The sequence below is a fragment of the Pseudomonas sp. BT-42-2 genome (assembly GCF_025847435.2).
In the GTDB taxonomy this organism is placed as follows: Bacteria; Pseudomonadota; Gammaproteobacteria; order Pseudomonadales; family Pseudomonadaceae; genus Aquipseudomonas; species Aquipseudomonas urmiensis.
Map to the genome: position 1 here is coordinate 169832 of NZ_JAOYTM010000006.1, position 112864 is coordinate 282695.

Annotated in this window: 107 protein-coding genes and 1 pseudogene (2 of these 108 cut by a window edge); 53 read left to right on the forward strand and 55 right to left on the reverse strand. The window is 61.7% G+C overall.

The window, feature by feature from the left end:
- Positions 1–699, reverse strand: partial view of a bifunctional diguanylate cyclase/phosphodiesterase gene (locus OIU19_RS05390; RefSeq protein ID WP_264233962.1) — the 5' portion only. It extends 966 nt beyond the left edge of the window; the window shows 699 of its 1665 coding nt (coding positions 1–699); it begins with the start codon at positions 697–699; its stop codon lies off the left edge, out of view.
- Positions 700–1039: 340 nt separating this feature from the next.
- Between OIU19_RS05390 and rep the strand changes: the two genes are divergently transcribed.
- On the forward strand, positions 1040–3049 hold the full coding sequence (gene rep, locus OIU19_RS05395; RefSeq protein ID WP_186553000.1) for a DNA helicase Rep: 2010 nt from the start codon (positions 1040–1042) through the stop codon (positions 3047–3049).
- A 64-nt stretch (positions 3050–3113) separates the two neighbouring features.
- A complete protein-coding gene (locus OIU19_RS05400; protein WP_264233965.1) occupies positions 3114–3686 on the forward strand; it encodes a xanthine phosphoribosyltransferase in 573 nt (190 codons plus the stop codon).
- 142 nt (positions 3687–3828) lie between these two features.
- Here OIU19_RS05400 and OIU19_RS05405 read toward each other — a convergent pair whose 3' ends face one another.
- The 6 genes from OIU19_RS05405 to dadA all read right to left on the reverse strand — a co-directional run bounded on the left by OIU19_RS05405 (position 3829) and on the right by dadA (position 9905).
- Complete coding sequence (locus OIU19_RS05405) at positions 3829–5691, reverse strand: acetyl-CoA hydrolase/transferase C-terminal domain-containing protein (protein WP_264233967.1); 1863 nt, start codon at positions 5689–5691, stop codon at positions 3829–3831.
- A 208-nt stretch (positions 5692–5899) separates the two neighbouring features.
- Positions 5900–6322, reverse strand: a complete 423-nt coding sequence (locus OIU19_RS05410) for a cytochrome c5 family protein (protein ID WP_264233968.1) — start codon at positions 6320–6322, stop codon at positions 5900–5902.
- A gap of 135 nt (positions 6323–6457) precedes the next feature.
- Positions 6458–7006 carry a cupin domain-containing protein gene (locus tag OIU19_RS05415; RefSeq protein WP_186553003.1) on the reverse strand — a complete coding sequence of 183 codons (549 nt, stop codon included), beginning with the start codon at positions 7004–7006 and terminating at the stop codon, positions 6458–6460.
- A gap of 109 nt (positions 7007–7115) precedes the next feature.
- On the reverse strand, positions 7116–8189 hold the full coding sequence (gene alr, locus OIU19_RS05420; RefSeq protein ID WP_264233969.1) for an alanine racemase: 1074 nt from the start codon (positions 8187–8189) through the stop codon (positions 7116–7118).
- Positions 8190–8278: 89 nt separating this feature from the next.
- Positions 8279–8632, reverse strand: a complete 354-nt coding sequence (locus OIU19_RS05425) for a RidA family protein (RefSeq protein WP_186553005.1) — start codon at positions 8630–8632, stop codon at positions 8279–8281.
- Positions 8604–9905, reverse strand: a complete 1302-nt coding sequence (gene dadA, locus OIU19_RS05430; RefSeq protein WP_186553006.1) for a D-amino acid dehydrogenase — start codon at positions 9903–9905, stop codon at positions 8604–8606. The genes OIU19_RS05425 and dadA overlap by 29 nt, the downstream gene beginning before the upstream one ends.
- Before the next feature lie 155 nt (positions 9906–10060).
- Between dadA and dadR the strand changes: the two genes are divergently transcribed.
- Positions 10061–10549: a transcriptional regulator DadR gene (gene dadR, locus OIU19_RS05435; protein ID WP_039581953.1), complete on the forward strand. Its 489-nt coding sequence runs from the start codon at positions 10061–10063 to the stop codon at positions 10547–10549.
- 6 nt (positions 10550–10555) lie between these two features.
- On the opposite strand, the gene OIU19_RS05440 is transcribed toward dadR, so the two are convergent.
- The gene (locus tag OIU19_RS05440) at positions 10556–10909 is read right to left on the reverse strand and encodes a YkgJ family cysteine cluster protein (protein ID WP_186553007.1); all 354 of its coding nucleotides are present in this window, start codon (positions 10907–10909) and stop codon (positions 10556–10558) included.
- A 196-nt stretch (positions 10910–11105) separates the two neighbouring features.
- On the opposite strand from OIU19_RS05440, the gene OIU19_RS05445 reads away from it, so the two are divergent.
- Entirely contained in the window at positions 11106–12398 is a 1293-nt protein-coding gene (locus OIU19_RS05445) for an FAD-binding oxidoreductase (RefSeq protein ID WP_264233973.1), read from the forward strand.
- Positions 12399–12543: 145 nt separating this feature from the next.
- On the opposite strand, the gene OIU19_RS05450 is transcribed toward OIU19_RS05445, so the two are convergent.
- Positions 12544–12774: a DUF1127 domain-containing protein gene (locus tag OIU19_RS05450; protein WP_264233976.1), complete on the reverse strand. Its 231-nt coding sequence runs from the start codon at positions 12772–12774 to the stop codon at positions 12544–12546.
- Positions 12775–12952: 178 nt separating this feature from the next.
- Between OIU19_RS05450 and OIU19_RS05455 the strand changes: the two genes are divergently transcribed.
- Together OIU19_RS05455 and OIU19_RS05460 are read left to right on the forward strand one after the other, a co-directional pair.
- Positions 12953–14383: a PLP-dependent aminotransferase family protein gene (locus tag OIU19_RS05455; protein ID WP_264233978.1), complete on the forward strand. Its 1431-nt coding sequence runs from the start codon at positions 12953–12955 to the stop codon at positions 14381–14383.
- 61 nt (positions 14384–14444) lie between these two features.
- A complete protein-coding gene (locus OIU19_RS05460; protein WP_264233980.1) occupies positions 14445–16001 on the forward strand; it encodes a phospholipase D family protein in 1557 nt (518 codons plus the stop codon).
- Between the two features lie 87 nt (positions 16002–16088).
- Here OIU19_RS05460 and OIU19_RS05465 read toward each other — a convergent pair whose 3' ends face one another.
- Positions 16089–17228, reverse strand: a complete 1140-nt coding sequence (locus OIU19_RS05465) for an MFS transporter (protein WP_264233982.1) — start codon at positions 17226–17228, stop codon at positions 16089–16091.
- A gap of 169 nt (positions 17229–17397) precedes the next feature.
- Positions 17398–18891, reverse strand: coding sequence for an aldehyde dehydrogenase (locus OIU19_RS05470; protein ID WP_264233984.1), 1494 nt, complete (start codon positions 18889–18891; stop codon positions 17398–17400).
- A gap of 196 nt (positions 18892–19087) precedes the next feature.
- Between OIU19_RS05470 and OIU19_RS05475 the strand changes: the two genes are divergently transcribed.
- Positions 19088–19447: a cupin domain-containing protein gene (locus OIU19_RS05475; RefSeq protein WP_186553014.1), complete on the forward strand. Its 360-nt coding sequence runs from the start codon at positions 19088–19090 to the stop codon at positions 19445–19447.
- 106 nt (positions 19448–19553) lie between these two features.
- On the opposite strand, the gene rpmG is transcribed toward OIU19_RS05475, so the two are convergent.
- Both rpmG and rpmB read right to left on the reverse strand, forming a co-directional pair.
- Positions 19554–19709: a 50S ribosomal protein L33 gene (gene rpmG / locus OIU19_RS05480; protein ID WP_021702025.1), complete on the reverse strand. Its 156-nt coding sequence runs from the start codon at positions 19707–19709 to the stop codon at positions 19554–19556.
- A gap of 11 nt (positions 19710–19720) precedes the next feature.
- Positions 19721–19957, reverse strand: coding sequence for a 50S ribosomal protein L28 (gene rpmB, locus OIU19_RS05485; protein WP_023629974.1), 237 nt, complete (start codon positions 19955–19957; stop codon positions 19721–19723).
- Positions 19958–20319: 362 nt separating this feature from the next.
- Between rpmB and OIU19_RS05490 the strand changes: the two genes are divergently transcribed.
- Positions 20320–21912: an ABC transporter substrate-binding protein gene (locus tag OIU19_RS05490; protein WP_264233991.1), complete on the forward strand. Its 1593-nt coding sequence runs from the start codon at positions 20320–20322 to the stop codon at positions 21910–21912.
- Positions 21913–22098: 186 nt separating this feature from the next.
- On the opposite strand, the gene radC is transcribed toward OIU19_RS05490, so the two are convergent.
- Positions 22099–22779 carry a DNA repair protein RadC gene (gene radC, locus OIU19_RS05495; protein WP_264233992.1) on the reverse strand — a complete coding sequence of 227 codons (681 nt, stop codon included), beginning with the start codon at positions 22777–22779 and terminating at the stop codon, positions 22099–22101.
- Positions 22780–22910: 131 nt separating this feature from the next.
- Here radC and coaBC point away from each other — a divergent pair, with 131 nt between their 5' ends.
- The 4 genes and pseudogenes from coaBC to argB all read left to right on the forward strand — a co-directional run bounded on the left by coaBC (position 22911) and on the right by argB (position 27030).
- Complete coding sequence (coaBC, locus tag OIU19_RS05500) at positions 22911–24122, forward strand: bifunctional phosphopantothenoylcysteine decarboxylase/phosphopantothenate--cysteine ligase CoaBC (protein WP_186553237.1); 1212 nt, start codon at positions 22911–22913, stop codon at positions 24120–24122.
- 5 nt (positions 24123–24127) lie between these two features.
- Positions 24128–24583, forward strand: coding sequence for a dUTP diphosphatase (gene dut / locus OIU19_RS05505; RefSeq protein ID WP_186553017.1), 456 nt, complete (start codon positions 24128–24130; stop codon positions 24581–24583).
- Positions 24584–24711: 128 nt separating this feature from the next.
- Positions 24712–26091, forward strand: a pseudogene (locus OIU19_RS05510) (phosphomannomutase/phosphoglucomutase); the annotation flags it as partial.
- A 30-nt stretch (positions 26092–26121) separates the two neighbouring features.
- On the forward strand, positions 26122–27030 hold the full coding sequence (gene argB, locus OIU19_RS05515; protein WP_186553019.1) for an acetylglutamate kinase: 909 nt from the start codon (positions 26122–26124) through the stop codon (positions 27028–27030).
- Between the two features lie 159 nt (positions 27031–27189).
- On the opposite strand, the gene pyrE is transcribed toward argB, so the two are convergent.
- Positions 27190–27831: an orotate phosphoribosyltransferase gene (gene pyrE / locus OIU19_RS05520; protein ID WP_264233995.1), complete on the reverse strand. Its 642-nt coding sequence runs from the start codon at positions 27829–27831 to the stop codon at positions 27190–27192.
- An 80-nt stretch (positions 27832–27911) separates the two neighbouring features.
- Here pyrE and OIU19_RS05525 point away from each other — a divergent pair, with 80 nt between their 5' ends.
- Positions 27912–28691, forward strand: coding sequence for an exodeoxyribonuclease III (locus OIU19_RS05525; RefSeq protein WP_186553020.1), 780 nt, complete (start codon positions 27912–27914; stop codon positions 28689–28691).
- Between the two features lie 114 nt (positions 28692–28805).
- On the opposite strand, the gene OIU19_RS05530 is transcribed toward OIU19_RS05525, so the two are convergent.
- Both OIU19_RS05530 and rph read right to left on the reverse strand, forming a co-directional pair.
- A complete protein-coding gene (locus tag OIU19_RS05530; protein WP_186553021.1) occupies positions 28806–29174 on the reverse strand; it encodes a DUF4870 domain-containing protein in 369 nt (122 codons plus the stop codon).
- Positions 29175–29199: 25 nt separating this feature from the next.
- Complete coding sequence (gene rph, locus OIU19_RS05535; RefSeq protein WP_264233997.1) at positions 29200–29922, reverse strand: ribonuclease PH; 723 nt, start codon at positions 29920–29922, stop codon at positions 29200–29202.
- A 227-nt stretch (positions 29923–30149) separates the two neighbouring features.
- Here rph and OIU19_RS05540 point away from each other — a divergent pair, with 227 nt between their 5' ends.
- Both OIU19_RS05540 and gmk read left to right on the forward strand, forming a co-directional pair.
- Entirely contained in the window at positions 30150–31013 is an 864-nt protein-coding gene (locus OIU19_RS05540; protein ID WP_186553023.1) for a YicC/YloC family endoribonuclease, read from the forward strand.
- A gap of 13 nt (positions 31014–31026) precedes the next feature.
- A complete protein-coding gene (gmk, locus tag OIU19_RS05545; protein WP_264233999.1) occupies positions 31027–31683 on the forward strand; it encodes a guanylate kinase in 657 nt (218 codons plus the stop codon).
- A gap of 116 nt (positions 31684–31799) precedes the next feature.
- On the opposite strand, the gene OIU19_RS05550 is transcribed toward gmk, so the two are convergent.
- The 3 genes from OIU19_RS05550 to OIU19_RS05560 all read right to left on the reverse strand — a co-directional run bounded on the left by OIU19_RS05550 (position 31800) and on the right by OIU19_RS05560 (position 35582).
- Positions 31800–33347, reverse strand: a complete 1548-nt coding sequence (locus tag OIU19_RS05550) for an APC family permease (protein ID WP_264234001.1) — start codon at positions 33345–33347, stop codon at positions 31800–31802.
- A 113-nt stretch (positions 33348–33460) separates the two neighbouring features.
- Positions 33461–34234 (reverse strand): gamma-glutamyl-gamma-aminobutyrate hydrolase family protein, encoded by a 774-nt coding sequence (locus OIU19_RS05555; protein WP_186553026.1) that lies wholly within the window; start codon positions 34232–34234, stop codon positions 33461–33463.
- A gap of 4 nt (positions 34235–34238) precedes the next feature.
- On the reverse strand, positions 34239–35582 hold the full coding sequence (locus tag OIU19_RS05560; RefSeq protein WP_372353292.1) for a glutamine synthetase family protein: 1344 nt from the start codon (positions 35580–35582) through the stop codon (positions 34239–34241).
- Between the two features lie 248 nt (positions 35583–35830).
- Between OIU19_RS05560 and OIU19_RS05565 the strand changes: the two genes are divergently transcribed.
- From OIU19_RS05565 to OIU19_RS05585, 5 genes are all read left to right on the forward strand, one after another.
- On the forward strand, positions 35831–36706 hold the full coding sequence (locus OIU19_RS05565) for a LysR family transcriptional regulator (protein ID WP_264234004.1): 876 nt from the start codon (positions 35831–35833) through the stop codon (positions 36704–36706).
- 222 nt (positions 36707–36928) lie between these two features.
- Positions 36929–37192, forward strand: coding sequence for a DNA-directed RNA polymerase subunit omega (gene rpoZ, locus OIU19_RS05570; protein ID WP_012312123.1), 264 nt, complete (start codon positions 36929–36931; stop codon positions 37190–37192).
- Positions 37193–37251: 59 nt separating this feature from the next.
- Positions 37252–39360, forward strand: a complete 2109-nt coding sequence (gene spoT, locus OIU19_RS05575; RefSeq protein WP_264234008.1) for a bifunctional GTP diphosphokinase/guanosine-3',5'-bis pyrophosphate 3'-pyrophosphohydrolase — start codon at positions 37252–37254, stop codon at positions 39358–39360.
- 23 nt (positions 39361–39383) lie between these two features.
- Positions 39384–39764 carry a RidA family protein gene (locus tag OIU19_RS05580; protein ID WP_186553030.1) on the forward strand — a complete coding sequence of 127 codons (381 nt, stop codon included), beginning with the start codon at positions 39384–39386 and terminating at the stop codon, positions 39762–39764.
- Positions 39765–39820: 56 nt separating this feature from the next.
- Entirely contained in the window at positions 39821–40552 is a 732-nt protein-coding gene (locus OIU19_RS05585) for a hypothetical protein (protein ID WP_264234010.1), read from the forward strand.
- A 129-nt stretch (positions 40553–40681) separates the two neighbouring features.
- On the opposite strand, the gene OIU19_RS05590 is transcribed toward OIU19_RS05585, so the two are convergent.
- The gene (locus OIU19_RS05590) at positions 40682–41539 is read right to left on the reverse strand and encodes an SDR family oxidoreductase (RefSeq protein ID WP_264234012.1); all 858 of its coding nucleotides are present in this window, start codon (positions 41537–41539) and stop codon (positions 40682–40684) included.
- Positions 41540–41730: 191 nt separating this feature from the next.
- Between OIU19_RS05590 and exbB the strand changes: the two genes are divergently transcribed.
- The 6 genes from exbB (at position 41731) to OIU19_RS05620 (ending at position 48473) form a co-directional block, all read left to right on the forward strand.
- Entirely contained in the window at positions 41731–42723 is a 993-nt protein-coding gene (gene exbB, locus OIU19_RS05595) for a tonB-system energizer ExbB (RefSeq protein ID WP_264234015.1), read from the forward strand.
- Positions 42724–42726: 3 nt separating this feature from the next.
- Positions 42727–43155: a TonB system transport protein ExbD gene (gene exbD / locus OIU19_RS05600; protein WP_264234017.1), complete on the forward strand. Its 429-nt coding sequence runs from the start codon at positions 42727–42729 to the stop codon at positions 43153–43155.
- A complete protein-coding gene (locus tag OIU19_RS05605) occupies positions 43152–43886 on the forward strand; it encodes an energy transducer TonB (protein ID WP_264234019.1) in 735 nt (244 codons plus the stop codon). Before exbD ends, OIU19_RS05605 begins: the two co-directional genes overlap by 4 nt.
- 93 nt (positions 43887–43979) lie before the next feature.
- On the forward strand, positions 43980–44909 hold the full coding sequence (locus OIU19_RS05610) for a hydrogen peroxide-inducible genes activator (RefSeq protein WP_264234022.1): 930 nt from the start codon (positions 43980–43982) through the stop codon (positions 44907–44909).
- 3 nt (positions 44910–44912) lie between these two features.
- Positions 44913–46991: an ATP-dependent DNA helicase RecG gene (recG, locus tag OIU19_RS05615; protein WP_264234025.1), complete on the forward strand. Its 2079-nt coding sequence runs from the start codon at positions 44913–44915 to the stop codon at positions 46989–46991.
- A 78-nt stretch (positions 46992–47069) separates the two neighbouring features.
- Complete coding sequence (locus OIU19_RS05620; protein ID WP_264234027.1) at positions 47070–48473, forward strand: HDOD domain-containing protein; 1404 nt, start codon at positions 47070–47072, stop codon at positions 48471–48473.
- Between the two features lie 36 nt (positions 48474–48509).
- Here OIU19_RS05620 and OIU19_RS05625 read toward each other — a convergent pair whose 3' ends face one another.
- From OIU19_RS05625 to OIU19_RS05640, 4 genes are all read right to left on the reverse strand, one after another.
- Positions 48510–48887 carry a helicase gene (locus OIU19_RS05625; RefSeq protein WP_264234029.1) on the reverse strand — a complete coding sequence of 126 codons (378 nt, stop codon included), beginning with the start codon at positions 48885–48887 and terminating at the stop codon, positions 48510–48512.
- A gap of 149 nt (positions 48888–49036) precedes the next feature.
- On the reverse strand, positions 49037–49342 hold the full coding sequence (locus OIU19_RS05630) for an HU family DNA-binding protein (protein WP_264234031.1): 306 nt from the start codon (positions 49340–49342) through the stop codon (positions 49037–49039).
- A 189-nt stretch (positions 49343–49531) separates the two neighbouring features.
- Positions 49532–50680: an NAD(P)/FAD-dependent oxidoreductase gene (locus OIU19_RS05635; protein WP_264234033.1), complete on the reverse strand. Its 1149-nt coding sequence runs from the start codon at positions 50678–50680 to the stop codon at positions 49532–49534.
- 34 nt (positions 50681–50714) lie between these two features.
- Positions 50715–50882, reverse strand: coding sequence for a rubredoxin (locus OIU19_RS05640; RefSeq protein ID WP_264234035.1), 168 nt, complete (start codon positions 50880–50882; stop codon positions 50715–50717).
- 240 nt (positions 50883–51122) lie between these two features.
- Between OIU19_RS05640 and OIU19_RS05645 the strand changes: the two genes are divergently transcribed.
- Positions 51123–51680, forward strand: a complete 558-nt coding sequence (locus OIU19_RS05645; RefSeq protein WP_264234036.1) for a chorismate lyase — start codon at positions 51123–51125, stop codon at positions 51678–51680.
- Entirely contained in the window at positions 51680–52570 is an 891-nt protein-coding gene (ubiA, locus tag OIU19_RS05650; RefSeq protein WP_264234038.1) for a 4-hydroxybenzoate octaprenyltransferase, read from the forward strand. The genes OIU19_RS05645 and ubiA overlap by 1 nt, the downstream gene beginning before the upstream one ends.
- A 174-nt stretch (positions 52571–52744) precedes the next feature.
- On the opposite strand, the gene OIU19_RS05655 is transcribed toward ubiA, so the two are convergent.
- Complete coding sequence (locus OIU19_RS05655; RefSeq protein WP_186553045.1) at positions 52745–53116, reverse strand: hypothetical protein; 372 nt, start codon at positions 53114–53116, stop codon at positions 52745–52747.
- 149 nt (positions 53117–53265) lie between these two features.
- On the opposite strand from OIU19_RS05655, the gene phoB reads away from it, so the two are divergent.
- The 3 genes from phoB to OIU19_RS05670 all read left to right on the forward strand — a co-directional run bounded on the left by phoB (position 53266) and on the right by OIU19_RS05670 (position 56835).
- The gene (gene phoB, locus OIU19_RS05660) at positions 53266–53955 is read left to right on the forward strand and encodes a phosphate regulon transcriptional regulator PhoB (protein ID WP_003253341.1); all 690 of its coding nucleotides are present in this window, start codon (positions 53266–53268) and stop codon (positions 53953–53955) included.
- A gap of 47 nt (positions 53956–54002) precedes the next feature.
- Positions 54003–55310, forward strand: a complete 1308-nt coding sequence (gene phoR / locus OIU19_RS05665; RefSeq protein ID WP_264234042.1) for a phosphate regulon sensor histidine kinase PhoR — start codon at positions 54003–54005, stop codon at positions 55308–55310.
- Between the two features lie 184 nt (positions 55311–55494).
- Positions 55495–56835 (forward strand): hemolysin family protein, encoded by a 1341-nt coding sequence (locus tag OIU19_RS05670; RefSeq protein ID WP_186553047.1) that lies wholly within the window; start codon positions 55495–55497, stop codon positions 56833–56835.
- 124 nt (positions 56836–56959) lie between these two features.
- Here OIU19_RS05670 and OIU19_RS05675 read toward each other — a convergent pair whose 3' ends face one another.
- The 8 genes from OIU19_RS05675 to OIU19_RS05710 all read right to left on the reverse strand — a co-directional run bounded on the left by OIU19_RS05675 (position 56960) and on the right by OIU19_RS05710 (position 67530).
- On the reverse strand, positions 56960–57856 hold the full coding sequence (locus tag OIU19_RS05675; RefSeq protein WP_264234044.1) for a M23 family metallopeptidase: 897 nt from the start codon (positions 57854–57856) through the stop codon (positions 56960–56962).
- Between the two features lie 161 nt (positions 57857–58017).
- Positions 58018–58923 (reverse strand): response regulator, encoded by a 906-nt coding sequence (locus OIU19_RS05680; protein WP_264234046.1) that lies wholly within the window; start codon positions 58921–58923, stop codon positions 58018–58020.
- A gap of 163 nt (positions 58924–59086) precedes the next feature.
- Positions 59087–59857, reverse strand: a complete 771-nt coding sequence (gene phoU, locus OIU19_RS05685) for a phosphate signaling complex protein PhoU (RefSeq protein ID WP_264234048.1) — start codon at positions 59855–59857, stop codon at positions 59087–59089.
- Between the two features lie 148 nt (positions 59858–60005).
- Complete coding sequence (pstB, locus tag OIU19_RS05690) at positions 60006–60839, reverse strand: phosphate ABC transporter ATP-binding protein PstB (RefSeq protein WP_186553051.1); 834 nt, start codon at positions 60837–60839, stop codon at positions 60006–60008.
- A gap of 73 nt (positions 60840–60912) precedes the next feature.
- Positions 60913–62583, reverse strand: coding sequence for a phosphate ABC transporter permease PstA (gene pstA, locus OIU19_RS05695; RefSeq protein WP_264234051.1), 1671 nt, complete (start codon positions 62581–62583; stop codon positions 60913–60915).
- 17 nt (positions 62584–62600) lie between these two features.
- Positions 62601–64889: an ABC transporter permease subunit gene (locus OIU19_RS05700; RefSeq protein ID WP_264234052.1), complete on the reverse strand. Its 2289-nt coding sequence runs from the start codon at positions 64887–64889 to the stop codon at positions 62601–62603.
- A gap of 137 nt (positions 64890–65026) precedes the next feature.
- Complete coding sequence (locus OIU19_RS05705) at positions 65027–66025, reverse strand: phosphate ABC transporter substrate-binding protein PstS (protein WP_186553054.1); 999 nt, start codon at positions 66023–66025, stop codon at positions 65027–65029.
- A gap of 215 nt (positions 66026–66240) precedes the next feature.
- The gene (locus OIU19_RS05710) at positions 66241–67530 is read right to left on the reverse strand and encodes an MFS transporter (protein WP_186553055.1); all 1290 of its coding nucleotides are present in this window, start codon (positions 67528–67530) and stop codon (positions 66241–66243) included.
- A 359-nt stretch (positions 67531–67889) separates the two neighbouring features.
- On the opposite strand from OIU19_RS05710, the gene OIU19_RS05715 reads away from it, so the two are divergent.
- The gene (locus OIU19_RS05715; protein ID WP_003253317.1) at positions 67890–68288 is read left to right on the forward strand and encodes an acyl-CoA thioesterase; all 399 of its coding nucleotides are present in this window, start codon (positions 67890–67892) and stop codon (positions 68286–68288) included.
- Between the two features lie 70 nt (positions 68289–68358).
- Positions 68359–69255 (forward strand): D-hexose-6-phosphate mutarotase, encoded by an 897-nt coding sequence (locus OIU19_RS05720; RefSeq protein WP_264234054.1) that lies wholly within the window; start codon positions 68359–68361, stop codon positions 69253–69255.
- 106 nt (positions 69256–69361) lie between these two features.
- Here the strand turns inward: OIU19_RS05720 and OIU19_RS05725 are convergent, their stop codons facing one another.
- The 5 genes from OIU19_RS05725 to OIU19_RS05745 form a co-directional block, all read right to left on the reverse strand.
- Positions 69362–69895: a DUF3299 domain-containing protein gene (locus OIU19_RS05725; RefSeq protein WP_264234056.1), complete on the reverse strand. Its 534-nt coding sequence runs from the start codon at positions 69893–69895 to the stop codon at positions 69362–69364.
- A 49-nt stretch (positions 69896–69944) separates the two neighbouring features.
- Positions 69945–70190, reverse strand: a complete 246-nt coding sequence (locus OIU19_RS05730; RefSeq protein WP_264234058.1) for a GlsB/YeaQ/YmgE family stress response membrane protein — start codon at positions 70188–70190, stop codon at positions 69945–69947.
- 97 nt (positions 70191–70287) lie between these two features.
- Positions 70288–71370: a 5-(carboxyamino)imidazole ribonucleotide synthase gene (locus tag OIU19_RS05735; RefSeq protein WP_264234060.1), complete on the reverse strand. Its 1083-nt coding sequence runs from the start codon at positions 71368–71370 to the stop codon at positions 70288–70290.
- Between the two features lie 10 nt (positions 71371–71380).
- Positions 71381–71872 (reverse strand): 5-(carboxyamino)imidazole ribonucleotide mutase, encoded by a 492-nt coding sequence (gene purE, locus OIU19_RS05740; protein WP_264234062.1) that lies wholly within the window; start codon positions 71870–71872, stop codon positions 71381–71383.
- Positions 71873–72044: 172 nt separating this feature from the next.
- Positions 72045–72974 (reverse strand): LysR substrate-binding domain-containing protein, encoded by a 930-nt coding sequence (locus OIU19_RS05745; RefSeq protein ID WP_264234064.1) that lies wholly within the window; start codon positions 72972–72974, stop codon positions 72045–72047.
- 180 nt (positions 72975–73154) lie between these two features.
- Between OIU19_RS05745 and aspA the strand changes: the two genes are divergently transcribed.
- From aspA to OIU19_RS05765, 4 genes are all read left to right on the forward strand, one after another.
- Positions 73155–74579 (forward strand): aspartate ammonia-lyase, encoded by a 1425-nt coding sequence (gene aspA / locus OIU19_RS05750; RefSeq protein ID WP_186553061.1) that lies wholly within the window; start codon positions 73155–73157, stop codon positions 74577–74579.
- 163 nt (positions 74580–74742) lie between these two features.
- Positions 74743–75735 (forward strand): AraC family transcriptional regulator, encoded by a 993-nt coding sequence (locus OIU19_RS05755; protein ID WP_264234067.1) that lies wholly within the window; start codon positions 74743–74745, stop codon positions 75733–75735.
- A gap of 274 nt (positions 75736–76009) precedes the next feature.
- Positions 76010–77056: a histone deacetylase family protein gene (locus tag OIU19_RS05760; protein WP_264234069.1), complete on the forward strand. Its 1047-nt coding sequence runs from the start codon at positions 76010–76012 to the stop codon at positions 77054–77056.
- On the forward strand, positions 77053–78156 hold the full coding sequence (locus tag OIU19_RS05765) for a polyamine ABC transporter substrate-binding protein (protein ID WP_264234071.1): 1104 nt from the start codon (positions 77053–77055) through the stop codon (positions 78154–78156). Before OIU19_RS05760 ends, OIU19_RS05765 begins: the two co-directional genes overlap by 4 nt.
- A gap of 123 nt (positions 78157–78279) precedes the next feature.
- Here OIU19_RS05765 and OIU19_RS05770 read toward each other — a convergent pair whose 3' ends face one another.
- Positions 78280–79806 (reverse strand): PLP-dependent aminotransferase family protein, encoded by a 1527-nt coding sequence (locus tag OIU19_RS05770; RefSeq protein ID WP_264234073.1) that lies wholly within the window; start codon positions 79804–79806, stop codon positions 78280–78282.
- 89 nt (positions 79807–79895) lie between these two features.
- On the opposite strand from OIU19_RS05770, the gene OIU19_RS05775 reads away from it, so the two are divergent.
- The 3 genes from OIU19_RS05775 to OIU19_RS05785 are packed head-to-tail and all read left to right on the forward strand — an operon-like array spanning position 79896 to position 81676.
- The gene (locus OIU19_RS05775; protein WP_264234075.1) at positions 79896–80525 is read left to right on the forward strand and encodes an FMN-binding negative transcriptional regulator; all 630 of its coding nucleotides are present in this window, start codon (positions 79896–79898) and stop codon (positions 80523–80525) included.
- Positions 80526–80537: 12 nt separating this feature from the next.
- A complete protein-coding gene (locus OIU19_RS05780) occupies positions 80538–80984 on the forward strand; it encodes a GNAT family N-acetyltransferase (protein WP_264234077.1) in 447 nt (148 codons plus the stop codon).
- A 14-nt stretch (positions 80985–80998) separates the two neighbouring features.
- A complete protein-coding gene (locus OIU19_RS05785; RefSeq protein WP_264234079.1) occupies positions 80999–81676 on the forward strand; it encodes a GNAT family N-acetyltransferase in 678 nt (225 codons plus the stop codon).
- Positions 81677–81815: 139 nt separating this feature from the next.
- Here OIU19_RS05785 and oadA read toward each other — a convergent pair whose 3' ends face one another.
- Together oadA and OIU19_RS05795 are read right to left on the reverse strand one after the other, a co-directional pair.
- Positions 81816–83624: a sodium-extruding oxaloacetate decarboxylase subunit alpha gene (gene oadA, locus OIU19_RS05790; RefSeq protein WP_264234080.1), complete on the reverse strand. Its 1809-nt coding sequence runs from the start codon at positions 83622–83624 to the stop codon at positions 81816–81818.
- Between the two features lie 11 nt (positions 83625–83635).
- On the reverse strand, positions 83636–85051 hold the full coding sequence (locus OIU19_RS05795; RefSeq protein WP_186553070.1) for an acetyl-CoA carboxylase biotin carboxylase subunit: 1416 nt from the start codon (positions 85049–85051) through the stop codon (positions 83636–83638).
- A 189-nt stretch (positions 85052–85240) separates the two neighbouring features.
- On the opposite strand from OIU19_RS05795, the gene OIU19_RS05800 reads away from it, so the two are divergent.
- Entirely contained in the window at positions 85241–86203 is a 963-nt protein-coding gene (locus OIU19_RS05800) for a LysR family transcriptional regulator (RefSeq protein WP_319004487.1), read from the forward strand.
- Here OIU19_RS05800 and OIU19_RS05805 read toward each other — a convergent pair.
- Both OIU19_RS05805 and hexR read right to left on the reverse strand, forming a co-directional pair.
- Positions 86145–86363: a PA3496 family putative envelope integrity protein gene (locus tag OIU19_RS05805; RefSeq protein ID WP_264234082.1), complete on the reverse strand. Its 219-nt coding sequence runs from the start codon at positions 86361–86363 to the stop codon at positions 86145–86147. The genes OIU19_RS05800 and OIU19_RS05805 overlap by 59 nt on opposite strands.
- A 159-nt stretch (positions 86364–86522) precedes the next feature.
- Complete coding sequence (hexR, locus tag OIU19_RS05810; RefSeq protein WP_186553073.1) at positions 86523–87389, reverse strand: transcriptional regulator HexR; 867 nt, start codon at positions 87387–87389, stop codon at positions 86523–86525.
- Between the two features lie 103 nt (positions 87390–87492).
- Between hexR and zwf the strand changes: the two genes are divergently transcribed.
- Positions 87493–88935, forward strand: coding sequence for a glucose-6-phosphate dehydrogenase (gene zwf, locus OIU19_RS05815; RefSeq protein WP_264234084.1), 1443 nt, complete (start codon positions 87493–87495; stop codon positions 88933–88935).
- 86 nt (positions 88936–89021) lie between these two features.
- Positions 89022–89339, forward strand: a complete 318-nt coding sequence (locus OIU19_RS05820; protein ID WP_264234086.1) for a hypothetical protein — start codon at positions 89022–89024, stop codon at positions 89337–89339.
- A gap of 30 nt (positions 89340–89369) precedes the next feature.
- On the opposite strand, the gene OIU19_RS05825 is transcribed toward OIU19_RS05820, so the two are convergent.
- Positions 89370–91688: a putative bifunctional diguanylate cyclase/phosphodiesterase gene (locus OIU19_RS05825; protein WP_372353287.1), complete on the reverse strand. Its 2319-nt coding sequence runs from the start codon at positions 91686–91688 to the stop codon at positions 89370–89372.
- Positions 91689–91938: 250 nt separating this feature from the next.
- Here OIU19_RS05825 and uvrD point away from each other — a divergent pair, with 250 nt between their 5' ends.
- The 3 genes from uvrD (at position 91939) to OIU19_RS05840 (ending at position 95761) form a co-directional block, all read left to right on the forward strand.
- Entirely contained in the window at positions 91939–94122 is a 2184-nt protein-coding gene (uvrD, locus tag OIU19_RS05830) for a DNA helicase II (protein WP_186553076.1), read from the forward strand.
- A gap of 262 nt (positions 94123–94384) precedes the next feature.
- Positions 94385–95239 carry a Tim44 domain-containing protein gene (locus OIU19_RS05835; RefSeq protein ID WP_264234090.1) on the forward strand — a complete coding sequence of 285 codons (855 nt, stop codon included), beginning with the start codon at positions 94385–94387 and terminating at the stop codon, positions 95237–95239.
- Positions 95240–95353: 114 nt separating this feature from the next.
- Positions 95354–95761 (forward strand): SMI1/KNR4 family protein, encoded by a 408-nt coding sequence (locus tag OIU19_RS05840; protein ID WP_264234092.1) that lies wholly within the window; start codon positions 95354–95356, stop codon positions 95759–95761.
- A 137-nt stretch (positions 95762–95898) separates the two neighbouring features.
- Here the strand turns inward: OIU19_RS05840 and OIU19_RS05845 are convergent, their stop codons facing one another.
- Positions 95899–97659: a cation:proton antiporter gene (locus tag OIU19_RS05845; protein ID WP_264234094.1), complete on the reverse strand. Its 1761-nt coding sequence runs from the start codon at positions 97657–97659 to the stop codon at positions 95899–95901.
- A gap of 323 nt (positions 97660–97982) precedes the next feature.
- Between OIU19_RS05845 and OIU19_RS05850 the strand changes: the two genes are divergently transcribed.
- A complete protein-coding gene (locus tag OIU19_RS05850) occupies positions 97983–98468 on the forward strand; it encodes an acyl-CoA thioesterase (RefSeq protein WP_186553080.1) in 486 nt (161 codons plus the stop codon).
- Here the strand turns inward: OIU19_RS05850 and pdxY are convergent.
- On the reverse strand, positions 98465–99337 hold the full coding sequence (gene pdxY, locus OIU19_RS05855; protein ID WP_264234097.1) for a pyridoxal kinase PdxY: 873 nt from the start codon (positions 99335–99337) through the stop codon (positions 98465–98467). The genes OIU19_RS05850 and pdxY overlap by 4 nt on opposite strands.
- A gap of 119 nt (positions 99338–99456) precedes the next feature.
- On the opposite strand from pdxY, the gene OIU19_RS05860 reads away from it, so the two are divergent.
- Positions 99457–99858: a DUF3301 domain-containing protein gene (locus OIU19_RS05860; RefSeq protein WP_264234099.1), complete on the forward strand. Its 402-nt coding sequence runs from the start codon at positions 99457–99459 to the stop codon at positions 99856–99858.
- Here the strand turns inward: OIU19_RS05860 and OIU19_RS05865 are convergent.
- The 3 genes from OIU19_RS05865 to zigA are packed head-to-tail and all read right to left on the reverse strand — an operon-like array spanning position 99855 to position 102698.
- Positions 99855–100823 (reverse strand): GTP-binding protein, encoded by a 969-nt coding sequence (locus OIU19_RS05865; RefSeq protein WP_264234101.1) that lies wholly within the window; start codon positions 100821–100823, stop codon positions 99855–99857. The genes OIU19_RS05860 and OIU19_RS05865 overlap by 4 nt on opposite strands.
- Before the next feature lie 40 nt (positions 100824–100863).
- On the reverse strand, positions 100864–101493 hold the full coding sequence (locus OIU19_RS05870) for a DUF1826 domain-containing protein (RefSeq protein ID WP_264234103.1): 630 nt from the start codon (positions 101491–101493) through the stop codon (positions 100864–100866).
- The gene (gene zigA, locus OIU19_RS05875; RefSeq protein ID WP_264234105.1) at positions 101490–102698 is read right to left on the reverse strand and encodes a zinc metallochaperone GTPase ZigA; all 1209 of its coding nucleotides are present in this window, start codon (positions 102696–102698) and stop codon (positions 101490–101492) included. Before zigA ends, OIU19_RS05870 begins: the two co-directional genes overlap by 4 nt.
- Before the next feature lie 110 nt (positions 102699–102808).
- Here zigA and OIU19_RS05880 point away from each other — a divergent pair, with 110 nt between their 5' ends.
- On the forward strand, positions 102809–103186 hold the full coding sequence (locus OIU19_RS05880) for a glutamine synthetase (protein ID WP_264234334.1): 378 nt from the start codon (positions 102809–102811) through the stop codon (positions 103184–103186).
- A gap of 23 nt (positions 103187–103209) precedes the next feature.
- Complete coding sequence (gene folE2, locus OIU19_RS05885) at positions 103210–104097, forward strand: GTP cyclohydrolase FolE2 (protein WP_264234336.1); 888 nt, start codon at positions 103210–103212, stop codon at positions 104095–104097.
- Positions 104098–104136: 39 nt separating this feature from the next.
- Here the strand turns inward: folE2 and OIU19_RS05890 are convergent, their stop codons facing one another.
- Complete coding sequence (locus OIU19_RS05890; protein ID WP_186553087.1) at positions 104137–104664, reverse strand: DUF3617 domain-containing protein; 528 nt, start codon at positions 104662–104664, stop codon at positions 104137–104139.
- A 130-nt stretch (positions 104665–104794) separates the two neighbouring features.
- Between OIU19_RS05890 and cls the strand changes: the two genes are divergently transcribed.
- Positions 104795–106234, forward strand: coding sequence for a cardiolipin synthase (cls, locus tag OIU19_RS05895; RefSeq protein ID WP_264234108.1), 1440 nt, complete (start codon positions 104795–104797; stop codon positions 106232–106234).
- A gap of 8 nt (positions 106235–106242) precedes the next feature.
- On the opposite strand, the gene cfaB is transcribed toward cls, so the two are convergent.
- The gene (gene cfaB / locus OIU19_RS05900) at positions 106243–107427 is read right to left on the reverse strand and encodes a C17 cyclopropane fatty acid synthase CfaB (RefSeq protein ID WP_264234110.1); all 1185 of its coding nucleotides are present in this window, start codon (positions 107425–107427) and stop codon (positions 106243–106245) included.
- Between the two features lie 185 nt (positions 107428–107612).
- Between cfaB and lpdA the strand changes: the two genes are divergently transcribed.
- Entirely contained in the window at positions 107613–109013 is a 1401-nt protein-coding gene (gene lpdA / locus OIU19_RS05905) for a dihydrolipoyl dehydrogenase (protein ID WP_264234112.1), read from the forward strand.
- A gap of 55 nt (positions 109014–109068) precedes the next feature.
- On the opposite strand, the gene hcnC is transcribed toward lpdA, so the two are convergent.
- From hcnC to hcnA, 3 genes are read right to left on the reverse strand one after another with little or no spacing between them, the layout of a single operon-like run.
- Positions 109069–110307: a cyanide-forming glycine dehydrogenase subunit HcnC gene (hcnC, locus tag OIU19_RS05910; protein ID WP_264234114.1), complete on the reverse strand. Its 1239-nt coding sequence runs from the start codon at positions 110305–110307 to the stop codon at positions 109069–109071.
- Between the two features lie 2 nt (positions 110308–110309).
- Positions 110310–111704: a cyanide-forming glycine dehydrogenase subunit HcnB gene (gene hcnB / locus OIU19_RS05915; protein WP_264234116.1), complete on the reverse strand. Its 1395-nt coding sequence runs from the start codon at positions 111702–111704 to the stop codon at positions 110310–110312.
- Complete coding sequence (gene hcnA, locus OIU19_RS05920; protein ID WP_264234118.1) at positions 111701–112006, reverse strand: cyanide-forming glycine dehydrogenase subunit HcnA; 306 nt, start codon at positions 112004–112006, stop codon at positions 111701–111703. The genes hcnB and hcnA overlap by 4 nt, the downstream gene beginning before the upstream one ends.
- Positions 112007–112420: 414 nt before the next feature.
- Between hcnA and OIU19_RS05925 the strand changes: the two genes are divergently transcribed.
- Positions 112421–112864 carry the 5' portion of an HIT family protein gene (locus OIU19_RS05925; RefSeq protein ID WP_264234119.1) on the forward strand. 15 nt of this gene lie beyond the right edge of the window, so the window shows 444 of its 459 coding nt (coding positions 1–444); it begins with the start codon at positions 112421–112423; its stop codon lies off the right edge, out of view.

Consider the following 112864-nt stretch of genomic DNA (forward strand, 5'->3'; position numbering starts at 1 on the left):
ATACGGCTCGGCGAGGGCTTCGACGATGCGTTCGGCGATCCACTCGGCGCGATTGGCATCGCGGCGGGTGTCGATCAGCAGGGCAAACTCGTCGCTACCCAGGCGGGCCAGCTGGTCGCCAGCATCCAGCTGATGCTTGAGGCGGGTGACCACTTGCAGGATCAGCCGATCGCCGCCCTGGTGGCCCAAGGCGTCGTTGACGTGGCGGAAGTTGTCCAGATCGAGATGACCGAGGGCCACGCCGCGGCCGTCGTTCTCGGCCAGGCGGGTAGTCAGCAGGGCCTGAAAGCCCTGGCGGTTGGCGATACCGGTCAGTGGGTCTTGCTCGGCCAGGCGCTGCAAGGTAGCCACCAATACGCCCCGTTCACGCACATGGCGCAGCGAGCGGCGTAGGGTGTCGCAGGTCAACTGGGCCTGCACCAACCAGTCGCTGACCCCGGCGGGGGGCGCCTCGGGCTCATGCTCCAGCAACAGGATGGTCGGTAGGTCGCAGCGGCCAGGGCTGGGCAGCAAGGCCGGGGTGGCCAGCACCACAGCCTGGCGGTCGTGGGCAAACAGGCTGTCGACGGCCTCCCAGTTCGGCGCGGTCAACAGTACCGCGCTGCCCGCCAGTGGCTTCAAGCAGTCGCGCAAACAGGCGGCCCATTCCGGCTCATCGGCCAACAGCAGCAAACGCAAGGGTTCGACAGGCGTGGACAAGCTGGCTCCTTAGGGCTTGGTCGGTAGTACGGTGAACGCGAAGTATCCTACCTCATGATTGAAAATGATTTTCACTTTAATACATACCCTTCCATGGCCTGCGGTCCGACGTATTTTGTCGTGCATCCTGCGCGAAAGTTGGCTGAGCGGCAAATCCGATTTGCGTGCTCCTCATCGCGGGACAAGCGCGCACCCAGCGGTATCTCACTGGCGGTGTAAGGGAGGACTTGCCCCGCGATGAGGCCACAAAAGTCTGACTCTGGCGTCAGACGGTCGCGCCATAAGCACCACTTGCCTGTTAGAATGCGCGGCTATTTTCTGGCGACCCCCGGTTTCTAGCATGTCCCGACTCAATCCCCGGCAACAGGAAGCCTGTGACTACGTCGGCGGCCCTCTTTTGGTGCTCGCCGGTGCAGGCTCCGGCAAGACCAGCGTGATCACGCGCAAGATCGCCCACCTGATCCAGAACTGCGGCATCCGCGCCCAGTACATCGTCGCGATGACCTTTACCAACAAGGCCGCGCGCGAGATGAAGGAGCGGGTCGGCACCCTGCTGCGCGCCGGAGAAGGCCGTGGGCTGACGGTGTGCACCTTCCACAACCTGGGCCTGAACATCATCCGCAAGGAGCATCAGCACCTGGGCTACAAGCCGGGGTTCTCGATCTTCGACGAGACCGACATCAAGGCGTTGCTGTCGGACATCATGCAAAAGGAATACTCCGGCGACGACGGCATCGACGAGATCAAGAACATGATCGGTGCCTGGAAAAACGACCTGATCATGCCCGCCGAGGCCCTGGAGAACGCGCGCAACCCGCGTGAGCAGACCGCCGCCATCGTCTACACCCACTACCAGCGCACGCTCAAGGCGTTCAACGCGGTGGACTTCGACGACCTGATCCTGCTGCCGGTCAAGCTGTTCCAGGAAAACCCCGAGGTACTCGAGCGCTGGCAGAACAAGGTGCGCTACCTGCTGGTCGACGAATACCAGGACACCAACGCCAGCCAGTATCTGCTGGTGAAGATGCTGATCGGCATGCGCAACCAGTTCACCGTGGTGGGCGACGATGACCAGTCGATCTATGCCTGGCGTGGCGCCCGTCCAGAAAACCTGATGCTGCTCAAGGACGACTACCCGTCCTTGAAAGTGGTGATGCTCGAGCAGAACTACCGCTCCACCAGCCGCATCCTGCGCTGCGCCAACGTGCTGATCGCCAACAACCCGCATGCGTTCGAGAAACAGCTGTGGAGCGAGATGGGCCACGGCGACGAGATCCGCGTGATCCGCTGCAAGAACGAAGAGGCCGAGGCCGAGCGGGTGGCCATGGAAATTCTCACCTTGCACCTGCGCACCGACCGCCCCTACAGCGACTTCGCCATCCTTTACCGGGGCAACTACCAGGCCAAGCTGATCGAATTGAAGCTGCAGCACCACCAGGTGCCGTATCGCCTGTCGGGCGGTAACAGCTTCTTCGGCCGCCAGGAGGTCAAGGACCTGATGGCCTACCTGCGCCTGTTGGTCAACCCGGATGACGACAACGCCTACCTGCGGGTAATCAACGTACCACGCCGGGAAATCGGCTCGACCACCCTGGAAAAGCTCGGCAACTACTCCACCGAGCGGGGCGTGTCGATGTACGCCGCCAGCGATGAGATGGGCCTGGGCGAGCACCTCGATGCGCGCTATACCGAGCGCTTGCAGCGTTTCAAGCATTGGCTCGATGGGGTCCGCCAAAAGGTGGCACTGGACGACCCGATCGCCGCGCTGCACGAAATGGTCCGCGACATCGACTACGAGAACTGGATCCGCCAGAACACCGCCAGCGACAAAGCCGCGGATTTTCGTATCAGCAACGTCTGGTTCCTCATCGATGCGCTGAAGAACACCCTCGAGAAAGACGAAGAGGGTGACATGACCATCGAAGACGCCATCGGCAAGCTGGTGCTGCGCGACATGCTCGAGCGCCAGCAGGAAGAAGAAGAGAACGCCGAAGGCGTGCAGATGATGACCTTGCACGCCTCCAAGGGCCTGGAATTTCCCTACGTGTTCATCATGGGCATGGAAGAAGAGATCCTCCCGCACCGCTCCAGCATCGAGGCCGACACCATCGAAGAGGAGCGGCGCCTGGCTTACGTGGGCATCACCCGCGCGCGCCAGACCCTGGCCTTCACCTTCGCCGCCAAGCGCAAGCAATACGGCGAAATCATCGACTGCACGCCCAGCCGGTTCCTCGACGAACTGCCGCCGGACGATCTGTCGTGGGAAGGCCTGGATGATGCGCCGGTGGAAGTCAAAGCCGCGCGTGGCAACAACGCATTGGCCGATATACGGGCCATGCTCAAGCGCTAATCACCTTTAAACTTTGCCACAGCACATCGCCGTGGCCATTTTTGCTACATCGAGGAATACACCAGTGGAAGCACTGCAGCAGAAGATTCGCGAAGAAGGCATCGTGCTTTCCGACCAGGTTCTCAAAGTCGACGCGTTTCTCAACCACCAGATCGACCCTGCGCTGATGCAGCTGATCGGTGACGAATTCGCCCGTCTGTATGCAGACAGCGGCGTGACCAAGATCGTCACCATCGAAGCCTCGGGCATCGCCCCGGCGGTGATGACGGGTCTGAAGCTGGGTGTGCCGGTGATCTTCGCCCGCAAGCACCAGTCGCTGACCCTGACCGAGAACCTGCTGACCGCCTCGGTGTATTCCTTCACCAAACAGACCGAGAACACCGTGGCGATCTCGCCGCGTCACCTCAACAGCAGCGACCGGGTACTGGTGATCGACGACTTCCTGGCCAACGGCAAGGCATCGCAAGCGCTGATCTCGATCATCAAGCAGGCGGGCGCAACCGTTGCCGGTCTGGGCATCGTCATCGAGAAGTCGTTCCAGGGTGGGCGTGCCGAGCTCGATAGCCAGGGCTATCGCGTTGAGTCGCTGGCTCGGGTGAAATCGCTGGAAGGCGGCGTGGTCAGCTTCATCGACTGATGGTGGCTTGATTGGGGCCGCTGCGCGCCCCTTCGCGGGCAAGCCCGCTCCCACAAGTTCTGCGTTGTTCACATCACCTGTGATCGACTCGCACTCTGTGGGAGCGGGCTTGCCCGCGAAGGGGCGCGCAGCGGCCCCAAAATCAGCGAGTCGCCTGCAATCCGGCCAGCAATAACCGCTGGTACAGCTCCTCCTTCAGCCCTTGCGGCTGCTCCAGCCCCATCCGCGCCAGCTGCGTCGGATAGGCCTCAGGCGCCGGGGCATCCAGTGCCGCCTTGCCCAACTGCAACACCTCGCTCAGCTTGAACTTGCTCTTGAGCCAGTTCAGCGCCCGCAGCAAATCCCGCTCTTCGGCGGTGAAATCACTCCCCAGCGGATACTCCGGGAACAACCGCGGATGATGCTCACGCAGCGCCTCAAGCCGCTCAGGTGTGTTGTCCCTGAAGCGCTCGTCCAACTCGAAATCCTTGGCCAGCTTGCCCGCCGCCTTGGCCTGCTCCATCAATTCAGCCTGAAAGCGTGAATCGCTGATCGCCAGCAACCGCGCGATCACCTCGCTGTCAGTCTGCCCGCGCAGGTCCGCAATGCCATACTCGGTTACCACGATGTCGCGTAGATGGCGAGGAATGGTGCAGTGGCCATAGGTCCAGAACAGGTTCGAGGTCACCTCGCCGCCCGCCTCGCGCCAGCTCCTGAGCAGCAGAATCGAACGCCCGCCTTCCAGCGCATGGCCCTGGGCAACGAAGTTGTACTGGCCGCCGACGCCGCTGAGCACGCGGCCATCTTCCAACTGATCGGCCACCCCGGCGCCTAGCAGGGTCATGCCGAACACCGTGTTGATGAAGCGAGCATCGCGGCGCTGACGGCGCTTGAGTTCTTCCTGGCCGTACAGTTCGTTGATGAAGCTGATGGCGGTCATGGCGTATTGCTTGCGCTGCTCCAGCGGCATCTCGCGCAGGCGCTGGTAGAACGCGCGCGGACCGAGGAAGAATCCGCCATGCACCAGTACCCCGTGCTCATCGGCAGGCCTGCGCACCACGCCAGCTTCGGCCAACGCCAAGAGGCCGTTGACGAACATTTCGCTGCAGCCATACAAGCCTTGGGCGAATGCATCCAGGCCACCTTCCCTGTCGATCAGTGACTGCCAGGGGCCGACGTCCAGTTCGCTGAGCAAGGCGCGGTAGCCCTGGTTGTCGCCCTGACGCGCCAGCAAGGCTGCAGCCACGGCGTCGCCCATGGCGCCGATGCCGATCTGCAGGGTGCCGCCGTCACGCACTAGGGTGCTGGCGTATAAACCGATGCAGTGATCCTGGGTCACAACCGGCATATTGGGGGTCGAGAACAGCCGCCGCTGCTCCGGCTCGTCGATCAGCACGTCGAACGCCTCTCGCCCCAGCTGCGCAGCACCCGGCATGTAGGGCAACTCGCTGTGCACCTGGCCGAGGATCAGGATGGTTTCGCCAGCTGCGCGACGCTTGGCGATCATGGGTAGCAGGTCGAGGGTGATGTCCGGGTTGCAGGCCAGGCTCAGCTGATCAGGATGCTCCGGGGTTGCGGCCACCAACTGCGCCACCAGGTTGAGGCCCTTGGCGTTGATGTCGCGGGCGGCATGGCTGTAGTTGCTGCTGACGTAGTCCTGCTGGGCCATGGCGCTGTGCAGCAGGCTGCCGGGCTGCATGAAGAACTGCTCGACGCGGATGTTCGCGGGCAGTTGGTCATTGCGCAGGTCGGCGAGGTAGTCGAGCTCTTGGTAGTCGGCGAACACCCGTTCGATGAAGGGTTCGAGGAAGCGCCGTTGCAGGCCGTCGCCCAGCGGTGGGCGGCCCAGGGTCAGCGCGGTGTAGATGGTCAAGCGGCGTTCCGGCAACCCGCGAATTCTGGCGTAGAGCGCATTGACGAAGGCATTGGGCTTACCCAGGCCCAGGGGCAGGCCCATGTGGATGTGCGCCGGCAGGTGAGCGAGGACATGCTCGACCGCCTGGTCGATGGAACAGCTGTGGGCCATCTGTGCCTCCTGTGACATCCGTGCATTCAGGGGTTGGACCGTGGGCAGCCTGCAATTGCTGCATAGGCCTATTCGCGGGCAAGCCCGCTCCCACAGGGTGAGCGATGATCCCTGTGGGAGCGGGCTTGCCCGCGAAAAGGACAGCACCCATTCAAGCCCGCAAACACAAAGCCCGCCAAACGGCGGGCTGTGCAAATTCAGTTAAGCCTCAAAGGCCAGACATCTTCTTGATCGCAGCCTTGAGCTCTTCATCCGAGCAATCGGCGCAGGTGCCTTTCGGCGGCATGGCGTTGATGCCGGTGATCGCCTTGGCCAGGATGCCATCCAAGCCGCCCTGGTGATCGGCGCGCTCTTTCCACGCGGCGGTATCGCCAATCTTCGGCGCATCCAGCAGGCCGGTGCCATGGCAGGCGTTGCAGTGCTTGGCGATAACCTCATCAGGCGTCTTCGCTCCACCGCCGCTGGCAGCGGTTGCCACTTCCATGCCTTTGCACTCCTGGCCCTGGACACACACCTGGCCGACCGGCTCCAGGCGCTTGGCAAGTTCATCGTTGGTCGCTGCGTGTGCATTGAGTGCCCAGAGGGCGAAAACGGCTGCTGGTACGGCCAGCATCTTCTTGATTTGGTTCACGCGTACACCCTCATGGTGGCTAATCACGCCCGCAGCCACGAATTGCGGGCGTTGAAAAGTATAGCGGGATCCCAAGAGCCGTGAAACGACCACACACTGGAAAGGGGTATTGGCGAAACAATACGCTGCGCTGGATCAAAAGTTCGACGGCGTGGCAGCGCTGATCAGCCGGGCAGGCTCGTTGAAGGGGTTGCGAAAACGGTGCGGGCGGGTGCTTTCGAAGTAGTAGCTGTCGCCGGCTTCGAGCAGGAAGGTCTCGGTGCCGACCACCAGCTCCAGGCGGCCTTCGAGCAAGATGCCGGTCTCTTCGCCATCATGGGTCAGCATTTCTTCGCCGGTGTCAGCACCCGGTGGATAAACCTCGTTGAGGAAGGCAATCGCCCGATTGGGGTGCGACTTGCCGACCAGCTTCATGGTCACCGCACCATCGGAGATATCGATCAGCTCGTGTGCCTTGTAGACGATCTGCGTGGGACTCTCCGACGCCAGCTCGACCGAAAAGAACTCGACCATGGACATGGGAATGCCGCTGAGCACCTTGCGCAGGGAGCTGATCGACGGGCTCACGCTGTTCTTCTCGATCATCGAGATGGTGCTGTTGGTTACCCCCGCGCGCTTGGCGAGTTCACGCTGGGACAGGCCCTTGAGCTTGCGGATGGCTTGCAGTCGTTCGCCGACGTCCAAAGCTGGAGCCTCCTGAAACGGTCGAGATGGGGTCGAATGTGAACGATATCATGGCAATGCCGTTCAGTATTTACAACACTCGAGACCCCAGCCTGTCCGCTTCAGCGCCTTATTCGCCGATATAGTCCAGCGGCACGCGTTTGAGGTTGCAGAAGATCTGGTAGGGGATGGTGCCCGCAGCCATCGCCACGTCGCTGGCCAGTACCTGCTTGCCCCACAGCTCGACCGGGCTGCCCAGGGTCGCTTCGGGGATGTCGGTGAGGTCGACGCAGAGCATGTCCATCGACACTCGACCGATCAACTGGCTGCGCTTGCCGGCGACCATCACCGGCGTACCGGTAGGCGCCAAACGCGGATAGCCATCGGCATACCCCATGGCCACCACGCCGACGCGGGTCGGGCGCGGGCTGACGAACTTGGCGCCATAGCCCACCGGCTCGCCAGCCGGCAGCTCGCGCACGCTGATGATCCGCGATTGCAGGGTCATCACCGGTTGCAAGCGTGCGGCCTCAGCCTGGGCGACTTCGAACGGGGTAGCGCCGTACAACATGATGCCGGGGCGCACCCAGTCGCTCGGCACGTGCGGCCAGCCCAGCACTGCCGGGGAGTTGCGCAGGCTGCACTCGGCGCTCAGGCCCTGACGGGCGGCTTCGAATACCGCCACCTGTTGCGCCGTCGCGTCGACGTTCAACTCGTCGGCGCGGGCGAAGTGGCTCATCAGCACGATGCGCGCAACCTTGCCGCTGGCCAGCAGGCGCTGGTAAGCGTCGTGGTAATCCTTCGGATGCACGCCAACCCGGTGCATACCGGTATCGAGCTTGAGCCAGATCTTCAGCGGCTTGCTGACTGGGGTCTGCTCGATCGCTTCCAGCTGCCACAGCGAATGCATCACGCACCACAGCTCATGCTCGCTGATCAGGGCCAGTTCGCTGGCCTCGAAGAAGCCTTCGAGCAATAGCACCGGGGCCTTGATGCCCGCCGCACGCAGCTCCAGGGCTTCCTCGATGCAGGCCACGGCAAAGCCATCAGCCTCGGCCTCGAGCGCCAGGGCACAACGTACCGCGCCGTGGCCATAGGCATCGGCCTTGATCACGGCAAGGGCCTTGGCGCCGGATAACTCACGGGCCAGACGGTAGTTGTGACGCAGGGCTTGAAGATCGATCAGGGCACGGGCGGGACGCATGGCGGCAGCCTTTTGGCAGTTCTGGTTTGAATAAATCCCCGGCACGGCAGACGGGGGTAGGTGCCACCGCGCCGGGGTGAGGGAACGGGTTACGGCAGTGCGGCGACTACCGACAGCTCAACGAGGATTTCTGGCTCGCACAGCTTGGCTTCGACCGTGGCACGGGCCGGGGCGACGCCTTCTGGCAGCCACTGGTCCCACACTGCGTTCATGCCGGCGAAGTGCGCATCGATGTCCTTCAGATAGATGGTCACCGACAGCAGGCGAGTCTTGTCGGTGCCCGCCTGATCCAGCAGCTTCTCGATGCTGGCAAGGGTTTCGCGGGTCTGCTGTTCGATGCCGGCGCTCATGTCGTCAGCCACTTGGCCCGCCAGGTAAACGGTGCCGTTGTGGGTGACGATCTGGCTCATGCGCTCATTGGTGAGCTGGCGCTGGATTGCCATGCTTGGCGATCTCCTTGTTGTTGCCGTAACGGGAAATATCGAGGCCTTCGGCACTGATTTGCGGCTTGCGCCGGGCAATCAGGTCGGCCAGCAAACGGCCGGAGCCGCAGGCCATGGTCCAGCCCAAGGTGCCGTGACCGGTGTTGAGGAACAGGTTACGGAACGGTGTGGCACCGACGATCGGCGTGCCGTCCGGAGTCGCCGGACGCAGGCCGGTCCAGAAGCTGGCCTGGCTCAGGTCACCGCCGCGAGGATAAAGGTCGTTGACGATCATCTCCAGCGTTTCGCGTCGACGCGGGTTCAGCGACAGGTCAAAACCGGCGATTTCAGCCATTCCGCCGACGCGGATACGGTTGTCGAAACGGGTGATGGCGACCTTGTAGGTTTCGTCGAGAATGGTCGAGGTCGGGGCCATCGCCGGGTCGGTGATCGGCACGGTCAGCGAATAGCCTTTGAGCGGGTAGACCGGCGCCTTGATGCCCAGCGGCTTGAGCATCTGCGGCGAATAGCTGCCCAGCGCCAGCACGTAGCGGTCAGCGGTTTCCAGCTTGCCGTCGATCCACACACCGTTGATCCGGTCGCCTGCGAAGTCCAGGCGCTGGATGTCCTGGCCGAAGCGGAATTCAACGCCCAGCTTGATCGCCATCTCAGCCAGCTTGGTGGTGAACAGCTGGCAGTCGCCCGTCTGGTCGTTGGGCAGGCGCAGGGCGCCGGCGAGGATGTCCTTGACCCCGGCCAGGGCCGGTTCGACGCGGGCAATGCCGTCGCGGTCGAGCAGCTCGTAGGGCACGCCGGATTGTTCGAGCACGGCGATGTCTTTAGCGGCGGCGTCTACCTGGGCCTGGGTGCGGAACAACTGGGTGGTGCCCAGCGCGCGGTTTTCATAGCTCAAGCCGGTTTCGGCGCGCAGCTCGTCGAGGCAGTCACGGCTGTACTCGGACAGACGCACCATGCGCTCCTTGTTCACCGCATAACGGCTGGCGGTGCAGTTGCGCAGCATCTGCGCCATCCACAGGTACTGATCGACGTCGCCAGTCAGCTTGATGGCCAGCGGGGCGTGGCGTTCGAGCAGCCACTTGATGGCCTTGAGCGGCACGCCAGGGGCAGCCCAGGGCGAGGCATAGCCGGGCGAGATCTGGCCGGCGTTGGCAAAGCTGGTTTCCATGGCCACCGCTGGCTGGCGGTCGACCACCGTGACTTCGAAACCTTGCCGGGCCAGATAGTAGGCACTGGCGGTTCCGATTACACCGCTACCAAGTACCAGAACTCGCATCGTTTATCCCTCGCACGCGGCGCACCGCAGTCTTTTGTTGATATGGCATGGATGCGCGCAGTATAAGAAGGACAGGCCAGTGCATTTCACTATATAAAAGCCTATATTTGGCGACAATTCTTGGCAAATTGGCCTTTCACGGAGGGGCATCCCCTATGAGAACCCAGCATCAGAGCAAGCGTGAACTGGACAAGATCGACCGCAACATCCTGCGGATCCTGCAGAGTGACGGGCGTATTTCCTTCACCGAACTGGGCGAAAAAGTAGGGCTTTCCACGACCCCTTGCACCGAGCGCGTGCGCCGCCTGGAGCGCGAGGGGATCATCATGGGCTACAACGCCCGGCTCAATCCGCAGCACCTTAAAGGCAGCCTGCTGGTGTTCGTCGAAATCAGCCTGGACTACAAGTCGGGCGACACCTTCGAGGAGTTCCGTCGCGCCGTGCTCAAGCTGCCGCATGTACTCGAATGCCACTTGGTCTCGGGCGACTTCGACTACTTGGTGAAGGCACGGATTTCCGAGATGGCCTCGTACCGCAAGCTGCTGGGCGACATCCTCCTCAAGCTGCCGCATGTGCGCGAGTCCAAGAGCTATATCGTCATGGAAGAAGTCAAAGAGAGCCTGTGCCTGCCGATCCCCGATTGAGGCTGCTCAGACCAGGACCTGGCGCGTACTGGCGATGAACTGGTGGACCAACTGCTCGGCCTGCGGGTCGATGGGCTGCTGCGGCCCACGCCCACGTGGGCAGGCCATGCGCGGGGTGGTGCCGAACAGGCGGCAGATCATTGGCCGATCTTCGTAGACAGTGCAGCCTTGCGGGCCTAGGTGTACGCAGTCCAGGCGCTCGAGGGCGGCGTCCTGCTCGGCCTGAGACTTGCGCGGTAGCTGGGCCATTTCTTCTGCTGAAGTAGTGACCGGACCGCAGCAGTCGTGGCAGCCTGGCTCGCATTCGAACGAAGGAATGAGCTCGCGCAGGAAGTGGATCTTGTGGCGATTGCAGGACATGGCGGCGCTAGGATCAAGAGAATGTGCTCAATTATAGGCCCATTCGCGGGGCAAGCCCGCTCCCACGTGACCACAGGTCTAGGCTGCCAGGGCGTACGCTAGGTGGGAGCGGCCTTGACCCGCGATAGCGCTTGTTGCCGCACCACCCACCCCAGCTTATCCTCGCATCCCTCCACAAACACCCAGGGCCGAGCCAATGATCCACAGCGCGCAGCACGCCGCCTCCTATTACGCCGCCAGCAGCGCGCCGCAGCCTGACTACCCGGCCTTGGAAGGCGAGCACAGCGCAGACGTGTGCATCGTCGGCGGCGGCTACTCGGGCCTGAACACCGCCATCGAACTGGCCGAGCGCGGCCTCTCAGTGATCCTTCTCGAAGCACATAAGATCGGCTGGGGCGCCAGCGGTCGCAATGGCGGGCAACTGATCCGCGGCGTTGGCCATGGCGTCGAGCAGTTCCTGCCGGTCATCGGCGAGCAAGGCGTGCGCAGCCTGAAACTGATGGGCCTGGAAGCAGTGGACATCGTGCGCCAGCGGGTCGAACGCCACGCCATCGACTGCGACCTGACCTGGGGCTACTGCGACCTGGCCAACAAGCCGGGCGAGCTGCAAGGTTTCGCCGAAGACGCCGAAGAGCTGCGCAGCCTGGGCTATGCCCATGAGCTAAAACTGGTGTCGGCTGAACAGATCCATACCGTGGTGGGTTCCGAACGCTATGTCGGCGGTCTGATCGACATGGGCTCGGGCCATCTGCATCCGCTCAACCTGGCGCTGGGTGAGGCGACCGTGGCCAGCCAGCTGGGCGTGAAGCTGCATGAGCAGGCGGCGGTGACCCGCATCGACTACGGGCCGCAGGTGCAAGTGCACACCGCCCGCGGCCGGGTTCACGCCAACACTCTGGTGCTGTGCTGCAACGCCTATCACAACGATCTGAACCGCGAGCTAGGGGGCAAAGTGTTGCCCGCTGGCAGCTACATCATCGCCACCGAGCCCCTGGGCGAAGAACGCGCGCGTTCGTTGCTGCCGCAGAATATGGCGGTGTGTGATCAGCGGGTGGCGCTGGACTACTATCGGCTTTCGGCCGACAAGCGTCTGTTGTTCGGCGGCGCTTGCCACTATTCCGGGCGTGACCCCAAGGACATCGCCGCCTATATGCGGCCAAAGATGCTCAAGGTGTTCCCGCAACTGGCCGATGTTCGAATCGATTTTCAGTGGGGCGGGATGATCGGCATCGGCGCCAACCGCCTGCCGCAGATCGGTCGCCTGGCCAGCCAGCAGAATGTGTATTACGCCCAGGCCTACTCCGGGCATGGGCTGAATGCCACGCACTTGGCTGGGCGCTTGCTGGGTGAGGCGATCAGTGGCCAGCAGAGCGGGCGCTTCGATCTGTTTGCGCAGGTGCCGCACATGACCTTCCCTGGCGGTAGGCATCTGCGTTCGCCATTGTTGGCGTTGGGGATGCTTTGGCATCGGTTGAAAGAATTGGTTTGATCCTGGGGCTTTGTCGCCAGAGCCATTTTCGGGCTGCTTTGCAGCCCATCGCAGGCAAGCCAGCTCCCACAGGGGCCGCGCAGCCTGTAGGCGCTGGCTTGGCTGCGATGGGCCGCAACGCGGCTCCAAGAATCCCAACCGTTGATCAATCCTTCCAGAACGGCTTGCGCCCTTCAGTGCGCGCCTGATCCCAAGTCAACCCAACATCGCGCAACTGCGCCTCATCAAGCTGCAACAGCGACTTGCGGGTATTCCAGCGATGCAGCATCAAGCCCAGTCGCCCTAGCCCAGCCGGGGCACTGTAGACCCGCGGCAGCTGCCCCTCCTCAAGCTCTTTGCCCAACAGTTGCAAGCGCACATCGCTCAAGCCACCCATCGCTGCGTCCTCCTGATCAGCTCATACCGTGGAGAAAGCATGCGCGTGCGCGAGCATGACAATACAGACCCAATACAGGCTTATTATTCCCATACAGAATTAGCTGAATAACCGCTGAATGCTGTATTTTTCAGCGATCTGTACTGGTCGCTCAGCATCCTGAGCACAGGAGTATGCCGTGACACTTTACCTGAACCTCGCCGAGCTACTCGGCGCCCGCATCGAGCAGGGCCTGTACCGTCCTGGCCAACGCTTGCCATCGGTACGCTCCTTGAGCCTGGAACACGGCGTGAGCCTGAGCACCGTACAGCAGGCCTATCGCATGCTCGAAGACAACGGCCTGGTCGCGCCACGGCCCAAATCTGGCTATTTCGTCACTGACCACCGCAGCCTCCCTGCCCTGCCAGCGATCAGCCGGCCGGCGCAGCGGCCAGTGGATATCTCGCAATGGGAACAGGTGCTGGAGCTGGTACGCAGCACCCCGCAAGCAGACGTGATCCAGCTCGGCCGTGGCATGCCCGATGTCAACAGCCCGACCCTCAAGCCGCTGCTGCGCAGCCTTGCGCAGATTAGCCGGCGGCAGGACATGCCCGGCCTGTATTACGACAACATCCACGGCAATCTCGCCCTGCGCGAGCAGATCGCCCGGCTGATGCTCGATTCCGGCTGCCGGGTGAGCCCTGCCGATTTGGTGGTGACCACCGGTTGCCACGAGGCGTTGTCGACCAGCATCCGCGCCGTCTGTGAAACCGGCGATATCGTCGCGGTGGACTCGCCCAGCTTTCACGGCGCCATGCAGACGCTCAAGGGCCTGGGCATGAAGGCCTTGGAGATCCCCACCGACCCGATCACCGGGATCAGCCTGGAGGCGTTGGAACTGGCCCTGGAACAGTGGCCGATCAAGCTCATCCAGATCACGCCCAGCTGCAACAACCCAATGGGCTACATCATGCCCGAGGCGCGCAAGAAGGCCTTGCTGACCCTGGCCCAGCGCTACGATGTGGCGATCCTCGAAGACGATGTGTATGGCGACCTGGCCTACACCTACCCGCGCCCACGCACGGTCAAGTCGTTCGATGAAGATGGCCGGGTGCTGTTGTGCAGTTCCTTCTCCAAGACCTTGGCGCCAGGCCTGCGTATCGGCTGGGTCGCGCCCGGGCGCTACCTGGAGCGGGTGCTGCACATGAAATACATCAGCACCGGCAGCACCTCAGCCCAACCACAGCTGGCCATCGCCGACTTCATCGAGGCGGGGCACTATCACCCGCATGTGCGGCGCATGCGCAGCCAGTACCAGCGCGGCCGCGAGCAGATGATCGATTGGGTTACCCGCTACTTCCCGCCTGGCACCCGCGCCAGCCGGCCTCAGGGCGGCTTCATGCTGTGGGTCGAATTGCCGGAAAGTTTCGATACGCTACGGCTGAACCGCGCTTTACTGGAGCAAGGGGTGCAGATTGCCGTGGGCAGTATCTTCTCGGCCTCAGGCAAGTACCGGCACTGCCTACGGATGAATTACGCCGCGCGGCCCACCCCGCAAATCGAGGCAGCGGTGCGCAAGGTGGGTGAAACCGCCCTTCGTCTACTGGTCGAAGAACACAGCCAAGCGTAACTTTGCGCCGCCCTCCATGGTCCATAGCTCATAGGCCTTTGCTGTACAGGACGACCCTTACTTGAGACTCCAGCGAGCTCTGCCCCTCTTGCTGGCGCTAGCGCTCGGCCTTGCCGGGTGCGCCAGCGTCGGAACCCCGCGTGAAGTCAGCCAGGCGCTGCCGGCCAACGACTCGGCCTTCGGCCGCTCGGTGCTGCGCCAGGCGGCACCTTATGAAGGCCGCTCGGGTTTTCGCCTGCTGCCCAACAGCAACGAGGCCTTCCGCGCGCGGGCTGAGCTGATTCGCAACGCCCAGGCCAGCATCGACCTGCAGTACTACATCGTCCATGACGGCCTGAGCACGCGGGCGCTGGTCCACGAACTGCTGCGTGCCGCCGACCGCGGCGTGCGCGTGCGCATCCTGCTCGACGACACCACCAGCGACGGCCTCGATACCCTGATGGGCACCCTCGCCGCCCACCCGAACATCCATATCCGCGTCTTCAACCCACTGCACCTAGGGCGCAGTACCGGCGTCACCCGCGCCATGGGCCGGCTGTTCAATCTGTCGCGCCAGCACCGACGCATGCACAACAAGCTGTTCCTGGTCGACAACAGCATGGCCATCGTCGGCGGGCGCAACCTGGGCGATGAGTATTTCGACGCCGAGCCCAATCTCAATTTCACTGACATCGACCTGCTCGGCGTCGGCCCGGTGGCCGAGCAGCTTGGGCACGGTTTCGACCAGTACTGGAACAGCGCCCTGAGCCGGCCTATCGGCGATTTTCTCTGGCGCGAGCCGGATGCCGACGACCTGCGCGCCAGCCGCCATCGCCTGGAAGTGTCCTTGGCCGAAGCGCGGATCAAGCGCAAGGCGCTGTATGACCGACTGATGGCTTACCAGTCCCAGCCGCGCCTGGATGTCTGGCGCAATGAGCTGATCTGGGCGCACAGCCAGGCCCTGTGGGATGCGCCGAGCAAGGTCCTGGCCCAGGACGAGCCAGATCCGCAGCTGCTGATGAGCCAGCAACTGGCGCCGGACCTGAACAATGTCGATCACGAGCTGATTCTGGTGTCGGCCTATTTCGTCCCCGGTGAAGAAGGTCTGCTGTACCTGACCAGCCATGCCGACGCGGGCATTTCAGTCAAATTGCTGACCAACTCGCTGGAAGCCACTGACGTGCCGGCCGTGCATGGCGGCTATGCGCCGTACCGCCGCGCCCTGCTGGAGCATGGCGTACAGCTGTATGAGCTGCGCCGTCAGCCGGGTGATCCGAGTGCCAGTCGTGGCATCAACTTCCATGGCAGTTCGGATTCCAGCCTGCACAGCAAGGCAATCGTGTTCGATCGGCGCAAGACCTTTATCGGCTCGTTCAACTTCGACCCGCGGTCAGTGCTGTGGAATACCGAGGTCGGGGTGTTGGTCGACAGCCCGGAGCTGGCCGAGTACACCCGCGACCTGGCGGTGCAGGGCATGGCACCAGCGCTCAGTTACCAGCCGACGCTGGTGGCTGGCAAGTTGGTGTGGGTAACCGAGGACAATGGTAAACGGCACATGCTCACCACCGAGCCGGGCGGCATATGGCGCAGGTTCAATGCCTGGATCAGCAAAGCCGTGGGGCTGGAGAAAATGCTCTAGGGCCAATCGCGGGGCAAGCCCGCTGCCACGCTTGCCTGCACCTAAACAGTCGGCGTGGGAGCGGGCTTGCCCCGCGATAGCATCGGCTCAGACCGACGCCGGCTCAAAGGCGCCTCGCCGCCGCGTCAATAGCACCAACCCAGCAGCCCCGACCGCCATCAACAGCGGCAACGCATGGCCACTGATCCACTGGCTCCCCGCCCCCGCCAACAGCGGCCCGAGCAGGCAACCGATGCCCCACAGTTGCGCCACGTGCGCATTGGCCCGCACCAGTGCATCATCTCGATAACGCTCGCCGATCAGAATCAGCGATAGCGTGAACAAGCCCCCGGCACTGGCGCCGAACAGCACCCACACCGGCCAGATCAGCGCTGTTTCCAGCAGCAATGGAATCGCCAGGCTGGAGACCAGCAAGGTCAGCGCACAACCACTGAACAGCGTCTGTCGCGACATCTTGTCGGCCAAGGCGCCGATCGGCAGCTGCAACACCGCATCCCCCACCACCACAGTGCTGACCATGAACAGCGCCACTTCCGCCGTGAACCCCTGTTGCAAGCAGTACACCGGCAGCAAGGTCAGGATCATCGCCTCGAAGGCGGCGAACAGAGCAATGGCCCAGGCAATTACCGGCAGGCGTCGGCAGAAGGCGAACAGGTCCCGGAAGGTGACGCTGTAGGCTTCGGTGGTCGGCGCGCCCCCACGCCCCAATAGCACCAGCGGCGCTACGATCAACAGGGCGGTCGCCGCCCAGAAACCGAAGTCATCATCCGAACCCAGAAAGCCCAGTACCAGCGGCCCGGCCAGCTGGCTCAAGGCGTAGCTGCTGCCATACAGCGCTACCAGCCGACCACGCCACTGCTCGACGACCAACTGGTTGATCCAGCTTTCACCGAGGATGAATACCACGGTCAGCGACATGCCGATCAGCAAACGCAACGCCAGCCACAGTGGATAGCTTGGCAACAGCGCTAGCAGTCCGATCGACAGCGCCCCGCCCCACAGGCACAGGCGCATGGCCGCAGGCACGCCGACCCAACCGGCCAGGCGGCTGGCCAGGCTGGCACCGAGCAGCACACCAATAGCGGGCATCGCCGCCATCACGCCGATGGCAAACCCGCCGTAGCCCCAGCCTTCCAGGCGCAGGGATACCAGCGGCATGCTCACGCCGAGCGCGAGCCCGACGCTGAGCACCGACGCCAGTACGGCAAAGTAGGTTCCCCAACGCATGACAGCCTCCTAGGCAAAATTTGTGAATCGCAGAGACGACACAGCCGGGACGGCATAACGCCGGCCCGGCTGGTTCTGGATCGATCGCGGGGCCAGCCCGCTACCACGTCAACCAGGGCATTACGCTGGCTGCATGGGAGCGGGCTGGCCCGGCGATGCCTACCTGGGATTACAGCTTGATCCAGGTCGCCTTCAGCTCGGTGTACTTCTCCAGCGCATGTAGCGACTTGTCACGGCCGTTGCCCGACTGCTTGAAGCCACCGAACGGTGCGGTCATGTCGCCGCCGTCGTACTGGTTGACCCAGACGCTACCGGCGCGCACGGCACGTGCAGTTTTGTGCGCCTTGGAGATGTCGGCAGTCCAGATACCTGCGGCCAGGCCATACGGCGTGTCGTTGGCGATGGCCACGGCTTCTTCGGCGGTGTCGAAAGTGATCACCGACAGCACCGGGCCAAAGATCTCTTCCTGGGCGATCTTCATGGCATTGGTCACGCCGTCGAAGATGGTCGGCTCGACGTAGGTGCCGCCAGTCTCCTCGAGGATACGCTTGCCACCGGCCAGCAGCTTGGCGCCGTCCTGATGACCTGCGTCGATGTACGACAGCACGGTGTTCATCTGCTGGGTATCGACCAGCGCACCCACTGTGGTCGCCGGATCCAGCGGGTTGCCTGGCTTCCAGGCTTTCAGCGCCTCGACTACCAGCGGCAGGAACTTGTCCTTGATCGAGCGCTCGACCAGCAGGCGCGAACCTGCGGTGCAGACTTCGCCCTGGTTGAAGGCGATGGCGCTGGCAGCGGCTTCGGCAGCGGCCTGCAGGTCAGGCGCGTCGGCGAAGACGATGTTCGGGCTCTTGCCGCCAGCTTCCAGCCAGATGCGCTTCATGTTCGATTCGCCAGCGTAGATCATCAGTTGCTTGGCGATCTTGGTCGAACCGGTGAATACCAGGGTGTCGACATCCATATGCAGGGCCAGGGCCTTGCCGACGGTGTGGCCGTAGCCTGGCAGCACGTTGAGCACGCCTGCCGGGATGCCGGCTTCAATCGCCAATTGGGCGATACGGATGGCGGTCAGTGGCGATTTTTCGGACGGCTTGAGCACCACCGAGTTGCCGGTGGCCAGCGCCGGGCCGAGTTTCCAGCAGGCCATCAGCAGCGGGAAGTTCCACGGCACGATGGCGCCAACCACACCCACTGGCTCGCGGGTTACCAGGCCGAGTTGGTCGTGCGGAGTTGGCGCGACTTCATCGTAGACCTTGTCGATGGCTTCGGCATTCCAGTGCAGGGCTTGCGCCGCGCCTGGTACGTCGATGCTCGAGGAGTCGCCAATCGGCTTGCCCATGTCCAGGGTTTCCAGCAGCGCCAGCTCTTCTACGTTCTTACGCAGCAGCTCGGCGAAGCGGATCAGTTTGGCTTTACGCTTGGCCGGAGCCAGGCGCGACCAAACGCCGGAATCAAAGGTGGCGCGGGCGTTTTCCACAGCGCGGTTGGCGTCAGCCAGGTCGCAGCTGGCGACCTTGGCCAGGAAGCGTCCGTCCACCGGGCTCAGGCAGTCGAAGGTTTCAGCGGATGCGGCGTCGGTGTACTCACCGTTGATGAAGGCGCGGCCTTCGATCTTCAATTGCTGGGCACGCTGTTCCCAGTCCGCACGAGTCAGGGTGGTCATACGAAACTCCTCCTCTTGTTAAGTTGCAACGCCGCACTGGAGACTCACGGGCGCTGTCAGAAATTCTGGCCGGGCGACAAGCGCACACTGGCACCCGTCACCCTAAACCAGCCAGTGTAAACTATCAATATATTTGACACGGAAGGCTCAAAAGCCTACTGATGTGCATTTTATTAAACAACAAGAGGGGAGAACCATGACTATCACCGGCATTATCGACTTCGCCCAAGTGCTGACCGAGGCTGAACGCTATCGCCCGGCGGCGGAGAAAATCCTCAAGGGTGAGCCAGACCAGGCTGTCTACAACCACTACTCCAGCCCCTGCGGCCAGTTCGCTGCGGGTGTCTGGGAAGGCGAGGTCGGGCAGTGGACCGTCAACTACACCGAACATGAGTACTGCGAGATCGTGCAGGGCGTTTCGGTGCTGCGTGATGAGGCCGGGGGCGCCAAGACCCTGCGTGCCGGTGATCGGTTTGTTATCCCGGCTGGCTTCAAAGGCACCTGGGAAGTGCTGGAGCCGTGCCGCAAGATCTATGTGATGTTCGAGCAGAAATAACAGCCCAGATCGCTTCGCGTGGGAGCGGGCTTACCCCGCGATGAATTCCCAGGCATAAAAAAACCCGCTTCCGTGAGGAGGCGGGTTTTTTCAGGTTGCCGATCAATTACTTGATCTTGGCTTCCTTGTAGGTCACGTGCTTACGGACGACCGGATCGTATTTCTTGATCTCGATCTTGTCCGGGGTGGTGCGCTTGTTCTTGTCGGTGGTGTAGAAGTGGCCAGTGCCAGCACTCGATACCAGACGGATCAATTCACGCATGATGCTCTCCCTTAAACCTTGGCGCCGGCACGGCGGATGTCAACCAGAACGGCATCGATGCCGCGCTTGTCGATGATACGCATGCCCTTGGCGGAAACGCGCAGACGCACGAAACGCTTCTCGGATTCAACCCAGAAACGGTGGTGCTGCAGGTTTGGCAGGAAACGACGACGGGTTTTGTTGTTTGCGTGGGAAATGTTATTCCCAGTTACCGGACCCTTACCGGTAACTTGACAGACTCTCGACATGCCTCAGCCCTCTAAAACCACATGCCCAACCCGGCATGGGTTGGCCGCTTAATCTCTCAGTCTATGGCGCCAGGCGCCGTGTTTCCGGGGGTCTTATCGACCGTATCCGCTTTCGCGACAGAGCGAGCCCCTAGAAAAGAGCGCTGCTTTATACCAGAAAGACTCGGCTGCAACAACAGAAGATGCGTTTCTGCAGTCGGCCAAGTGAGTGCGGCCAGCATAGCGACAAGGCCGGCGGGCTGTCGACCGCTCGTCGCAGGGTTTGTAAAAAAGGGTGTGGTCATTTACCGACGCTCGCACTAGGGTAGGACGTTTCCAGACTGCACTGGCAGATGGGCCACTGATCTCGCCAAGGAGCTTCGATGCGTGCCGCCGCGCTTTCCCTACTGTTCTCTTCCAGCCTTTTGTTCGCCGGCCTCGCCCAGGCGGCGCCACTCGCTGTCTGCACCGAGGCCAGCCCCGAAGGCTTCGACGTGGTGCAGTACAACTCGCTGACCACCACCAACGCCTCGGCCGACGTGCTGATGAACCGCCTGGTGGAGTTCGACCCCGGCCAGGGCAAGGTCGTGCCTAGCCTGGCCGAAAGCTGGACGGTCTCGGCCGACGGCCTGATCTACGACTTCAAGCTGCGCAGCGACGTGAAGTTCCACGCCACGCCCTACTTCAAGCCCACCCGCGAGCTGGATGGCGACGACGTGCTGTTTAGCTTCCAGCGCATGCTCTACCCGGCCCATGCCTGGCACAAGACTGCGCCCGGCGGCTATCCGCACGCCCAGTCGCTGCAGCTGGGCAGCCTGATCAAATCGATCGATGCCCCAGAGCCGCACACCGTGCGCTTCATCCTGACCCACGCCGACGCCACCTTCCTGGCCACCCTGAGCATGGGCTTCGCCTCGATCTATTCCGCCGAATACGCCGACAAACTGCTCAAAGCTGGTACCCCGGAGAAGCTCAACAGCCAGCCAATCGGCACCGGCCCGTTCGTCTTCCAGCGCTTCCAGAAGGACGCCGTGGTGCGCTATCGCGCCAATGCCGACTACTTTGCTGGCAAGCCTGCGGTCGATCCGCTGATCTATGCCATCACCCCGGACGCCAATGTGCGTCTGCAAAAGCTCAAGCGAGGCGAGTGCCAGATGGCCCTGTCGCCCAAGCCACTGGACATCGCCGAAGCCGGCAAGGATGACCACCTCAAGGTCGCCACCACCCCGGCCTTCATGACGGCTTTCGTCGCCATCAACAGCCAGCACCCGCCGCTGGACAAGCCTGAAGTGCGCCAGGCGATCAATCTCGCCTTCGACAAAGCCAGTTACCTCAAGGCCGTATTCGAAGACACCGCTATCGCGGCCAACGGCCCCTACCCACCCAATACCTGGAGCTACGCCAAGGACCTGCCGGGTTATCCGATAGACCTGAAAAAAGCCAAGGCCCTGCTGACCAAGGCCGGCCTGGCAGATGGCTTCAGCACCACTATCTGGACCCGCCCTTCCGGCAGCCTGCTCAACCCTAACCCAAGCCTGGGCGCGCAAATGCTGCAAGCCGACCTGGCCAAGGTAGGCATCAAGGCCGAGATCAAGGTGATCGAATGGGGCGAGCTGATCCGTCGCGCCAAGGCCGGCGAGCATGACCTGCTGTTCATGGGCTGGGCCGGTGACAACGGTGACCCGGACAACTTCCTCAGCCCGCAGTTTTCCTGCGCGGCGGTCAAGTCCGGGACCAACTTTGCGCGGTTCTGCGACAGCCGCTTGGATCAGCTGATCAGTGCCGGCCGCACCACCAATGACCAAAGCGTGCGCAGCCGGCTGTACCAGCAGGCACAGGCGCTGATCCAGCAGCAGGCACTGTGGCTGCCACTGGCCCACCCCACTGCCGCCACATTGCTCCGCCAGGGGGTCGAGGGGTATCAGGTGAATCCGTTTGGGCGGCTGGATTTCAGCAAGGTTTCGCTGACTCGCTGAGGCCACAGCAAGGCGGGGTGTCAGTTGCGGCCTCTTCGCGGTCAAGCCCGCCCCCACAGGGGCTAGTGTCGTCTTCAGAGGCTGCGCCAGGCATGGACAACCACAGGCTCGATACGCTCTCGAAGCCTGCACAAAACCTTGTGGGAGCGGGCTTGCCCGCGAAGAGGCCCTGACTGACAAAACCCGTTAGCCCGCGATCCACCCTTGCTCGACCATCGACAACGGCTCACCATCGCCGACGATGACATGATCGAGCACCCGCACATCGATCATCGCCAACCCGCGCTTGAGCGACAGGGTCATGTGCACGTCATCCTGGCTCGGCTCGCAGTTGCCCGAAGGGTGGTTGTGACACAGGATCAACGCCGCTGCGTTGTGCAGCAGCGAGCGCCGCACCACCTCGCGGGGGTAGATGCTGGCGCGGTCGATGGTGCCGCGAAACAGGATCTCGAAGGCCAATGGCCGGTGCTTGGAGTCGAGAAACAGGCAGCCGAACACCTCGCTGGGCTCGTGGCGCAGCATCGATTTCAGATAACGGCGAACTGCCTGCGGGCTTTCCACGGCGGACTTACGCTCAATCGCCATCTCCAGGTTTCTGCGACCGATCTCCAGTAGCGCCTGCAATTGGCTGTATTTGACCGGCCCAAGCCCTAGCTCAGCCAGAAAATCAGCCCTGTCGGCTTCCAATAACTGTCGCAAACTGCCGTACTTCGCCAATAGCCCACGCGCCAGCTCCACGACATTGCAACCTCGCACGCCAGAGCCGAGGAACACGGCCAGCAGCTCAGCATCCGACAGGCTAGCGGCGCCCTTGTGTAGCAGCTTCTCTCTTGGCCGTTCGTTTATCGGCCACTCCCTGATGTTCATCCGTGCTCCTTGCCTCATACTGCGGCGCGTTCAAGCCCTGTGTTAATCTATTTCGCCTCGTTTAATGCGACGTTCTGCCGCAGGCAGTTTTCATGCGTCGCCGCCCGCTCTCACTGGAAAAAGGCAAGCCTATGCAGCGGCTGTATCGCAAGCGCATCGTTCTCGGCGTGGGTGGCGGCATCGCCGCCTACAAGAGCGCCGAGCTGATTCGCCGACTCCTGGAACACGGCGCGCAGGTGCGCGTCGTCATGACCCGCGGCGGTGCCGAGTTCATCACTCCACTGACCCTGCAGGCCCTGTCCGGCCATCCGGTGCACATGGATTTGCTCGACCCCGCCGCCGAAGCGGCCATGGGTCATATCGAACTGGCCAAATGGGCCGATCTGGTGCTGATCGCCCCAGCCACTGCCGACCTGATGGCGCGCATGGCCCAAGGCATGGCCGATGACCTGCTGACCACCCTGGTGCTGGCCACCGACGCCACCGTGGCCGTAGCTCCGGCGATGAACCAGGCGATGTGGCGCGACCCAGCTACCCAGGCCAACCTTGAGTTGCTGCAAAGCCGCGGCATCCAGGTGTTCGGCCCGGCCTCTGGCAGCCAGGCCTGTGGCGACGTAGGCCTGGGGCGCATGCTCGAAGCCAGCGACCTGGCCTGGTGCGCGGCAGAGAGCTTCAAGCGCCAGGCGCTTACCGGCAAGCACGTGTTGATCACTGCCGGCCCGACCCAGGAAAACATCGACCCGGTGCGTTACATCACCAATCATAGCTCCGGCAAGATGGGCTTTGCCCTGGCCGAAGCGGCCGCAGAAGCGGGGGCTAGGGTGACCCTCGTCACGGGGCCTGTGCACCTGCAGACCCCGGATCGGGTCAACCGGATCGACGTGGTCAGCGCACGAGACATGCTCGCGGCCTGCGAAGCGGCGATGCCATGCGACCTGTTCATCGCCTCGGCGGCGGTCGCGGACTACCGTCCGGAAGTGGTCGCCGCGCAAAAACTCAAGAAGGATCCTACGACCGGCGACGGCATGCTGCTGCAGATGGTGCGTAATCCGGATATCCTTGCGACCATTGCTGGCCGGGCCGACCGTCCGTTCAGCGTCGGCTTTGCCGCCGAGACCGAACACTTGCTCGATTACGCCACGCGCAAGCTCAAGGACAAGAACCTCGACCTGATCGTCGCCAATGATGTAGCCAACCCCAGCATCGGCTTCAACAGCGAGGAGAACGCCTTGACCGTGATCGATCGCCAGCAGCACCAGACCCTCTTCGCGCAGACCAGCAAGGGCAAGATCGCCCGCCAGCTGGTTGCCTTCATCGCCGAACGACTCAATCAGGTTCAATAAGTTACATGCACGCTCTTCAAGCCAAGATCCTCGACCCGCGCATTGGCGCCGAATTCCCCCTGCCGCAGTACGCCACCCCTGGCTCTGCTGGCCTGGACCTGCGCGCCATGCTCCAGCAAGACACCGTGCTTGAGCCCGGCCAGACCCTGCTGATCCCAACTGGCCTGTCGATCTACATCGGCGACCCAGGCCTGGCGGCGATGATCCTGCCGCGCTCGGGCCTGGGCCATAAGCACGGCATCGTGCTGGGCAACCTGGTCGGCTTGATCGACTCGGATTACCAGGGCGAGCTGATGGTGTCGTGCTGGAACCGCGGCAACACACCGTTCACCATCGCCATTGGCGAGCGCATCGCGCAGCTGGTGCTGGTGCCTGTGGTGCAAGCGCATTTCGACATCGTCGAGGCCTTCGACGAGAGCCAGCGCGGCGCCGGTGGCTTTGGCCACTCCGGCAGCCACTGAGCCGATAGCACCGCGTTGACGCCAAGGATGGCGAACTCTCTGGCGAAAGAGCCGTCCAAGCGTTCAGTTTGCGTCTACCCAGAAGCCTTTGAAGATTGGAGCTCCCAGAGATGAATGACATGGCCCAGCGGGTACCCGCACTGCCCGAAAGCATCTTCCGCGCCTACGACATCCGTGGCGTGGTCGGCAAAACCCTGCATGCCGAAACCGCCTACTGGATCGGCCGCGCCATCGGTGCGCAGACCCTGGCCCAGGGCGAACCGAACATCTCGGTTGGCCGCGACGGTCGACTGTCCGGGCCGATGCTGGTCGAGCAACTGATCCTGGGCCTGGTCGACGCCGGTTGCCAGGTCAGCGACGTCGGCATGGTGCCGACTCCTGCGCTGTACTACGCCGCCAACGTGCTAGCGGGCAAGTCCGGTGTCATGCTCACCGGCAGCCACAACCCCTCCGACTACAACGGCTTCAAGATCGTCATTGCCGGCGACACCTTGGCCAATGAGCAGATCCAGGCCCTGCTGACTCGTCTGAAGACCAACGACTTGAGCCGTGGCGAAGGCCGTGTGGAAAAGGTCGAGATCCTCGGCCGCTACTTCGACCAGGTCACCGCCGACATCCAGCTGAAGAAAAAGCTCAAGGTGGTGGTCGACTGCGGTAACGGCGCAGCCGGGGTGATCGCCCCGCAGCTGATCGAAGCCCTGGGCTGCGAGGTGATCCCGCTGTTCTGCGAGGTCGACGGCAACTTCCCTAACCACCATCCAGATCCGGGCAAGCCTGAGAACCTGGAAGACCTGATCGCCAAGGTCAAGGAAGTCGGCGCCGATATCGGCCTGGCCTTCGACGGTGACGGCGACCGCGTAGGCGTGGTGACCAACACGGGTAACATCGTCTACCCCGACCGCCTGCTGATGCTATTCGCCCTGGATGTCCTGGAACGCAACCCAGGCGCCGAGATCATCTTCGACGTCAAATGCACCCGTCGCCTGACCCCGCTGATCGAACAGCACGGCGGTCGCGCGCTAATGTGGAAGACCGGTCACTCGTTGATCAAGAAGAAGATGAAACTGACCGGCTCCTTGCTCGCAGGCGAGATGAGCGGGCACATCTTCATCAAGGAGCGCTGGTACGGGTTTGACGACGGCATCTACAGTGCCGCGCGCCTGCTGGAGATCCTCAGCAAGGCCGGGCAAGACGCCGAAAGCCTGTTTGCTGCGTTCCCGAACGACATTTCCACGCCGGAAATCAATATTGATGTGACCGACGAGGGTAAATTCAGCATCATTGATGCACTGCAACGCGACGCTGACTGGGGCGACGCCAACCTGACCACCATCGATGGTGTGCGGGTCGACTACGCCCACGGCTGGGGCCTGGTACGCGCTTCCAACACTACGCCTGTGCTGGTGCTGCGCTTCGAGGCCGACAGCGACGCCGAGTTGCAACGTATCAAGGATGTTTTCCGCGCCCAGTTGCTGCGGGTTGCCCCTGAGCTGCAACTGCCGTTCTGACCGACTATCTGTTCCTTACAGGAGCCCTGCATGACCCTCGATCGCGATGCCGCTTCCCATGTAGCCGAGGTTTTGTCCGAAGCGCTGCCCTACATTCGCCGCTTCGTCGGCAAGACCTTGGTGATCAAGTACGGCGGCAACGCGATGGAGAGCGAAGAGCTCAAAACCGGTTTTGCCCGCGACATCGTGTTGATGAAAGCAGTTGGCATCAACCCGGTGGTGGTGCACGGCGGTGGCCCGCAGATCGGTGACTTGCTCAAGCGCCTGTCGATCGAGAGCCACTTCATCGACGGCATGCGCGTCACCGACTCGGCGACCATGGACGTGGTCGAGATGGTCCTCGGTGGCCAGGTCAACAAGGACATCGTCAACCTGATCAACCGTCACGGCGGCAGCGCCATCGGCCTGACCGGCAAGGACGCGGAGCTGATCCGCGCCAAGAAGCTCACCGTGTCGCGCCAGACGCCCGAGATGACCACTCCGGAAATCATCGACATCGGCCACGTCGGCGAAGTCGTTGGGGTCAACACCGATCTGTTGAACATGCTGGTCAAGGGCGATTTCATCCCGGTGATCGCGCCAATCGGCGTGGGCGCCAACGGTGAGTCGTACAACATCAACGCCGACCTGGTGGCCGGTAAGGTGGCGGAGGCGCTGAAGGCTGAGAAGCTGATGCTGCTGACCAACATCGCTGGCTTGATGGACAAGAAAGGCGAGGTACTGACCGGTCTGAATACCGAGCAGGTCAACGAGCTGATTGCCGACGGCACCATCTATGGCGGCATGCTGCCGAAGATCAAATGCGCCCTGGATGCGGTGCAAGGTGGCGTACAGAGCTCGCACATCATCGACGGTCGCGTGCCGAACGCGGTGCTGCTGGAGATCTTCACCGACAGCGGCGTGGGCACCCTGATCACCAACCGCAAGCGTCACTACTGATAGCCCGGGGCCGCTTTGCCGCCCATCGCGGGGCAAGCCCGCTCCCACGCAGGCGCAGCAGCACTAGGGTTGGCGTGGAAGCGGGCTTGCCCCGCGATGAGGCCGGTACAGGCAAAAAAAAGGCGACCTGCAAAGGTCGCCTTTTTCATTTCAGGACGGTCAGATCCCGTACTGCGCCCGATACGCCTCGACAGCCGGCAGATGCTGCTTGAGCTGCGGGTCATCGGCGAGGAATTCCAGCACCTGGGTCAGCGAAACGATGCTGACCACCGGAATACCGAAGTCGCGCTCCACTTCCTGGATCGCCGACAGCTCGCCATTACCGCGCTCTTCGCGGTTCAGGGCAATCAGCACACCGGCGGCGGTGGCCTGCTGGGCGCTGATGATCTGCATGACTTCACGAATGGCAGTACCGGCAGTGATCACGTCATCGATGATCAGCACGTTGCCTTCAAGCGGCGCGCCCACCAGGCTGCCGCCCTCGCCGTGGGCCTTGGCTTCCTTGCGGTTGAAGCACCATGGCACGTCGCGCTGGTGGTGATCGGCCAGGGCCACCGCAGTGGCCGAAGCCAGCGGGATGCCTTTGTAGGCCGGGCCAAACAGTACGTCGAAGGGGATCTTGCTGTCGACGATCGCCGCCGCGTAGCAACGCCCCAGTTCAGCCAAGGCAGATCCTGTGTTGAACAGGCCGGCATTGAAGAAGTACGGGCTGGTACGCCCCGATTTCAGGGTGAATTCACCGAAGCGCAAAACGCCCCGATCGATGGCAAAACGAATGAAGTCGCGCTGATACGGCTGCATGAAGAGTCCCAGACACCACGGATTTAGCTAAATGAGTTGAGCTCGGGTATCATACACGCACGAGATTTTTGGGGCCATTTATGCGGATCATCAGTGTGAACGTAAATGGCATTCAGGCTGCCGCCGAGCGTGGATTGCTCAGCTGGCTACAAGCCCAGAATGCCGACGTCATCTGCCTTCAGGATACCCGCGCCTCGGCCTTTGAACTCGACGACCCAGCTTTCCAGCTCGATGGCTATTTCCTTTATGCCTGCGATGCGGAGGTGCCTGCCCAAGGTGGCGTGGCGCTCTATTCGCGGATGCAGCCCAAGGCAGTCATCACCGGCCTGGGCTTCGAGACAGCCGACCGCTACGGACGTTACCTGCAAGCAGACTTCGACAAAGTCAGTATTGCCAGCCTGTTGCTGCCTTCGGGCATGAACGGCGACGAAGACTTGAACCAGAAATTCAAGTTGATGGACGATTTCGGCAAGTACCTGGACAAGCAGCGCCGCAAGCGCCGCGAGTACATCTACTGCGGGTCGTTCTACGTTGCGCAGCAGAAGCTCGACATCAAGAACTGGCGCGACAGCCAGCAATCGCCAGGCTTCCTGCCGCCCGAGCGCGCGTGGATGGACTCGATTGTCGGCGACATGGGCTATGTCGATGCCCTGCGCGAAGTCAGCCGTGAAGGCGACCAGTACAGCTGGTGGCCGGATAACGAGCAGGCCGAAATGCTCAACCTGGGTTACCGGTTCGACTACCAGATCCTCACCCCAGGCCTGCGCCGCTTCGTGCGCAACGCCCGCCTGCCGCGCCAGCCGCGATTCTCCCAGCATGCGCCGCTGATCGTCGATTACGACTGGACGCTGACCATCTGATACCAGGTGGGGCCACTTCGCGCCCCATCACAGGCAAGCCAGCGCCTACAATCAGCACGATTGCTGTAGGCGCTGGCTTGCCTGTGATGGGGCGCGAAGCGGCCCCAACTCGTTCTACTTGATCGGCCGCCAGATGAAGGGATAGCGATACGCCTGCCCCTCATTAGCCTTGACCCCCGCCAGAATGATCAGGATCAGCACCGCCACCGCCAGGATGGCGAACAGCACCAGCCCGATCAGCACGAACGTCAGCAGGAAGCAGATAAATCCGGCAATGGTCACGCTGATCTGAAAATTCAGCGCTTCCTTGCCCTGGGCATCGATGAACGGATCAAGCTCGCGCTTCCAGATCCACATCACCAACGGCCCCAGCAAATGCCCAAGGGGCACTGCCAGGCCGAGCAGTGCCGAGAGGTGACAGAACATCGCCCACTGGCGGATCTCGGAATTGGGCAGATTGACCGGCACGTTCGGATCACTCATGTTCCGCACCTCCTTGGCATTGCGCTCAGTCGGCCAGTGCGGCGTTCTGCAGTTCGTAGATTTCGTTCATGCCCTTGTGTGCCAGCGCCAGCATGGCGTTGAAGTCTTCAGGCTGGAACGGCGCACCTTCGGCGGTGCCCTGCACTTCGATGAAACCACCGGCGCTGGTCATGACCACGTTCAGGTCGGTCTCGGCAGCGGAGTCTTCCAGGTAGTCCAGGTCGAGCACTGCTTCGCCTTGGTACATGCCGACCGATACGGCAGCGATCATGTGCTTGAGCGGGTCACCGCCCTTGAGGCCGCCGCGCTTCTTGATCACGCGCAGGGCATCGACCAGGGCGACCATGGCACCGGTGATCGATGCTGTGCGGGTGCCGCCATCGGCCTGGATCACGTCGCAGTCGACGTACAGGGTGACCTCACCGAGCTTTTTCATGTCCAGCGCTGCGCGCAGGGCACGGCCGATCAGACGCTGGATTTCCAGGGTGCGACCACCCTGCTTGCCACGGCTGGCTTCACGCTGGTTACGCTCACCGGTCGAACGCGGCAGCATGCCGTATTCGGCGGTCAGCCAACCTTGGCCCTGGCCTTTGAGGAAGCGGGGAACACCATTCTCGACGCTGACCGTGCAGATGACTTTGGTGTCACCGAACTCGACCAGTACCGACCCCTCGGCGTGCTTGGTGTAGTTGCGGGTAATGCGGATCGAGCGGAGCTGATCGGCGGCGCGACCACTTGGACGTTTCATCTGGGATACCTGTACTGGGACTTGAATCTGCCGAGCATTATAGAGCCCGTAGCCCGGCAGGGACATGCCTATTGTCGCGCCCCGGGCAGCCTGTCGCCTTTTCCCACTTGCCGCGTAGGCTGTCGGTAGGATGGGTGGATTGGGCGCCCGGGCCGCACTGCGCTACAATCCTGCGCCTTGCAGCCGAAAGGCTTCCCTGTTTCCCATCTTTTGCGAGGTACTCCCCCATGGTGCACAGCATGACCGCTTTTGCTCGCGTCGAGCGCGCCGGCAGCCAAGGCACTCTGGCGTGGGAGCTGCGCTCGGTCAATCATCGTTACCTGGAACCGCACCTGCGCCTGCCAGAAGCCCTGCGCGACCTCGAAGGCGCGGTGCGCGAAGGCTTGCGCCAAGGTTTGTCGCGCGGCAAGGTGGAATGCACCCTGCGCCTGAGTGAAGAGAGCACCGGCAAACCCTTGCAGGTCGATCGCGAGCGCGCCGCGCAGCTGGTTGCCGCTGCCGAAACCATCGCCAGCCTGATCAAGCAACCGGCCGCGCTCAACCCGCTGGAGGTGCTGGCCTGGCCTGGCGTGCTGGTGGGTGATGCCAGCGATCCGCAGGCACTCAATGCCGAAGCCATCGCCCTGTTCGACGAAGCCCTCAAGGAGCTCAAGGCCGGTCGCCAACGCGAAGGCCAGGAACTGGCCCGACTGATCAACGAACGCCTGGACGGCATGGCGACCGAGGTCACCACCTTGCGTGCCCAGGTGCCACAGATGCTCGCTGCGCAGCGGCAGAAAATCCTCGACCGCTTCCACGACATGCAGGCCGAGCTCGACCCGCAGCGCCTGGAGCAGGAGATGGTGTTGCTGGCGCAGAAGAGCGATGTTGCCGAAGAGCTGGATCGGCTCAATACCCACATCACCGAAGTGCGCCGGGTGCTGAAGTCCGGCGGTGCTGCGGGGCGACGCCTGGACTTCCTGATGCAGGAACTCAATCGCGAAGCCAACACCCTCGGCTCCAAGGCCTTCGACCCGCGCAGTACGCAGGCGGCGGTCAACCTGAAGGTGTTGATCGAACAGATGCGTGAACAAGTACAGAACATCGAGTAAGGCCACCCCTACCATGAATCACAGCAGCGGCACCCTTTATATCGTCTCGGCGCCCTCCGGCGCTGGCAAGACCAGCCTGGTTACAGCGTTGACCCAGGCCGACAAGAACATCCGCGTCTCGGTTTCGCACACTACTCGTGCCAAGCGTCAGGGCGAGGAGCACGGGGTGAACTACCACTTCGTGGGGCATGAAGAGTTCAAGGCGCTGATCGCCAAGGGTGACTTCCTTGAGCATGCCGAGGTGTTCGGCAACTTCTACGGAACGTCGCGCAGCGCATTGCAGCAGACCCTGGATCAAGGCATCGACCTGATCCTGGAGATCGACTGGCAAGGTGCGCAGCAGGTTCGCGAGCTGATGCCGCAGGCACTGTCGATCTTCATTCTGCCGCCAAGCCAGGAGGCGCTGCGTGAGCGCCTGACCGGGCGCGGGCAGGATAGCGAGGAGATCATCGAGGGGCGCATGAAGGAAGCGGTCAGCGAGATGATCCACTATGCCGAGTACGACTACGTCATCATCAATGATGACTTCCAAAATGCACTGGAAGATCTGAAGGCGGTGTTCTGCTCGAATCGTGCCGATGACTCGCAAGCTGCGGCGCGAGCAGAAGAGCTCAAGTTGGAGAGACAGCAAAAACGCCATGAGGCGCTGCTCAAACAACTGGTTGGCTGATCGATTTTTGGGGCCTCTTTGAGGCCCATCGCAGGCAAGCCAGCTCCTACAGGTACCGCGCGAACCCTGTAGGAGCTGGCTTGCCTGCGATGGGCTGCGAAGCAGCCCCAACTACATCAATCTTGCAGCTGCAGAGTGGCTTGCTGCTGCAAGGTAGCCCCAAGGAAGAACGCCGGCAGCCGCAGCCGCGACAGCATCATCAAGCAAATCCCCAGCAGCGAGATGATCGCCGCGATCACGAACACCAGCCCCAAGCCCCCTACATGCGAGCCGCTGCCAAAGTCTGGCGAAGCGCTGTCGATTGCCGTGCGCACGAAGATCACCGACAAAATCACACCCCCGAGCAACGGGCACACGCCGCGCATGAAGAAGTGGCGCAGGCTGTCGAACAGGCTGTGGCGGAAGTACCAGACGCAGGCAAACGCCGTCAGCGAATAGTAGAAGCAGATCATCATGCCCAAGGCAGTGATGGTGTCGGCCAGTACGTTTTCACTCAGGGTACGCATGGTCACGTAGAACAGCGCCGCAGCGATGCCGGCGCAGATCGTGGCGTACTGCGGCGTCTGCGAACGTGGGCAAACCTTGGCGAAACGCTGTGGCACAGCGCCGTAGTAACCCATCGCCAACAAGGTCCGCGCAGGCGAAACGAAGGTCGACTGCAAGGAGGCGGCGGTACTGGCCAATACCGCAATCGACATCAGGATCGCCAGCGGCCCCATCACTGGACCGGCTAGGTGGGCGAACACGTTTTCTTGAATGCGCGGGTTACCCAGGCCCAAGCCGACGTCACTGATACCGGCAAACTGCAAGGTGGCAATCGCAGTGAACAGGTACAAGGCGAGGATCAGCAGCACGGTCCAGGTTGCCGCTTTGCCCGGCACCTCATCGCTACCGACCGACTCTTCGCTGACCGTCAGGCACACGTCCCAACCCCAGAAAATGAAGATCGACAGCGACAGGCCTGCGGCAAATGCCGAGAACGATTCGACGCCAAACGGGTTGAACCAGGCGAAATCGAACTCAAGCGGCGGCGGCGCGGCGGTTTCACCGAACGCGGCAAAGCCAAAGCCGATCAACACCAGCAGTTGCAGGGCCACCAGGCCGTACTGGACGGTCATGGTCGTGCCCATGCCCCGGCAGCAGATCCACACTGCCATGGCGATGAACACGCAACAGGTGCTGATATTGACCAATAAATTGTCAGCCAACGCCGCCAACGACTGGTCGCCGGTAATCTGGCCAAGGAACAAATAGAAAAAGTCGACGGCAACCCCGGCCAGGTTGGACAGTACGATGGTGGTAGCCACCACCAAGCCCCAGCCGCCGATCCAGCCGATCATCGGGCCAAAGGCACGTGCCGACCAGGTAAAGGATGTGCCGCTGTCCGGCTCTGCCGCGTTCAGCTCGCGGTAGCCGAGGGCGACCAGCAGCATCGGCAGGAAGCCAACGATGAATACGGCGGGAAGGTGGGCACCCACCTCGCGCACGGTTGGGCCGAGAGCTCCGGTCAGGGTATAGACCGGGGCAATGGTGGAAATGCCCAGCACCACGCTGGCCAACAGGCCCAAACGGCCCTTGGCCAAGCCTTTGCTGACGCGCGTGCCGCTGTTGCCTGCATCGGTCGCCACATCGGGTGGGCGGCCGGATTCAGTGTAATTGCTCATGAGTATTCGCCGTCGATATTGGTATTGTTTTCACAGACCGTCCGAAGAGGGTCCGCTTTCACTCATTGAAAGCTGCTGCGTGGGGGCGAGTCATCCGAGACCTTCGGGTGACGTCAGAATGCCTTCTGGCGCGAACCCTCCCGTACAGCGTGGGCGATGCAGGCCTCGCGAAACGCCTGGAATAGACGCAGCGAGACCGGGTTTTCGGCGAAACGCCATTCCGGGTGCCATTGCACGCCGAGCACAAAGCCCGGCGCGTCCAGCATGGACACCGCTTCGATCAGGCCATCCGGTGCCTTAGCCTCGACGCGCAGGCCTGGAGCCAAGCGGTCGATCCCCTGGCTGTGCAGCGAGTTGACCTCAAACTGCTCAGCCAGACCAAAGCGCTCGAACATCCCGCCCGCTTCGATGCGGACAGCATGACGAGGGCCGTATTGCACCGCCAAGGGTGCGTCCTCAGGTTCGCGGTGGTCCAGGTAGCCCGGCAGCTCCTGCACCCGCTGGTGCAAGCTGCCGCCAAGGGCGACGTTCAATTCCTGGAAACCACGGCAGATGCACAGCACCGGCACGCCAGCGGCAATCGCCGCCTGCAGCAACGGCAAGGTCAGTCGGTCACGCGCCTGGTCATGCCGGGTGCCCTCGGCGCTGGGGGCGCCATTGTAATGATGCGGCTCGACATTTGAAGGCGAACCGGTAAAAACAATGCCGTCGAGAATGGCCAGCAACGCCTGTGGGTCGCTGGCGACATCGCGGGCCGGGAGAATCAGCGGGGTCCCGGCAAAGCCGGCCGCCTCCACATACTTGTCGCCTACCGTGTGCGACGAGTTCTTCCCCACCTGCTGGCGGCAGGCGCTGACACCGATCAGAGGGACCGCATTTGCGCTCATGGGCTTACACCGTGTGCAGGTACCAGTTGTACTCGAGGTCGGAGATCGACACTTCGAACTCGGCCAGCTCGCTTTCCTTGCAGGCGACGAAGATATCGATGTAGTCCGGGCTGATGTATTGGTTGAGGATCTCGCTGTCATCCAGCGCACGCAGGGCGTCACGCAGGTTGTTCGGCAGGCTCTGCTCCAACTGCTCGTACGAGTTGCCTTCGATTGGCTCCCCCGGTTCGAGCTTGTTGACCAGGCCGTGATGGATGCCGGCGAGGATCGCCGCCATCATCAGGTAGGGGTTGGCATCGGCACCCGCCACGCGGTGTTCGATGCGCACGGCGTCGCTGCTGCCGGTCGGCACGCGCACGGCCACGGTACGGTTGTCCAGGCCCCAGCTCGGCGCGTTGGGCACGTAGAACTGGGCGCCGAAGCGGCGGTAGGAGTTGATGTTCGGGCAGAGGAAGGCCATCGACGCTGGCATGGTTTCCAGCACTCCGGCGACCGCATGGCGCAGTTGCTCGCTTTCGAGCGGGTCGTCACTGGTGAAGATGTTCTTGCCGGTCTTCTTGTCGAGCAGCGAGATGTGTACGTGCAGGCCGTTGCCCGCCTGGCCCGGGTAGGGCTTGGCCATGAAGGTGGTGTCCATCTCATGGTCGTAGGCAACGTTCTTGATCAGGCGCTTGAGCAGGATCGCGTAGTCGCAGGCCTTCATCGCATCGGCGACGTGGTGCAGGTTGACCTCGAACTGTGCCGGGGCGCTTTCCTTGACGATGGCATCCGCTGGAATGCCCTGCTCCTTGGCGGCTTCGAGCATGTCTTGCAGGCAGTCGGCGTATTCGTCGAGGTCGTCGATCAGGTACACCTGGGTCGACTGCGGGCGCTTGCCGGAGATGGGCGAGCGCGGCGGCTGCGGGCGACCGTTGAGGTTGTCTTGATCGATCAGGTAGAACTCCAGCTCGAACGCCGCGCAGATGTCCAGGCCCAGGTCATCGAACTTGCTCACCACCTGACGCAGTACTTCACGCGGATCAGCGAAGAACGGCTCGCCCTCGAGCTCGTGCATGGTCATCAGCAACTGCGCGGTAGGGCGCTTTTGCCAGGGTTCGTCGCACAGGGTGCCAGGGATCGGGTAGCAGATCCGGTCAGCATCGCCGATGTCCAGGCCAAGGCCGGTGCTCTCCACGGTCGAGCCGTTGATGTCCAGGGCGAACAACGAGGCCGGCAGATTGATGCCTTTCTCGTAGACCTTGTGCAGGCTGGCGCGCTCGATGCGCTTGCCACGCACCACGCCATTCATGTCGGAGATCAGCAGATCAACGTATTGGGTGTCTGGATGAGCCTGGAGGAAGTCTTTCATCTCGCTGGAAGAACTGGCGCACGGGGTGACCGACGTCATGGCTGTACATCCTTTGATGTGGAGCGGCGATGTGGGGAGATACGGCTGGCGCCTCACGGGCGACGATGGTTGCTGCTGTTGTTCTTTTCACTGTCCCATCGTGGGGATTTATCGAGCCGACCGAGTGCATTGATTCGGGCAGGCCGTTTCACTATAAAATGGCCCCAACGCAACAGACATTGGCATTTCGGCAAGCAGAGCGTGCACCAATGCAATATCAAATCTCCCACGCCGACCTCTCCCTGGTCCTGGCCCTGGAGCGGGGGCGGTCGCTGGCCAAGGCCGCCGAGCTACTCAAGGTCGACGTTTCGACGGTGTTCCGCTCGATTCGCCGACTGGAATCGGCGCTAGGCACTGCGCTGTTCGTCAAAAGCCGCAAGGGCTACCTGCCCACCGACACTGCCCAAGCCCTGGCCGAGCAAGCCGAGCGAGCCGAACTTGCGCTGGAGGCAGCGCGGATTGCCCTGACCAGCGGTGAGCAAGTGGTCAGCGGCACGGTGCGCCTGACCTGCACCGAGGCGGTACTGCACAGCCTGCTGCTGCCGGCGCTGGCGACCTTCATGCCCAACTACCCGGCGCTGTCGCTGGAGCTGGGCACCTCGAATACCTTCGCCAACCTCAGCCGACGCGACGCCGACATCGCCCTGCGCCTGACCAACACGCCGCCCGAGCATCTGGTTGGCCGCTGCCTGGGTTCGACCTCCTATGTCATCTGCGGCCACCCAAGCCTGCGCGAGCGCCTGTCCGAGTCGGCCAACAGCGTGCCGTGGATCGCCCCGGACGACTCGATGCAAGACCACCCCACCGTGGTCTGGCGCAACCAGCAGTACCCCAACTTGATCCCACGCTACCAGTGCAGCGGCATGTCGACCATTGCCCAGCTGGTCAGCACCGGCCTGGGCGTGGCGGCGCTGCCGGACTACATGGTGCGTGGCATGGCCGACGTCGAGGCGCTGAGTGCGCCGCTACCGGGCTGCGACACCCAGCTGTGGCTGCTGACCCGCCCAGATTGCCGCGCCCTGCGTTCGGTGCAGACACTGTTCGAGGAGCTGACACCGCATCTGCGCGGTGCGTTATTGCGTTAGGGCGTTATCGCCTGTTGTGTTCTGGCCCGTGAAGCCGTTATCGTCAGAGGCATACAAGGCGTCTGTACCGGCCCTTTCGCGGGCAAGCCCGCTCCCACAGGGTTTTGCAGCGCCAAGGAAGGACAAAACAGCCCTTCCCTATTGGCTGGTGATTTTTTAAACTACACAGTCCGCCTGCCCATTCTGGGCTGTACGCCTACCGCATTGCTACTGAGGAAGACCATGGCCCGCGTAACTGTTGAAGACTGCCTGGAACACGTGGATAACCGCTTTGAGCTGGTCATGCTCTCCACCAAGCGCGCCCGTCAGCTGGCCACCGGTGGTAAAGAGCCACGCGTTGCATGGGAAAACGACAAGCCGACCGTAGTCGCCCTGCGCGAAATCGCCGAAGGCATCGTCACCAATGAATTCATCGCAGCCGAAGAGATCGTCACCGAGGATCCGGTGTTCGCCGCGTTCGAGGACGAGTCCAACGAGGCTGTCTGATTGATGCCCGGTCGACGTCGTGCGGCAACAGGACCTCTTCCTCGGCAGGAGGTAAACCCATGCCGAGCATAGACACCCTCGCCGAACGGCTGTCGACCTACCTCGGTCCGGAGCAGGTCAACCTGGTCCGCCGAGCCTACTTCTACGCCGAACAGGCGCACGATGGGCAACGCCGCCGCAGTGGCGAACCCTACGTGACTCATCCGCTGGCAGTCGCCGGCATCCTCGCCGACATGCACATGGACCATCAAAGCCTGATGGCGGCCATGCTGCACGACGTGATCGAAGACACCGGCATCGCCAAGGAAGCCCTCAGCCAGCAGTTTGGCGAGACGGTTGCCGAACTGGTCGATGGGGTCAGCAAACTGACCCAGATGAACTTCGAGACCAAGGCCGAGGCGCAGGCGGAAAACTTCCAGAAGATGGCCATGGCCATGGCCCGCGATATCCGCGTGATCCTGGTCAAGCTGGCCGACCGCCTGCACAACATGCGCACCCTGGAAGTGCTGTCGGGCGAAAAACGCCGACGCATCGCCAAGGAAACCCTCGAGATCTACGCCCCGATCGCCAACCGCTTGGGCATGCACACCGTGCGCGTAGAGTTCGAGGACCTGGGCTTCAAGGCCATGCACCCGATGCGCTCATCGCGCATTCACCAGGCGGTCAAGCGCGCCCGCGGCAACCGCAAAGAGATCGTCGCCAAGATCGAACAATCGCTGGCCAACTGCCTGGCCACCGACGGCATCGAAGGCGAAGTCAGCGGCCGCCAGAAGCACCTCTATGGCATCTACAAGAAGATGCGCGGCAAGCGCCGCGCCTTCAACGAGATCATGGATGTCTACGCGTTTCGCATCATCGTCGACAAGGTCGACACCTGCTACCGCGTGCTCGGCGCCGTGCACAACCTGTACAAGCCGCTGCCTGGACGCTTCAAGGATTACATCGCGATCCCCAAGGCCAACGGCTACCAGTCGTTGCACACCACGCTGTTCGGCATGCATGGCGTGCCCATCGAAATCCAGATTCGCACCCGCGAAATGGAAGAAATGGCCAACAACGGCATCGCCGCGCATTGGCTGTACAAGTCCAACGACGATGAACAGCCAAAAGGCAGCCATGCCCGCGCCCGTCAGTGGGTCAAGGGCATCCTCGAGTTGCAGCAGCGCGCTGGCAACTCGCTGGAATTCATCGAAAGCGTGAAGATCGACCTGTTCCCGGACGAGGTCTACGTGTTCACGCCCAAAGGGCGGATCATGGAGCTGCCCAAAGGCTCCACTGCCGTCGACTTCGCCTACGCGGTGCATACCGACGTCGGCAATAGTTGCATCGCCTGTCGCATCAACCGCCGCCTGGCGCCGCTGTCCGAGCCACTGCAAAGCGGCTCGACCGTGGAAATCGTCAGCGCCCCGGGCGCCCGACCCAATCCGGCCTGGCTCAACTTCGTGGTGACCGGCAAGGCGCGCACGCACATCCGCCACGCGCTCAAGCAGCAACGCCGCTCCGAGTCGATCAGCCTCGGCGAACGCTTGCTGAACAAGGTGCTGACCGGTTTCGACAGCAGCCTGGACAAGATCCCTCACGAACGCATCCAGCCGATCCTTACCGAGTACCGCCTGGAAGTCGTCGAAGACCTGCTCGAAGACATCGGCCTGGGAAACCGCATGGCCTATGTGGTCGCTCGTCGCCTACTGTCTGCCGAAGGCGAGCAGTTGCCAGCGCCGGAAGGCCCGCTGGCGATCCGCGGCACCGAGGGCCTGGTGCTCAGCTACGCCAAGTGCTGCACGCCGATCCCGGGCGACCCGATCGTCGGCCACCTGTCGGCGGGCAAGGGCATGGTCGTGCACCTGGAAGACTGCCGCAACATCAGTGAAATCCGCCATAACCCGGAGAAGTGCCTGCAACTCTCCTGGGCCAAGGACGTCACTGGCGAGTTCAACGTCGAGCTGCGTGTCGAGCTTGAGCATCAGCGCGGCCTGATCGCCCTGCTGGCCAGCAGCGTCAACGCTGCCGACGGCAACATCGAGAAGATCAGCATGGACGAACGCGACGGCCGTATCAGCGTGGTCCAGCTGGTGGTCAGCGTGCACGACCGTGTGCACCTGGCTCGTGTGATCAAGAAGTTGCGCACCCTGACCGGCGTGGTCCGCATCACCCGCATGCGTGCGTAGTCCGCCAACCGCAAGGAGTCATCATGACCAAGACCGTCATCAACAGCGACAAGGCCCCAGCCGCCATCGGCACCTACTCCCAGGCGATCAAGGCCGGTAACACCGTGTACATGTCTGGCCAGATCCCCCTGGACCCGAAAACCATGGAACTGGTCGAAGGCTTCGAAGCCCAGACCGTGCAGGTGTTCGAGAACCTCAAGTCGGTGGCCGAGGCTGCTGGCGGTTCGTTCAAGGACATCGTCAAGCTGAACATCTTCCTCACCGACCTGAGCCACTTCGCCAAGGTCAACGAGATCATGGGCCGCTACTTCGAGCAGCCCTACCCAGCCCGCGCCGCCATTGGCGTGGCCGCCCTGCCAAAGGGCGCACAGGTCGAAATGGACGCGATCCTGGTCATCGAGTGATGCCCCTGGTGACGGGCGCCCTGCCCGTCACCTTCCCTGCCTCAAGGTTTTTCATCATGCGTAAAGCCCTGCCTCTCGCGCTGGCAGCCCTGCTCCTGGGCGGCTGCGCCAGCCATAAACCCGAAGATTACAACGGCACCTGGATCAACCAGGCCGCCATCGATGCCGCCGCAGAAGGTGGCAGCCTGCGCCAGGCCCTCAGAGCGCATGGCCCAGTGTTCGAATGGAAACTCGACGTTGCCCGCCAGCAGGCCAGCTTCAGCAATGGCTTCGAAGCTGGGGACGGCCAACTGAGCGCTGTAGGGGACGAGTGGGAAGCCAGGTTCGAGCGCAACTACATCGAGCGCATCAAGCTGTCCGGCAAGGCGCTACACGTCACCGACCCGAACGGCAAACAGCAGGATTTTGTAAAGCCCGAACACCCCGCACCTGCTGATGCCCCTTTAGGCGGCAGCTTCGAGAAGGCCCTCTATAAAGCGTACCTGGGTGGCGAATGGAAGATCGTCGAGGGTCAAGGTAGCGGCGGCGTGGTTCGCTTCGCCGACAACGGCAGCGTGACCGGCCTGCCAGGGCCTGATCGTTACGCGCTGTGCCTGGAAGGTGATTGCGCGACCATGGGGGGAGAGAACGACACCCTGTGGCTGGAACGCAACCAGCGTGGCGGTCCGTTCATCTTCAAACGTGAGGGTGACAAGCTGGAGATCTTCCGCGCGGTCAACAATGCATTGCCAGATGAGATACCGCAGCTGACGCCGGGCCCACGGCAGTGGGTACTGGAACGCAGCTGATCACTGCGAGCCCATCGCGGGGCAAGCCCGCTCCTACACCAGATGTGTCGCCTTCTGGATCAACGCGAACCCTGTAGGAGCGGGCTTGTCCCGCGATAGGCCGGCAAGCCCCACAGAGCAATAGCTGTATCACTCGCGCCCTTCAAGAATCGCTGCATAGCCCTCTTTATAACTCGGATACTGCGGCACCCAGCCCAACGCCCGCGCCCGTGCATTGCTGCAGCGCTTGCTGCCGGTGCGCCGCACGCGCTGCTCATCCGACCACTCGGTAACCCCCATATGACCGCGCAGCCAGGCGACCACATCGGCCAGCGGCGCCGGATCGTCATCCACACCGATGTAGCAATCGTCCAACGTAACCCCGCGCGCATCCGCCTGCAGCAGGTACGCCAGCAAGCTCGCCGCATCCTCGGCATGGATTCGATTGCCATACAGCGGCGGCTGTTCAGCGACGCGATAGCCCTGACGCACCTGGCTAAGCAGCCACTCACGACCCGGACCATAAATACCGGTCAAACGCACCAGGCTGGTCGGGATACCGCTGTGCAGCGCCAATTGCTCGGCCTCAAGCATCACCCTTCCCGAATAGCCCTCAGGCTCGGTCGCAGCGGTTTCATCGATCCACTCGCCGTTTTGCTGGGCGAATACGCTGCTGCTAGACACGAACAGCAGCCGCCGCGGACGCTGGCCACGCGCTTGCAACCACTCCAGAACATTGCGCAAGCCTTCGACGTAGGCCGCCTGATAGCCCGCCTCGTCATGCTGGCTGGCAGCCACGCAGTACACCAGATAGTCGGGTGACTGCTCAGGCCAGGCAGCGGGAATGCTGCTGTCGGCCAGGTCCGCAGCAATTGGCCTCACGCCTTCAGGCAACTGCTCGACCGACCGCCGCAGGCCGCTGACCTGCCAGCCACAAGCCAGTAACTGACGGGCTAGACGACCGCCTACATCCCCGCAGCCGACGATCAAAGCAGATAAATCCGACATCTCTAAACTCCATTTCTCAAAGGGTCAGGCTAGCCGGATTACGCGATCAGCGGCTAGACAAAGGTGAAAAAAAGCAACCTTATTACTTTTGTTAACAAGAATTACTTGCAATAATGGCGCCCTATCTGTTCTCGGCCTGCCTCGAGGCCGTGGTGAACGTCAACTCATTTTCTTCATCAGGTCCGGCCAGCATGACTCGTACTCAACCTTCCGCTTCGCCAACCACGTCGCGCGCATGGCGCGCCATTGCCGCGCTGATGTTCAGCCTGGTACTGGCCCCGGTCGCCATGGCCGATGAGCCTGTCGCCCCGGCAGCCAGCACCCCGGCCGCCGCCGCTGCTCCAGCAGACGCCAGCGCAGCTGCCGCAGGCGCAGCTGCCCAGGCCCCTGCCGATGGCGCCGCCACTCAAGCCAGCGTGGCTGATGGCCAGGCCCCAGCAGGCGAGAACGTCGAAGCGCTGGTCGAGGATACCTCGCTGGGTATGGCCCATGACCTGTCCCCTTGGGGCATGTACAAGAACGCCGACATCGTCGTGAAGATCGTCATGATCGGCCTGGCCATCGCCTCGATCATCACCTGGACCATCTGGATCGCCAAGGGCTTCGAGCTGATGGGCGCCAAGCGTCGTCTGCGCGGTGAAGTCGAAGTGCTGAAAAAGGTCGTCAGCCTCAAGGAAGCCAGCGAAGCCTCCAACAAGGAAGGCACCCTGGCCCATACCCTGGTTCACGACGCGCTGGAAGAAATGCGCCTGTCGGCCAACGCCCGCGAGAAAGAAGGCATCAAGGAGCGCGTCAGCTTCCGTCTTGAGCGCCTGGTTGCCGCCAGCGGCCGTAACATGAGCAGCGGCACTGGCGTGCTGGCTACCATCGGCTCCACCGCGCCGTTCGTCGGTCTGTTCGGTACCGTATGGGGCATCATGAACAGCTTCATCGGCATCGCCAAGACCCAGACCACCAACCTGGCGGTGGTTGCTCCAGGTATCGCCGAAGCCCTGCTTGCCACGGCCCTGGGCCTGGTCGCCGCAATCCCGGCGGTAGTCATCTACAACGTCTTCGCCCGCTCCATTGCCGGCTACAAGGCTCAGGTGTCCGATGCTTCGGCACAGGTTCTGCTGCTGGTCAGCCGTGACCTGGACCACCAAGGTGGCGAGCGCGCCGCCCCGCACATGGTGAAAGTGGGGTAAGCCATGGGCCTGCATCTCAACGAAGGTGGCGACGACCTCGCCGAAAACCACGAAATCAACGTCACGCCGTTCATCGACGTGATGTTGGTCCTGCTGATCATCTTCATGGTCGCCGCGCCCCTGGCCACCGTCGACATCAAGGTCGACCTGCCCGCCTCCACCGCCAAGCCGGCGCCGAGGCCGGAGAAACCGGTGTTCGTCAGCGTCAAGGCCGACCAGAAGCTCTACGTCGGCGACGATCAGGTTGCCCAACCCGACCAGCTTGGCCCGATGCTCGACGCCAAGACCAAGGGCGACAAGGAAACCACCATCTTCTTCCAAGCCGACAAAGGCGTGGATTATGGTGACCTGATGGAAGTGATGAACCACATGCGCGCGGCCGGCTACCTCAAAGTCGGTCTGGTAGGTCTCGAGACGGCAGCCAAAAAATGACCAAGACGCGGCACAATCTGGCGCGTTACAGCGGCAGCTTGGCGATCGTGCTGGGCCTCCATGCCGTCGCTGTGCTGCTGACGCTCAATTGGTCGGTGCCCCAAGCCATCGAGCTGCCTCCGGCAGCGATGATGGTCGAACTGGCACCGCTGCCTGAGCCAGCGCCGCCACCACCCCCGAAAGTCGCACCGCAACCACCGGCGCCGGTTGAAGAACCGCCGCTGCCGAAACTGGTAGAAGCGCCTAAACCGAAGATCGCCATCGCCAAGCCGCCCAAGCCCAAGGCCAAGCCACAGCCGCCCAAGCCTGAGAAAAAGCCTGAGCCGCCGAAAGATGAGCCTCCGGTTGACCAAGAGGTTGCCGATACGCCGCCGAGCAATGCGCCACCGCAGAAATCGGCAGCGCCAGCACCGAGCATCGCGTCTAACAGCAAGGCCTTGCCGACCTGGCAAAGCGACCTGCTGCGCCACTTGGCAAAATACAAGCGCTATCCGGAAGACGCTCGCCGTCGTGGTTTGCAGGGCATCAACCGCCTGCGCTTCGTAGTCGATGCCGAAGGCAAGGTCGTTTCCTACTCGCTGGCCGGTGGCTCTGGCAGCGCGGCCCTGGACCGGGCTACCCTGGAGATGATCCGTCGGGCCGGCACTGTGCCTAAGCCGCCGGCAGAATTGCTGAACAATGGCTCGATCGAAGTGGTAGCACCTTTCGTCTACTCGCTGGACAAACGCTGATACTTTGGTTCTGTCACAAAACGGCAAGTCTGATAACGTGCGTCTATCGATTGCACCCGCTATGCTGGGGCCGCAACTTCATGGACGCACGTTATGACCCTCACAGAACTCCGCTATATCGTCACCCTCGCCCAGGAGCAGCACTTCGGTCACGCCGCCGAGCGTTGCCATGTCAGCCAGCCGACCCTGTCCGTCGGTGTCAAGAAGCTTGAGGACGAGCTGGGCGTACTGATCTTCGAGCGCAGCAAGAGCGCGGTGCGCCTGACCCCGGTTGGCGAAAGCATCGTTGCCCAGGCGCAGAAGGTCCTGGAGCAAGCCCAAGGGATTCGCGAGCTGGCCCAGGCAGGTAAAAACCAGCTGACCGCTCCGCTGAAAGTCGGTGCTATCTATACCGTTGGCCCGTACTTGTTCCCGCACCTGATTCCGCAGCTGCACCGGGTCGCCCCGCAGATGCCGCTGTACATCGAAGAGAACTTCACCCACGTCCTGCGCGAGAAACTGCGCAATGGCGAACTGGACGCGGTGATCATCGCCCTGCCGTTCAATGAAGCTGACGTGCTGACCCTGCCGCTGTACGACGAGCCGTTCTGCGCGCTGATGCCGGCCGACCACCCGTGGACCGCGAAAAAGACCATCGACACCGCCATGCTCAATGACAAGAGCTTGCTGTTGCTGGGCGAAGGTCACTGCTTCCGCGACCAGGTCCTGGAAGCCTGCCCGACCCTGAACAAGGGTGGCGAAGGCTCCAAGCACACCACCGTGGAGTCCAGCTCGCTGGAAACCATCCGCCACATGGTCGCCTCCGGCCTGGGCATCTCGATCCTGCCGTTGTCGGCGGTACACAGCCACCATTACGCCCCAGGCGTGATCGAAGTGCGTCCACTGACCGCTCCGGCGCCGTTCCGCACCGTGGCGATTGCCTGGCGCGCCAGCTTCCCGCGGCCGAAAGCGATCGAGATCCTGGCTGACTCGATCCGCCTGTGCTCGGTAGCCAAACCGACCGCCGTGGAACAACCGGCCTGACCCATGAGCGAGCTGTCGAAGGTCCCGGTCACCGAACTCAAAGGCGTCGGCGAGGCGATGGCGGAGAAGCTCGCCAAGGTCGGCCTCGAGAACCTGCAGGATGTGCTGTTCCACTTGCCCCTGCGCTACCAGGACCGTACCCGCGTAGTTCCCATCGGCCAACTAAGGCCTGGCCAGGATGCAGTCATCGAAGGCGTGGTCAGCGGCACCGATGTGACCATGGGCAAGCGCCGCAGCCTGGTGGTGCGCCTGGGTGACGGCACGGGGGTGCTGAGCCTGCGCTTCTACCACTTCAGCAACGCCCAGAAAGAAGGCCTCAAGCGAGGCACCCACCTGCGCTGCTACGGCGAGGCCCGTCCGGGCGCTTCGGGCCTGGAGATCTATCACCCGGAGTATCGCGCGCTCAATGGCAGCGAGCCGGCGCCGCCGGTAGAGCAGACGTTGACGCCGATCTACCCGACCACCGAGGGCCTGACCCAGCAACGCCTGCGCCAGCTCTGCCAGCAAAGCCTGACCCTGCTCGGCCCTCGCAGCCTGCCCGACTGGCTGCCGCAAGAACTGGCCAACGACTATCACCTGGCGCCGCTGGATGATGCCATTCGCTATCTGCACAATCCGCCTGCCGACGCTGACCTCGAAGAGCTCGCCTTGGGCCATCATTGGGCCCAGCACCGGCTGGCCTTCGAAGAACTGCTGACCCATCAGCTGTCTCAGCAACGCCTGCGCGAAAGCCTGCGCGCCTTGCGTGCACCGGTATTGCCCAAGGCCAGCCGCTTGCCGGCGCAATACTTGGCCAACCTCGGCTTCGCCCCCACCGGTGCCCAGCAACGGGTCGGCAACGAGATTGCCTACGACCTCAGCCAGGGTGAGCCGATGATGCGCCTGGTTCAGGGCGATGTCGGTGCCGGCAAGACGGTGGTTGCCGCCCTTGCCGCACTGCAAGCCTTGGAAGCCGGGTACCAGGTTGCCCTGATGGCACCGACCGAGATCCTCGCCGAACAGCACTTCATCACCTTCAAGCGCTGGCTGGAGCCGCTGGGCATCGAAGTTGCCTGGCTGGCTGGCAAGCTCAAGGGCAAGGCCCGCGCCAGCGCCCTGGAGCAGATCGCCGGCGGCGTACCGATGGTGGTCGGCACCCATGCGCTGTTCCAGGACGAGGTTCAGTTCAAGCACCTGGCCCTGGCGATCATCGACGAACAGCACCGCTTCGGCGTCCAGCAGCGCCTGGCCCTGCGCAAGAAAGGCGTCGCCGGCGAGCTGTGCCCGCACCAGCTGATCATGACCGCCACACCGATCCCGCGAACCCTGGCGATGAGCGCCTACGCCGACCTGGACACCTCGATCCTCGACGAGCTGCCGCCGGGTCGAACGCCGGTCAATACCGTGCTGGTCGCCGACAGCCGCCGCTTCGAAGTGGTTGAGCGGGTTCGCGCCGCCTGCGCTGAAGGCCGCCAGGCGTACTGGGTGTGCACGCTGATCGAAGAATCCGAAGAGCTCACCTGCCAAGCGGCTGAGAGCACCTACGAAGACCTCGGCAGCGCCTTGGGCGAGCTGCGCGTAGGGCTGATCCACGGCCGGATGAAGCCTGCCGAGAAAGCCGCTGTGATGGCCGAGTTCAAGGCTGGCAACTTGCAGTTGCTGGTGGCGACCACGGTGATCGAGGTGGGCGTGGATGTCCCTAACGCCAGCCTGATGATCATCGAGAACCCTGAACGGCTGGGTCTGGCCCAGTTGCACCAGCTGCGCGGGCGGGTCGGTCGAGGCAGTGCTGCCAGCCACTGTGTATTGCTCTATCACCCGCCCCTGTCGCAGATCGGCCGCGAACGTCTGGGCATCATGCGGGAAACCAACGACGGCTTCATCATTGCCGAAAAGGACCTGGAACTGCGCGGCCCCGGCGAGATGCTCGGGACCCGCCAGACCGGCCTGCTACAGTTCAAGGTCGCCGACCTGATGCGCGATGCCGACCTGCTGCCGTCGGTGCGCGACGCCGCCCAGGCGCTGCTGGCGCGCTGGCCGGATCATGTCAGCCCGCTGCTCGACCGTTGGTTGCGCCACGGCCAGCAATATGGCCAGGTGTGACGCAGCTCTCGGAATGGATCCAGTCTGTCGGTCAGGCTGGTTATACTTTGCGTTTAAAGAATTTCTTGGATACAGACCATGACTGAAGTTGCCCTGGACACCGCAACCCTACACGCACCGTCTGTCATCCGGCTGTTGCTCGACAAACTCGGCGTAGCCTACTGCGAAGTGCCTGAGCACCCGTCGTTGCCCGCCGCCTCTCGCGTTCAGGCAGTATTGCTCGACGATGAGATCGGCGCCTTGATGGTGCTGTTCCCGCAGAGCCAGCTGCTGGACCTGAATCGCCTGACCGAGCTGACTGGCCGCAAACTCACCGCCGTTCCGGTTGAGCGGCTCAAGCACATGCTCGATAAGCATCAGCTCAAGAATCTGCCAGCCATCCCGGCATTGACCAGTTCGCCCTGCCAGTATGAAAAGAGTCTGCTGGATGTCGAAACCGTGCGGATTCACTCCGGGGAAGCTGGCCTATTGCTGGAGATCGAACAAAAGAACTTCAAGAAGTTACTCGTCAAAGCCAGCGCCAGCAGCTTTGGCCAGGAGCTCAAAGACATTCGGCCGAACCTCGATCGCCCGGACGACGACCGCCATGAGATCACCCAGGCTGTGGAGAACTTCACCGCCCGGCGGATCCAGAAACGTCTCGAAGAGACCATCGAGATCCCGCCGCTGGCCGACACCGCGCAGAAGATCATCAAGCTGCGCGTCGACCCCAATGCCAGCATCGATGACATCACCGGCGTGGTCGAGACCGATCCGGCCCTGGCCGCCCAGGTCGTCAGCTGGGCGGCATCGCCCTACTACGCCTCGCCCGGCAAGATCCGCTCGGTGGAAGACGCCATCGTGCGCGTGCTGGGCTTCGATCTGGTGATCAACCTCGCCCTGGGCCTGGCCCTGGGCAAGACCTTGAGCCTGCCGAAAGACCATCCGCAACAGGCAACCCCGTACTGGCAGCAGTCGATCTACACCGCTGCTGTCATCGAGGGCCTGACCCGCGCCATGCCCCGCGCCGAGCGCCCCGAAAGCGGCCTGACCTACCTGGCCGGCCTGCTGCACAACTTTGGCTACCTGCTGCTGGCGCATGTATTCCCGCCGCACTTCTCGCTGATCTGCCGCCATCTGGAGGTCAATCCGCACCTGTGCCATACCTACGTCGAGCAGCATTTGCTGGGCATCAGCCGTGAGCAGATCGGCGCCTGGTTGATGAAGCTGTGGGATATGCCCGATGAGCTGCGCACGGCCCTGCGTTTCCAGCACGACCCATCCTACGATGGCGAGTTGTCGGCATATCCGAATCTGGTTTGCCTGGCTACGCGCCTGCTGCGCTCGCGTGGGATTGGCTCGGGGCCGCAGGAGGAGATTCCGGATGCGCTGTTCGAGCGTCTGGGGCTGAGCCGGGACAAGGCTGAAGATGTGGTCAGCAAGGTACTGGAGGCAGAGGCGCTGTTGCGCGAATTGGCTTCGCAGTTCCAGACGCCGCACTGAGTTGATAATTGGGACCGCTTGGGCGGCCCAATACTCTCAGGCCTTGTTCTTTTTCGGCTTCAGGTACTTCATCAAGCCCTGGAACCAGATCACCAGCGCCGGGTTGCCCTTGATCTGGATGCTCTTGTCCTGAATGCCCTGCATGAACGCCAATTGCTTGTTGCCCGCCTGCAGGGTGGCAAAGCCATACGCGGCGTCCTTGAAGGCAATGGCAAACGCCGGCTGCGGGTGCTGGCCGCCCTTGCTGCTGATCCGCTCGTTACTGACCAGGAAGTGCCGAGCGACCTTGCCATCGAGCGTCTGCATCTGGAACACCAGCTCCTTGTCGCGCAATTGCTGCTGGAACGCCGGGTTATTGCGACTGGCCCGCGCCATCAGCAGCCCCATGGCCCAGAGAAGAAAACGAAACTTCATCGACGCGCCTCGATTGAAAAATGACTGAGTCGCGCAGTTTATCCTTATCCCGACCTATTTATGCAAGTTCGCCACAGTTACCGTGTGTAAAGCACAACGGGCGCCACATGGGCGCCCGTTCGGATCACAGTTGAAGCATTAACCAGTGATTACTTTTTCTTTGCGGATTTGGCCGCAGCAGCCGGCGGATTGACGCTGTCTTTCAGGTTCTTGCCGGGTTTGAAGGCGACAGTGTTGCTGGCTTTGATCTTAACCGGCTGACCGGTCTGCGGATTCTTGCCGGTGCGGGCACCACGATGACGCTTCTCGAAAGTGCCAAAGCCGACCAAGGTGACGGTGTCCTTGTCGAGGGCATCCGTGATGCTGTCTAGGATCGCATTCAGCACCTGATTGGCCTTTTCCTTGGTCAAATCGGTCTTTTCTGCGATGACGGCGGCGAGTTCTGGTTTACGCATAGTGAAGCCTCTTGGACGGGAATTCTTGTTGTTATTGCCGTGCTGCTTGGCAAAGCAGCGCTCAAGGCGCCGCAGGCTCTAAACTGCGGCAGACGCGACTGAGAATGGCACGCCGATAGGGACCGCGCCAGTGTCTGGGCGGCCAATGTGCCTTCAACAACAAGGTAAACCCGACAGAACGCCCGCCGTTTACGCCATGAGTGGCGGTAACTGCCGATTCAGCGCCAGCTTTTCCATCACGGCCGTGCCGGTCAAGGCGTAGCCCAGGAGGTTGCCCTGCGCATCGCGGCACAGCACTTTGAGATCGGCGCCCTGCCCTTCGACCTGCCAGTTACCCTCACGGCCTTGTGGTGGTGGCGAGACTACCAACGGGCAAATCGGGGTCTTCACGGTGACCGGCATTGGCCCATAGGAAACTGCCGTCGGTTTGCCGGTCAGGGTTTGCGCTAGCGCACGAGCACAGGTCATCAATGGCATCACGTACAACAGGTTGATCCCCGCGACTTCGGCGCAGTCTCCTAAGGCGAAGATGTTGGCGTGTGAAGTGCGCAGCTCGCGATCCACCACCACGCCGCGATTGACCTGCAACCCGGCAGCGGCGGCCAGGTCGGTGCGTGGACGCAGGCCGATGGCCGAGACCACCAGATCGCAAGCAATCACACTGCCGTCCGACAGGTGCGCCTCCAGGCCATCAGCCACACACTGCAGACGAGTCAATACCGGGCCCAAGTGCAAACGTACACCCAAGCGCTCAAGGCCAGCCTGGACCGCGCCAGCGGCCGCCGGGTGCAGCAAGGTCGGCATCACCTGCTCGCAGGGTGCGACCACGTCGACCTGAAATCCGCCCAGGCTCATGTCATTGGCGAACTCGCAGCCAATCAGGCCAGCGCCCAGGATCAGCACCCGACGCTTGCCTGCGGCCGCGGCGCGAAAGCGCGCATAGTCCTCCAGGTCGTTGATCGGGAACACCCACTCGCCAGCATCGCCTTCGATCGGCACCTGTACGGTCTGCGCGCCCCAGGCCAGGATCAGGTCGCGGTACTCGACCGCTTCTTCACCGATCCATAAACGCTGGTGGCCAGGATCGATGCCACTGATGCGGGTGTGGGTGCGGATCTCGGCCTTGAGCTGCTCGGCCATGGCACCAGGTTCGGCCATGACCAGGCCGTCGGCGTCCTTGTCCTTGGCGAAGCCGGTGGACAACATCGGCTTGGAGTAAGAACGACCGTCGTCGGCAGTGATCAGCAACAGCGGCGTTTCGCCATCGAGCTTGCGAAACTCCCGGGCCAGGTTGTAGCCCGCAAGGCCGGTACCAATGATCACCACAGGGGACGTCATGTCATGCTTCCTCGTTCGTTGAATAGCGTTGCGATCAGCCGATGGCGATCATTTCGAAGTCCATCTTGCCCACGCCGCAGTCTGGGCACAGCCAATCTTCTGGTACATCTTCCCAGCACGTGCCTGGAGCGATGCCGTCATCCGGCCAACCTTCTGCTTCGTCGTAGATCAGGCCACAGACAATACATTGCCACTTCTTCATCAATACCTCCTCGTCAGGCTCAGGCTTGGCACCGCTGCTTTGTGGGGCTATCGCGGGGCAAGCCTGCTGCCACGTTGTCCCGAACCACAAAGCAAGCGTGTAGCAGGCATGCCCGCGACTGCAGATTCTTGGCGTGCGCGGCAGCCAGGGGGCTTTGTACTGGCCCTGCCAGCAGTATGCAAGCAGCATGGGCAAACATGCTAAGCTCGCCGCCTCTCTGGCTGTAACAAGCATACCGACGTGTCGTACGAATCCTCGCAAGCAGCCGCTGTCGCGTGGCTGGCGTATTCACAGCTGGCTGCCGACATCGACCAGCCTACCCTCGACTGGCTCTTCGACGAGGGTTCTCTGACCCGCCGTCTGACCGCCCTGTCCCACGATCATTTCTCCGTGACCCCGCTGTTCGAGGGCTGGCAGCCCCTGCGTGACGATGAATGCCAGGCCCTGAACCTTGAGCCAGGCGCGCAAGGCTGGGTGCGCGAGGTGTACCTACGCGGCCACGGCCAGCCGTGGGTATTCGCCCGCAGCGTGGCCGCACGCAGCGCCTTGGAGCGTGGTGGCCTGGATCTGGAAACGCTCGGCAGTCGCTCGCTCGGCGAGCTGTTGTTCTGCGACCAGGCGTTTGTGCGCCACCCCCTGCAAGTGTGTACTTATCCACAGGCCTGGCTGCCGCCTGAAACTGCCGCTAACGGCCTATGGGGCCGGCGCTCGCGCTTTGAGCGCGATGGCCTCGACCTGCTGGTGGCCGAAGTGTTCCTACCGGCGCTGTGGCAAGCGGACAAGGAGGACCACCGCTGATGTACCTGCAACTGCTCAAGTCGCTCAACCGCCTGCACCCACGCGCCTGGGACTTCGTCCAACTGAGCCGCATGGACCGCCCCATTGGCATCTACCTGCTGTTATGGCCGACCCTGGCTGCGGTGTGGATCGCCGGCGATGGCTCGCCTAGTGTTGCCAACGTACTGATCTTCGGGCTGGGCGTGGTCCTGATGCGTGCGGCGGGTTGCTGCATCAATGATTTTGCCGATCGCAAGGTCGATGGCCACGTCAAACGCACCGCCGACCGCCCCCTTGCCAGCGGCCGAGTGAAATCGCGAGAGGCGCTGGTGCTGTTCGCGATTCTGGTGGGGGTGAGCTTCCTGCTGGTGCTGTGCACCAATGCGCGCACGGTGTGGCTGTCGTTCGGCGCGGTGGCCTTGGCGTTCTGCTACCCGTTCATGAAACGCTACACCTACTACCCTCAGGTGGTGCTGGGCGCGGCGTACTCCTGGGGTATCCCGATGGCCTTCACCGCAGCGGGCGGCGAGCTGCCGGCCAGCGCCTGGCTGTTGTACATCGCCAACCTGCTGTGGACGGTGGGTTACGACACCTATTACGCGATGGTCGATCGTGATGACGACCTCAAGATTGGCGTGAAATCCACCGCCATCCTGTTCGGCGAAGCAGACCGGGCGATCATCCTGACCTTGCAGATGCTGTCGCTGGGCTGCTTGCTGTTGGCGGGCAATCAGTTCGAGCTGGGCGGTTGGTTCCACCTGGGGCTGATGGGTGCGGCGGTGTGTTTTGCCTGGGAGTTCTGGTCGACGCGCAAGCTCGATCGCGACTCGTGCTTCAAGGCGTTTCTACACAATCACTGGGCGGGGTTACTGGTGTTTATTGGGGTGGTGCTGGACTACGCGTTGGCTTGAACACACCATTTGAGCTTGGGGGCGTCTGCATTGGGGCCGCGTTGCGGCCCTTCGCGGGCAAGCCCGCTCCCACAAGTTCCGCGCAACTCTTCAGAGCTTGGCTATCCCTGTGGCAGCGGGCTTGCCCGCAAAGGGCCGCAACGCAGACCCAAACTTGTCAGTGCGTAGGGCGCTTCAAGGTTTGGCAACGTGCCAAACGTCCTTCATGCCATCACCCGTGGTCTCCCCTGCCTTCTTGTCCTTGACGAAGGTATACAGCGGCTTGCCGTCATAGGCCCACTGCATGCTGCCATCGTCGCGGGTGATGTGGGTCCACTTGCCTTTGGCCGCTTCATCATCCGGCTTGACCATCAACGGCGGCCAGTTCTTGGCACAATCGCCGTTGCACATGGACTTGCCGCCGGCATCCTTGTCGAACGTGTACAGCGTCATACCGTCATGGTCGACCCACATGCCATCTTTCTCCATGGCATGGTGGGCAGATGCCACGCCCGGCAGTGCCAGCACAGCGAAAAGGGCCATCCAGTTCAGCGTTTTTCGTGTCATTGGATTTCACCGTTTTTGTTCGGGTGTGGGATTTAAAGCCTAGCTCAGTCATCCATACTTGCCGCAACGGCCCACGACATGTCACACGACTGCAATAATTCCGTTATCTAATGCGGGCCAAGACACCGTATCCAGGAGAGGTTTTGAGCATGGTTGGCAGGAACATTCTGATCGTCGACGACGAGGCACCGATTCGCGAGATGATCGCCGTTGCGTTGGAAATGGCCGGCTACGACTGCCTGGAAGCGGAAAATTCGCAACAGGCCCACGCCATCATCGTCGACCGCAAGCCAGACCTGATCCTGCTCGACTGGATGCTCCCGGGCACCTCCGGCATCGAGCTGGCCCGCCGCCTGAAGCGCGACGAGCTGACGGGCGACATCCCGATCATCATGCTGACCGCCAAGGGTGAAGAGGACAACAAGATCCAGGGCCTGGAAGTCGGCGCCGACGACTACATCACCAAGCCCTTCTCGCCGCGTGAACTGGTGGCCCGGCTCAAGGCCGTGCTGCGCCGCACCGGCCCCAGCGACAGCGAAGCGCCAATCGAAGTCGGCGGCCTGCTGCTCGACCCGATCAGCCACCGGGTGACCATCGATGGCAAGCCGGCCGAGATGGGCCCCACCGAGTACCGCCTGCTGCAGTTCTTCATGACCCACCAGGAGCGCGCCTATACCCGTGGCCAGTTGCTCGACCAGGTCTGGGGCGGCAACGTCTATGTCGAGGAGCGCACCGTCGACGTGCACATCCGTCGCCTGCGCAAAGCGCTGGGTGAGGCCTACGAAAATCTGGTACAAACCGTCCGGGGCACCGGCTATCGCTTCTCGACCAAGAGCTGATCGAAGCCCGAGCGCCTAGCTGCACGCCGCTGTACAAGGACCGTCAATTGAACCAGAACTGGCACGCGACCCTGATTCGTCACCTGCTGCTGTTGATCACCGTCTGCCTGATCGGCGGATTGATCAGCGGCTATTACGGCTGGAGCCTGGCCCTTGGCCTGGCGCTCTACCTGGGTTGGACCCTCAAGCAGTTGCTGCGCCTGCACGACTGGCTGCGCAACCATCAACCCGACGAAGCACCACCCGACGGCTATGGCTTGTGGGGTGAAGTGTTCGACAGCATCTATCACCTGCAACGGCGCGACCAACGTGTGCGCGGCCGGCTGCAGGCCGTGATCGACCGGGTCCAGGAGTCCACCGCCGCGCTGCGCGATGCGGTGATCATGCTCGACAGCGATGGCAACCTGGAATGGTGGAACCGCGCCGCCGAGACCCTGCTGGGCTTCAAGACCCCGCAGGACGGCGGCCAGCAGGTGACCAACCTGGTCCGTCACCCGCGCTTCAAGGAATACTTCGAAGCGGAGAACTACCTCGAACCGCTGGAAATTCCCTCGCCGATCAACGACCGCATGCGGGTCCAGCTGCATATCACCCGGTATGGCAACAACGAGCATCTGATGCTGGTGCGCGATGTCACGCGCATCCATCAGCTCGAACAGATGCGCAAGGACTTCGTCGCCAACGTCTCCCATGAACTGCGCACGCCACTGACGGTGATCACCGGCTACCTGGAGACGCTGTTGGACAACGTCGAAGACGTCAACCCCCGTTGGAGCCGGGCGCTGCAGCAGATGAGCCAGCAAGGCTCACGCATGCAGACCCTGCTCAACGACCTGCTGCTGTTGGCCAAGCTCGAAGCCACCGACTACCCCTCGGACAACCAGCCAGTGGCGGTGGATGCCCTGCTCAATGCGATCAAGAGCGACGCCCTGGCCCTGTCCGGGCCGCGCAACCAGCGGATCAGCCTGGAGGCGGCGCCCGGGGTTTATCTCAAGGGCAGCGAGTCGGAGCTACGCAGCGCGTTTTCCAACCTGGTGTTCAATGCGGTCAAGTACACCCAGGATGAAGGCCACATCCGTATTCGTTGGTGGTCGGACGAGCAAGGCGCGCATCTGTCGGTACAAGACTCGGGGATGGGCATCGATGCCAAGCATTTGCCGCGCCTGACCGAGCGTTTCTACCGGGTTGATTCGAGCCGCAACTCCAACACTGGCGGCACCGGGTTGGGCTTGGCGATCGTCAAGCATGTGCTGCTGCGCCATCGCGGCCGGTTGGAGATCAGCAGTGTACCGGGGCATGGCAGTACCTTTACCTGCCACTTTGCGCCGGGACAGCTGGTGTCCAACAAAGCATAAGCGCCAAGCATCGCTGGGGCCGCTCCGCGGTCCATCCCAGCGCTTCGGCGCCCCGCCAAGCCAGCTCCACAGCAGCATACCCTTTGCTTTTGCGGCCTCAGCCGCTACATTGGCTGTCCTGTGCCAGCCTCTGCTGGCACTTGTTTTTCATCCTTTTCGAAGACGGACCCCGTAAAACCCCATCATGGACCCTTCCCCTGGTATCAGCTTTACCTCTCTGTTTGCCGACTTCGGCATGATTCTTTTTGCGCTGTTCCTGGTCTTGCTCAACGGCTTTTTCGTTGCCGCCGAGTTCGCCATGGTCAAGCTGCGCTCCACCCGCGTCGAGTCGATCGCCGAACTGCATGGCTGGCGTGGCAGCATACTGCGCAAGGTGCACAACCAACTGGACGCCTACCTGTCGGCCTGCCAGCTGGGTATCACCCTGGCCTCGCTGGGCTTGGGCTGGGTCGGTGAACCTGCGTTTGCACATTTGCTCGAACCGCTATTGGCCTACCTTGGCGTCGATACGCCAGAGTTGATCAAGGGCATCTCGTTCTTCGTCGCCTTCTTCGTCATCTCCTACCTGCATATCGTGGTCGGCGAGCTGGCGCCCAAGTCGTGGGCGATCCGCAAACCCGAGCTGCTGTCACTGTGGACGGCAGTGCCGCTGTACGTGTTCTACTGGGCGATGTACCCGGCCATCTACCTGCTCAACGCCAGCGCCAACACCATCTTGCGCATTGCGGGCCAGGGCGAGCCTGGTCCGCACCATGAGCATCACTACAGCCGCGAAGAGCTCAAGCTGATCCTGCACTCCAGCCGCGGCCAGGACCCTAGCGACCAAGGCATGCGCGTGCTGGCCTCGGCCGTGGAGATGGGCGAGCTGGAAGTGGTCGACTGGGCCAACTCCCGCGAAGACATGATCAGCCTCGACGCCAAGGCGCCGCTCAAGGAAATCCTGGCGATGTTCCGCCGGCACAAGTTCAGCCGCTACCCGGTGTACGACGCCGAGCGTGAGGAGTTCACCGGCCTGTTGCACATCAAGGATCTGTTGCTGGAGCTGGCCGACCTGGACCACATCCCCGGCACCATCGACCTGGAAGACTTGTGCCGGCCGCTGGAGCGTGTGTCCCGACACATGCCGCTGTCGCAGCTGCTGGAGCAGTTCCGCAAGGGCGGTGCGCACTTCGTGCTGGTCGAGGAAGCCGATGGCAAGGTGATCGGTTACCTGACCATGGAGGACGTGCTGGAAGTGTTGGTTGGCGACATTCAGGACGAGCACCGCAAGACCGAGCGCGGCATCCTCGCTTACCAGCCGGGCAAATTGCTGGTGCGCGGTGATACACCGCTGTTCAAGGTCGAACGTTTGTTGGGCGTGGACCTTGACCACATCGAGGCGGAGACCCTGGCAGGCTTGGTGTACGAGACGCTCAAGCGGGTGCCTGAGGAAGAAGAACTGCTCGAGGTGGAAGGGCTGCGGATCATCATCAAGAAGATGAAAGGGCCGAAGATCGTGCTAGCCAAGGTGCTCAAGCTCGACTGACCCACTGGGGCTGCTTTTTGCGGCCCATCGCAGCGGTTCGGCGCCCCGACAAGCCAGCGCCTACAGGTAGTCCAGATACCTAGCTGCCTTGCAGGAAATGGGGCTGTAGAGCAGCCCCAGGATTTCAGGGATTGCCGGCAGTGAAATTCGGTAGCCCACCAAGCGGCCGGTCGAACTGATACGGAATCGACTCCAGCGACAACCCGACATTGCGCTGCACCACAAAATGCAGGTGCGGCCCACTGCTGTTACCGGTATTGCCCGACTTGGCCAGGACCTCGCCCTGCCCCACCCGCTGACCTTCCCCCACCACCACCGATCCGCGCATCAGGTGCAGGTACACCCCCATGGTGCCGTCCGGGTGCAGGATGCGCACAAAATTGCCGGAAGGATGGGTGCCGCGTCCGCTTTGGCTGTTCTCGATCTTCACCACCACCCCGCCACGCGCCGCGACGATAGGCGTACCTTCTGGCATGGCGATGTCCATGGCGTAGCGGCCTTTGGCGCCAAAATGGCTGTAGCGACCGTTCGGCCCTTGGGTCAGACGGAATGGCCCGCCACGCCAGGGGAACGGGTAGCGAAACGCCTGTGGCCGCTGCACCGGGTCGCCCATGGCGTAGTTCAACTTGCTCTGATAACCCAACTTCGCGCCTGGCCGCACCTTCACCACGCTGAGCACCTGAGTCGAGCGCGGCGGTAGCACCCGCCGGACGATACGCGGTGCATTGCCGCCAACGGCATTGCTCAAGCGCAGCAGCCGTAACTCGACCTCGACGGGTGCGAATAGCTCGTTACGTGCCGAAAACCGAACGCCTCCAGCGAAAGCCTCAGTGTTCAGGCGTACCTGGCCTTCCAAACGTTCGACCATCGGTTCGCGGAAAATCAGAGGTTTAGCACCCGGGCTTGGCCGCTCGGAGTAGGACACCACTCCGAATTCGTCAGTGGTCTTGTAGATGGTCATGCCCAGGCTCGACGCTGACGCCAGGAGCAAGGCACAGAACAGCAGCAGGCGGCTGGGCATGATAGTGGCTTTTTGACAGGTTAGATCTGTCGAAGCCTAGCAGCCCAGTGCCGGGGGTGTAGGTGCAGTTGGTCGCCTGGATCAGGCAGTGCGCGCCTCATCGCGGGGCAAGCCCGCTGCCACGAGCTGGGCTTGCTGCACGATGAGTCCTGAACCGGCGCTCAAGCGCCCGGGGTGAAGTGCTTCTGGGTAGTCCCACGGGCAATCAGTCGCGACAGGTAATCGAGCTTCTGCGCATCCTGGTCGACGAACTTGAACGTCAGCTGCAACCAGTCGCTCTCAGGCTTGGGTTCCAGCGCCGCAACGGCATGTAGATAGCCGTTGAGCCGCGCCACTTCGGCGTTCTCGCCCTGCTCCAGGTCCAGCACCGCGCCTTCCAACACTTGTGGCAGGTTGGCGCTGCGACGCACGACCAGCAGCGCCTCCTTGAGGCTCAATGCCTTGATCACGCATTGCTGGGTGCCGCTGGACAAACGCAACTGGCCTTGGCCGCGACCACTCTGCGCAGCGGCAGCCGCCGTACGCGGAGTGGGGGCATTGATCAGCGGTTTGGCAGCAGCAGTAGCAGCCGGGGCTGGCGCAGCTTTGACCGCTTCAGGCCGCCCACCGGTCAGGGCGCTGAGTGAATCGTTGGCGAATGCCGAATTGACCCGCGCCGGCCCACCTGCCAGCAGGCTGTCCAGCTTGCCGATCTTGCTCAGCGACTTCTTCACCTTGGTCAGCAGCTGCTCGTTGGTGAACGGTTTGCCGACGAAATCGGACACGCCGGCCTGAATCGCCTGAATGACGTTTTCCTTGTCACCGCGGCTGGTCACCATGATGAACTGCAGGGCTTTCATTTCAGGCTGCTGGCGGCACCAGGTGAGCAGTTCGAGGCCGGACATCTCCGGCATCTCCCAGTCGCATAGGACCAGGTCGTAGGTTTCCTTGCTCAGCATCGCCATGGCCTTGCGACCGTTGACCGCGTCTTCGATGACCATGCCGGGGAACGCATTGCGCAGGCACTTCTTTACCAGGTCACGGATGAACGGCGCGTCATCCACGACCAGCACATTGACTTTACTCATCAATACTCCTCTTGATCCCGACTAGCATACCGCTGACTGATGGCCATTTGCCAAACCACTGGTCACGCCGGGAGTTCTCACCTTGTTCGCGGGTGCCTGCTGGCTGCTCGACCGCAAACGAAAACGCCCGGCACAGGCCGGGCGTTCATGCTCGGGAGCAATCCTATTTATCGTCCGATTCAGCCGGAACATTAGCGATTTCACCCTCGACCCCGGCTTTCCCCTCGACTTCCGCCTTCATCCGCTTTAGGCCCAGGTGACGCACGTCGGTGCCGCGCACCAGGTAGATCACCAGCTCGGCGATGTTGCGAGCGTGGTCGCCGATCCGCTCCAGCGAACGCAGGGCCCAGATCACGCTGAGGACGCGCGAGATCGAACGCGGGTCTTCCATCATGTAGGTGACCAGCTCGCGCAGCGCGGTCTTGTATTCGCGGTCGATGGTCTTGTCGTACTGGGCCACCGACAGGGCCAGTTCGGCATCGAAGCGGGCGAACGCGTCCAGCGCGTCACGGACCATGTTGCGCACCTGATCGCCAATGTGGCGCACCTCTACGTAACCGCGCGGCGACTCGCCTTCCTCGCACAGCTGGATGGCGCGACGGGCGATCTTGGTCGACTCGTCACCGATGCGCTCCAGGTCGATCACCGACTTGGAGATGCTGATGATCAAGCGCAGGTCGGAGGCCGCTGGCTGGCGACGGGCGAGGATGCGCACGCATTCCTCGTCGATGTTGCGCTCCATCTGGTTGATCTGTTCATCGACTTCACGCACCTGCTGAGCCAGGCCGGAGTCGGCTTCGATCAGCGCAGTGACGGCGTCGTTGACCTGCTTCTCGACCAGCCCACCCATCGCCAGGAGGTGGCTGCGAACCTCTTCGAGCTCGGCGTTGAACTGCTGGGAGATGTGATGGGTAAGGCTTTCTTTGTTGATCATGCGTTCGCTCCGCGAGCTGCAAGCTTCAAGTTTGTTCGTGTGGGAGCGGGCTTGCCCGCGAAGCAGGCGCCTACGGCGCATGGCAAGGGCTTCGCCCTTGTTCGCGGGCAAGCCCGCTCCCACAGGGTCCGAGTCGTTCGTGCGGCCTCTAGCCGTAACGACCGGTGATGTAGTCTTCGGTCTGTTTCTTCGCCGGGTTGGTGAACAGCGTATCGGTATCACCGAACTCGATCAGTTTGCCCATGTACATGAACGCGGTGTAGTCCGAGACACGCGCCGCCTGTTGCATGTTGTGGGTAACGATGACGATGGTGTACTTGGATTTCAATTCGTAGATCAGCTCTTCGACCTTCAAGGTCGAGATCGGGTCGAGTGCCGAGCACGGTTCATCGAGCAGCAGCACTTCAGGCTCGACGGCAATGGTACGGGCGATGACCAAACGTTGCTGCTGACCACCGGACAGGCCCAGCGCCGACTCGTGCAAGCGGTCTTTGACCTCATCCCACAGGGCCGCGCCCTTGAGTGCCCACTCAACCGCCTCATCGAGGGTGCGTTTCTTGTTGATGCCCTGGATCCGCAGGCCGTAGACCACGTTTTCATAAATGGTCTTGGGGAACGGGTTAGGCTTCTGGAACACCATGCCGACCCGCCGACGCAGCTCGGCGACGTCTTCGCCCTTGCGATAGATGTTATTGCCGTACAGGTTGATCTCGCCTTCGACGCGGCAGCCATCGACCAGGTCGTTCATGCGGTTGAACGTGCGCAGCAGGGTCGACTTACCGCAGCCGGACGGGCCGATGAAGGCGGTCACGCGCTGTTTGGGGATGTTCATGCTGACGTCGAACAACGCCTGCTTGTCGCCGTAGTACAGGGACAGGCCAGGCACTTCGATGGCAACGGTCTCTTCGGCCAGGCGCAGGCTCTGCTTGTCGCGACCCAGGGCGGACATGTCGATGCCGTGGGTGTGGGATTCTTGCTGCATGGTCAACTCCATACGCTATCAATTCGTTTCAAAGCGCCGCCCGGCTTGCAGGCGGCATGCTTGCTAATCAGGCTCAGTGGTCGAGCGCCTTGTACTTCTCGCGCAGGTGGTTACGGATCCACACCGCCGAAAGGTTGAGGGTGGCGATCACCAGCACCAGCAACAGCGCGGTGGCGTACACCAGCGGTCGCGCGGCCTCGACGTTCGGGCTCTGGAAGCCGACGTCATAGATGTGGAAGCCCAGGTGCATGATCTTCTGGTCCAGGTGCAGGTAAGGGTAGTTACCGTCCACTGGCAGCGATGGCGCCAGCTTGACCACACCCACCAGCATTAGCGGCGCCACTTCACCGGCGGCACGTGCCACGGCGAGGATCATGCCGGTCATCATCGCCGGGCTGGCCATTGGCAGGACGATCTTCCACAGCGTCTCGGCCTTGGTTGCGCCGAGGGCCAGCGAGCCCTCGCGCACGGTCCGCGGGATCCGCGCCAGACCTTCTTCGGTAGCCACGATCACCACCGGCACGGCCAGCAGGGCCAGGGTCAGCGAAGCCCACAGCAGGCCTGGAGTCCCCAGGGTTGGCGCCGGCAGGGCTTCAGGGAAGAACAGCCGGTCGATCGAACCACCCAGCACGTAGACGAAGAAGCCCAGGCCGAACACGCCGTAGACGATCGCCGGAACACCCGCCAGGTTGTTCACCGCGATGCGGATCAGCCGCGTTACCGGGCCCTGGCGGGCGTATTCACGCAGATACACCGCAGCCAGCACGCCGAACGGGGTGACGATCACGGCCATGATCAGGGTCATCATCACCGTACCGAAGATGGCCGGGAAGATACCGCCCTCGGTGTTGGCTTCACGCGGGTCGTCGCTCAAGAACTCCCAGACCTTGGCAAAGTAGGTACCCAGCTTGGTGAAGGTACCCATGCCGTTTGGCTGATAGGCATGCACCACCTTGTCCAGGTTGATCTCGACTTCGCGGCCATTGCCATCACGGGCAACCAGGCTGTCACGGCTGAACTCGCTGTGCAGCGCGCCGAGGCGGTCTTCGATGGCCTTGTAGCGGCTGTTCAGCTCGGCGCGCTCGGCGTCCATGTCCGCCTGAGCAGCGGCGTCCAGCTTGCCGTCGAGCTCAAGCTTACGGCTGTGCAGGCGCAGGCGCTCCAGGCCATGGTTGATCGCACCGATGTCTTTCTTCTCAAGGGTCTGCAGCTCGCCGGCCAGTTTGCTGGCACGCTTGAGGCGCGCTTGCAGTTCGGTCCAGGCCGCTTGGCCTTCGGCGACGACCTTGCCGTTCTCCTTGACGCTGACCAGGTAACCGTAGAAGTTGCCCCATTCGCGGCGCTCCAGGGCGATCAGTTCGGCGGGGGTGGTTTGATCCACCAGCCAGTCACCGACCACCCAGGTGAAGTCGCTGCCATTGAGGTCGCGGTTACCGACCTTGATCAGCTCGCGGGTCATGAACTCCGGGCCGTTATCCGGCACCGGCAGACCGGCGCCCTTCAAGCGCGCCAGCGGGACTTCTTCCTTCTGTACCACTTCACCGATGACTACATGATCAGCCTGGCCCGGCACCTTATAGGTGGCCTGGATCAGGTCGGCCGGCCAGAAATGGCCCAGGCCACGCACGGCGATCACCGCCAGCAGGCCCACGGTCATGATCACTGCGATGGCGACCGCGCCACCGCTGATCCAGACGCCGGGGGCGCCGCTCTTGAACCAGCCTTTGAGGGAATCCTTTTTCACGGATCTCTACCTTTCTATCAAAGCGACGAGTATTTCTTGCGCAGACGCTGACGAATCAGCTCGGCCAGGGTGTTCATCACGAAGGTGAACATCAGCAGTACCAGCGCGGCGAGGAACAGCACGCGGTAGTGGCTGCCGCCGACTTCCGACTCGGGCATCTCCACCGCGACGTTGGCGGCCAGGGTACGCATGCCTTCAAACAGGTTCATCTCCATGACCGGGGTGTTACCGGTGGCCATCAACACGATCATGGTCTCGCCCACTGCACGGCCCATGCCGATCATCAGCGCCGAGAAGATACCCGGGCTGGCCGTGAGGATGACCACACGGGTCAGGGTCTGCCACGGCGTAGCACCCAGCGCCAGCGAACCCAGGGTCAGGCTGCGTGGCACACTGAACACGGCGTCTTCGGCGATCGAGTAGATGTTCGGGATCACCGCGAAGCCCATGGCGATACCGACTACCAGGGCGTTGCGCTGGTCGTAGGTGATACCCAGGTCGTTGCTGATCCACAGGCGCATGTCGCCGCCGAACCACCAAGTTTCAATGAACGGGCTCATGTACAGGGCGAACCAGCCGGTGAACAGGATCACCGGGATCAAAATCGCGGCTTCCCAGCCATCCGGCACACGCAGGCGCAGCGATTCCGGTAGGCGGCTCCAGGTGAAGCCGGCCAGCAGGATACCGATCGGCATCAACAGGAACAGGCTGAACACACCCGGCAGGTGGCCTTCAAGGTACGGCGCGAGGAACAGGCCGGCGAAGAAGCCGAGGATCACCGTCGGCATCGCTTCCATCAGCTCGATCACCGGCTTGACCTTGCGGCGCATGCCAGGGGCCATGAAGTAAGCGGTGTAGATCGCTGCGGCAATGGCCAGCGGCGCCGCCAGGATCATCGCGTAGAACGCGGCCTTGAGGGTACCGAAGGTCAGTGGCGAAAGGCTCAGCTTAGGCTCGAAGTCGGTGTTCGAAGCAGTCGACTGCCAAACGTACTTGGGCTCGTCGTAGTTCTCGTACCAGACCTTGCTCCACAGTGCGCTCCAGGACACTTCCGGGTGCGGGTTCTTCAGGCTCAGCGGCAGCAGCTTGCCGCCTTCTTCGATGAAGATGCGGTTGGCGCGTGGCGACAGCGCGAGGATACCCGCGCCTTCGGCGGCAGGCTCGACCAGCAGGGTACGATGCGCGGTGCTGTGGAACACGCCGAGCTTGCCGGCGCTGTCCAGGGCGATGAAACCTTTGCGGCGCTCTTCGGCGTCGATCTGCACCACCGGGGCGTTGCCCATCTTGAAGCTGCGAATCAGCTTGAAGCGCTGCTCGCCATCCGGGTCACGGGCCATGAACCACTGGCTCAGGCCACCTTTGGAATCACCGAAGATCAGCGAGATACCGCCGACCAGCTGGGCACTGGCGGTGATCTCGGCCTGGCCGTCGTCGAGCAGCTTGTAGCGACCATTGAGGCTCTTGTCGCGCAGGCTGAACACGTCGGCCTGGGCGCGACCGTTGACCACATACAGCCATTGCTGGCGCGGGTCGATGAAGATCGCCTTCACCGGCTCGGTCATTTGCGGCAGGTCGATGCGGTTCTGCTCGCTGGTGACCTCACCGGTCATCATGTTCTCTTCGCGAGTCAGCTGGGTCACCAGCAGTTGCGAACCATGCGAACCGGCTACCGTCACGGTCTCGCCGTTGACGTTGACGCTGACGTGCTCAAGCGCGCGGCCCTGCTCGTCGAGCACGAACGGCTCCTGGCCATACGGGAAATCGATGCCAGGGGTGATGGTCTTTTTGTTGTCCGGGTAGGTGATCTTGTAGGTGTGGTGGAACACCACCGCCTGACCATTGGACAAGCCCAGCACGATCAGCGGGCTACCCGGCTGATCGGTACTGATCGACGTCACCTGGGCGCCGGCCGGCACGGGCAGGTTCACGCGATTGATTTCAGCACCGCTCTTGGTGTCGAAAAACAGCGCCTGGCCTTTATCGGACACACGCATACCGACCAGGTTTTGCTCCTCGAGGGCGATCATCAGCGGTTTGCCGGCATCCTGCTGCAGCCAGGTCGGCTCCAGGGCCTTCTTGCTGGTCAGTTCGGCGCCCTGGAACAGTGGCAGCACGACATAGGCCAGATAGAAGAAGATCAGGGTAATCGCCGCCAGCACGGCAAGCCCGCCCACCAGTACATACCAGCGGGTCAGGCGATCCTTGAACGCACGCATCTTGCGCTTGCGTTGCAACTCGGGCGTATTGAAATCAATCCGCACGGGGGGAGAATTTTGGGTCATGGTGGAGTTGGCCAGATCATTCATGCGCACACCCTAGCGGTCCCGTATTACAAAAACATGACAGTGCATTGACGCAAAAAAGCCCGCCGCTCAGGAGTTCTGGCTTCGGACCGAGAATGGGTGGGAGGGCTAGCGCAGGCCAGCCCTCACCGGGGTCTCACTTACTTCTTGGCAACATTACCGTTGTGCGACAGACCGAGGTCCGCCATGGCCTTGTCGACCACTTTCTTCGGCAGTGGGATGTAGCCATCCTTGACCACGACCTGCTGGCCAGCTTGCGACAGGACCAGCTTGATGAACTCGGCGTCCAGCGGGGCCAGAGGCTTGTTCGGCGCCTTGTTGACGTAGACGTAGAGGAAACGCGACAGCGGGTAGGTGCCGTTCAGGGCGTTGCTTTCGTTGTCTTCAACGAACTCGCCGCCTTCTTTCTTGGCCAGTGCTACAGTCTTGACGCTGGCGGTCTTGTAACCAATGCCCGAGTAGCCGATGCCGTTCAGCGAGCTGCTGATCGACTGCACGACCGAAGCCGAGCCAGGCTGTTCGTTGACGTTAGGCTTGAAGTCGCCTTTGCACAGGGCTTCTTCCTTGAAGTAGCCGTAGGTGCCGGATACCGAATTGCGGCCGAACAGCTGCACTGGCTTGTTGGCCAGGTCGCCAGTCACGCCCAGGTCGCCCCAGGTTTTCACGTCGGCTTTGCCGCCGCACAGGCGAGTCGAGGAGAAGATCGCATCGACCTGCGCCATGGTCAGGCCCTTGATCGGGTTGTCCTTGTGCACGAATACGGCCAGGGCGTCGACGGCAACCGGGATGGCGGTTGGCTTGTAGCCGTACTTCTGCTCGAAGGCCTGCAGCTCGACGTCCTTCATCTTGCGGCTCATCGGGCCGAGGTTGGCGGTGCCTTCGGTCAGCGCGGGTGGCGCGGTGGAGGAGCCGGCCGCCTGGATCTGGATGTTTACGTTCGGATATTCCTTCTTGTAGGCCTCGGCCCACAGCGTCATCAGGTTGGCGAGGGTGTCGGAACCTACGCTGGAGAGGTTGCCCGAAACACCGGTGGTCTTGGTGTAGGTCGGGATTGCTGGGTCGACAGCGGCTACCGCATTGGCGGTGGCAACGCCAGCGGCGGCGAAGGTAAGGGCCGCCATCAAACGCTTCAGTTTCATGCCTTGCTCCTAGCAGGAATATTTGGGGTGTTGGATGGATCGGGCCCAAGTATCTGCAGGCCGCATGAACACGATATGACTCCAATGTGACAATTGGATGAAAGGCCATCACCGCGAGTGCGGGATGGCCTTTCAGGATGTTTCAAAGAATTTGCGGTGACAGAGGAATTTTGAGGCCGCGCAGCGGCCCCACATCCTCCAGCCTTACCGATTACTCAGCGCTTGTTCGCCAACAGGTAAAGCCCAACCAACAGACCAACGGCACACAACCCCGCCACGTAGTAAGCAGGCGCCATCGGGCTGAGCTTGAGCAGCGCAGTCACCACCATCGGCGTCAGGCCACCGAAAATGGCGTAGGCGACGTTGTAGGAGAACGACAACCCACTGAACCGCACCACCGCCGGGAACGCCTTGACCATCACATACGGCACTGCGCCAATCACCCCGACGCACAGGCCCGTCAGCGCGTACAGCGGGAACAGCAGGTCCGGCCGAGTCGGCAGGCTGTGGTAGAACGTCCACGAGGTCACCAGCAACGCCAGGCTGCCGATCACGAATACTCGCCCCGCACCAAAGCGATCCGCCAGGCTACCGGAACCGATGCAGCCCAGGCTGAGTAGCACGATCGCCAGGCTGTTGGCCTTGAGCGAGTCGGTCGGACTGATGTGATAGAGGCTCTGCAGCAGCGCCGGGGTCATCAGGATCACCACCACCACGCCAGCCGACAGCAGCCAGGTCAGCAGCATCGACAGGATGATCGCCCCGCGGTGATCACGCAGCACCGCGCGCAGCGGCAGCTCTTCGGCCAGCGCCTTGCGCTGCTGCATCTCGGCGAATACCGGCGTCTCATGCAGCCAACGGCGCAGGTAGACCGCGAACAGGCCGAACACACCACCGAGCAGGAACGGAATCCGCCAGGCGTAATCCGCCACTTCCTCGACGGTATAAACCGTGTTGATCAGCGTCGCTACCAGCGAGCCCAGCAAAATCCCGGCAGTCAGCCCGGCCGTCAGCGTGCCGCAGGCGTAGCCGGTGTTGCGCGCCGGCACATGCTCGGAGACGAACACCCAGGCGCCCGGCACCTCACCACCAATCGCCGCGCCCTGAATGACCCGCATCAGCAGCAGCAGGATCGGCGCCCACAGGCCGATCTGCGCGTAGGTTGGCAGCAGGCCCATGATCAGTGTCGGCAGGGCCATCATGAAGATGCTCAAGGTGAACATCTTCTTGCGCCCCAACAGGTCGCCGAAGTGCGCCATGACGATGCCGCCGAGCGGGCGCGCCAGGTAACCGGCAGCAAAAATGCCGAAGGTCTGCATCAGGCGTAGCCATTCGGGCATGTCCGGCGGGAAGAACAGCTTGCCGACTACCGTGGCGAAGAACACGAAGATGATGAAGTCGTAGAACTCCAGCGCGCCGCCCAGGGCGGACAATGAGAGCGTCTTGTAGTCACTGCGGGTCAGCGGCCGCGAGGGCTGCTCGATACTGCTGGGCACGGAGGTCATCGATTATCTCTTGTAGGTCGTGCAGGCCGCTTGGCACGCGGCTTCTGGAATGGTGAGCAGCGAAGATAGCAAATTGGCGCGCTACGCTCATAGCGATACAAAAACACTACAGATATTCATGAATGCGCGGTCGTCGCTGGCTGTGAGGCTCTATATACTGCCCATTCGTAGCAAAAGGTTGCTCCCGATGTGGGATGTTGTGCGAAAACGCCGGTCACTATGCTCAGGCGGTTTCGCAGAGTTTCCCTTCGGCCGCCCTGCGAAGCGAAATCAGCGTAGTATGTTTTTAGCTGAATCGATTTCTCGGCGTCCTTCATTGCGCCAACCAACGAAGCGTCACGGGTCAGAGGCCCCACGGCATGATTGAGCTCGAACAAGAAGATCCTATCCCGCAGGGCGACCTGGCCTTGCAAATTACTGCGTTACCCCGCGAAACCAACGGCTTTGGTGACATCTTTGGCGGCTGGCTGGTCGCGCAGATGGACCTGGCCGGCACCGCCATGGCCAGCCGTGTCGCAGGCGGCCGGGTGGCCACCGTGGCGATCGACCGCATGGCTTTCCTGGTCCCGGTAGCGGTAGGCGCACAACTGTCCTTCTATACCCAGACCCTGGAAATCGGCCGCAGCTCGATCCAGATGATGGTCGAAGTGTGGAGCGACGATCCGCTGTCCAGCGAATGGCGCAAGGTCACCGAAGCGGTGTTCGTGTTCGTCGCCATCGATGGCAGTGGCCGTACCCGTTCGGTGCCTCGTCGCTGAGCCTGGCTGGCGGTAAACTCGTTGCAAGGCACAAGGTCCAAGGCCTACATGCAATCAACGAGACAAGCGTATGGCTAATTTCAAGGTCGAAACCGAGCTCCACGGCGAGCTCAATTGCTGGCGTATCAGCAGCGCTCATGCCGAACTACTGATCGCCCAGCAAGGCGCGCAGATCCTCAGCTATCAGCGAATCGGCGAACCGCCGTTGCTGTGGCTGAGCGACCAGGCCATCTTGCGCCAGGGTAAATCCGTGCGCGCCGGGGTACCGGTGTGCTGGCCGTGGTTTGGCAACTTGCAGCGCAATCCCGAATCCGTCCAAGCCATGTACAAAGGCGACCAGGCTCCGGCCCACGGGTTGGCGCGCGGACGCGACTGGCAATTGCGCAGGGTCGAAGAGGTCGGCGCCAACCTTCAGATCGAGTTCGAACTGCCCGAGGCGCAAGGCGACCTGCCCGGCTGGGCGCATGAGGTCGAGTTGAAACTGCTGATCGAGCTGGGTGAGCAATTGCACGTGACCCTGACCAGCTACAACCTGGGCAACGACAGCGTGACCATCAGCCAGGCCCTGCACAGCTACTTCGCCGTCAGCGATGTGCGCCAGGCGCGCGTTGAGGGTGTGCAGGGGCTGGACTACATCGAGACCCTGGCCGATTGGCAGCAGCGCACGCAAACCGGGGCGCTGGGCTTTGCCGGGGAGACCGACCGGATCTATCTGCACACCCCTGAGCGCTTGAGCATCGTCGACCCGCACTGGAATCGGCGGATTACCCTGGCCAGCAGCGGCTCGCGCTCGGCAGTGATCTGGAACCCGTGGACCGAGCGCGCCAAGGAGCTGGCGGACATGGCCGATGATGGCTGGCAGCGGATGCTATGCATCGAGACGGCGAATGTCTGGGATGATGTAGTAGTGCTCAAGCCTGGGGCGAGTCATGCCCTTAGCGTGGTGATTGGCAGCGAGGCGCTTTGATCTGACCGACCTCATCGCGGGGCAAGCCCGCTCCCACGCCAGCCTCCTGATGACGCGGGCTGCGTGGGAGCGGCCTTGCCCCGCGATGAGGCCGGCCCAGATACCATCAGAGGTCGGCATCCTCCACCACCCTCACCTGCCCTGCATCCAGCGCATACGCCGCATCCGCCAGGTCATTGCTGACCGTTTCCACCTTCAACGTCCCGCTGACCCACAGCGGCGTATAGATGTCATCGATCTTCAGCCCCCGCCGATAGCGTACCAGCACCAGCTGGTTGGGCGGCGGCGGCGGCACGTGGATGCAGGCCCCTGGATACGGCACCAGGAAGAACAATGTGCTGTTGCCCTTGGCATCGCTCTCCAGCGGCACCGGATACCCACCCAGGCGAATCTGTTTACCATTCATCGCCGCCACGGTCTTGGTCGAGTACATCACCGCCGGCAAGCCTTTGCTCTGCTTGAGGCCGCCCTTGTCGGTGAAGGTGCCCATCGCTTCAGGCGAGTTGTGATCGATTTCCGGCATCAGCTCCAGCGCCTTCTGGTCCGACTTGGGCATCAGTTCGAGCCAGTCGGTTTCAGGCAGTTCGGCGTGAGCCAGGCTAGCTACCAGCAACATCGGGATAAGGAAAAACGCACGCATAAAAAATGCCCGGCAACTCAGTTTGAATTACCGGGCATTCTATCTGTAATCAGCGTTTCTTGATCAGACCGTAGATCACCAGGAGCACGATGGCGCCAACCAGTGCGCCGAAGAAGCCTGCCGCTTGCCCGGCCTGGTAGATGCCCAATGCCTGGCCGCCGTAGGTGGCCAGCAGGGAGCCGGCGATACCCAGCAGGATGGTCATGATCCAGCCCATGCTGTCGTCCCCAGGCTTGAGGAAGCGGGCCAGCAGGCCGACGATCAGGCCGATGAAGATGGTTCCAATGATGCCCATGGCAATCCCTCTGCAGTGAAGATGAAAACAAGCCAAAGCCTAGTCAGCGCTTTGGCTTGTTGCCATCTCAGAGGCCTTGCCGGCCACAGAGGTTCAATCAGCCGGCGATCAACGCCTCTACTTCGGCGATCTTGTCGTGCAGGGTAGCCATATCCGAGCAACGCAGGGTGGCGTGACCGACCTTGCGGCCAGCCTTGAAGGCCTTGCCATAGTGGTGCAGGTGGCAGTCGTCGAGGGCGACGATCTTGTCCACTGCCGGCACTTCGCCGATGAAGTTGAGCATGGCGCTCTCGCCGACCTTGGCAGTCGACCCCAGCGGCAAGCCGGCAATGGCGCGCAAGTGGTTCTGGAACTGGCTGCACTCGGCGCCTTCGATGGTCCAGTGCCCGGAGTTATGGACGCGCGGGGCGATTTCGTTGGCTTTCAGGCCACCGTCGACCTCGAAGAACTCGAAGGCCATCACGCCGACATAGTCGAGCTGCTTGAGCACGCGACCGACGTAGTCTTCAGCCAGCGCCTGCAACGGGTGGTCTTCGCTGGCCACCGACAGGCGCAGGATGCCGTTCTCGTGGGTGTTGTGCACCAACGGGTAGAAGCGGGTTTCGCCATCGCGGCCACGCACGGCCACCAGCGACACTTCGCCCGTGAACGGCACGAAGCCTTCCAGCAGGCATGGCACGCTGCCCAGTTCGGCAAAGGTGCCGACCACGTCTTCAGCGCTGCGCAGCACCTTCTGGCCCTTGCCGTCATAACCCAGGGTGCGGGTCTTGAGCACAGCTGGCAGGCCAATGCTGGCGACTGCCGCATCGAGGTCCGCCTGAGAGAGAATGTCGGCGAACGCCGGGGTAGGGATGCCCAGGTCGCGGAACATGCTCTTTTCGAACAGGCGGTCACGGGCGATGCGCAGCGCTTCGGCGCTCGGGTAGACCGGAACGAACTGCGAGAGGAAGGCCACGGTCTCGGCCGGGACGCTTTCGAACTCGAAGGTCACCAGGTCGACTTCGTCGGCCAGCTGGCGCAGATGGTCCTGGTCGCCGTAGTCGGCACGCAGGTGCTCGCCCAATGGCGCGGCGCAAGCGTCCGGCGCCGGGTCGAGGAAAGCGAAGTTCATGCCCAGCGGAGTGCCCGCCAGGGCCAGCATGCGGCCCAACTGGCCGCCACCGATTACACCGATCTTCATGTCGTAAGCCTCAAGCCTGACGCGGGTCAGGATTGTCCAGGACGGTTTCGGTCTGCTCCGTGCGGAACTGCTTGAGCGCCGCGTGGAACTGCGGGTGCTTGGCACCGAGGATGCTCGCCGACAGCAGCGCGGCATTGATCGCGCCAGCCTTGCCGATGGCCAGGGTGGCAACCGGAATACCGGCTGGCATCTGTACGATCGACAGCAGCGAGTCGACGCCCGACAGCATCGACGACTGTACTGGCACGCCGAGCACCGGCAGGTGAGTCTTGGCGGCGCACATGCCTGGCAGGTGGGCGGCGCCACCGGCACCGGCGATGATCACCTCGATGCCGCGGCCTTCGGCCTCATCGGCATACTGGAACAGCAGATCCGGGGTGCGGTGGGCGGAAACCACCTTCACTTCGTAGGGAATGCCGAGTTTTTCCAGCATATCGGCGGTGTGGCTAAGGGTGGACCAATCGGACTTGGAGCCCATGATCACGCCAACCAGTGCACTCATCGTCGAGCCTCTTCGCTTGTGCGCCCGCAGGCGCGTCAAAAAACAACAAGCCACGCGGGACGACCGGCGTGGCTTGTTTGCTGATCATGACCGGAATCTATCCGGTCGAGGGGCCGCGCAGTATAACGTAACGCGATAGCATCTCGGCACCCCTGGCGACCAACTGTCGGCCTTATTTTTCGGGGGTTTGGCTGACTTTTGAGTCAACTGCGCCGCCTTCGAGCTTGCGCCACAGCAAGCGCACGTTGGCCTTGCGTACCAGGGCGCAGCGGTACAGACGAATTTCCAGCGGCACGTGCCAGGCGCTGCTGCCGCAAACGGCCAGCTCACCGCGGGCCAGTTCGCCCTGCATCGACAGCCGTGGGACCCAGGCCACGCCCATACCCTCGAGGGCCATGCTTTTAAGGCTGTCGGCCATCGCCGTTTCATAGACAGTGGTATAGCGCAGGTTGCGCTGGCGCAGCAGAAGACTCACCGAACGCCCGAGGAATGCTCCAGCGCTGTAGGCCAGCAGCGGCACGCTGGCGTCACCTTCCAGATCGAACAACGGCTTGCCGTCAGGACCAACGGCGCATACCGGCAGCATCTCGGTGGTGCCCATATGCAATGACGGGAAGATCTCGGCATCCATCTGCAGCGCCGCATCGGGGTCATAGAAGGCCAGCATCAAATCGCAGCCACCTTCGCGCAAGGCATGCACCGCATCACCGACGTTGGTCGCAACCAGGCGCGTGGCGATGTTCAAACCATCGTTGCGCAACTGGGCCACCCAACGGGGGAAAAACCCCGACGCCAACGAGTGCGCCGCCGCTACCTGGATGACCTCGCCTTGGCCACCTTCCAGATGATGCAAATGGCGCAGAACTTCGCTCAACTGGTCGACAACCGTACGCGCCGTGACGAGAAACAGCTGCCCCGCCTCAGTCAGTTCGATCGGCGTGCGGGAACGATTCACCAAGGTCAGCCCGAGTGCCGCTTCCAGGCTGCGTATGCGTCGACTGAAGGCTGGCTGGGTGACGAAACGTCGCTCCGCCGCCTGGGAAAAACTACGCGTTGAGGCCAGCGCGCTGAAATCTTCCAGCCATTTGCTTTCGAGGTTCATGAAGCCATCTCCCGGCGTGCACCAAAATGGAACACGCTCGAATGTCAATTGACGTCACATCAATCACTATGCCGTTTGTGCATAGGTTAGCGTCTAACAGCATTGGCCGACAAATCTGCCCCGGCCTAGGATTGGCGCCATTCCGGCAGGTGCCGGGTCAAACTCGAGATGATATCCATCATGTCCTCCGCTGCATCGTTCCGCGTCGAAAAAGATCTGCTTGGTACCCTTGAAGTCCCTGCCGATGCCTACTACGGCATCCAGACTCTGCGCGCTGCCAACAACTTCCACCTCTCCGGTGTTCCGCTGTCGCACTACCCGAAACTGGTAGTCGGCCTGGCGATGGTCAAGCAGGCAGCTGCTGACGCCAACCGTGAGCTGGGGCACTTGAGCGATGCCAAGCACGCCGCCATCAGCGAGGCTTGCGCCCGTTTGATCCGCGGTGACTACCATGAGCAGTTCGTGGTGGACATGATTCAAGGCGGTGCTGGTACTTCTACCAACATGAACGCCAACGAAGTGATCGCCAACATCGCGCTGGAGGCCATGGGCCACCAGAAGGGTGAGTACCAGTACCTGCACCCGAACAACGACGTCAACATGGCGCAGTCGACCAACGACGCCTACCCGACCGCGATCCGCCTGGGTCTGCTGCTGGGTCACGACGCCCTGCTGGCCAGCCTCGACAGCCTGATCCAAGCCTTCGCGGCCAAGGGTAAAGAGTTCGACCACGTCCTGAAGATGGGCCGTACCCAGCTGCAAGACGCCGTGCCGATGACCCTCGGCCAGGAATTCCGCGCCTTCGCCACCACCATGACCGAAGACCTCAACCGTCTGCGCTCGCTGGCGCCGGAACTGCTCACCGAAATCAACCTGGGCGGCACCGCCATCGGTACCGGCATCAACGCCGACCCGGGCTACCAGATGCTGGCGGTACAGCGCCTGGCGACCATCAGCGGCCAGCCGCTGGTTCCGGCTGCCGACCTGATCGAAGCCACCTCCGACATGGGCGCCTTCGTGCTGTTCTCCGGCATGCTCAAGCGTACCGCGGTCAAGCTGTCGAAGATCTGCAACGACTTGCGCCTGCTGTCCAGCGGCCCACGTACCGGCATCAACGAAATCAACCTGCCAGCGCGTCAGCCAGGCAGCTCGATCATGCCAGGCAAGGTCAACCCGGTAATCCCGGAAGCCGTCAACCAAGTGGCCTTCGCCATCATGGGCAACGACCTGGCACTGACCGTCGCCGCCGAAGGTGGCCAGCTGCAGCTGAACGTGATGGAGCCGCTGATCGCCTACAAGATCTTCGACTCGATCCGCCTGCTGCAACGCGCCATGGACATGCTGCGCGAGCACTGCATCGTCGGCATCACTGCCAACGAACAGCGCTGCCGTGAACTGGTCGAGCACTCGATCGGCCTGGTCACCGCCCTGAACCCGTACATCGGCTACGAAAACGCCACCCGTATCGCCCGCGTTGCCCTGGAAACCGGCCGCGGCGTATTGGAGTTGGTGCGCGAAGAGAAGCTGCTGGACGAAGCGATGCTCAACGACATCCTGCGTCCGGAAAACATGATCGCTCCACGTCTGGTGCCGCTGAAGGCGTAACCGACGACTGCAACCTGTCTCACCAGGTTTGAGGGACTAGACACCTCTCGACCTTTCAAGGGCCCGAGCGCACGCTCCGGGCCCTTTTTTTATCCCGGCTTGGAACAGACGCCCGGCACACAACTTGCTCCATAATGGCTCCCAACCCACGGGATTGCCGAGCATGCTGCACAGCCACCTGACCACCCTCAACGCCGTTTCGCTGATTCTCAAGGTTTTCCAAGAGAGCGGCTGCGATGCGTCGAGCCTGCTAGCCGGCAGCGGCATTGGCCCGGCTGACCTGGGCCATGCCGATGCGCGCATCACCACTCAGCAAGAATTGCAGGTGTGTGCCAACGCCGTGGCCCGGCGCGAGGAGATCGGCCTGGAGCTGGGCCGGCGCATGCATGTGTCGTGCTACGGCATGCTCGGTTACGCCTTGCTCTCCAGTGCCACTTTGGGTGACGCCCTGCGCCTGGCCCTGCGCTATCCGGCACTGCTGGGAACAGTCTTCGAGCTTCGCCTGATCGACGATGGCCAGCGAATCTGGTTCAGCGCCAGCGATTACCGCGACAGCCCAGCGCTGGCGACTTTCAATGCCGAGTTCTGCCTGGTGTCGCTGAAAACCATCTGCGACGACCTGCTTGGCCGCCCGCTGCCGTTGCTGGCAGCACGCTTCGAACATGCCCAACCCAGCTATCACGCGCTTTATAGCGGTGCATTCCCCTGCCCGTTGGGGTTTGCCGCCGGCGACAACGCCTTTGCCTTCGAACGGCGCTGGTTGGACATGCCGCTGCCGTTGGCCGATCCGGTAACTCATAAAGCCATGAGCGAGCGCTGCCGGCTATTGAACCTTGAGTTCACCGGGCGCCAGGCCTGGCTGGGGCGGATTCGCCAGTTGCTGATCCAGCAGTTGGACGCAGCGCCCGGGCTGGAAGGTTTGGCGCGGCAGATGAACTGCTCGTCGCGCACCCTGCGCCGCCATCTGCAAGCGCTGGGCAGTAGTTATCAACAGCTGCTGGATGAGCTGCGCTTCGAGCGGGCCAAGCAGCTGCTGGCCGAGGACCAAATGCCGATCTATCGGATTGCCGAGACCTTGGGCTTCAGCGAGACCGCCAGTTTCCGCCATGCCTTCCAGCGCTGGAGCGGCGTGGCGCCCAGCCATTTTCGCGGTTGACCCGTTCCGGCCTGTTCGCGGGCAAGCCCGCTCCCACAGGTACCGCGCCAGCTTCAAGAGCGGCATACACGCCTGCAACACAGATCTTAGGGGCAATGCAAAACCCTGTGGGAGCGGGCTTGCCCGCGAACAGGCCCGACCTATCAACCACAAAACGTGCTTACCGACTCACACGCCTTGGCCACATCGATCCCCTTTTGGCCACCACCATCGTTCTCCACCACCGGCCAGCCACTGACAATGGCCAACGCCAGTAACCTTCGGAGAACAACAAATGCTGACGATCTATTCCGATGATCACCGCCTGCACCACGGCCGTTGCGAGCTGATCGATGGCAAGCTGATGCCTTGCTTTGAAATGCCCTCGCGCGCCCATCATGTCCTCGATCAAGTCAAAAAGCGCAACCTGGGCCCAGTCCAAGGCCCGACCGATTTCGGCCGTGCCCCCCTACAGCGGATCCACAGCGCCGACTACCTGAACTTCTTCGAAGGCGCCTGGGCCCGCTGGGCCGCACTGGGCCATGACGGCGACTTGCTGCCGTTCACCTGGCCGGCACGCACCCTGCGCCAGGTCAAACCGACCGGGCTGCACGGCGAGCTGGGCTACTACAGCTTCGATGCCGGCGCGCCGATCACTGCGGGCACCTGGCAAGCAGCCTACAGCGCCGCGCAGGTCGCGCTGACCGCACAGGCGGCCATCCAGCAAGGCGCCCATTCGGCGTTCGCCCTGTGCCGACCTCCTGGGCACCACGCTGCTGGCGAAGTCATGGGCGGCTACTGCTACCTGAACAATGCCGCCATCGCTGCCCAAGCCTTTCTCGACCAAGGCCACAGCAAGGTGGCGATCCTCGACGTCGACTACCACCACGGCAACGGCACCCAGGACATCTTCTACAGCCGCAACGATGTGTTCTTCGCTTCGATCCACGGCGATCCGGTCGATGAGTTCCCGTTCTTCCTCGGCTATGCCGACGAGACTGGCGAGGGCGCTGGCGAAGGCTGCAACATCAATTATCCGTTGCCCGCCGGTAGCGACTGGGCGGCCTGGAGCCAGGCCCTGGAAGACGCCTGCCAGCGCATCGATGCCTATGCAGCGGACGTGCTGGTGATCTCCCTGGGCGTGGACACCTTCAAGGATGACCCGATCTCGCAGTTCAAACTCGACAGCCCCGACTACCTGCAAATGGGCGAGCGCATCGCCCGGCTCGGCAAGCCAACCTTGTTCGTGATGGAAGGCGGCTACGCTGTGGAGGAAATCGGCATCAACGCGGTCAATGTGCTGGAGGGCTTCCAGCGCGCCCAACCAGGAGCCAGGCCATGAAACGACTCAAGCGACTGTTTGCCCCCTTGCTGGTCGCCGGCCTTGCCGCTGGCGCCCTGCAAGCCCATGCCGAACAGCGCACCCTGCGCGTCTACAACTGGTTCGACTACATCACCCCGCAGACCCTGACCGACTTCCAGAAGGACAGCCAGGTCAAGCTGGTCTACGACATCTTCGACACCAACGAGGCGTTGGAAGCCAAGCTGCTCACCGGCAACTCCGGGTATGACGTGGTGGTGCCCTCCAATGTGTTCCTGGCCAAGCAGATCGAGGCTGGCGTGTTCCAGCCGCTGGACCGCAGCAAGCTGCCGAACTGGCAGCACCTGGACCCAGCACTGATGAAGCTGATCGAAGCCAACGATCCCGGTAACAAGTTCGCCGTGCCCTACATGTACGGCACTGTGCTGATCGGCTTCAACCCAGACAAGGTCAAGGCTGTGCTCGGCGCCGATGCCCCGGTGGACAGCTGGGACCTGATCTTCAAGGAAGAAAACATCGCCAAGCTCAAACAGTGTGGTGTGGCCCTGCTCGATTCGCCGTCCGAGATCCTGCCACTGGCGTTGAAGTACCTGGGCCTGGACCCTAATAGCGGCAAGCCGGATGACTACAAGAAAGCCGAAGCACTGTTGCTGAAGATTCGCCCGCACATCACCTACTTCCACTCCTCCAAGTACATGGCGGACATCGCCAATGGCGATATCTGTGTGGCCGTAGGCTACTCCGGCAGCTTCTCCCAAGCCGCCAACCGCGCGCGCGATGCCAAGAATGGCGTGGTGGTGGATATGCGCCTGCCCAAAGAAGGTGCGCCGATCTGGTTCGATATGCTGGCGATTCCGAAAGGCGCGGCCAATCCTGAGGATGCGCATGTGTTCATCAACTACCTGCTGCGCCCGGAGGTAATTGCGCCGATCAGCGACTTTGTCGGGTATCCGAATCCGAACAAGGATGCGACGCAGAAGGTCAGCCCAGCGATTCGGAACAACCCGAATCTGTATCCGACCGAGGAAGCGATGGCCAAGCTGTACACGCTCAAGCCGCTGCCACGGGATGCCGAACGGGCGCGGACTCGGGCTTGGACGCGAATCAAGTCCGGGACCTGATTGGAGATTTTGGGGCTGCGACGCAGCCCATCGCGGGGCAAGCCCGCTCCCACGCAACGATCCCTAGAGCGCTTGAATCGTGGGAGCGGGCTTGCCCCGCGATAGGCCGCAAAGTAGGCCTGGCTACCTCCAGGCCTTACGCAAGCGCATCAACGCATCGGCAATCTGCGCCTGCGGCACCGCCGCAAACCCCAGCACCAGCCCCGCCCGCTTATCCACAGGCACCTCGCTGTCCTCCAACCAGTAACTACTCAACGGATTCACCTCCACCCCTACCGCCTCGGCCTGTGCGACCAATTCACGCTCGCGGGCAAGGTTATCCACAGCCACTTTCACATGCAGCCCCGCCGACACCTCCGGCATCGCCCCCAAGCCGGCAACTCCCTCCGGCCACCCGGCCTTGAGCACATTGCGCCGGCTCAACGCCGCCCGGCGCATGCGACGGATATGCCGCAGAAAATGCCCCTGGGCCATGAACTGGGCCATCACACACTGGGTACCCACTTCCGAATGCCGCACCGCCAAGGCCCGGGCCTGACTGAACGCCTCGACCAAACGCTGCGGCAACACCAGGTAACCCAAGCGCAGCGCGGGAAAGGCGATCTTGCCGAAGGTGCCGACGTACAGCACCCGCCCCTGCCGATCGAGTGCCGCCAACGGCGCCAGCGGCGCGCCGCTGTAGCGGTACTCACCGTCGTAGTCGTCCTCGATGATCCAGCCATCCTGGCGCTCGGCCCAGGCCAGCAGCGACAAACGCCGGGCCAGGCTCATGGTCACCCCTGTGGGGTACTGATGGGCCGGCGTTACATAGGCCAAACGACAATCAGCCAATTGTGCGAGCTTGGCGCAATCGAGCCCCTCGTCATCCACTGGCACCCCACGCACTCGCCCACCGGCGAGGGCAAAGGCGTGCCCAGCGGCGCGATACCCTGGGTTTTCCACAGCCACCGCCTCGCCGGGATGCAATAGCAACTGTGCACAAAGGCTGATGGCCTCCTGTGCGCCACTGGTGATCACAATTTGTCCAGCGCTGCACGACATGCCCCTGGAGCGGCGCAGGTAGGCGGCAATCAATTCACGCAGCTGAGGCTCTCCTGCCGGGTCGCCATAGCCTAGCTGCGCAGGCTCTGGATTTCGCCAGAAACCCGCTTGCAGCTTGGCCCACACGTCGAATGGGAATAGATCGAAGGCAGGAATACCCACCCGAAACGCCCGCGGTGGACCGCTTCTGGGCGCAGGCAAATGATGATTTTTCAGACGCTCCAGAGGCTCGCTGGAGCGGTCACTGCTGGACAAATCAACAGTATCAGACACAGGAAATGTGGATAAGTCTGTTGATAACCCACGGGATAACCCTGTGGACAGTTGTGTGGATAGTTTTGGCAGCTGACTTACATAGGTGCCGTCCCCTACCCGGCTTTCGATGTAACCCTCGGCATACAACTGGTCGTAGGCACGCACTACGCTGTTGCGCGAAAGCGCCAACATACTGGCCAGATCGCGGGTGGCCGGCAGCCGTGTGCCGCTGCTCAGGCGGCCATCCAGCACCCGCGCACGCAAAGCCTGGTAGAGCTGCTGGCTGAGGCCGCGACGTTGATCGAGGACGATCCCAGCGGGGTCGAAGGGCAACACGATGGGGCGTTCGCTCATGGGATTGGACCTATAAAATCTGTCTCGAATGGCTCTTAACCTAGACCAATAGCCTGCCTAGGATGGGGCCATTCGACAAGGAACCTGCCATGTACAACAGCAAACCCCATCAGGAGCACGACCTTGGGCGCCTGCACCAGCAGATGCTGGAAACCCGCCTGGCCGTGCTGGTGACGCATGGCGAGCAAGGCTTGCTCGCCAGCCACCTACCAGTACTGATCGACACAGGCGAAGGCGAGTTCGGCACCGTCTACGGCCACCTGGCCAAGGCCAACACGCAATGGCAGGCCCTGGAACAAGGCGGCGAAGCGTTGATGGTGTTCGCCGGGCCCGACGCCTACGTCAGCCCGAGCTTCTACCCAAGCAAGGCCGAGCACCACAAGGTGGTCCCCACCTGGAACTACCTGGCCGTGCATGCCTACGGCTGTGCTCAAGTGATCCCCGATGCAGCCGGCCTGCTGGACATCGTCAGCCGCCTGAGCGACCTGCATGAGCAAGGCCGCAGCCAACCATGGAAAGTCAGTGACGCGCCCAGTGACTACATCGACGGCATGCTGCGCGCGATTGTCGGTTTCCGCTTGCCCATCACCCGCCTGCAAGGTGCGCGCAAGCTCAGTCAGAACCGCTCGGCCGAGGACATCGCAGGCGTGCGCGAAGGCTTGGCCAACAGCGCCGATCATCAGGACCAACAACTTGCCGCGCACATGCGCCCACTCTGAAGGGATAGCCCCATGTCCACCGTCACCATCCGCCCGGTCAATGCCAACGACCACGCCGCCTGGCTGCCTCTGTGGCAAGCCTATCTGCGCTTCTACCAGACCGAGCTGCCCGCCGAGGTCAGCACGGTAACCTGGCAGCGCCTGCTCGACCCGCAGGAGCCCACCCATTCAGCGCTGGCCTGGGTCGATGGCAAGGCGGTGGGCATGGTCAACTGGATCTATCATCGTTCCAACTGGAGCATCGAAAATTCCTGCTACCTGCAGGATCTGTACGTAGACGCAGATCAGCGTGGCCTGGGTGTTGGCCGCCGGTTGATCGAACAGGTGTATGCCACAGCCAAGGCCGCTGGCTGCATCAAGGTGCATTGGCTGACTCACGAGACCAACGCTACCGCCATCAGCCTGTACGAACAGGTCGCGGAACGTCCGGGCTTCATCCAATTTCGCAAAGCGCTGTAACACAGGAGCCACATATGAGTCAGCTGTCGCACTGGAAGCCCGCTATCGTTCCTCAGGCCGAGCCCATCGAGGGGCGGTTCATTCGCCTGGAAAAGCTTGATGCGAGACGCCATGGCGAAGACCTGTGGGATGTGCTGCAAGGCCCCGAGTCTGACCCGACGCTGTGGAACTACCTGCCATACGGCCCATTTGCCGAGCGCGCCGCCTTCGACCGCTGGCTGGAGGGCAACGCGGCCAGTCGCGACCCGCTGTTCTATAGCGTCATCGACCGCACCAACGGCCAGGTGCAGGGCATACTCAGCCTGATGTCGATCGTGCCCGAGCATGGCCGCATCGAGATCGGCCACATCGCCTTTGGTGCAACCATGCAGCGCACACCGAAGGGTACTGAAGCGGTGTATTTGCTGGGCAAGCTGGGTTTTGAGCTGGGCAATCGTCGCCTGGAGTGGAAGTGCAACAACGCCAACGCCCGTTCCAAGCGGGCGGCGGAGCGCTTTGGCTTCACCTACGAGGGGGTATTCCGCAATCACATGGTGATCAAGGGGCAGAACCGCGATACGGCCTGGTATTCGATTACCGATGAAGAGTGGCCAGGGGTGGCGGCGGGGTTTGAGCGGTGGTTGAGCGAGGATAACCAACCGGCCCAGGGGCAGGTGGAATCACTGCAAGCTTGTCGTGCCAAGCTGAAGTGAGGCGTTGTCAGTACCACCGCTATCGCGGGGCAAGCCCGCTCCCACGGGTAGGCTTGCCCCGCGATAGCGGTCAAGCACACAAAAAAAGGGGAGCTATCGCTCCCCAGTGAGGTTAACCGCTTGTAGATGAAGGCTGGGCTCAGCCTTCGATCTCGATCAGGATTTCGCCCGGGGTTACCCGGTCACCTTTAGCCACATGAATGGCGACGACTTTGCCTGCGATGGCCGCTTGCACTTCGGTCTCCATCTTCATCGCTTCGGTGATCAGTACCGCCTGACCCGCCTTGACCACATCACCTTCCTTGACCAGCACATCGACGATGTTGCCCGGCATGGTGGTGCTGACGTGGCCGGGACCACTGGCCTGCTTGCGCTTGCTGCCGCCACCGCCAACGAAGTCGTTGAGCGGCTCGAACACCACTTCTTCCGGCATGCCATCGATCGACAGATAGAAGTGCCGCTTGCCTTCGGCCTTGACGCCGACACCGGTGATGTCGACGCGGTAGGTCTCGCCATGGACGTCGATGACGAACTCGGTCGGTACGCCCTCGCCGCCCACCGACGCGGCAGCGCCCGCTTCAGGGATTGGCAGCAGCTCTTCAGGCTTGAGGCTGCCAGCTTCACGTTCTTCGAGGAACTTGCGGCCAATGTCCGGGAACATGGCGAAGGTCAGTACGTCCTCTTCGCTCTTAGCTAGGGCACCGATCTCGGCACGCAGCTTGGTCATTTCTGGTTTGAGCAGATCGGCTGGGCGGACGTCGATCACCTCTTCGCTGCCGATCGCCTGGCGGCGCAGCTGCTCGTTGACCACGCCAGGCGCTTTGCCGTAACCGCCTTGCAGGTACAGCTTCACCTCGTTGGTGATGGTCTTGTAGCGCTCACCGGCCAGCACGTTGAAGAACGCCTGGGTACCGACGATCTGCGAAGTCGGGGTGACCAGCGGCGGGAAGCCGAGGTCTTCACGCACCCGCGGGATCTCCGCCAGCACTTCGTTCATGCGGTTGAGAGCGCCCTGCTCCTTGAGTTGGTTGGCCAGATTGGAAATCATCCCACCAGGCACCTGGTTGACCTGAACGCGAGTGTCCACCGCAGTGAATTCGCTCTCGAACTGGTGGTACTTCTTACGCACCGCGTAGAAGTACAGGCCGATTTCCTGCAGCAATTCCAGATCCAGACCGGTATCGAACTCGCTGCCCTTGAGCGCGGCGACCATCGACTCGGTGCCTGGGTGGCTGGTGCCCCAGGCGAAGCTGGAGATGGCGGTGTCGATGTGGTCGGCGCCGTTTTCTACCGCCTTGAGCTGGCACATGGCAGCCAGGCCGGCGGTGTCGTGCGAATGGATGAACACCGGCAGCGACTGCTCGGCCTTCAGCGCCTTGACCAGCTCGCCGGTGGCGTATGGGGTCAGCAGGCCGGCCATGTCCTTGATTGCCACCGAGTCGCAACCCATGGCTTCCATCTGCTTGGCCTGGGCAACGAAGGCATCGATGGTGTGCACCGGGCTGGTGGTGTAGGCGATGGTGCCCTGGGCGTGCTTGCCGGCAGCCTTGACCGCTTCGATGGCCACGCGCAAGTTACGCACGTCGTTCATCGCATCGAAGATGCGGAATACGTCGATGCCGTTGACCGCAGCCTTGGCCACGAAGGCTTTGACCACATCATCGCTGTAGTGGCGGTAGCCGAGCAGGTTCTGCCCGCGCAGGAGCATCTGCAGGCGGGTGTTGGGCAGTGCCGCACGCAGTTTGCGCAGGCGCTCCCACGGGTCTTCCTTGAGGAAGCGCACGCAGGCGTCGAAGGTGGCGCCGCCCCACACTTCCAGCGACCAGTAGCCGACCTTGTCGAGCTTTTCGCAGATCGGCAGCATGTCTTCGGTGCGCATGCGAGTGGCCAGCAGGGACTGGTGGGCGTCGCGCAGGATCGTGTCGGTTACGTGAATTTTCTTGGACATTATGGGGTTCCTCACAGGCCTGCGTGGGCGGCGATGGCGGCGGCGATGGCCAGGGCCAGCTCTTCGGGTTTGCGCTTGATCGAGTAGTTGGTCAGTTCTGGGTGGCTTTCAACGAAGCTGGTATTGAACTGGCCGCTACGGAATTCCGGATTACGCAGGATTTCCTGGTAGTACGCGGCGGTGGTCTTGACCCCCTGCACACGCATGTCGTCCAGGGCCCGCAGGCCGCGGTCCATGGCCTCTTCCCAGGTCAACGCCCAGACCACCAGTTTCAGGCACATCGAGTCGTAGAACGGCGGAATGGTGTAGCCGGTATAGATCGCCGTGTCGGTACGCACGCCTGGGCCGCCCGGTGCGTAATAACGAGTGATCTTGCCGAAGCTGGGGAGGAAGTTGTTCTTCGGGTCTTCGGCATTGATGCGGAACTGCAACGCATAGCCGCGGTGCTGGATGTCTTCCTGCTTGACCGACAGTGGCAGGCCGGAGGCGATGCGAATCTGCTCACGGACCACGTCGATGCCGGTGATTTCTTCAGTGATGGTGTGTTCCACCTGAACCCGGGTGTTCATTTCCATGAAGTACACCTCGCCATCGGCGAGCAGGAACTCCACGGTACCGGCGTTCTCGTAGTCCACCGCCTTGGCCGCACGTACCGCCAGGTCGCCGATGTAGGCGCGCTGCTCTGGAGTCAGCTGTGGGCTTGGGGCGATCTCGATGAGCTTCTGGTTGCGGCGCTGGATCGAGCAATCACGCTCGAACAGGTGCACCACATTGCCAAAGCTGTCACCCAGGATCTGCGCCTCGATGTGCTTGGGATTGACGATGCACTTTTCCAGGAACACTTCGGCCGAACCGAACGCCTTGGTCGCTTCGGAGATCACCCGGGGGAAGGCTTGCTCCAGCTCCTCACGGCTGTTGCAGCGACGAATACCACGGCCGCCGCCACCGGAGGTGGCCTTGAGCATGACCGGGTAGCCAATACGCTCGCCTTCGCTCAAGGCTTCGTGGATATCCGCCACGTTGCCTTCGGTACCTGGGGTCACGGGCACCCCGGCCTGGATCATGGTGCGGCGCGCTTCGGTCTTGTCGCCCATGCGGCGAATGACGTCGGCGGACGGGCCGATGAACTTGATCCCGCGCTCGGCGCAGATTTCTGCCAGTTCGGCGTTTTCCGAAAGGAAACCGTAGCCAGGATGCAAGGCATCACAGCCGGTTTCCACAGCCAGGTTGACCAGCTTGCGCGGGTTCAAATAGCCGGCCAGTGGCTCGGCACCAATGCTGTAGGCCTCGTCGGCGCGCTTGACGTGCAAGGCATGCCGGTCGGCGTCGGAAAAGATCGCCACCGAGCGAATGCCCATTTCGGCGCAGGCCCGCACGATCCGAACTGCGATTTCACCCCGGTTGGCGATCAGGATTTTTTTTATCACTGGAGTCTTCCCAAAGCCGATGGAACATACGATCCGGTTCTACCGGTCGGCGCGTGACCAGATGCAGTTGGCCAGTCGCATATTCACCCTAGCGCTGAAGGACGATAAACAAAAATCAATATTTATTAGAGGCAGCATTAGCAAAAGCTTATAGTCACGTAACAAGGTTTTGCCGGAGCGCGGAGAAAAATGCGTAAGTCATTGATGCGTATGACATTGCGTCAATTGCAGATCTTCAATGAGGTGTGCGATTTGCGTTCTTACAGCCGGGCCGCCGAGGAGATGGCGCTGACGCAACCCGCCGTTAGTCTACAGATCCGCCAGCTTGAAGAGCTGGTCGGTCAGCCACTGTTCGAATATGTCGGCAAGAAACTCTACCTCACCGAAGCCGCCGAGGCCTTGCAGCGCGCCAGCCGGGATATCTTCGGGCGGCTGGAGAACCTCGATATGCAGCTGTCGGACATGCAGGGTTCACTGCAAGGGCAGTTGAAACTGGCGATCGAATCCAGCGCCAAGTACTTCGTGCCACACCTGTTCGCTGCCTTCAAACAGCGTCACCCGGAGGTCAATCTGACCCTCACGGTAGTCAATCGCGCCCAGGCCATTCGGCGCCTTTCGGATAACCGCGACGACCTGATCATCATGTCCATGGTGCCGCAGGACATGGGCCTGGAGTTCTTGCCATTCCTGAACAACCCGATCGTTGCGGTGGCGCCGCCGGATCATCCGCTGTGCAAGCTGGAGCAGTTGCGCCTGCAGGACCTGGAACCTCATACCCTGCTGATCCGTGAACAGGGTTCGGGTACGCGCAAGGCCTGCGAGGAGTACTTCAAGGACAAGCGCGTGCACTTCACCCAGACCCTCGAAGTGGCCTCCGCCGATGCCCAGCGCGAATGCGTGATCGCAGGCTTGGGAGTTGCCCTGCTGACCCGCCACGCGGTGAACATGGAATTGGCCACCGGAGTGCTCAAGGAGTTGCCGGTCGAGGAACTGCCGCTGTACCGCAGCTGGTGCGTGGTGCAGTCCAAGGCCAAGCGGCAGTCGCCGGTGGCCTTGGCATTTCTGGCGTTCATTCGCAGCGAACGTGCGCTGATCAGCGCGCTTGTGGAGCGTTTTTCGGGGAAGCTGCCGCCGATACCTGCCACACGGTAATCTCCCTCAGGTCGGGATAATCGGCGATTTCGCGCAGCAATTGACGTTGCTCGGAGTAGCTTTCGATCGCGCGACGAAACTCCATCCGGCGCTGATCTTTCTCAGCTTGCTTGCGAGCCTTGGCGTTGGGTTGATACGAGCCATCGAAGTCACGAGCCATTGCCTGTCTCCCTGATCGAGTGCGGGAGTTTCAGACTGGCTCGAAGATTTTACGATTTCGCGGCCGAAGGGTGACAGATCGATGAAATGTGCCGTGTCAGTGCCGGTCTCACCTGGAAGCGGGCTTACCCCGCGATGAAACCGCCACCGGCACCCTGAATCAATCGTCCATGGCCTTGATCGACTTGGGCGACAACCTCAGGCTACGCAAGCTGCGCTTGACGCTCTTGAGGTGATTGACCAGGCTCGGCCCACGCGCCATGGCCACGCCCATGGCCAGCACGTCAATCACCACCAGGTGAGCAATACGCGAGGTCAGCGGGGTGTAGATCTCGGTGTCTTCATGCACATCGATCGCCAGATTGACCGTGGACAACTCGGCCAACGGCGTCTGGCTCGGGCACAGGGTAATCAGGTTGGCGCCGCTCTCACGCACCAGGTTGGCGGTGATCAACAGATCCTTGGAACGCCCCGACTGAGAGATACACACCGCCACATCGCCAGGCTTCAAGGTCACTGCCGACATCGCCTGCATGTGCGGGTCGGAATAGGCCGCCGCGCTGAGCAGCAGGCGGAAGAACTTGTGCTGGGCATCGGCAGCCACCGCACCCGACGCGCCAAAACCATAGAACTCCACGCGCTGGGCATGGGCCATGGCCGTTACCGCCTGCTGCAGCGCGTGCGGATCGAGATGCTCGCGCACTTCCATCAAGGTGTGCAGGGTGGTGTCGAAGATCTTCAGGCTGTAGTCGGCGACCGAGTCGTCTTCATGGATCGCGAACTGGCCGAAGCTGGCGCCAGCGGCCAGGCTTTGCGCCAGCTTGAGCTTGAGGTCCTGAAATCCAGAGCAGCCAATCGCCCTGCAGAAACGCACGATGGTCGGCTCGCTGATACCAACGTTATGCGCCAGATCCGCCATGGAACTGTGCATGACGGCAGCCGGATCAAGTAGCACATGGTCAGCCACTTTCAGTTCCGATTTGCGCAGCAGATGGCGCGATTGGGCGATATGTTGCAACAGATTCACGGGCTGGACTCGGTTATGATCGGCTGGCCGGGATGTAGCTTTCTTGTAGTTATACTACATGACCGGCAACCCGCCCAGTTAAACGAACGTGGAGAGTGGTGGCTTGACTATTCCTTGCGACATTCTGGTCTTCGGCGGCACGGGCGACCTGGCCCTGCACAAATTGCTGCCGGCGCTCTACCACCTGTATCGCGAGGCACGCCTGCACAATGCGGTGCGGATCATCTCTCTGGCCCGGCGCAACCTGAGCCGTGACGACTACCTGAAACTCGCCGAGCGCCATTGCCGGGCCCAGATCGCCCGCCACGATTTCGAAGAGGAAGTCTGGTGGCGCTTCAGCGCCAGGCTCGATTACTTCCCCATGGACGCCTCGCAAAGCGCCGACTTCGGCCGCCTGGCGCGCTATCTCGGCGAGCCAGGAGGACTGGCGCGGATCTACTACCTGGCGACCGCGCCCAACCTGTTCGTGCCCATTGCCAATCACCTGCGCATCGCCGGGCTGGCCGATCACGAAGCACGTATCGTGCTGGAGAAGCCCATCGGCCATTCGCTGGAGTCGGCCACCGCGATCAACGAAGCGATCGGCGCAGTATTCGATGAATCGCAGGTGTTTCGTATCGACCACTACCTGGGCAAGGAAACTGTGCAGAACCTGATGGCGCTGCGCTTTGCCAATGCCCTGCTGGAGCCGGTTTGGCGCAATGGCCAGGTCGATCACGTGCAGATCAGCGTCTGTGAAACCTTGGGGGTGGAGAATCGTGGCGGTTACTACGACCGTGCTGGCGCCACCCGCGACATGCTGCAAAACCACCTGCTGCAGTTGCTGTGCCTGGTGGCGATGGAGCCCCCAGCGCAATTCGACGCCGAAGCGGTGCGCGACGAGAAGGTGAAGATTCTCCGCGCGCTCAAGCCGATCACTGGCCAGGATGTGCAGGACAAGACCGTGCGCGGCCAATACAGTGCCGGGCGTATCGGTGGCCAGGAAGTGCCGGCCTACTATTTTGAAAAAGACGTCGACAATGACAGCGACACCGAGACCTTCGTTGCCGTCCAGGCGCAGATCGACAACTGGCGCTGGGCCGGCGTGCCGTTCTACCTGCGCACCGGCAAACGCATGGCGCGCCGCACCTCGCAGATCGTCATCCAGTTCAAGCCGGTGCCGCATGAGCTGTTCAGCGGCGGCCAGGTCAACCAACTGCTTATCCAACTGCAACCCGACGAGCGCATCAGCCTGCGCATGATGACCAAAAGCCCAGGCAAGGGCATGCGCCTGGAACCGGTGGAACTTGACCTGAACCTGGCCCAGGTATTCGGCCAGACCCGTCGCTGGGAAGCCTACGAGCGGCTGCTGCTGGATGTGCTCGACGGCGACTCGACCTTGTTCATGCGCCGCGACGAGGTCGAGGCGGCCTGGGCCTGGATCGACCCGATGCTCAAAGGTTGGGAAGAACACTTCCAGGCACCGCGCCCCTATCACGCAGGCAGTAATGGCCCCGAATCTGCCAACACCCTGCTGACTCGCCAGGGAAGAGCTTGGCATAGCTGAAAGTTTTCTGACTGCATGTGCAGATCGAACAAGTGAAATATGGCGACTCCGCAACACACGTTGCATTCATGGAAGGAGTACGCAATATGACTATCGAAACCAAAGGTTGGGTTGCACAAATGGACAACATGCCTGGCAGCGTCAGCTTCCGGGTATATGGCTCCGTTGTGGTTGCACACCCGGGACTCAATCCCACCCTCAGCGTTCGCGACATTCAGGACAAGTCCTTTGCGCTGGCCCTGGAGCTCAAGCTGGAAGCTGTCGAGGGTATCTATCCTCAGGTCGTCACGGAAAAAACCATGTCCTTCAAAATGCCGGGCGATCACAGCAACATCCCTAAAGTGGATATCTTCTACCAAGGGCAGTTGATCCATAGCATCACCGATATTCTGGTCACCCACTGACCCACGCGGTGGGGGGCCCTCCTGGGCTCCCTACTTGGTCACACCTTGCAATGCGCTTTGCAACAGTGCCTTGAACGCCCAAGCATCGACAGGGCGACTGATCAAATAGCCCTGAGCCTCATCGCAGCCCTGCTCGCGTAAAAAGCTCAGCTGTTCATTGGTTTCCACCCCTTCGGCCACCACGCCCAACCCCAGGCTCTGGGCCATGACGATGATCGCGCGGGTGATGGCGGCATCCTGACTGCCCTCGTGCAGCCCGCGGATGAACGCCTGGTCGATCTTCACGTAGTCGACCGGGAAGCGCTTGAGGTAGCTCAGTGACGAGTAGCCGGTGCCGAAGTCATCGATGGCCAGTTTCACCCCCAGCTCATGCAGTTGCTCGAAGGTGGCGATGATGTGCTCGACGCTGTCGAGCAATTGGCTCTCGGTCAGTTCCAACTCCAGCAGATGCGGCGCCAGGCCGGTTTCCTCCAGCACTTGGCGCACCAGGCTGATCAACTTGCCCTGGCGCAGTTGATAGACCGACAGGTTCACCGACACGCGAATCTGCAGCCCTTCGCGCAGCCATTCACAGGCTTGCCAGCAGGCCTGACGCAAGACGAATTCGCCCATGGGTGCGATCAACCCGGTCTCTTCCGCCAGACCTATGAACTCCCCTGGCGGGACCATCCCCAACTGCGGATGCTGCCAGCGCACCAGGGCTTCGGCGGCATGCAGGCGGCCGGTGCGCAGGCACAACTTGGGCTGGTAATAAACCAGCAGTTGGCCTTCATCGATGGCCTTGCGCAGTTGGTTCTCCAACTGCAGGCGCTCGACGGTACTGGCGCGCAGGCTTTCGGTATAGAACTGGAAGTTATCCCCGCCCAGATGCTTAGCATGCTGCTTGGCCATGTCGGCCTGGCTGATCAGGGTATTGCCATCGAAGCTGGCATCGGCCAGCACACTGATGCCTACCGAGGCGCTGATGACCACCTCGTGGCCATCCAGGCGCTGCGGTACGCGCAATTTGTCCAACAGCCGGGTAGTCACCCGCACCAGGCTGGAGAGATTGCTGTAGCCATCGAACAACACTGCGAATTCGTCACCCGACAGCCGCGCCACGGTATCGGCCTCCGGCACGGCATTGGCGATGCGCTGGGCGATTTTCTTGATCAGTTGGTCGGCCAGTTCATGACCGAGGCTTTCGTTAAGCAGCTTGAAGCGATCCAGGTCGATGTGCAGCAACGCCAGGCTACGGCCACTGACCCGCACCCGCTGGCCGGCCTCATGCAAGCGCAGGCGGAATAGCGCGCGGTTGGCCAGACCGCTCAATTCGTCATAGTGGGCCAAGTAACGCAGACGCTCTTCCGATGCTCGCCGGGCCGACAGATCGGTGAAGAAGCCGACCACATTGCTCAGATTGCCGTGGGCATCGCGCACCCCAGTGAGCTGCAACCATTGCGGGTATAGCTCGCCATTTTTGCGCGCCTCCACCAGTTCGCCCTGCCAGTGGCCGTGTTGGCGCAGGGCTAGATCGATGGCTAGGTTGTGACGACGCACATCGCTGCTACAAGGCAGCTCGAGCAGGTCACGCGCCAGCAGTTCGGCACGCGCGTAGCCGGTCATCTGGCAAAACGCCTGGTTGACTGCCAGCAGTGAGAACTCGGCGTTGAGGATAACGATGCCTTCATTACACGCCTCGAACACCGTCGAGGCGAGGCGCTGCTGCTCTTCGAGGGCTTTTTGCGCGTAGATGCGCTGCAGGTCCTCGCTCAGCGCCTGGTTCTGGAAACGCCGCACCAGGCTACGGTCGATCAACCGGTTGACCTGCCAGGCCACCACCATCAGCGCCGCCAGCAAGATCAGGCCAAGCCAGCCCCAGCCACGCTGGTGACCGGCCTCGAAATAGAACAAGTAGACAATCGGCGGTAGCAGACAGGGCAAGGCAAAACTGAGAAACGCCGGCAGGCTGACCGCATAGGCGACGCTTGCCGACAACGCCGCCATCCCCAGCAGACCGAAGATCCACGCCTGTTCGGCGAAATTATCCACAGGCACCCAGGCGATTGCGGCGCAGGCCAGGGTCAGGCCGCTGAAGGCAGAGCCTGCCAGGAACATGCGCCACCAGTTGGGGCTGGCTTGACGCTCAGCCGTGGCCCTGTCGAACGCGGCGACCTGGATCACCCGTAGGGCCACCAGCGCCAACAGCCAGACCAGCCACGCAGCAACCAGCAGATAGCGCCCAGGGCTCCACAACAGCCAGGCGCAGAGCAAGCCGTTGAGCAGCATGAACAGTGTTGGCAGCAGCGAGCCTTGGTAGAGCAGGCGGGTGCGCTCGATGGAGAGCTGGGTGGCAAATTGCCGTCGCACGCTCCTGGTCTGCGACGATGCGCCGATCGTCGTGCAATCCTGGGTCATAGGGCTGGTTCTTGTTGTGTTCTTGTTAGGGATGACCGCAAACGTGCTGGGAGAATACACAAACGCTGCTTGCGGCCAAACTGCTCTAAGTCATGCCAGGCACACTGACGCATCGGTCAGCCCGATGAATGGCCAGTCTGCCAGGTGAATATTTATACAGTAGAGGTTTGCCCGTTCCCCGACGCCGCCCTAGAATGGCCGGATGCGCACAGATGACCTCTCCCTCCTGCTGAACTCTCTCAATGATGCCCAACGCCAGGCCGTAGCAGCCTCGGTGGGGCGTCAACTGGTGCTTGCCGGCGCCGGTTCCGGAAAAACCCGCGTGCTGGTGCACCGTATCGCCTGGCTGATCCAGGTCGAACAGGCCTCGCCGCACTCGATCCTGTCGGTGACCTTCACCAACAAGGCCGCAGCCGAAATGCGCCAGCGGATCGAGCAGTTGATGGGCATCAACCCCGCCGGCATGTGGGTGGGCACCTTCCACGGCCTGGCGCACCGCCTGCTGCGGGCGCACTGGCAGGAAGCGCGGCTGGCGCAGAACTTCCAGATCCTCGACAGCGATGATCAGCAACGGCTGGTCAAACGGGTGATCCGTGAACTGGGCCTCGACGAACAACGCTGGCCGGTCCGCCAAGCGCAGTGGTTCATCAACGGGCAGAAGGATGAAGGCCTGCGCCCGCAGCACATCCAGCCGGGTGGCGACCTGTTCCTGGGCACCATGCGCAGCATCTACGTGGCCTACGAGCAGGCCTGTGAGCGCGCCGGGGTCATCGACTTCTCCGAGCTGCTGCTGCGCGCGCTGGACTTGTGGCGCGACAACCCAGGTCTACTCGAGCACTACCAGCGGCGCTTCCGCCACCTGCTGGTAGACGAGTTCCAGGATACCAACGCCGTCCAGTACGCCTGGTTGCGCCTGCTGGCCAAAGGCGGCGACAGCCTGATGGTGGTGGGCGATGACGACCAGTCGATCTATGGCTGGCGCGGCGCCAAGATCGAGAACATCCATCAGTACACCGACGACTTCCCCGACGCCGAGATGATCCGCCTGGAGCAGAACTACCGCTCCACCGGCGGCATCCTCAAGGCCGCCAACGCCCTGATCGCCAACAACAGCGATCGCCTGGGCAAGGAGCTGTGGACCGACGTCGGCGAAGGCGAGCCGCTGACGCTGTACGCCGCCTACAACGAGCACGATGAAGCGCGCTACGTGGTCGAGTCGATCGAAAGCGTGATCAAGCAAGGCAGCGCGCGCAGCGACATTGCCATTTTGTATCGCTCCAACGCCCAATCGCGGGTGCTCGAAGAGGCGTTGCTGCGCGAGCGTATCCCGTACCGTATCTATGGCGGCCAGCGCTTCTTCGAGCGCGCCGAGATCAAGAACGCGATGGCCTACCTACGCCTGCTTGAAGGCCGTGGTAACGATGCAGCGTTGGAACGGGTGATCAACGTGCCGCCCCGTGGCATTGGCGAGAAAACCGTCGAGGCGATCCGCGACCACGCCCGCCACAGTCAACTGTCGATGTGGGAGGCGATGTGCCAACTACTCGCCGCCAAAGGCCTCAAGGGTCGCGCTGCCAGCGCCCTGGGCGCGTTCATCGAACTGATCGAGAACCTCGCCGCCAAAGCTGCTGAGATGCCACTGCACCTGATGACTCAAACCGTTATCGAGCAGTCCGGGCTGATCATCTATCACCAGGAAGAGAAAGGTGAAAAAGGCCAGGCGCGGGTAGAAAACCTTGAGGAACTGGTCAGCGCCGCGCGTAACTTCGAAAGCAGCGAAGAAGACGCCGAGCTGTCCCCGCTGTCGGCGTTTCTTGGCCACGCTTCGCTGGAAGCCGGTGAATCGCAGGCGGACGAGCACGAAGACAGCATCCAGCTGATGACCCTGCACAGCGCCAAGGGCCTGGAATTCCCCTACGTGTTCCTGGTGGGCATGGAAGAAGGCCTGTTCCCGCACAAGATGAGCCTGGAGGAGCCCGGTCGTCTGGCCGAAGAGCGCCGCCTGGCCTATGTGGGCATCACCCGCGCCATGCGCCAGCTGTACATGACCTACGCCGAAACCCGGCGCCTGTATGGCAGCGAGACCTACAACAAGGTGTCGCGCTTCGTCCGGGAGATCCCGCCGGGGCTGGTACAGGAAGTACGCCTGTCCAACTCGGTAAGCCGCCCGTTCGGCGGTGCGCAGACACAATCGAGCAGCATCTTCGCCAATGCCAGCATTCCGCAGACAGCCTTCTCCCTCGGCCAGCGCGTGCAGCATTCGGTGTTTGGCGAGGGTGTAATCCTCAACTTCGAAGGCTCGGGCGCGCAGGCGCGAGTGCAGGTGAACTTCGCCGAGGGCAGCAAGTGGTTGATGCTGGGGTATGCCAAGCTCGAGGCAATCTGAAGCCGTACTGGCCTCATCGCAGGACATGCCCTTCCTACACGGATTTTCCCTTTCCCTGTAGGAGCGGGCTTACCCGCGATGAAGCCAGAACTGACACGGCACGATTTCTCTTACAACCATGAAGCAAAAGCCCTACAGCCTGTTTTCCTCTTTCCGTAGAACCATTCAGGCAAAAGCTAGAAACATTATGGCGCTAGCCATGTCTGCTCCATCATGTGCACCATGACGCGCGTGCAATCCACAATCAGGGGATATCCCACTTATGCAACGTTTTCTTAGCATCGCCCTGGCGCTGTGCGTCGGCCTGACGCTGAGCCTGGACGCCAACGCCAAACGCTTCGGCGGCGGCAAGAGCTCGGGCTCCGCGCCTATCCACCAGACTCGCCAGGCTACGCCAACCACGCCTGCTGCCGCACCGACCGCTCCAGGTCGCGCGCCGGCCGCCGCCAGCGGTGCTTCGCGCTGGCTGGGCCCACTTGCCGGCCTCGCGGCCGGTGGCCTGCTGGCCTCCATGTTCATGGGTGACGGCTTCCAGGGCATGCAGATCTTGGACTTCCTGATCATGGGCCTGATCGCCTTCCTGGTGTTCCGCTTCATCGCCGCCCGCCGTCGCCAGCAACAGGCTCACGCTGCGCCTGCCGGCCACGCGCCGTTCCAGCGCGAAGCACACACCCAGCAACCGGCTCAACCGTCGATCTTCGGTGGCGCCGCCGCACCTGCCGCCGCCGCGCCGGTGATCAACGCCCCGGCCTGGTTCAACGAGCAAAGCTTCCTGGCCGCCGCGCGCAACCACTTCCAGTCGCTGCAGCAGCACTGGGATGCCAACGAGATGGACAAGATCGCCGAGTTCGTCACCCCGCAACTGCTCGAGTTCCTCAAGCGCGAGCGTGCTGACCTGGGTGATGGCTTCCAGTCCACCTACATCGATAACCTCGATGTGCAACTGGAAGGCGTCGATGACCGCGCCGACAAGACCATCGCCACCCTGACCTTCCGTGGTCAGTCGAAGACCTCGCGCTTCGACCAGGGTGAAGCTTTCAGCGAAAGCTGGCACATGGAGCGCGCTCAGGGCGAAAACCAGCCTTGGCTGCTCGCCGGTATCCGCCAGAACGGCTGATCCTGACACGCTGCAACAAAAAAACCCCGGGCTTGCCCGGGGTTTTTGCTTTTGCCTCAGCGGGCTACTAGGGTATAACGCGCAGCGTTGTCATCAAGGTAGAGGATGTGAACCGTGGAAGAAGTGATCGAACAACTGCGTGAAGCCAATGAGCCGGTACCGGTGCCCCTGGAGCTTCCTGATGAAGATCAGCTGGTCGAGGTCGAGGAGCAGCTGTTCATCAACATTCCGTTCGTGTTCAAGGAATTTCTGCTGACCGTCAGCGATGTGGTCTATGGCAGCCTTGAGCCAGTGACCGCGACCGATCCGCAGTCGCACACCTACCTGCCGGAAGTGGCGGCCAATGCCTGGGACGCTGGCGTTCCACGTGAACTGATTCCGATCTGCCAGGATGGCGACGACTACTACTGCGTCGAAGAGGACGGCACCGTGGTGCTGTGGTCCGGCGAAGAAGAGATCGTCACCGAAGAAAGCTGGGAATCGGTCTGGCATTGGGCGCGTGACGTCTGGCTGGAAAGCTGAACGAGAGTTATCCGCACAAGATGATGGCTCTTAGCCATTAATGGCCGTAAAATCGCCAGGCTTTCTGCGCCTGGCGACTCGCTACCGTGTCATCCCCTCGGACTTCGATGAAATCTCGCGCAGAGAGCATCTATCTGTCAGTGCGAGTGATCACGGTTGTTTTCCAGGGTCTCCAGCAACGCGATCTGCATGCGCGTATGCACCCGAATCAACCAGCGCCACAGCAGCGCCACGACCACTGCCGCCACCACTACGATCACCAGCAGCAACTCATTGGTCGGCAGAATGCTCGCCGACAACGCCGACAGCAGCAGGAAGATCACCAGCAGCGACAGCAGCGGGATCACCTCGGCGATCACCCGACGCACACGCTGGGTATGCCGCCCGGCCATCTCTGGCTTCACGCCCATCTCCGCCAACAGCATCGATAGCGCCTTGAGCTTGCGATAGGCGGCGATCAGGAATGGCAACGACAACAGCAGTGCCGCGCCCCAGATCAGCGCCTTCTGCTGGCCGATGTCGCCCACCCACTGGCTCAACCAACTGCCGAGCCGCTCGGCGAAGTAACCGCCACTGAAGAAGATCGCGATCACCAGCGCTAGGTTGACCCCGACCTGCAGCAAGATGCGCCGGATCATCGCCGCCAGCATTGCTCCCTCGCCTTGCGGCTGAATACTGCGCAACCATTCGCCATACAGCGACAGCACTCGCGAAACACGGCTCGGGACAATGTTGCCAAGCTTGATCGACAGCGGATCGGCTGCACGAATCAAGTAAGGCGTGAGCAGTGTGGTGATCGCCGAGACGGCCACCGCAACCGGATAAAGAAAGTCGCTGGTGACCTGCAACGTCATGCCCAGCGCGGCAATGATGAAAGAGAACTCGCCGATCTGCGAAAGGCCCATGCCCACCCGAAGTGAAGTGCGGCCATCATTGCCGGCGATAAAAGCCCCCATGCCGCAAGAGAGCATCTTGCCCAGCACCACCGCCAAGGTGATCACCACGATCGGCCAGGCGTAATCGATCAGCACCTGGGGGTCGATCATCAGGCCGATGGCAACGAAGAAAATCGCACTGAACAGGTCGCGAACCGGCTCGATCAGCCGCTCGATCTTCAGCAGTTGGCGCGATTCGGCCATGATCGCGCCGATCAGGAAGGCGCCGAGGACCATGCTGTACTCAAGCTTGACCACCAGCAGGCAGAAGCCGAAGCACAGGCCCAGCACGGTAATCAGCAGCATTTCGTTGCTTTCGAACTTGGCCACATAGGCCAACAGCCGCGGCACCAGCAAGATACCAATGACCAGCGCGACGATCATGAACAGCGACAGCTTGCCGACGGTGGAGAATACTTCGCCGGAGCTGACCGAACCGCTGACGGCGATACCCGACAGCAGGGCAATGATGCCGATGCCCAAGATGTCTTCAACGATGAGCACGCCGAAGATCAGCTGGGCGAAGCGCTCGTTCTTCATCTTCAGGTCATTGAGCGCCTTGACGATGATGGTGGTCGAGGAAATCGCCAGGATCGCGCCGAGGAACAGCGAATCCATGGTGCTCCAGCCGAACCAGCGACCGATTTCGAAACCGATCCAGATCATCAGGACGATTTCCAGGAACGCCGCGATAAATGCCGTCGCGCCGACCTTGAATAACTTGCGTAGGCTGAATTCCAGGCCCAGGCAGAACATCAGGAAGATCACCCCCAGCTCGGCCAGGGTCTTGATCGTGTCTTCGTCGTGAATCAGGCCAAACGGTGGGGTGTGCGGGCCAATGATGAAGCCGGCAACGATATAGCCAAGCACCACCGGTTGCTTGAAGCGATGGAACAGGATGGTGACCACCCCCGCCACCAGCATGATCACTGCCAGGTCCTGAATAAAGCTGATGGCATGCATGGCGTGGTACTCCTTTTTCACGTTGCCCGGGCAGACCGCTCCTCCGCCGAGGTCATCATCAGCGAGCAGCAGATACATACTGTGTTAAATGCAGGAAAGCCCATGTTGCATGGGCTTGCTCAGGTTAACATCGCGCCTCTGCGCAAAACGTTGGTGCAATATGCAGAAACATGTCGGCCGCTTCGCCTCAGCTAATGGCGCGAACCGCGTGACGATGGAGCGCCTGCCGACGTCCCGTACCAGGATGGGAAATTTCAACAGGGGTCGAAGAAGTGTCCGAAGATGCCCGCCCCGTTTCAGCGCAACCTCACCGTGAGCACACTATGGAACCTGGAAACGCCCAGCTGACTATGACCGTCCTGATGACTCCGGACATGGCCAACTTCTCCGGCAACGTACACGGCGGCACCTTGCTCAAGTACCTCGATGAGGTGGCTTATGCGTGCGCCAGCCGCTATGCCGGCACTTACGTGGTGACCCTGTCGGTCGATCAGGTGGTATTCCGCGAGCCGGTCCACGTCGGCGAACTGGTCACCTTCCTGGCCTCGGTCAACTACACCGGCAACACCTCGATGGAGGTGGGCATCAAAGTGGTAACCGAGAACATTCGCGAGCGCTCGGTGCGCCACTCCAACAGCTGCTTCTTCACCATGGTTGCAGTCGATGACAATCGCCGTCCGGTGCCGGTGCCTGCGCGCCTACCGCAGAGCAGCGAAGAGAAACGCCGCTTCCTGCAAGGCAAGCAGCGCCGGCAGATCCGTCAGGAGCTGGAAAAGCGCTACCAGGACCTGAAGACCGACGCCATTTAAACCGTCAGGCGCTGTGCTTCGAAGCGCACGCGCGGATGGGCAATACGATCCTGGGCCCGTACCAGCTGCAATTCGTAGCTGGCGCTGGCCTGGGTTTCGAGCAGAACCTCGTGCACGGCGGCCGCGCTGAACTCGAACGCCTGCACCCAGCTGTCACCCAACAGCACCCGGGCCAGGAACAGACCAGAGGTCAGGTCGCCGACGCCTACCGGCTGACGCGGGAAGCACAGCAGCGGCCGACGCAGGTGCCAGCTTTCTTCGCGGGTCACCAACAGCATTTCAAAGGTATCTTCAGCGCGGCCCGGGTAGCTCAGGTGCTTGACCAGCACCACTTGCGGCCCCCGCTCGAGCAGGCCGCGCGCCATCGCCACACAATCTTCCAGCGACTGCGCCCGACGCCCACTGAAGCTGTCCAGTTCAAGCTGATTGGGGCACAGGATATCGGCCTTTGAAGCCGCTTGTTCGAGCAGGAACTCACTGACTTCCTCGGGGACGATGCAGCCCTTCTCGGCATGGCCCATGACCGGATCGCACAGGTACAGCGCCTTGGGGTTGACCGCCTTGATCCGTTCCACGCCAGCGAGAATCGCCCGACCTTGCTCGGCACTGCCCAGGTAGCCGGACAACACCGCATCGCAGTGGCCCAACTCGCCAATGTTGCAAATGCCTTCTACCAACGCAGGAATTTGCGCTGGAGCAAGCACTTCTCCCGCCCACTGGCCATACTGAGTGTGATTGGAAAATTGCACGGTATTGAGTGGCCAGACGTTGACCCCGATCCGCTGCATGGGAAACACCGCGGCGCTGTTTCCGGCGTGGCCAAAGACCACATGGGACTGGATAGCGAGCAGATGCGGTGTACGTTTCATGCGGAGTTTTCCAAAGCCGATTCAGGATGAGAGCGTCGCGCAGTATGAACTCGATTGCCACCTGTACGACAGACCAGGGACGCAGTTAAGCTGGATCTACTTGTTTGGAGCCTACGCAAATGTTGACCCTGGAGAACCTCTTCGTCCTGATGCTGCTAGCCACGGTCGGCGCCTGGCTGTGGCACAACCATGGCCTGCGCGAGAAGGCCCTGGCACGGGTCAAGCAGCATTGCGCCAAACTCGACCTGGAGCTGTTGGACGACGCCGTCGCGCTCAAGCGCATTGCCTTCGTGCCTGATGCCAACGGCCGCAAGCGCCTGGCGCGGATCTATAACTTCGAATTCACTGTCACTGGCGAGCAACGCCACCCCGGCACTGTCACCCAGTTCGGCGCACACACCATGCAGATCGAGCTGGCGCCCTACCCGTTCGAGATCAAGACCCCGCCACGCAGCGATAACGTCATCGAGATGCAGCAGTGGCGCCAGGAGCACAATCGCTGGCGCAACGATCAGCGCTAAAGGCGGCAGGCGGCCAGGGCGCTCTGCAGGGCTGGCGTGGGCTGCGGCTGAGCGAAGATCAGCTCGATGCGAGAATCCTTGCGCCATTCGCTTGAGTGCCAATCCACGGCACTGGCCTGCAGGCCATTGAAGGATTGCCAGCCCGCTGCGCTGTGGATAACTCCCTTGGCCCTGCGCCAGGGCCAAGCGCGGAGAAACGCCTGTAATTGCGACACATCGAACCGCTGGCTGGGATGCCAGCGCCAGCCAATACTCCAACCCCCTTCACCTTGTTGCGCCAGGCAAATCGGCTGGGATGGATCTGTCCACAGGGCTACAAGCGGCGCAGAAGTGTTTTCCACAGGCAGCTCAACCTCCGCAGAGTTGGCTAGATCGCTTGTGGAAAAAATTGGCAGCTGCGCCAGGGGAAACTCGCCGTGCTCGGTCCAGTACCTTGGAAGGTCAGGCAGCTGCTGAGTTATCAACAACCTCCGCTGTTCATCCACAGCTTCAGATTTGTTAAATATCAACAAGTTAGCGGCGGATAACGCCTGCTCTTGCGTCTGTGGTAATGGCTCACCTCGCGCCAGCGCAAGGGCATCGAGCACCATGATCATGGGCTGCACATTGAGCACTCCGGTCCACGGTGCCTGCCCCAACTGCTTGAGCAACTGGAGTGGATGACCCAAACCCGACGGCTCTATGAACAAGCGATCAGGACGGGCTTTGCGCAGCAAGCGAGCCAAGCCGACCTGAAACGGCATGCCGTTGACGCAACACAGGCATCCTCCCGCCACTTCGCCAATCGCCACGCCATCCTCGTCGCGGCTAAGCAGCGCAGCATCGAGGCCGATCTGGCCGAATTCATTGACCAGTACCGCCCAGCGCTCGGTGGCCGGACGCTGGGCGAGCAGCTGCCGGATCAGGCTGGTCTTGCCAGCGCCCAGTGGGCCAGCAATCACGTGGGTAGGAATGTTCTGCAACATGGATGCGCATCGAGACGGAATCAACCTTCACTATGCCCCGTCATGCCAACCAGTCAAGGCTAAGCAACAGGCGGCGCTCGCCGGGTGCGGTCATCGGTGAGCGGTGCACCAGCCCTGCCCCTTCATTGCCCAGCCACTTTTCGCTCTTGAGTATTGCAACCTCCCCGGCCTGCAAGCGCTGAATGTTATCCACAGCCGGCTGAGCGGTGTGAAGTTGTCCACGGTCTATTGCCTCCTCCTTGAGCCACTCGCTGCCGGCACCGATATACGTGGTCAACAGTCGCAAAGGGACTTTATCCACATGGAAGCGCGGACACATGGCGCCCTCCAGCACCCGCAAGCGCAGGCCAATCCGGCGCGCGCCCAGCAGGCAGGTGTAAGCGGCCACCAGCCAGGCCACGTCGGCGACGAAGCTCTCATAGCCATGCAGATCCGCCGCTCCCGATAGCAAGCCTGGTAACTGCGGCGGGTGACGTTCATCCACATCGATCACCCGTTCATCTGCCAGTAGCGGGTCTAGGCTGAGCAGTACTGTGGAAAAGTCTGCGACCTGCGCTGGCAGGCGTCGCTGCCAAGCGGCGAGGTTAACGCCATCCTGCAGTATTTCGGCCAACACCTGCGGCGATTGGCCGAACACCTGGGAGATATCCACAGCGCGCGTGGTACTCATGCCGCCATCTCGTCATGCCAAGCACCGAACGGATCGGGTAAACGTAGCCAAGCCATTGGACCCGCCTGCATCTCCTCGTCGGTCAACAAGCAGGCGTCCAGCTCTGTGGATAACCTGGCAAAGTCGATGTTCTGACCAATGAATACCAGCTCCTGCCGACAGTCGCCTACCTCTGCTGTCCACTGCTTGAGAATCGCCGCAGTATTGTCTTCATCCTGTGGCCATTGCTCGCGCGGCACGAAGCGCCACCAGCGCCCGGCCAAACCATGGCGCATCATGCCGCCTGCCTGGGACCAGCTGCCGGCTTCCTGGTACTTACTGGCCAGCCAGAAGAAGCCCTTGGAGCGCAGCAAGCGGCCATTGCTCCAAGGCTTGTGGATAAAGTCGAAGAAACGCTGCGGGTGTAGCGGACGACGCGCCTGCCAGCTGCTGGCAGCGATGCCATACTCCTCGGTCTCGGGCACGTGTTCGCCACGCAGCTCTTGCAGCCAACCCGGCGCCTGCGCCGCCTGATCGAAGTCGAACAAGCCGGTATCGAGGATTCGCGCCAGCGGCACTTGGCCCATCACCATCGGCACGATCTGCGCCCGGGCATTGAGGCTACGCAGGATCGCCGTGAGCTCTTCACGCTGATCCTGGCTGATCAGGTCGATCTTGCTCAGCAGCAGCACGTCGGCGAACTCGATCTGCTCGATCAGCAAGTCGCTGATCGAGCGCTCATCCTCTTCGCCCAAAGTTTCGCCGCGGCTGGCCAAGCTATCGGCCGCTTGGTAATCGCGCAAAAAATTCAAACCGTCGACCACAGTGACCATGGTATCCAAGCGCGCCATATCGGACAGGCTACGGCCTTGTTCATCTCGGAACGTAAACGTCTCGGCCACCGGCAGGGGTTCGGAAATACCGGTCGACTCGATCAACAGGTAATCGAAACGCCCTTCCTCGGCGAGCCGCGCCACTTCCTCAAGCAGGTCTTCGCGCAAGGTGCAGCAGATGCAGCCATTGCTCATCTCGACCAGTTTTTCTTCAGCGCGATTAAGGCTGACATTGCGCTGCACCTCGCTGGCGTCGATGTTGATTTCGCTCATGTCGTTGACGATCACAGCGACGCGCAAGCCATCACGATTGCGCAGGATGTGATTGAGCAAGGTACTTTTGCCCGCGCCTAGAAAGCCGGACAACACGGTGACAGGGAGACGGTTGGACATGGTGGACCTCTTCAGGCGGACGCATTCGAAACGATGCATTGCACAATGTTATAATATAACAATACAATTTCGCCAAGCCGTGCTGCCCAATGGCATTCCTGGAGAAGCCTATGAAACTGCCCTGTGCCTTGGCGCTATTGCTGATTGTGACGCCGGCACACCTGCTGGCTCTGCCGCAAACCAATCTGGCGCTGTGTACGCGAAGCGCCACGCTGCTCGCCTGCAAGGATGGCAACGGTAATTACTACAGTGTGCGCAGCGAAGGTAGATCTCTGTATCTGCGCGGCTTTGAAGCAGCGAGCAAAAGACTGTGGGCGCAAACCAACACCGGTTACGGCCGTACGACCTTCTATACAGGTCTGGCGAGCGATGGAGAGGCTTGGTTCGGCTACAGCCGTCGAGTTGGTTGGACCACCTTGAACCGAGTTTCCAGCTCCAGCGGACAACGCTTCAACTTGCACTGCAGCCTGATTGGCGGATGCCGCTGACGATATTTTTGATGGGTACCCTGATGACCAGCTTGAAACTCCCCGATGTGGCAAAACAAACCACTCAGCGCACCCAGCCTTTGGACTGGGTCGGCATGCAGGGCATCGCGTTGCCCGTACAGTTTGAAGGGCGAACGCTAAGTGCTCGTGCCAGTGCAGGGGTTAACCTGAATGACGGCAAGTCGCGGGGTATTCATATGTCGCGGCTGTATCTGGCCTTGGAGAGCCTGGAGCAAAGCGAACTGAGCCCGCAGGTATTACGGCGCTTGCTGGCGACCTTTCTCGACAGCCATGCAGGGCTTTCTTCTGCCGCTTACCTGAGCCTCACCTTCGAGCATCTGTTGAAAAGGCCTGCCCTGGTCAGCCCACTTTCTGGTTGGAAAAGCTACCCGGTATCGGTTGATGCAAGCATCAAAAACGAGATGTTCCACGTGGAACTATTTGTGCAAATTCCCTATTCATCCACCTGCCCTTGCTCGGCGGCGCTGGCTCGGCAGCTTATTCAGCAGCAGTTTCTAGCTGACTTCAGCCATGCTGACTTGGATCGCGAGGCGCTTTTGCAATGGTTGGGTAGCAGTCAGGGAATCGTAGCCACGCCTCACAGCCAGCGCAGCGATGCACAAGTAAAAGTGCGCCTGCGTGATGCTATGCAAACGTTGCCGATTACTGGGCTGATCGATCGAGTAGAAGGCGCCTTGGGCACGGCAGTACAAACTGCGGTCAAGCGCGCCGATGAACAGGCCTTCGCATTGGCCAATGGACAAAATCTTATGTTCTGCGAAGACGCCGCCAGGCGAGTCCACCTCGCCCTACGGGAAGTGGAATGGTCGAGCGGATTTAACGTGCGCGTGGAACATGCCGAAAGCCTGCATGCCCATGACGCTGTGGCGGTCAGCGAGTGGCAGTGGTAATTGCCGAGGGGCCGCGCTGCGACCCCAAATGACTTAACTTCAAGAACGTGGTTTGACTGTTCCACAGTCGTTGCCCAACCACACCGCTCGCGTATTCATGCTGCCTTGCTGTTGAACACCCGAAGCATTGAACGTGCCGTTGACCTTGGTGGTGAACTCACGATCGCTGAGGAAAGTCGCCTCGCCGGTGCCCTGTGCCTTCGGGCAGCTGAACTGGAACTTCCAGACATTGCCGCTGCGGTCGGTGATCTTTTGCGTACATCCCGACTGCGGATCCTGCAACGGGATGTCATCAGTCTTGACCTGCTCCGGCGTCAGGCAAGAACGCACACCATTACCTGCCACGGTAATCCCCTGTTTTGCCAACACGCCTTCCATCATGGCGCGCTGCTCGGGCGGTAGGTTCTTCAACTGTCCGAGCATGAAGCCCATGTCGGGCAACGGCTTGCCGTCGACCTGCATATTGCTGGTGGTCAGCTCCCACAGGCCGGGTTGCAACATCTGCGCATTGACCAGTGGGCTGGCCAGACCCACGACCAAGGCGAAAAGTGGCAGACGAATCTTCATCGATGGATGCTCCTTAGCATTACCGGCAATCTCGCCGGACAGAGCTTAGACGTCATTTTCGTGATTGGGTTGCAAGCCAGCCCATTAACGTGGTCTGTTAGCTGAAGTGATTTCGCCAAGCAGGATGCGTATGGATTACCACAGCCCCTACTTCTTCGGTTACGTGCTCGGCCTCATCCATTTGCTCGGCATCATTGCCGCGCTCCATGCAGTGTTCACCGTGCGCACTGCCCAAGGTGCAATCGCCTGGGCGATGCCGCTGTTCTTCATTCCCTACCTGACCTTGATCCCCTATCTGGTTTTCGGCGCCCGCTCCTTCAATGCCTACATCCAGGCCAGGCGCCAGGCCAACCAGGAAATGCACGTGGCCATGGCCAACCTCAACTGGCGGCCATGGGTCGAGGAAGCACTCACCGCGCGCGAGTCCGACAGTTATGCGGCGCTGCGGGCAATGCCCAAGTTGGGTCGCATGCCGTGCCTGGCCAATAACGACGTCAAATTGTTGATCGATGGACAAGCCACTTTCGATGCCATCTTCGCTGCTATCGCTCAAGCGCGGCGGGTGGTGTTGGTGCAGTTTTTTATCATCCACGACGACGCCATTGGCCGTGAGCTGCAACAGCTGCTGTTGCGTAAAGCAGCCGAAGGTGTGCAGATTTTTGTCTTGTATGACCGGGTGGGGAGCCACGCCCTACCCGCCAGCTACAGCCAGGTATTGCGCGATGGCGGGGTACAAATCAAGGCGTTCGCAACTCGCAGTGGCTGGTTCAATCGCTTCCAGGTCAACTTCCGTAACCATCGCAAGATCGTCGTGGTCGACGGGCTGGAAGGTTTTGTCGGCGGGCACAACGTCGGCGACGAATACCTGGGTGGCCACCCTCGGCTGTCGCCCTGGCGCGATACCCATGTGCAAATCAGTGGGCCGGTGATTGCGTGCCTGCAAGAGTCATTCGCCGAAGATTGGTATTGGGCCACCCGTGAGTTGCCCCCGTTGATCCTACCCGACACCTATCCGGACAACGGCGTGCTGTGCCAATTGCTCGCCAGTGGCCCGGCCGACCCACAGGAAACCTGTTCATTGTTCTTCGTCGAGGCCATCCAATCCGCCACCCACCGGGTGTGGATCACGACCCCCTACTTCATCCCCGATGAGGCCGTGTTTGCCGCACTGCGTTTAGCCGTACTGCGCGGGGTTGATGTGCGCATCCTGATTCCGGCTCGACCTGACCATCGCATCGTCTATGCCGCGTCCAGCCTGTTCGCCTTCGAAGCGGTGCGTGCCGGCGTGCGCATGTTCCGCTATCAGCCGGGGTTCCTGCACCAGAAGGTGGTGCTGGTGGATGACGAGGTCAGCGCGATCGGTAGTGCCAACTTGGACAACCGTTCGTTTCGCTTGAACTTCGAGATCACCCTGCTGACCGTGGACCGGGCCTTCGCCGATCAGGTGCAAGCGATGCTGCTCAACGACTTTGACCAAGCCAAGGAGATCACTGCAGAGGACAGCCGCGATACCCATCGCCTACAACAACTGGGGATGCGTATCGCGCGGCTGATCTCGCCAATCCTTTGAGGGGTCAGTTAGCGGTAGAGGTCTTCGCGAGTCCAGGGCAGGTCATGATGACCATCCGCGTAAGGCTTCACCGCGAGAATCTGGTGCAGGTTGATCCAACCCTTGCTGAAGGCATAGGCGCAGCCTGCCAAGTACAGGCGCCATATGCGCAGGGTCTTCTCCGGCACCATGGCCGCCGCCCGGTGCAACTGGTGCTCTAGGTTCTCGCTCCAGTGATGCAGAGTCTTGGCGTAGTGCATGCGCAGGCTTTCGACATCGACCACCTCCATGCCTGCCTTGCAAATGCTGCTACTGATCATCGACAGGTGGGGCAACTCACCGTGGGGGAAGACATAGCGGTCGATGAACTCGCCTGCACCTCGTCCGACCGGCCGACCATCGACGTGTTTGGCGGTGATGCCGTGGTTCATCACCACGCCCCCTTCACGCACCGCGCCAAATAACTTCTGGCAATACAGATCGAGGTTGGCGTGACCAACATGCTCGAACATGCCGACGCTGACCACTTTGTCGAAACGGCCATCCTGGGGTAGGTCACGATAATCGAGAATCTGTAGCTCGACCCGTTTGCCCAGGCCTTCCTCTTTGACCCGCTCGCGCGCCAGCTTCAATTGCTGTTTGCTCAAGGTAATGCCAAATACCCTGGCGCCATATTCACGCGCTGCGAACCGCGCCAGCCCTCCCCAGCCACAACCGACATCGAGCAAGTAATCATCTTGCTGCAGGCGTAGCTTGCGACACAGGTGGTCAAATTTGTCCTGTTGGGCCTGATCGAGCGTGTTGTCCGCCTCCTTGAAATAGGCACAGGAGTACGCCATGTCCTGATCCAGCCAGAGCTGGTAGAACTCATTGGAGACATCGTAGTGATAAGAAATCGCCTCGGCGTCAGTGCGCTTGTCGTGAGCTGTGCGCACAGGTAGCACCTCAGCTTCGTCCTTGAGCAGTGCTTCGCTGAGTTCATCACAGACGCGAATGGCTTCGCCGATATCGCCTTCCAGTTCCAGCTTGCCTTCAACGAAGGCGCTACCCAGTTGATCCATGCTCGGGTGAGTCAGCTGACTGATCAGCTGGGGCTCCTTGACCAGTATGGTCACTTGCGGGCTTGGCCCCAGATCGAACTGGTTGCCGTCCCAGAGCTTCAGGCGTAGTGGCAAATGCAGGCTCTGCAACGCGGGTGGAAGTTGCGCAAGCATGAAATGACCCTCCCTTTGAATTTCGGACGTCTGCGAAATAGGGTAGTTCATTCATGCGAAGTTTCCGTTTAACCCGACCTTGGTCTAAAACTTCCTGGCTGCCAGTCGCGGCCTTAGGATTGTATACAATCTTCGCTGCGACTAATCTTGTGCCCCTCTGCGCTTCCTCATCCTGGAGTAATCCCATGAAATCTTATGATGTCGTGATCATCGGTGGCGGCCCTGGTGGCTACAACGCAGCCATCCGCGCTGGCCAATTGGGCCTGAGCGTGGCCTGCGTCGAAGGCCGCAGTACCCTCGGTGGCACTTGCCTGAACGTCGGCTGCATGCCCTCCAAGGCATTGCTGCACGCCTCCGAGCTGTACGAAGCAGCCTGCGGTGAGGAGTTCGCTCACCTGGGCATCGAGGTCAAACCGACCTTGAACCTGGCGCAGATGATGAAGCAGAAAGACGAGAGCGTGACCGGCCTGACCAAGGGCATCGAGTACCTGTTTCGCAAGAACAAGGTCGACTGGATCAAGGGTTGGGGCCGTCTGGATGGCGTAGGCAAAGTCATCGTCAAAGCTGAGGATGGCAACGAAACCACCCTGCAGGCCAAGGACATTGTCATTGCCACCGGATCCGAGCCCACTCCCCTGCCCGGCGTGACCATCGACAACCAGCGCATCATCGACTCCACTGGCGCGCTGTCGCTGCCACAGGTGCCCAAGCATCTGGTAGTGATCGGCGCCGGTGTGATCGGCCTGGAGCTTGGCTCGGTGTGGCGCCGCCTGGGTAGTGAAGTCACCGTGATCGAGTACCTGGATCGAATCTGCCCCGGCACCGACGAAGAGACCGCCAAGACCTTGCAGAAGGCGTTGGCCAAACAAGGCATGCGCTTCAAGCTCGGCAGCAAAGTAACCCAGGCCACCCCTTCAGCTGATAGCGTCAGCCTGAGCCTGGAGCCGGCAGCAGGTGGCACCGCTGAAACCCTGCAGGCTGACTACGTGCTGGTGGCTATCGGTCGTCGTCCGTACACCCAGGGCCTCAACCTGGAAAGCGTCGGCATTCAAACCGACAAGCGCGGCATGCTCGCCAACGAGCATCACCGCAGCAGCGTGCCAGGCATCTGGGTGATTGGCGATGTCACCTCCGGGCCAATGCTTGCGCACAAGGCTGAGGATGAAGCGGTGTCATGTATCGAGCGAATTGCCGGCAAGGCTCACGAGGTGAACTACAACCTCATTCCTGGGGTGATCTACACCCGTCCGGAACTGGCCAGCGTCGGCAAGACCGAAGAGCAGCTCAAGGCCGAAGGCCGCGCCTACAAGGTCGGCAAGTTCCCGTTTACCGCCAACAGCCGGGCGAAGATCAACCATGAGACCGAAGGCTTCGCCAAGGTGCTGGCCGATGCCAATACCGATGAGGTCTTGGGCGTGCATCTGGTCGGCCCGAGCGTTAGTGAAATGATCGGCGAGTTCTGCGTGGCGATGGAGTTCTCAGCGTCGGCCGAGGATATCGCCCTCACCTGCCACCCGCATCCGACCCGCTCCGAGGCCTTGCGCCAGGCGGCGATGAATGTGGATGGTATGGCGATGCAGATCTGATAGTGCGCAGCCCAATCGCAGCGGCGCACCGCCGCTGCGATTTACCCGCGCGTTATCACACTGGCAACACAGGCTGCTGAAAACGAGCCGCCAAAAACGGAGTGATATCCAGCGGCAATGTCTCGTTGTGGATAACCTTGTCCAACATCACCCCGGTAATCGCCGATGTCAGAATCCCGGTACGGAAATGTCCACAGGCATTGAAGTATCCCTGCACCTCATCCACAGCCCCGAGGATCGGCAGCTCATCCGGTGACCCCGGCCGCAGCCCCGCCCAGGTCCGCTTGAGGTTCACCTGCGCCAGCTCCGGCACGCAGCGCACCGCGCCCTGCACCAGTCCACTGATTTCCGGGAAGGTGTTGTTGACATCAAAGCCCTTCTCTTCAGTAGTACTGCCAATCAGGATCTCGCCGTTGTCCTTTTGCGCCATGTAGCAATCGCTGGTGGTAATGCAGCCATCCAGCAGTTTCGGCAGGCGTTCGGTGAGCACAATCTGGCCCTTGACCGGCTTGACCGGAATAGCCGTTCCAGTCGCCCACTCGCTCAGCTCGGCAGCCCAGGCGCCAGCCGCATTGAGCAGGGTATGGCAGTGGAAGTCTCCCGCTGGTTCGGTGCGCACACCCTTGATCCGCGCCCCTTGATGCATAACACCCGTTACCCGAGTATTCAGATACAAGTCGACGCCATTCTGCCGAGCCGCCTCCAGATAAGCATCGCCCAGGCGGAACGGGCTCACCTGGTGATCGCAGAGAAACTCGAGCGCGCCGGTTGCCTGCAAGGTCACTGCCGGCTCTGCTTCACGCAACGCCCTGCGATCAAGCCAACGTACCTGCTCGGCCAGGTGAGGGATCTGCTTGACGATGTGTTCGGCGTAAAGCTGGTCCTCTTCATCCTGAATCACGTACTTCAAACCGGTACGCTCGAACTTGAAGTCCATGCCATGGCGCTCGATCAGCTCCTGGTGCAGCTGTGGATAAAGCGCGTTCGACTGCAACGCCAGGTCGAAGAAGCACTGCGGGAGGATATGCGGCGTGCTCGAATCCACGGCCACCGCGGCCCCATGGGCTTCACGCTTGGCACGCGAAGACAGCATGCGAAAGAAGATCACCCCGCAGCCCAGCCCCACCGATTCACCAATGGCCCACAATCCGCCAGCCGACGCGCGAGTGGCATTACCGGGGCGCTTGTCGTCGATCAAGGCAATGCGCAGGTTGCCGCGCTTGGATAGCTGATGGGCGCATGAAGCGCCGATAACGCCGCCGCCAGCGATCACGATATCGTAAGTCTTGCTCATGCTCAGGCCTCCGTGGCCAAGTGCTGAAAGGCTGAGAAAGGCACCGGGTCTACCGGAAACCGTGGTCGCAGCCAGCCGACATCGGCCCGGCCTGTCGCCGCCCGCAGGCGATCACTGCAATAGCCCACGCACATGCGCCCTTGGCAGTCGCCCATGCTCACCCGAGTGCGCATCTTCAAGCTGGCCATGTCTTGCACGCCCTGTTCGAGCGCCAGGTCGATAGCGTCGCGGGTAACCTGCTCGCAGCGACAGATCACCGTATCAGCCTGGGGCAACTCAATCTGCGCTGCGCCGCGTGCGGTAAAGCGCTCGACCCCGGAGCGAAAGCGTTGGATCGAAGCCAGCTTGCCCAAGTACAGTTCTCGCCGCTCGATCGCCTGCTCAGCGCTGAGCACCGCCAACCGCTGCAATATCGATACGGCGGCTAAACGCCCAGTCAGCATTGCCGCCTCACCCCCGCGTATACCTGCCATGTCACCCGCCAAGTGGATATGCGGCAGGCTGCTTTGCTGCCAGACATTAGCCTCGGGCCGCAGGTAGCCGTCGTCGCTGAAACCATGCGCCAGCCCCAGTTGCTGGCTGAGCTGAGTACGGGGAATAAAGCCGTAGCCGACGGCGAGCGTTTGCACCCGTTCCCGCTGCACGCGAGTCCAATCCGGCTGCCAGTCCTGGGTGTAAGGCGCGACGCTTACCTCATTCAGCTCGCCGTCGCCTTGGGCAGCGACCACGCCCCAGCCATAGTGCATGGGAATTCCATTGAGCTTCATGAAGGCCAGCATGCTCAAGCCGTCGAGAAATAGCTGAGGCTTGTTCAACAGCGCCAGGCTCTCGCGCGCTATGCGGTTGAACGCGCACGCTTCGTAAACCCCCGCAACTTTGGCGCCGGCAGCGTGCAGCTGGCAGGCCACCAGTGGCAGCAATGGCCCAGTACCGGCGATCAAGGTACTGCCCAGCGGCTTGACCACCCCACTCTTGATCTGCAACTGCAGGCCGCCGAGCAGCATCACGCCGGGTAATGTCCAGCCGGGGAACGGCACGTTACGTTCATGACAACCGGCCGCCAGCAGCAGCTGGGCAAAGTCGATTTCATGCAGGTGCTCGTCACCATCGAGCACCATCAAGCACTGCTCATTGCCTCCAACCACGCGGCTGTTCAGACGCAGGTCGATATGCTCGGCACACAGGGCGAAATCTTCGTGCAGCGTGTTCAACGCCTTGGCATAGCGCGCCCCCAGATAGCCGAGGTCGACGCCCGCCCGCAGCGGACCGCGATAGACCACCCCGCCTGGGCGCGAAGCTTCGTCGAACAGCAGGCTGGCGACGCCATGCTCAGCCAGCTCGATAGCTGCCGCCATGCCTGCCGAACCACCACCAACGATCACCGGACGCAGGCTCATGAGGGCTCCTCCGGCGAGATGCGGTTGAACTGGGTTTCGATGTGCATGCCAGCGCGAACCACTGTCTGACAGGCGCGGCGTTTGGCTCGGCCATCAATGGCGACCAGGCAGCAATGGCAAACGCCCATGCCACAGAAAGCGCCACTGACGTGGCCATGATCATTACGCGCCACTTGGCGCAGGCCAACGGCGTTCAAGACACTGAGTACGGTTTCACCCGGAGCGGCGGCGACGGCAACGCCATTGAGGTGGAGGGTCAGGTGATCTGCCGGAAGGGGCTGGATATCGAGGATTCTTTCCATTGGGTGTTACCTTGTCGTCCATGTTCAACAGGGGACACAAGGTAATTCAACTTCGGATGGGAAATATTGATCTATGCCGGGTTAAGTTTGTGAGAGATTTCCTATATATGCGAAGGAAAAGGTCACCTACACATAAAGGTTAGAGATATCTATGGAAGCCTGACGGTACAGAGCTCCTGTCGTCCCTTAAACGACCGAGGCTTTAATTACTAACTGCTACCGCACTACTTCGTTGACAGCAAAATAGAAGACTCGTATGCTCGAACAAGGGAATGAAAACCATTCCCAACTAACGCCTTGCAAAGAGTTTCCCGCTGGATTTTCTCAATCCACCGATCAAGTTATGGGATGCGGTAAGCACTAATTAACATTCTATAACTGAATATTATTACAACCAATGAAAGGCCCTCAGTAATGAACTGTATTTTTTGCCAAATTGCCGAAGGGATTTCTCCATCCCATATTATCTGGGAGGACGAAAAACATTTATCGTTTTTATCAATCTACCCCAATACGCCAGGATTCACGGTCGTTATACCCAAGTCACACCATAGTAGTTACGCTTTTGAACAAACTGACTTGGTTGTTTCCGAGCTGGTGCTAGCAGCCAAGAACACCGCACTGTTGATTGACCGCGCTCTGCCAAACGTGGCGAGAACCGGTATGATTTTGGAGGGCTATGGCGTTGATCACCTGCACGCGAAGTTATTCCCCATGCATGGGACGGGTGAGGACAGTAAATTTAGAAAAATCAGCTCATGCGTAGACACGTATTTTGACAAGTATGAAGGTTATATTTCTTCGCATGATTCAGCCAGAGCTGATGACAGTGCCCTGTCTGAACTTGCTGCGCATATA

Coding starts and splice junctions, on each gene's coding strand:
- rep (WP_186553000.1), top strand. CDS start 1,040: ATGTCCCGACTCAATCCCCGGCAACAGGAAGCCTGTGACTACGTCGGC.
- OIU19_RS05405 (WP_264233967.1), bottom strand. CDS start 5,691: ATGGCCCACAGCTGTTCCATCGACCAGGCGGTCGAGCATGTCCTCGCT.
- alr (WP_264233969.1), bottom strand. CDS start 8,189: ATGCGTCCCGCCCGTGCCCTGATCGATCTTCAAGCCCTGCGTCACAAC.
- OIU19_RS05425 (WP_186553005.1), bottom strand. CDS start 8,632: ATGGCAATCCAGCGCCAGCTCACCAATGAGCGCATGAGCCAGATCGTC.
- dadA (WP_186553006.1), bottom strand. CDS start 9,905: ATGCGAGTTCTGGTACTTGGTAGCGGTGTAATCGGAACCGCCAGTGCC.
- dadR (WP_039581953.1), top strand. CDS start 10,061: ATGAGAACCCAGCATCAGAGCAAGCGTGAACTGGACAAGATCGACCGC.
- OIU19_RS05440 (WP_186553007.1), bottom strand. CDS start 10,909: ATGTCCTGCAATCGCCACAAGATCCACTTCCTGCGCGAGCTCATTCCT.
- OIU19_RS05445 (WP_264233973.1), top strand. CDS start 11,106: ATGATCCACAGCGCGCAGCACGCCGCCTCCTATTACGCCGCCAGCAGC.
- OIU19_RS05450 (WP_264233976.1), bottom strand. CDS start 12,774: ATGGGTGGCTTGAGCGATGTGCGCTTGCAACTGTTGGGCAAAGAGCTT.
- OIU19_RS05465 (WP_264233982.1), bottom strand. CDS start 17,228: ATGCGTTGGGGAACCTACTTTGCCGTACTGGCGTCGGTGCTCAGCGTC.
- OIU19_RS05470 (WP_264233984.1), bottom strand. CDS start 18,891: ATGACCACCCTGACTCGTGCGGACTGGGAACAGCGTGCCCAGCAATTG.
- OIU19_RS05475 (WP_186553014.1), top strand. CDS start 19,088: ATGACTATCACCGGCATTATCGACTTCGCCCAAGTGCTGACCGAGGCT.
- rpmG (WP_021702025.1), bottom strand. CDS start 19,709: ATGCGTGAATTGATCCGTCTGGTATCGAGTGCTGGCACTGGCCACTTC.
- rpmB (WP_023629974.1), bottom strand. CDS start 19,957: ATGTCGAGAGTCTGTCAAGTTACCGGTAAGGGTCCGGTAACTGGGAAT.
- OIU19_RS05490 (WP_264233991.1), top strand. CDS start 20,320: ATGCGTGCCGCCGCGCTTTCCCTACTGTTCTCTTCCAGCCTTTTGTTC.
- radC (WP_264233992.1), bottom strand. CDS start 22,779: ATGAACATCAGGGAGTGGCCGATAAACGAACGGCCAAGAGAGAAGCTG.
- coaBC (WP_186553237.1), top strand. CDS start 22,911: ATGCAGCGGCTGTATCGCAAGCGCATCGTTCTCGGCGTGGGTGGCGGC.
- dut (WP_186553017.1), top strand. CDS start 24,128: ATGCACGCTCTTCAAGCCAAGATCCTCGACCCGCGCATTGGCGCCGAA.
- argB (WP_186553019.1), top strand. CDS start 26,122: ATGACCCTCGATCGCGATGCCGCTTCCCATGTAGCCGAGGTTTTGTCC.
- pyrE (WP_264233995.1), bottom strand. CDS start 27,831: ATGCAGCCGTATCAGCGCGACTTCATTCGTTTTGCCATCGATCGGGGC.
- OIU19_RS05525 (WP_186553020.1), top strand. CDS start 27,912: ATGCGGATCATCAGTGTGAACGTAAATGGCATTCAGGCTGCCGCCGAG.
- OIU19_RS05530 (WP_186553021.1), bottom strand. CDS start 29,174: ATGAGTGATCCGAACGTGCCGGTCAATCTGCCCAATTCCGAGATCCGC.
- rph (WP_264233997.1), bottom strand. CDS start 29,922: ATGAAACGTCCAAGTGGTCGCGCCGCCGATCAGCTCCGCTCGATCCGC.
- OIU19_RS05540 (WP_186553023.1), top strand. CDS start 30,150: ATGGTGCACAGCATGACCGCTTTTGCTCGCGTCGAGCGCGCCGGCAGC.
- gmk (WP_264233999.1), top strand. CDS start 31,027: ATGAATCACAGCAGCGGCACCCTTTATATCGTCTCGGCGCCCTCCGGC.
- OIU19_RS05550 (WP_264234001.1), bottom strand. CDS start 33,347: ATGAGCAATTACACTGAATCCGGCCGCCCACCCGATGTGGCGACCGAT.
- OIU19_RS05555 (WP_186553026.1), bottom strand. CDS start 34,234: ATGAGCGCAAATGCGGTCCCTCTGATCGGTGTCAGCGCCTGCCGCCAG.
- OIU19_RS05560 (WP_372353292.1), bottom strand. CDS start 35,582: ATGAAAGACTTCCTCCAGGCTCATCCAGACACCCAATACGTTGATCTG.
- OIU19_RS05565 (WP_264234004.1), top strand. CDS start 35,831: ATGCAATATCAAATCTCCCACGCCGACCTCTCCCTGGTCCTGGCCCTG.
- rpoZ (WP_012312123.1), top strand. CDS start 36,929: ATGGCCCGCGTAACTGTTGAAGACTGCCTGGAACACGTGGATAACCGC.
- spoT (WP_264234008.1), top strand. CDS start 37,252: ATGCCGAGCATAGACACCCTCGCCGAACGGCTGTCGACCTACCTCGGT.
- OIU19_RS05580 (WP_186553030.1), top strand. CDS start 39,384: ATGACCAAGACCGTCATCAACAGCGACAAGGCCCCAGCCGCCATCGGC.
- OIU19_RS05585 (WP_264234010.1), top strand. CDS start 39,821: ATGCGTAAAGCCCTGCCTCTCGCGCTGGCAGCCCTGCTCCTGGGCGGC.
- OIU19_RS05590 (WP_264234012.1), bottom strand. CDS start 41,539: ATGTCGGATTTATCTGCTTTGATCGTCGGCTGCGGGGATGTAGGCGGT.
- exbB (WP_264234015.1), top strand. CDS start 41,731: ATGACTCGTACTCAACCTTCCGCTTCGCCAACCACGTCGCGCGCATGG.
- exbD (WP_264234017.1), top strand. CDS start 42,727: ATGGGCCTGCATCTCAACGAAGGTGGCGACGACCTCGCCGAAAACCAC.
- OIU19_RS05605 (WP_264234019.1), top strand. CDS start 43,152: ATGACCAAGACGCGGCACAATCTGGCGCGTTACAGCGGCAGCTTGGCG.
- OIU19_RS05610 (WP_264234022.1), top strand. CDS start 43,980: ATGACCCTCACAGAACTCCGCTATATCGTCACCCTCGCCCAGGAGCAG.
- recG (WP_264234025.1), top strand. CDS start 44,913: ATGAGCGAGCTGTCGAAGGTCCCGGTCACCGAACTCAAAGGCGTCGGC.
- OIU19_RS05620 (WP_264234027.1), top strand. CDS start 47,070: ATGACTGAAGTTGCCCTGGACACCGCAACCCTACACGCACCGTCTGTC.
- OIU19_RS05625 (WP_264234029.1), bottom strand. CDS start 48,887: ATGAAGTTTCGTTTTCTTCTCTGGGCCATGGGGCTGCTGATGGCGCGG.
- OIU19_RS05630 (WP_264234031.1), bottom strand. CDS start 49,342: ATGCGTAAACCAGAACTCGCCGCCGTCATCGCAGAAAAGACCGATTTG.
- OIU19_RS05635 (WP_264234033.1), bottom strand. CDS start 50,680: ATGACGTCCCCTGTGGTGATCATTGGTACCGGCCTTGCGGGCTACAAC.
- OIU19_RS05640 (WP_264234035.1), bottom strand. CDS start 50,882: ATGAAGAAGTGGCAATGTATTGTCTGTGGCCTGATCTACGACGAAGCA.
- ubiA (WP_264234038.1), top strand. CDS start 51,680: ATGTACCTGCAACTGCTCAAGTCGCTCAACCGCCTGCACCCACGCGCC.
- OIU19_RS05655 (WP_186553045.1), bottom strand. CDS start 53,116: ATGACACGAAAAACGCTGAACTGGATGGCCCTTTTCGCTGTGCTGGCA.
- phoB (WP_003253341.1), top strand. CDS start 53,266: ATGGTTGGCAGGAACATTCTGATCGTCGACGACGAGGCACCGATTCGC.
- OIU19_RS05670 (WP_186553047.1), top strand. CDS start 55,495: ATGGACCCTTCCCCTGGTATCAGCTTTACCTCTCTGTTTGCCGACTTC.
- OIU19_RS05675 (WP_264234044.1), bottom strand. CDS start 57,856: ATGCCCAGCCGCCTGCTGCTGTTCTGTGCCTTGCTCCTGGCGTCAGCG.
- OIU19_RS05680 (WP_264234046.1), bottom strand. CDS start 58,923: ATGAGTAAAGTCAATGTGCTGGTCGTGGATGACGCGCCGTTCATCCGT.
- phoU (WP_264234048.1), bottom strand. CDS start 59,857: ATGATCAACAAAGAAAGCCTTACCCATCACATCTCCCAGCAGTTCAAC.
- pstB (WP_186553051.1), bottom strand. CDS start 60,839: ATGCAGCAAGAATCCCACACCCACGGCATCGACATGTCCGCCCTGGGT.
- OIU19_RS05700 (WP_264234052.1), bottom strand. CDS start 64,889: ATGAATGATCTGGCCAACTCCACCATGACCCAAAATTCTCCCCCCGTG.
- OIU19_RS05705 (WP_186553054.1), bottom strand. CDS start 66,025: ATGAAACTGAAGCGTTTGATGGCGGCCCTTACCTTCGCCGCCGCTGGC.
- OIU19_RS05710 (WP_186553055.1), bottom strand. CDS start 67,530: ATGACCTCCGTGCCCAGCAGTATCGAGCAGCCCTCGCGGCCGCTGACC.
- OIU19_RS05715 (WP_003253317.1), top strand. CDS start 67,890: ATGATTGAGCTCGAACAAGAAGATCCTATCCCGCAGGGCGACCTGGCC.
- OIU19_RS05720 (WP_264234054.1), top strand. CDS start 68,359: ATGGCTAATTTCAAGGTCGAAACCGAGCTCCACGGCGAGCTCAATTGC.
- OIU19_RS05725 (WP_264234056.1), bottom strand. CDS start 69,895: ATGCGTGCGTTTTTCCTTATCCCGATGTTGCTGGTAGCTAGCCTGGCT.
- OIU19_RS05730 (WP_264234058.1), bottom strand. CDS start 70,190: ATGGGCATCATTGGAACCATCTTCATCGGCCTGATCGTCGGCCTGCTG.
- OIU19_RS05735 (WP_264234060.1), bottom strand. CDS start 71,370: ATGAAGATCGGTGTAATCGGTGGCGGCCAGTTGGGCCGCATGCTGGCC.
- purE (WP_264234062.1), bottom strand. CDS start 71,872: ATGAGTGCACTGGTTGGCGTGATCATGGGCTCCAAGTCCGATTGGTCC.
- OIU19_RS05745 (WP_264234064.1), bottom strand. CDS start 72,974: ATGAACCTCGAAAGCAAATGGCTGGAAGATTTCAGCGCGCTGGCCTCA.
- aspA (WP_186553061.1), top strand. CDS start 73,155: ATGTCCTCCGCTGCATCGTTCCGCGTCGAAAAAGATCTGCTTGGTACC.
- OIU19_RS05755 (WP_264234067.1), top strand. CDS start 74,743: ATGCTGCACAGCCACCTGACCACCCTCAACGCCGTTTCGCTGATTCTC.
- OIU19_RS05760 (WP_264234069.1), top strand. CDS start 76,010: ATGCTGACGATCTATTCCGATGATCACCGCCTGCACCACGGCCGTTGC.
- OIU19_RS05765 (WP_264234071.1), top strand. CDS start 77,053: ATGAAACGACTCAAGCGACTGTTTGCCCCCTTGCTGGTCGCCGGCCTT.
- OIU19_RS05770 (WP_264234073.1), bottom strand. CDS start 79,806: ATGAGCGAACGCCCCATCGTGTTGCCCTTCGACCCCGCTGGGATCGTC.
- OIU19_RS05775 (WP_264234075.1), top strand. CDS start 79,896: ATGTACAACAGCAAACCCCATCAGGAGCACGACCTTGGGCGCCTGCAC.
- OIU19_RS05780 (WP_264234077.1), top strand. CDS start 80,538: ATGTCCACCGTCACCATCCGCCCGGTCAATGCCAACGACCACGCCGCC.
- OIU19_RS05785 (WP_264234079.1), top strand. CDS start 80,999: ATGAGTCAGCTGTCGCACTGGAAGCCCGCTATCGTTCCTCAGGCCGAG.
- oadA (WP_264234080.1), bottom strand. CDS start 83,624: ATGTCCAAGAAAATTCACGTAACCGACACGATCCTGCGCGACGCCCAC.
- OIU19_RS05800 (WP_319004487.1), top strand. CDS start 85,241: ATGCGTAAGTCATTGATGCGTATGACATTGCGTCAATTGCAGATCTTC.
- OIU19_RS05805 (WP_264234082.1), bottom strand. CDS start 86,363: ATGGCTCGTGACTTCGATGGCTCGTATCAACCCAACGCCAAGGCTCGC.
- OIU19_RS05820 (WP_264234086.1), top strand. CDS start 89,022: ATGACTATCGAAACCAAAGGTTGGGTTGCACAAATGGACAACATGCCT.
- uvrD (WP_186553076.1), top strand. CDS start 91,939: ATGCGCACAGATGACCTCTCCCTCCTGCTGAACTCTCTCAATGATGCC.
- OIU19_RS05835 (WP_264234090.1), top strand. CDS start 94,385: ATGCAACGTTTTCTTAGCATCGCCCTGGCGCTGTGCGTCGGCCTGACG.
- OIU19_RS05845 (WP_264234094.1), bottom strand. CDS start 97,659: ATGCATGCCATCAGCTTTATTCAGGACCTGGCAGTGATCATGCTGGTG.
- OIU19_RS05850 (WP_186553080.1), top strand. CDS start 97,983: ATGGAACCTGGAAACGCCCAGCTGACTATGACCGTCCTGATGACTCCG.
- pdxY (WP_264234097.1), bottom strand. CDS start 99,337: ATGAAACGTACACCGCATCTGCTCGCTATCCAGTCCCATGTGGTCTTT.
- OIU19_RS05860 (WP_264234099.1), top strand. CDS start 99,457: ATGTTGACCCTGGAGAACCTCTTCGTCCTGATGCTGCTAGCCACGGTC.
- OIU19_RS05865 (WP_264234101.1), bottom strand. CDS start 100,823: ATGTTGCAGAACATTCCTACCCACGTGATTGCTGGCCCACTGGGCGCT.
- OIU19_RS05870 (WP_264234103.1), bottom strand. CDS start 101,493: ATGAGTACCACGCGCGCTGTGGATATCTCCCAGGTGTTCGGCCAATCG.
- zigA (WP_264234105.1), bottom strand. CDS start 102,698: ATGTCCAACCGTCTCCCTGTCACCGTGTTGTCCGGCTTTCTAGGCGCG.
- OIU19_RS05880 (WP_264234334.1), top strand. CDS start 102,809: ATGAAACTGCCCTGTGCCTTGGCGCTATTGCTGATTGTGACGCCGGCA.
- folE2 (WP_264234336.1), top strand. CDS start 103,210: ATGACCAGCTTGAAACTCCCCGATGTGGCAAAACAAACCACTCAGCGC.
- OIU19_RS05890 (WP_186553087.1), bottom strand. CDS start 104,664: ATGAAGATTCGTCTGCCACTTTTCGCCTTGGTCGTGGGTCTGGCCAGC.
- cls (WP_264234108.1), top strand. CDS start 104,795: ATGGATTACCACAGCCCCTACTTCTTCGGTTACGTGCTCGGCCTCATC.
- cfaB (WP_264234110.1), bottom strand. CDS start 107,427: ATGCTTGCGCAACTTCCACCCGCGTTGCAGAGCCTGCATTTGCCACTA.
- lpdA (WP_264234112.1), top strand. CDS start 107,613: ATGAAATCTTATGATGTCGTGATCATCGGTGGCGGCCCTGGTGGCTAC.
- hcnC (WP_264234114.1), bottom strand. CDS start 110,307: ATGAGCAAGACTTACGATATCGTGATCGCTGGCGGCGGCGTTATCGGC.
- hcnB (WP_264234116.1), bottom strand. CDS start 111,704: ATGAGCCTGCGTCCGGTGATCGTTGGTGGTGGTTCGGCAGGCATGGCG.
- hcnA (WP_264234118.1), bottom strand. CDS start 112,006: ATGGAAAGAATCCTCGATATCCAGCCCCTTCCGGCAGATCACCTGACC.